This window comes from Actinomadura latina NBRC 106108 (assembly GCF_001552195.1).
In the GTDB taxonomy this organism is placed as follows: Bacteria; Actinomycetota; Actinomycetes; order Streptosporangiales; family Streptosporangiaceae; genus Spirillospora; species Spirillospora latina.
On the sequence record NZ_BCQS01000035.1, the window covers coordinates 1 to 114664 of the forward strand.

Here is a 114664-nt window from a genome sequence, read left to right on the forward strand (position 1 = left end):
AGTTGCCGGACTTGTCGCCGCCGGTCAGCAGGATGGCCGACCGCCATGGGTCGAACACGAACAAGACTCTGATCTCCGAGCGGCCTGCCGAGCCCGGTCGCAGCTCCTTGAGGTTGTGCAAGTCGGGAGCCCTCGATGCGGTCAACAAGCGGACGGCCCAGCCCGGGACCGGCCTCGGCAAGACGGTCGATGGCATCAACGACCTGGACCCTGGACCGCTCGTCCAAGGTGTTGATCCAGGCGAGCAGCTCGTTGGTGACGCGGATCTCCCACTCCTCCACACCATGAAGTGTAGCGAATCCTTTACCGCCGCGCCGGGCGCGGTTGCACCTGCCGTCTGGATCGCGTCGAGGCGAAGCTGGGGCTCCCAACCCTCCACTAGGCGGAAGAAGCTCAAGATCATGCTGACACCGGTTCGTTAGGTGTCTGTTTTGTGCCGGGGACGTAGTTCGGCGATGCTGTGGGGGTGTCAACGGAGACTCTGAACGGCGCCGCCGAGCTGCGCGCCTTCCTGCACGGCCTGCCCGGCGTCGACCAGGTGGGGGCCGAGGAGCGGGCGGCGCGGCTGGCCACCCGGTCGATCAAGACGACCGCGAAGGCCGAGGCGATCGACCTCGCGATCTCGATGGTGGACCTGACCACCTTGGAAGGCGCGGACACGCCGGGGAAGGTGCGGGCGCTGTGCGCCAAGGCCGCCCAGCCCGATCCGGCCGACGCGTCCGTGCCGAAGGTCGCGGCGGTGTGCGTCTACTCGGACATGGTGGACGTCGCCGTCAAGGCCCTCGCCGGGACGGGGATCGGGGTCGCGAGCGTGGCGACGGCGTTCCCGTCCGGGCGGGCGCCCATGGAGGCCAAGCTCGCCGACACCAGGGCGGCGGTGGCGGCGGGCGCCGCCGAGATCGACATGGTGATCGACCGAGGCGCGTTCCTGTCCGGTGACTACGCCAAGGTGTTCGACGAGATCGTCGCGGTCAAGGACGCCTGCGGGGACGCCCACCTGAAAGTGATCCTGGAGACCGGCGAGCTGGCCACCTACGACAACGTCCGGCGTGCGTCGTGGCTGGCGATGCGGGCCGGGGCCGACTTCATCAAGACGTCGACGGGGAAGGTGTCGCCGGCGGCGACGCTGCCGGTCACGCTGGTGATGCTGGAGGCCGTCCGCGACTACCGGACGGCCACCGGACGGCAGGTCGGCGTGAAGCCCGCCGGCGGCATCCGGACGACCAAGGACGCGATCAAGTACCTGGTGCTGGTGAACGAGACCGCCGGCCCGGACTGGCTGACGCCGCAGTGGTTCCGGCTCGGCGCGTCCAGTGTGCTGAACGACCTGCTGATGCAGCGCCGCAAGCTCGCCACCGGCGTGTACTCCGGGCCCGACTATTTCACCCTGGACTGAATCATGGTTTTCGAGTACGCGCCGGCGCCCGAGTCGCGGGCGGTCGTCGACATCCGCGCCTCCTACGGGCTGTTCGTCGACGGCGAGTTCACCGACGGGCACGGCGAGCCGTTCAAGTCGATCAACCCGGCGGACGAGAGCGTCATCGCCGACATCGCGTGCGCCGACGAGGGCGATGTCGACCGCGCCGTCAAGGCCGCCCGCGCCGCGTTCGACAAGGTGTGGGGGCCGATGCCCGGCCGCGAGCGCGCCAAGTACCTGTACCGGATCGCCCGGATCATCCAGGAGCGGGCGCGGGAACTGGCGGTGCTGGAGTCGATCGACAACGGCAAGCCGATCCGCGAATCGCGGGACGTGGACGTGCCGCTGGTCGCGGCCTGGTTCTTCTACTACGCGGGATGGGCCGACAAGCTCCCCTACGCCGGGTTCGGGCCCGACCCGAAGCCGGTGGGCGTGGCCGGTCAGGTGATCCCGTGGAACTTCCCGCTGCTGATGCTGGCCTGGAAGATCGCGCCCGCGCTGGCCTGCGGCAACACCGTCGTCCTCAAGCCCGCCGAGACGACGCCGCTGACCGCGCTGCTGTTCGCCGACATCTGCCGGCAGGCCGGACTGCCGCCCGGCGTCGTCAACATCATCACCGGCGCCGGCGAGACGGGCCGCGCGCTCGTCGCGCACGAGGGGATCGACAAGGTCGCCTTCACCGGGTCCACCGAGGTGGGACGGCAGATCGCCCGCACCCTCGCCGGCACGGACAGGAAGCTCACCCTGGAGCTGGGCGGGAAGGCCGCCAACATCGTCTACGAGGACGCCGCGCTCGACCAGGCCGTCGAGGGCATCGTCAACGGGATCTTCTTCAACCAGGGGCACGTGTGCTGCGCGGGCTCGCGGCTCCTCGTCCAGGAATCGGTCGCGGACGAGGTGCTGGAGCGGCTGAAGGCCCGGATGGCGACGTTGCGGGTCGGCGACCCGCTCGACAAGAACACCGACGTCGGCGCGATCAACTCCGCCGCGCAGCTCGCCAAGATCAAGGAGCTGTCGGAGGCCGGTGAGCAGGAGGGCGCCGAGCGCTGGTCGCCGCCGTGCGACCTCCCGTCCCAGGGCTTCTGGTTCGCGCCGACGATCTTCACCGGGGTGGCGCAGTCGCACCGGATCGCGCGCGAGGAGATCTTCGGCCCCGTCCTGTCGGTGCTGACGTTCCGCACCCCGGACGAAGCGGTCACCAAGGCCAACAACACCCCCTACGGGCTGTCGGCCGGCATCTGGACCGAGAAGGGCTCGCAGATCCTCTGGACGGCGCAGAAGCTGCGCGCCGGGGTCGTGTGGGCCAACACGTTCAACAAGTTCGACCCGGCCTCCCCGTTCGGCGGCTACAAGGAATCGGGGTTCGGCCGCGAGGGCGGGCGCCACGGACTGGAGGCCTACCTCAATGCCTGACCGCTCCTCACCCTCCGAGCGTCTCGCCGTCCGCAAGACCTACAAGCTGTTCATCGGCGGCGCGTTCCCCCGATCGGAATCCGGCAGGTCGTACGTGGTCACCGACGCCAAGGGCCGCTTCGTCGCCAACGCCTCCCAGGCGTCCCGCAAGGACGCCCGCGACGCTGTCGTCGCCGCGCGCAAGGCGTTCCCCGGCTGGTCGGGGCGCACCGCCTACAACCGCGGCCAGATCCTGTACCGCGTCGCGGAGATGCTGGAGGGCCGCCGCGACCAGTTCGCGGACGAACTGCGCCGGGCGGGCGCGTCCAAGAGCGCCGCCGCGGCCGAGGTGGACGCGGCCGTCGACCGCTGGGTCTGGTACGCGGGCTGGGCCGACAAGCTGAGCGCCGTCGCCGGAGCCGCCAACCCGGTGTCCGGGCCGTTCTTCAACTTCTCGACGCCCGAGCCCACGGGCGTCGTCGCGGTCGTCGCGCCCGACTCGCCGCTGCTCGGGCTGGTGTCGGTCGTGGCGCCGGCGATCGTGTCCGGCAACACCGTCGTGGTGGTCGCCTCGGAACCGGCGCCGCTGCCGTCCATCACGCTCGCCGAGGTGCTGGCCACGTCCGACCTTCCGGGCGGGGTCGTCAACCTTCTCACCGGACGCCGCGCGGAGATCGCGCCGTGGCTGGCCACGCACATGGACGTCAACGCGATCGACCTCGCCGGCGTCCCGGACGAGCAGGTCCGGGACCTGGAGGAGAAGGCCGCGGAGAACCTCAAGCGCGTCCTCCGCCCCCAGGACACCGACTGGACGGACGAGCCCGGAACCGCCCGAATGACGGCTTTCCTGGAGACGAAGACCGTCTGGCATCCCGTGGGGGTCTAAGTCGATTTGACGCACCGTGTGTAGAGCATCACAAAGTGTGGAATAGATCTCCCCGTAACTGATCATCACTGGGGGGAGATCAGTGCCTACCAAGACAGCATCGCGTACGTCGACGAGCCGAGGGACGGCCGGTCGTACGAAGAGCACGGCAGCGAAGAAGTCCACCACCAAGAAGCCGGCGGCCAAGCGCACGTCGGCGGCGAGCTCGTCGTCGAGGTCGACGGCCAGTAAGTCCACGGGCAGGTCGACCGCGGGCAGGTCGACAGGGACGAAGAGCAGCACGGCGAAGAAGCCGACGGCGTCGAGCAGAACGTCGTCGACCGCCGCGTCCCGCGTGACGAAGGCCGCGAGCCAGGCCAAGAGCGCCGCGACGCAGATGAAGTCGGTGGCGACCAAGGCGTCATCGTCGGCCAAGGCCATGACGGCGATGACCAAGGCGATGACCAGCGCCACCAAGGCCATGTCCGACGCCGCGAAGGCGATGGACGCGGCGGCCAAGGTCATCACCACGACGGCCAAGGCGAGCACGAGCAGGAGCGGCACGGCGAAGAAGAGCACGCCTTCCAAGTCGAGCGCGTCGAAGGCGACCGGCTCGAAGGCGAGCACATCGAAGAGCACCTCGAAGCCGAGCGCGTCGAAGTCGGGCACCTCGAAGTCGGGCACGTCGTCCCGCAAGTCGGCCTCGGCGGCGTCGAGCCGCTCGAAGCCGACGACGTCGGCCCGCACGAGCACCTCGAAGTCCAGCACGTCGAAGTCGAGCACCTCGAAGTCGAAGCCGTCCGGCGCGGCCAGGAAGCCGGCCGCGCCCAAGTCGCGGACGTCCGCCGCGCGCAAGACCACCTCGTCCCGGACGAGCGCGGGCACCGAGAGCGGATCCCGGACGTCCGCCACGGCCCGGAGGCCGGCCGCCCGCCGCGCCGCGACGGAGGCGGGCACGCCGTCCGTGTCCGCGCCGTCCGCGCCGTCCGCGCCGTCCGCGTCCCCGGCGGTCGAGCCGAAGCCGAGCCCGTTCCAGCACTCGACGCGGACCGAGGGCGGGTTCCTGAGCGGGCTCACCAACGCCGGCCGCGAGCGCTGAGACCCGATGGACGAGAAGGACATCCCGGCCCGCATCGACGAGTACGTCGGCGAGGAGCAGCGGCTCCGGGAGCGGTTCCAGCGCGACGAGCTCGGCGGGCGCGAGGACGAAGGCTACCTGCAGTGACGCCGGCGCCCCGGCCGCGCGGGCCGCTGAGGTTCGGCGTCTGCCTCGCCCCGGACGCGTCCGCCCCGCTGATGCGCACCGCGCAGGACGCGGACCGGTTCGGGCTTGACCTGCTCGGCGTCCGCGACCAGCCGTACCGGCGCGACACCGCCGACGCGCTGACGCTGCTGGCGGCCGTGCTGGCCGGCACGTCCCGGATCCGGGCGCTGCCCGCGGTGGCGTGCCTGCCGCTGCGCCCGCCCGCCGCGCTCGCCAAGGCGATCGCGACGATGGACCGGCTCAGCGGCGGCCGCGTCGAACTCGGCCTCGGCGCTGGCGCCGCACCGGACGGCATCGAGGCCTACGGCGGCGCGCGTCTCGGCGGCACGGCGGCGCGGCGCGCCCTTGAGGAGGCCGTGCAGATCATCCGGCTGCACTGGAGCGACCAGAACGGGCTCCGGTTCCAGGGCGAGCACTACCGGTTCGCCGCCGCGCAGGCCGGCCCGGCGCCCGCGCACCCGATCGGCATCTGGCTCGGCGTCACCGGGCCGCGCGGCCTGGACCTCGCCGGCCGCGTCGCCGACGGCTGGATCGCGCCGTCGTCAATCGTCCCGCCGAAGCGGCTCGCGGACGGCCGGCGCCGCCTCGACGACGCCGCCGCGCGGGCCGGCCGCGACCCGGCCGAGATCCGCCGCGTCTACATCCTCGAAGGCGCGCTGAACGGGGCGGACTCGCGCGGTTTCCTGCACGGCCCGCCCCGCCAGTGGATCTACGAGCTGACGGAGCTGGCCATCGGCCACGGCGTCGACTCGTTCCTCTACGCCGGCGACCCGGAGGACCTCCCGGTCTTCGCCCTGGAGGTCGTCCCGGCCGTCCGCGAGCAGATCACCCGCGAACGGGCTGTGCTGGGCCAGGGGACGGCCCCCTGGACCCCTCGCCGCGAGCCGGTCGAGCCGGTCGATCCGCACGCCGCGGTGCGGATGGGCGGTGACCGCGCGGGCTCGTGACCCCGGCGGCTGAGGTCCGAGGCCCTACATGCGCTCTGGAGTGGGGACGCCCAGGAGTGTCAGGCCCGACACCAGGGTGCGGAGCGTGGCGGCGCACAGGGCCAGGCGGGACGCCTTCGTGGCCTCGTCCGGAGCCTTCAGCACGGGGCAGTTCTCGTAGAACGTCGTGTAGGCGTCCGCGACCGAGTAGATGTAGCTCGCCAGCCGGTGCGGCTCCGCGGTGTCGCCGGCCTGCTTCAGGGCGGCGCCGAAACCGAGCAGCTCCAGGGCCAGGGCGCGCTCGGCCGGGTGGCCGAGGACGATCGGGCCGGTCGCGTCCTCGGGAGCGAGACCGCCCTTGCGGAAGATCGACCGGATCCGGGCCGACGCGTATTGGAGATACGGGCCGGTCTTGCCGTGGAACGAGATCATCCGGTCGAAGTCGAAGACGTACTCGCTGTCGCGGGCCACCGACAGGTCGGCGTACTTCACCGCGCCGATGCCCACCGCCTGGACGATCGCGGCCCGCGTCGCGTCGTCGAACGGCTCGTCGTGCTGGATCTCGTCGAAGACCGTCCCGGCGCGCTCGACGGCCTCGTCCAGGAGTTCGGCGAGTTTGACGGTGCCGCCCGCCCGGGTCCGCAGGATCTTGCCGTCGGTGCCGAGGACGTTGCCGATATGCGCGTGCTCGGCCCGCACCTCGTCGTTCAGCCAGCCGGCCATCCGGGCGACGGCGAACACCATCTGGAAGTGCAGCGACTGCGGCGCGCCGACCACGTAGATCATCCGGTCGACGTGCTCGGTGTCGACCCGGTACCGGATCGTGGCGAGGTCGGTGCTGGAGTAGTTGTAACCGCCGTCGCTCTTCCGGATGATCACCGGCAGCGGCTCGCCCTCGCGGCCCTTGAAGCCGGGCGGGAACGCGCACAGCGCCCCGTCGCTGATCACCGCGATGCCCTTGTCCTCCAGCTCCTGGACGGTCGGGGCCAGCAGGTCGTTGTAGAAGCTCTCGCCCTTGATGTCGTCGTCGGTGAGGGTGACGCCGAGCCGCCCGTAGACGGCGTTGAAGTACTGCTTGGACACGTCCACGAGGACGTTCCACAGCCGCAGCGTCTCGGCGTCGCCCGCCTGCAGCGAGACGACCCGCTTGCGGGACCGGTCGGCGAACTCCTCGTCGCCGTCGAACTTCTCCCTGGCCGCCTGGTAGAACGCGGTCAGGTCGCTGACGGACGAGTCGCCCCGCGCGGCGGCGTCCTCGCCGAGGTCGAGCAGGTGCTCGATCAGCATGCCGAACGGGGTGCCCCAGTCGCCGACATGGTTGTCGCGGACGACGTCGTGGCCGAGGAACGCGAGGATCCGCGCGATCGCGTCGCCGACGATCGTGGTCCGCAGGTGCCCGACGTGCATCTCCTTCGCCACGTTCGGCGAGGAGTACTCGACGACGACCTTCTGCGGCGCGTCCACGGCCGGGACGGCGAGCCGCTCGTCCTCCAGGGCCCGTTGCGCCTCGGCGGCGATCCACGCGTCGCTGAACGTCAGGTTGATGAAGCCCGGCCCGCTGACCTGCACGTCCGCCACGACACCGGCGGTGTCGAAGTTCTTGACGATCTCGTCGGCCACGTCTCGCGGCTTGCGGCCCAGCTTCTTGGCCAGCGGCAGCGCCACGTTGGCCTGAAGGTCGGCGAACTGCGACGGCCGGATGACCGGGTCGGCGTCCGCGTACGACGGTCCGAAGGCGGCGCTGAGCGCGGCCTGGACCCGGGCGGCGAGTACGAGTTGCGGATCGGACATGCCCCAAGGTTATCGGCGCGGCGCCCTCGGCCGAACCCGGTTTCCGCGCCGCCTACTGCGGGGCGGGCGGCTCCTTGCGGTCGGGGACGGTGTCGCCGGCCGGCCCGCTGACGGGCTGCCGGGGCGGCGGCGGGACCTCCGCGGGCTTCACCGTGCCGCCGGCGGGACGGTCCGCGGGTCGCTCCGCCGGTCTGTCCGCGTTCTCGCGCTCGCCGTGCGTCCAGCGGCCGAACCGGGACGTGCGGGTCGCCGCGACCTGCTCCCGGATCCGCTCGACGATCCGCCCGGCCGCCAGCCGGTGCGCCAGCTCGCAGGCCGAGGTGACGGCGCGGGCCCGGGACGCGCCGTGCGCGATGACGACCGTCCCGTTCAGGCCGAGCAGGACGCCGCCGCCGTAGGTGTCGGGGTCGAGCCGGTCGCGGAGGTCCTGGAGGCGGCGCCGCTGCAGGAACGCGCCCATCCGCGCGGCCGGGCCGGCCGTCATCGCCTCGCGGATCTCGGTGAACGCGGCGCCGACCGTCCCCTCCATCGTCTTCAGCGCGACGTTGCCGGTGAACCCGTCGGTGACGATGACGTCGACGCGTCCGCTCAGCAGGTCGTGGCCCTCCACGTTGCCGGCGAACTCGATGCCGTGGCTGCCGCCGGCGAGCAGCTCGTGGGCCCGCCTGGCGAGCTTGTTGCCCTTGCCCGGCTCGGCGCCGATGTTCAGCAGCCCGACGGTGGGACGGTCCGGGCCGAGCAGGATCTGCGCGTACGCGGTGCCGAGCGCCGCGAACTGGACGAGCGTCTCCGCCTTGACGTCGGCGGTGGCGCCCGCGTCCAGCAGGATCGTCGGGCGCGGGCGCGTCGGCAGCGTCACCGCGATCGCGGGCCGCAGCACGCCCTGCTGGCCCTTCAGCCGGAGCCGCGACGTCGCCACCACCCCGGCGGTGCTGCCCGCCGACACCAGCGCCGACGCCCGCCCCTGCTTGATCAGGTGGCAGGCGATCGCGATGGACGAGCGGGGCTTGCGCCAGCTCGCGAGCGCGCCCTCGCCCATGTCGAGCGCCTCGTCGGCGTGCACGATCGGGATCTTCCCGTCATAGCCGTACCGGTCCAGCTCCCGCCGGATCCGCGTGGCCTGCCCGACCAGGACGAGCCGGACGCCGTGCTCGCGGACGGCGTCCACCGCCCCGGCGACGATCTCCCCCGGGGCGTGGTCGCCGCCCATCGTGTCCACCGCGACCGGCAGCGGACGCGGCGGCGCCCGGCGGGGCGTGACGGCACGCGACGGCTCGCCAGTGCCGGTCATGGCCGCTCCAGGAGGATGAAGGAAAACGCGTGCGCCGCGAGAACCGCAGCTCACCGCATCGTATGGCGTCCCTTCACCCGCCTCGACGGCGCCCGGCCGGAGTGGCGATCATCACCCCCGTCCGCCGGCCTCCTGGGAGTGGCAGTCGGCGCCCAGGCAGGACGCGTTCGCCACGACCGGATGCCCGGCCACGAGGATCGTGTAGTAGGCCTTGGCCGTCTTCATGTCGCCGCTGCCGAGGACCTCGACCGGCTTCTTGTCCGAGGTCGCACCCGTGCAGGAGACGCGCAGCCGCTCCTTCGTCCGGCCGGGCATGTCCGCGCACTTCAGCGGCGCGGCCAGCGAGACGCCGCGCTGATGCAGCTCGGCGGCGGCGGTCACCGGCAGCGCCTTGCGCATCGCGGCCTGGGTCTTGTACTTCAGCTCCTTGCCGCCCGACAGCGCCAGGAAGGCGGCGCCTCCGGCCACCACGAGCGCGAGCAGGGCGGCGGACCCCAGAATGAGGGCCTTCTTGCGACTTATCTTCACACCGGCTACGTCACCGACGGTACGGGAACATATGCACTGAGTGGTGGGTTTTTCCGTTCCGCAGGCGGATTCGTTGCCCTTCCGGCTACGGGTTCCGGTTGTCGCAGCCGAGGCCGAGGCAGCTCTTGCGCAGGACCTCGTGTCCGCCGACGGTGATGACGTAGGTCTCGTCCGGCCGGTCGGTGTCGGCGTCGTGGGCGATGCCCTCCACAGTGACCGGTTCGCCGGTCACCGTGCGGGCCGTGCAGTCCACCCGGACGACGGAGTCGGTGTTGGCCGCCGGCGACCTGCAGGCCGGACGCTCCCGCAGCTCGATGCCGCGGATCTTCAGCTCGTCCACGGCCCCGTCGGTCACGGCGTTGCGGTACGCGCCCTCGGAGATCCGCTGCATCACCTTGCAGCCCGACATGGTCACGGCCAGCAGAGCGGCCAGGACGACGGCCGGAACCCTCCTCATGCGCGCTCCTTGGGAGTGGGCGACGTCCCGCGCTCCGCGGAAAGACCTGCCGGCTCGGCCCGGCCGACCTCGGCGACCGCGTCGGCCACCACGTCGGGACGGTCGAGCGGGACCATGTGCAGCGCGCCGGGCAGCTCGATCCGGGCCCCGCGCGGGCTCATCCGGGCGAGGCGCTCGTGGCCCGCGGCCCATTCGCGCTTCCTGCCGGGGTCGTCCACATCGCCGAGCGCGGTCACGACGACCAGCGGTACGTCGGGGAACCGGCGCCGCTCGCGCAGCCCCGCCAGGTCGGCGGCCATCTCCCGGTAGGCCAGCTCCTCCGCGATGACCGTGCCGATCACCGTTCCGCGCCCGTACACCGAGCGCACGACCTCGGCGGGGACGGCCTCGTCGCGGCGGCTCGTCCGCTTGAGGATCAGCCGCCGTCCGAGCGGCCCGGCGGCCCTCGCCAGCCGGGTGCCGCCGAGGAACGCGCCGGTGCCGGTGGCGAGCGGGGTCAGCGCGGCGGCCGTCCGCAGGCGCACGCGCGGGTCGTGCTCGTAGCTCGGGTCGACGAGCACCAGGCCCCGGACGAGACGGGGCCGCAGCCTGGCCAGCGCCTCGGCGTGGAACGCGGCCATCGAGTGCGCGAGGACGATCACCGGCCGCCGCGCCCGTGCGGCCAGCGCCTCCAGGATCGCGGTGTCGCGGCGCAGCGACGGCGGCGCGACGCCGGCCGGGCTGCGCCCGAGGCCGGGACGGTCGAACACCGTCACCCGGTGCCCGTCCCGCAGCAGCGCGACGGTCGGCGCCCAGTCGAACCAGGCGCCGCCGAGCCCGGACGACAGCAGCAGCGGCGGCCCGTCCGCCGGACCGGACTCGACCACGTGCACCTGCTCGCGCCCGGCGTTCAGGACCTCGCCGTCCTCAAGCCCCCACCCGTCAAGGGGACGGGCTTCGCTCGCGTTCACAGGCACGCCCCCTCCTTGGCCGCCGCGGCGCCCCGCGCGCCGCGCGCAGCGTCCCGCCGGTCGGCGTACAGCGCCCAGGCGATGACCAGCAGCCCCAGGCACAGGATGCTGATCTGGACGCGCTGGATGACCCCGAGCCACTGTCCCAGATACATCGCGACCAGCGTGCTCAGCGCGGACACCGACTCGGCGAGCGCCAGCAGCCAGCCCCACCGCGCGAGCGCCGGCCACCACCCGTACCGGCGGGCGGCCAGCGACAGGAACAGCAGCGCGGCGACCCCGCAGACGATCACGGCGCTGCTGGTCACCGAGTGGAACTCGTGGGAGAACGACACGTGCTCGGAGCGCTCCCGCAGCGCGCACCACGTCTCCAGGCTGGGGGCGCAGTCGAGCGGGAAGGACGCGTCGCCGATCGCGCACACGCCGAAGAGCCCGAGGAACGCCCAGCCCGCCGTGGCGAGGGGCTTGCGGGTGAGCTTGCGGAGCGTCCCGATCGCCACCAGGATCGACAGCACGCCGGTGACGAAGTCGCCCGCGCTGTAGACGAGGTGGAACGGCTGGTCGGACGCCGACAGCTCGCTGACGTAGCCGTTGAAGAAGTCGAGCTTGGGGCTGAGGGCGTTCTCCAGCACGAACGTCGAGTAGGTGATCGCCGCGATGGTCGCCAGCACGACCACGCGCATGGGGACGACGCCCGGTACGTCCCGTACGTCAGAGTCCACCGGCTCCCCCTCACGCCGCCTGATCGCGCCGCGCCCCTGTCGCGCGCCGCGGCCACGCCGCTCGGTCCTGCCCGCCCCGCCCAGTATTTCCGAAGATCCGGACACCCGGCGACGGGGGTCGCGGTTTCCGGCGAAACCGCTGGCAGGGTCCGCGGAGGGACTTCACCGCCCGCTGACGGAGAAGTTGACGTCCCGTAGTCGTTGTACAGGAGACGGGCCGTCAACGATGATGTCCAGGCGATTTGCCTGGTTCGTCCGTTGACCAGCATTTGCCCGCACCTGGTAAGGGGTATCAATTCGGCATGAACCCGTCCCAAACGGTTGAATGGGGGTGTCCCCGGAACCCCTGATCACCGTCCGTGACGGCGCGCCGGGGTGCGCCTCCCCGCTGACAGCAAGGAGTACCAACACGTGACACTGGTGAACGACGCGGCTCCCGCGGTGCGATCCACCGGTCGCAAGTTCCGCGCCTTCACGGCGAAGCACCTGGACGAGCTCACCGCTCGGGCCGGACTGTCGCCCGACCAGCGGCTCGCGACCCGGGCGGTGGCGACGGTCCTGCCGTTCCGGACGAACGCCTACGTCATCGAGGAGCTCATCGACTGGTCCGCCGCGCCCGACGACCCGATGTACCGGCTCGTCTTCCCGCAGGCGGACATGCTCCCCGCCGAGGACGTCGCCCACCTGTCGGATCTGCTGCGCCGCGACGCGCCCAAGGCGGAGATCGAGGCCGCCGCGCACCACGTGCGGATGAAGCTGAACCCGCACCCCGCCGGCCAGATGGAACTCAACATCCCGTCCTTCGGCGACGGCAAGATCCCCGGCATGCAGCACAAGTACGACGAGACCGTGCTGTACTTCCCCAAGCAGGGGCAGACCTGCCACGCGTACTGCACGTACTGCTTCCGCTGGGCCCAGTTCGTCGGCGAGGCCGACCTGAAGATGGCCGGGGACGACGTCACCCAGCTGCGCGACTACATCGTCTCCCACCCCGAGGTGACCAGCGTCCTGTTCACCGGCGGCGACGCCATGATCATGGGCGAGCCGGTGCTGCGCCGCTACGTCGAGCCGCTGCTCGACCTCGAACAGCTCGAATCCATCCGGATCGGGACGAAATCGCTCGCCTACTGGCCGCAGAAGTTCGTCACCGACCCGGACGCCGACGACATGCTCCGCCTGTTCGAGCAGGTCGTCGAGTCCGGCAAGAACCTCGCGTTCATGGCGCACTTCACGCACCCGCGCGAGCTCGAACCGCTCATGGTCACCGAGGCGTGCCGCCGCATCCGCGACACCGGCGCGATCATCCGCACCCAGGCCCCGCTGATCCGCACGATCAACGACGACGCCGGGACGTGGGAGACCATGTGGCGCGTCCAGACGCGGATGGGCCTCGTCCCCTACTACATGTTCGTCGAGCGCGACACGGGACCGCAGGACTACTTCGCCGTCCCGCTGGCCCAGGCGTACGAGATCTTCCGGGACGCCTACAAGAACGTCTCCGGCCTGTCCCGTACCGTCCGGGGCCCGTCCATGTCGGCGACTCCCGGCAAGGTCTGCGTGGACGGCGTCGTCGACCTGTTCGACGAGAAGGTCTTCGCGCTGCACTTCATCCAGTGCCGCGACGCCGACCTGGTCGGCAAGCCCTTCTACGCCCAGTACGACCCCAACGCGGTCTGGCTGGACGACCTGAAGCCCGCCTTCGCCGACCACTTCCCCTGGGAGCGATAGACACAGCCCCTGGGAGAAGCAGTTCCCGCCGCGGCGTGCCCGTCCTGGTAGGGCGGGCACGCCGCACCCGTCAGCGCAGCCGGCCCGGCTGCCGAGCCGGGTCAGACGCCGTAGCGGGGGATGATCGTGGCGCGGGCCAGGGTGTGCGCCGTGATGTTGAAGCCCACGGCGCCGGGCATCGCGTCGGAGCCGAGGCCGAGCGACTCCACGTCCAGCGCGTGGACGGTGAAGACGTAGCGGTGCGGTTCGCCGGGCGGCGGGGCGGCGCCGCCCCACTCCTTCGTGCCGAAGTCGTTGCGGGTGTGCACGCCGATCTTGCTGTCGGCGGTGCCCGCGCCGGTGGCCAGCTCGGTGACGTCCGCCGGGATGTCGAACAGCAGCCAGTGCCAGAAGCCGCTGCCGGTCGGGGCGTCCGGGTCGTAGCAGGTCACGGCGAAGCTCTTGGTCTCCGCCGGGAACCCCGACCAGCTCAGGTGCGGGGACAGGTTGGCGCCGTCGAAGCCCCAGTCGTTGAACACGTGCTTGTTGCCGAAGATCTCGCCCTCGGCGACGTCGTCACTGGTGACGGTGAACGACGGGACTTCGGGCAGGAACTCGCTCGGAAGCGGCGGCTTGCCGGGCATTGGCGACCTCCATGGCAGGGATAGGAGTCACGGATCGGACTGTCCCTTCCATCTCTACCAGTGGTGGATCACGTCTTGACGGCGCCCATCGTGAATCCGGCGACGAAACGGTCCAGGAACAGGTTGAACAGGAACGCGATCGGCACCGCCGTGATCACCGTGGACGCCTGGAGCGACTGCCAGAAGAACACGTCCCCCCGGACGAGCTGGGTCGGCACCCCCGTGCTGACCACCATCTCCGGGCTCGCCGACACGAACGCCAGCGCGTACACGAACTCGCTGGACGTGAGCGTGAAGCTGAACACGACCACCGCGACGATCCCCGGGAACACCAGCGGCAGGACGGTCCGCAGGAACGCGCCAAGGCGGCTGTAGCCGTCCACCATGGCCTGCTCCTCGACGTCCTTCGGCACGGCCTTGAGGAACCCGATCAGCAGCCACACCGACACGGGGACCGTGATCGTCGGATACACGACGATCATCGACCAGAGCGTGTCCTCCAGGTGCAGCGCCACCACGACCCGGGTCAGCGAGAGGAACAGCAGCGACGGCGGCACCAGGTACACCATGAAGATCGCGATGCCCATCGGCGTCCCCCACGGCCGGTCCAGCCGCGCGAGCGAGTACGCGGCGGGCAGCGCGAGCAGCAGCGTGATCGCGACCACCGCCGCACCCACGATCAGCGTGTTGATCACGAACGTCAGGAACGGCGTGTCGGTGAACAGGAACGTCACGTGGTCGGGCGTCGCCGGCTTGTTGAAGAAGAACGGGTTGCTCTCCGGGTTGTAGAGGTCCTGGTTCTGCTTGAACGCGCTGATCACGCTCCACAGGAACGGCAGCGCACACACAAGCGCCGCCAGGATCGCCGCCCCGTACACCCCGCACCGCGCCGCCACGTGCCGCCGCGCGTACTTGCGCCGCAGCGCCACCACATCGGTGCTCATCCGGCCTCCAACCGCCGGACGGCGCGCAGGATCGCGACCGCGCCGGCGAGCAGCAGCGGGAACAGGAACAGCGCGATCGCCGCGCCCTGCCCGACGTCGCCGCCCTCGATGCCGCGGAAGTACGCCCACGACGCGAGCACGTCCGTCGAGTGGGTCGGGCCGCCCCGCGTCAGCACGTACGGGACGGTCATGTCGGTGAACGTCATGATCGCGCCGAACAGCCCGGCGACGGCGATGACGGGGAGCGTCAGCGGGATCGTCACCTCGAACATCCGCCGCCAGAACCCGGCGCCGTCGATGCGGGCCGCCTCGTCGAGGTCGCGGGGGATCGCCACCAGCCCGGCCATCACGATCACCGCGGCCAGCGGCGTCAGCCGCCACGTCTGCACGGCGATCACCGACGCCATCGCGGTGCCCGGCTGCCCGAGCCACACGACGTTCGCGTCGATCAGCCCGAACTGGCGGAGCACCCAGTCGACCGGCGAGTAGATCGAGTCGAGGAACCACAGCCACGAGATCGTCGACAGCGCCACCGGCGTCGTCCACGGCAGCAGCACCAGGAACCGGACGAACCACTTGCCGCGGAAGTCGGCGACCAGGATGTTCGCGAGGATCTTCCCGAACAGGACGATCAGCACCATGCTCACCAGCGTGAACACCAGCGTGTTGCGCAGGGCCCGCCAGAACACCCCGTCCGCGAACACCGCGTCGAAGTTCTGGAACCCCACCCAGTCGAAGGACGGGTCGCCGGTCGTCACGTCCGAGAACGCGAACGCGATCGCCAGCAGGAACGGCACGCCGACCAGCGCGACGATGTAGACGATCGACGGCAGCAGCATCACCCAGGCGAGGAACCCGTCCCGGTCGGCGAGCCCCGCCTTCACCCGCGGCGCCTCCACCGCGACCGGTTCCGGGTCCGTCCGCGTGTGCGTCATGCCGGTCCGCCGATCGGCACGGCCGCCCGGCGGGTGCCCGCCTCGGCGTCGAAGAACCGGAGCCGGTCCGACGGCACCGCGAACTCGTGCGTCTCCCCGGCCTCCAGCGGCGTGCCCACGGTCGAGGGCAGGCGGGCGATCACGCGGGTCTCCGCGCCGATGCCGGTCACCGTCCCGTACACGTGCCGGTCGCCCGACAGGTACTCCATCCGCTCCACCCGCAGCGGCATCGTCACCCGCTCCGGCGCCACGACGTTCTCGGCCGGCAGCAGATGCTCGGGGCGGAACCCGACCAGCACGTCGTCGCGTTCGACCAGGTTCATCGGCGGCGACCCGATGAACGTCGCGACGAACGTGTCGGACGGGTCGTCGTACACCTCCTGCGGCGTCCCGACCTGCCGGACGCGGCCGTGCTCCAGCACCGCGATCCGGTCGCCGAGCCCCATCGCCTCCGCCTGGTCGTGCGTGACGTAGATGGTCGTCGTGCCGACCCGCTCCTGGAAGCGCTTCAGCTCGTCCCGCGCCGTCGCCCGCATCTTCGCGTCGAGGTTGGACAGCGGCTCGTCCAGCAGGAACACCGCCGGGTCCCGGACCAGCGCCCGCGCCAGCGCCACCCGCTGCCGCTCACCGCCCGACAGCTGGCGCGGCTTGCGGCGCAGCAGCGGCTCGATCTCCAGCAGCTCCGCCGCCCACCGCGCCTTCTTCTCGCGCTCGCCGCGCTCCATGCCCTCCGCCCGCAGCGGGAAGACGATGTTGTCCATCACCGTCTTGTGCGGGTACAGCGCGTACGACTGGAACACCATCGCGATCTGCCGGACTCGTGGCGGGAGCCCGTTCACGACGTTCCCGTCGATCAGCACCTCGCCTTCCGTGGGCTGCTCCAGGCCCGCGATCGTGCGCAGCAGCGTCGTCTTCCCGCACCCGGACGGCCCGAGCAGCACCAGGTACTCGCCCGGCTCCGCCGCGAGATCGACGCCGTCCAGCGCCCGCACGTGGTCCGCCCGCCCGCGCCGCGCCCGGACATGCCCGTCGAAGGTCTTCACCAGCCCCTTGACCTCTACGGTTTTCACGGGGGTCAGCCGCCCACGAGGCCGCGTCCGCGCCAGTTCTTGAAGATCGCGTCGACGCGGCTCTGCGCTTCGGCGACCGCCTGCTTCGGGGACGTCTGGCCGCGGGCGGCGCGGCCGAACATCGTCGGCAGCACGTTGGTGTTGAAGATCTCGCCGATCGCCGGGTTGGACGGCCCCGGATAGCCGATGTTCGCGCTCCACGACGTCGCCGTCTTCAGCAGGCTCAGCTTGTTCGCCGGCTTCGCGCCCCACGGGTCGTCGTCGAGCCAGCCGTTCAGCTGCGGCACGATCGACGGCCAGCCCGGCAGGTCGTACAACTCCGAGAAGTACGACGCCGACGCGAAGTTCGCCGTGTAGTGCAGCAGGAACTCCTTCGCCGCGTCCGCGTTCCCCGCGTGCTTCGGCACGATCCACTGCTGGATGACGTGCTGCGCCGCCATCGCCGCCTTCGGGCCGCGCAGCGCCGGCACGAAGAAGATGTCGTCGCCGATCGTCCTGTTAGTGCCCATCGCGGTGCGCCACGCCGAGATCGAGTTCAGGATGTAGGACGACTTGCCGGCGATGAGCGCCTGGTTGTTGGACGCCGGCGTCCACGAGAAGACCTCGCTGGTCTCGGCCCCCTTGAACAGCTGCGCCATGTACTCGACGGCCGCGACGGTCGCGTCGGAGTTCAGCACGACCTTCTCGTCCTGGTTCTGGACGGACCCGCCGAACGACCACAGCAGCGCCCGCGCCGCCATGTTCGAGTCGGTCTCCGGGGACAGCCCGATCCCGCACGGCACGCCTGTCTGCTTCTTGATCTCGGTGGCGCCGCGCAGCAGGTCGTCCCAGCTCGACGGGCCGTTCGGCATCCCGGCCTTCTGCCACATCGACTTGCGGTAGTCGCCGGGGTCGGGCGCCCAGCCGGGGCAGTAGGCGTAGAACTTCTTGGTGTTGGGGTTGTAGCTCGACTTGCGGCACAGCTCCAGCTGCTGCCCCCAGCGCCGGGTCGCCTCCTGCACCACGTCGGCCATGTCCAGGACGGACGGCTCGTACTGCGAGAAGGGAGCGATGTGCTGGATGAGGTCGTGGCCGCGCCCCGCCTGGATCTCCGACGCGGCCCGGCGCGGGACGTCCACGGTGTTGATGTGGTCGACCCGGACCTCCACCCCGACCTTCTTGCCCCAGTCGGAGAGGAACTTGTCGAACCATTTGTCGTGCCGGGGTACGAAGTGGCTCCACATCAGGATGCTGAGCGAGCCGCTCAGCTTCTTCGCGGGGGCGGTGAACACCTCCTTCGGGGCGTTCCCGGTGTTCTTCGCCTGCGGGCCGCTGGACTCACTGGCGCATCCCGCCAGGAGGCCGTAGCCGCCCGCCGCGAGGGCCGTTGAGGACAGGAAGCCGCGTCTGCTCAGCTGCTCGGCCATGGGGGGTCTCCCTCGCCGCTGAAGGTCTCCCCTCGAAGGTAGATCGGCGAGGCGGTCTCATCCAGAGACGATCCGGTAACTCTGCGTCACTCTGGCAACGTCGACCCCAGGAGCCCCAGCGGTATGCCTGCGTGACCCTCCGGTGACCGGTTTCGGGCGCCCTATTTTGCGGTGGCCTCGGTGTAGGCGGCGACGACCTCTTCCGGGTCGCCGTCCATGTGCATCCGGCCCTCGTCGATCCAGATGACGCGGTCGCACATGTCCTTGACCGTGTCGAGCTGGTGGGCGACGAGGAACACCGCGCCGGCCTCCTTGCGCAGCTCGTCGATCCGGGCCTTGCTCTTGCGCCTGAACTTGGCGTCGCCGGTGGCGAGGGCCTCGTCGATCAGGAGCACGTCGTGGGTCTTGGCCGCCGCGATCGCGAACCGGAGCCGCGCCCCCATGCCGGACGAGTACGTCCGCATCGGGTACTGGATGAACCCCTCCTTGAGCCCGGCGAAGTTCACGATCTCCTGGTACTTGGCCCTGGTCTCCGACGGGGACATGCCCATGGCCAGGCAGCCGAGGACGATGTTGCGCTCGCCGGTGAGGTCCTTCATCAGGGCGGCGTTCACGCCCAGCAGCGAGGGCTGCCCGTTGGTGAAGACGCCGCCGCGGTGCGGGGGCAGCAGCCCGGCGATGGCCTTCAGCAGCGTCGACTTGCCGGAGCCGTTGGTGCCGATGATGCCGATGGCCTCGCCCCGGTAGGCGACGAACGACAGGCCCTTGATCGCGTGGACCTCGGTCATCGTCGGACGGTGCCGGCGCCGGACGACGCGCGAGAACGCGCTCGCGGCGTTGCCCTTCCCGCCCGCGCCGTACACGCGGTAGACGATGTGCAGGTCGTCCACGACCACGATCGGGTCCCGGGACGGGTCGATCCGCACCGGGTTCGTGGCGGGGTTCATGCGCACCTTCGTGTCAGCCACGGCCGTATCGCTCCTCGGCACGGTAGAAGTACGTGAATCCGCCGACCAGCATCACCGCGGCCCAGAGGAAGGCGTACAGCCACAGCTGGCCGGTCGAGTGTATTCCCAGCTCGTTCTCGACGTGATCGCGGTACTCGCCGAGGAGCACGTGCCGGCTCAGCTCGACGTACACGTACGCGGGGTTGGCCTTCAGCAACTCGCCGAGGATCGGGTACTCGGCCAGCTTCGAGCCCGGCTTCATCAGCGACGGCAGGCTGAAGATGACGCCGGACATGTAGAGCCAGGTCCGCATGACGAACGGCAGGAGCTGGGTGATGTCGCGGTTGAACGCGCCCAGCCGCGCCATCACCATGCTGATGCCGACGTTGAACATGAGCTGCAGCGCCACCACGGGGACGAACAGCAGCATGTTGAAGGTGAGCGGCTCGCCGAACGCGAACACGATGGCGAACAGCACGACCAGGGCCAGCAGCAGCTGCTGGAACTCGACGATCGCGATCGCGAGCGGCAGCGTGGCCCGGGGGAAGTGCAGCGCCCGGATCAGCGAGAGGTTGTTGCCGACCGACTTCGCCCCGGAGGTGACGGACCGCTGCGTGAAGCCGAACAGGAAGACACCGGTCACCAGGAACGGAATGAAGTCCGGTACGCCGCGGCTGGTGTTCAGCAGCAGTCCGAAGATCAGGTAGTACACCGCCGCGTTGAGCAGCGGTGTCAGCAGCTGCCATACCTGCCCGAGCCGCGAGTCGGTGTACATCGAGATGTTCTTGGCGGATGCGAACGCCCAGATGAAGTTCCGGCGAGCCCACACATCCTGGATGTACTTGCGCAGCGGGGGGCGCGCAGCGCTCTGCCTAAGCCCGTGTCGTGCGGCGTAGTCGGCCAGGGTCTCGTTCACGTGAAGAGGCTCCGCGATCGTGTCGACCGACTCGCCACCCGGGGAACCGAGCCGTTCCGGGTGACTCATGTCGCGAAGCCTATTGCAGTCGATGAGTCGAGAGTGACGTTCGCCCGCATGTGACCCCCGATTTGAGATCTTTACGGAATCATGTCGGCGTCCCTGGGGATACCCCGATCATGCGGGTCAACCACGCACGGAGCAGAACCGTGCCATCACGATTCGTCATACGGCGTCGTCATGAGCCGGTCCCGGCGCCGCGGTCGCGGCTGCTGCGCCGGCTCGGGCGGGCCGACCGGTGGGCGTTCGACCGGGTGGCGGCTGCGCGGCTGCGCGGTCTGGAGTACGTCCTGCCGAGGCTGTCGCGGGTCGCCGACCACGGTGTGCTCTGGTTCACATCGGCGGGGGTGATGGGGCTCAGTGGACGGCCCCGGCTGCGGCGCGCGGCGCTGCGCGGCTCGATCGCGATCGCGGTGGCGAGCCCGGCCGTGAACTTCATCGGCAAGCAGGCGTTCCGCCGCAAGAGGCCCGTCGTGGACCTGGTGCCGCCGATCCGGATCCGCTGGAAGCTGCCGACCTCGCACGCGTTCCCGTCCGGGCACTCGGCGTCCGCGGCGGCCTTCGCGGCCGGCGTCGCGCTGGAGGCGCCGCGGCCGGTCGCGGTCCCGGTCGCGGCGACGGCCGCGGCGGTCGCCTTCTCCCGCGTCTACACCGGCGCCCACTACCCGGGCGACGTCCTCGCCGGGCTCGGGATCGGCGCGCTCGCGGGCCTCGGCACGCGCGTGGTGTGGCCCGCCCGCCCGCCGGTGGCCGCGATCGGGAGCACCGGCGAGCAGGCGAAGGTCGCCGAGGACGGGCGCGGTCTCGTCGTGGTCGTCAACCCCGGCTCGGGTCCGGGCGGCGAGGCGGCCGCCGGGATCTCGCTGCCGGGACGCCCGGAGGCGGCGCTCGGCCTCCTCGAACGCGAACTGCCGGCCGCGGAGATCGTCCGGCTGGAACCGGACGCGGACCTCGACAAGGCGTTCGGCGAGGCGGCCGAGCGGGCCGACGTGCTCGCCGTCGTCGGCGGGGACGGCACCGTGAACGCCGCGGCGCGGGCGGCGCTGAGGCACGACATTCCGCTGCTGCCCGTTCCCGGTGGGACGTTCGACCACTTCGCCCGCGCGCTCGGCGTGGAGTCGGCGGCGGAGGCGATCAACGCGTACCGGAGCGGCAGGCTCGGCCGGGTGGACGTCTCCTACGTCACGCCGGCGACCGGCGGGGCGGGCGGCGACGAGGCTCGCGGTGTTGAGGAGCACCTGTTCCTCAACACCGCGAGCTTCGGCGCCTACACCGAACTGGTCGACCGGCGCGAGAAGCTGCGGAAGCGGCTCGGGAAGTGGCCGGCGCTCGCGGTCGCCGCCGTCCGCACGCTGCGGCACTCCGAGCCGGTCGAGCTCCGGGTGGACGGCTACCCGATGCGCGTCTGGCTGGCGTTCATCGGCAACGGCGTCTTCGGTTCGCGGGGCGCCGCCCCGACCTGGCGCGGCCGGCTGGACGACGGGCGGCTCGACATCCGGATGGTCACCACCGGGCGGCGCGTCCCCCGGGTCCGCGCGGTCGCCGCGGTCCTGGCCGGCCACCTGCACATCACGCCGGGGTACCGGGCGTGGCGGGCGAGCGGGCTGGAGATCGTCGCCCCGGACGGCGAGCTGCGGCTGGCGCGCGACGGCGAGGTGTCGACGCTGCCGCCGGCGGTCCGGTTCGGCAAGCACACCGGCGCCCTCGCGGTGTTCTGCCCCGCGGCCGGCTAGCCGATCCGGCGGGACCGCGCGTCAAGACCGGCACCCGTGTTGGTCGGGTGCCGGTCTTCTTCGGGCAAAGGCGCGGGAGTCGGCCCCGGAGGCGCGGCAGGATCCCGGTGGGGATCTTCGGGGGGGTGTGAGTCGTGGGACGGACCCGGCCGGGCCGGTGCCGGCGCAGCCGCCGGCAGCGCCGCCGGCCGCAGCCGCCGAGCCGCCGGCCGCAGCTGCGGCAGTGCGTCCGGCAGTGGTGGCCGATCGTGGCGGGGACTCTCGCGACGACCGGGCTGCTGCTCGGCGCCTATCTGGAGGTCCCGCGCGAGCAGGGGGCGTCGGCGGCGCTGGCCGTTCCCGACCGTCCCGCACCGAGGCGGCCGGACGCGGCGGCGCAGGAACGGCCGATGAGCACCTACACGACGCGGTTCGAACCGGGCGAGCCGCGCGTCCGCAACATCGAGCTCGCCGCCCAGATCCTGGACGGGCACATCGTCGAGCCCGGGACGACGTTCTCCTTCAACGACGTCGTCGGGCCGCGCACCGAGAGCCGCGGCTACGTGCCCGCGCCCGCCATCATGGGGGCGCGGCTGGTGAAGGACGTGGGCGGCGGCATCTGCCAGGTGTCCACGACGCTGTTCAACGCCGTGTTCCGGGCCGGGCTCGACATCGAGCGGTCGCGGGCGCACACCATGTGGATGCCGGAGTACCCGGAAGGGCGCGAGGCAGCCGTCTCGTATCCGCAGCTCGACTTCACCTGGAAGAACGACACCGATGGCCCGGTGCGCGTCCAGGTGGCCTACACGGGGTCGTCGCTGACGGTGAACCTGTGGGGCGAGCGCAAGTACGAGGTGCGGTCGCGGACGTCCAGGCGGTACGGGTTCAAGGCGTACCGGACGGGCGTCGGCCGCGGCCGGGCGTGCGTCCCCATGGCAGGCCGGCGAGGCTTCGAGATCGACGTCTGGCGGACGCTGTACTCCGGCGGCCGCAAGGTGCGCCGTGAGAAGTTCCACACCGAGTACCGCCCCCAGCCGAAGGTGACATGCCTCTAGCGAAGCCGTCGTCCGCGAAGCAGGGCCTCAGCAGCCGTGTGAGCGGCCGTGTGGGTGGCAGGGTGTGAGGCATGGAGGGAACATTCGAGCTGGGACCGGACGACGGGCGGCTGCTGGTCCGGACGGGCCGTAGCGGGCTCGGCCGGCGGGCGGGGCACGACCTGACCATCGAGGCCACCCGGTGGTCGGCGCGGGTCGAGGCCCGCGAGCCGCTGGACGCGTCGTCGGCCGAGGTGACCGTCGAGGTGGACGCGCTGGAGGTCCGGGAGGGCACCGGCGGCGCGCTGCCGCTGTCCGCCGGGGACCGCGCGGACATCACGAAGAACCTGCGCAAGGTGCTCGACACCGCCCGGTACCCGCAGATCACCTTCGTCTCGACGGCCGTCGGCGACGACGGCATCGAGGGCGACCTGACGATCATGGGCCGGACGAAGCCGGTGCGGATCGGCGCCACCCGTGACGGGGACCGCGTGCGGGGCACCGTCACCGTGACGCAGTCACGCTGGGGCATCAAGCCGTACTCGGCGTTCTTCGGCGCGCTGCGGCTCGCCGACGATGTGGAGGTCGAGTTCGACCTCAAGCTTCCCGTCTAGCGCGGGCCGCGCGGGCGAACTGGTCGTCGAGGCTGCGCGGGAACGGGAGCATGCGGTGCCGGTCGCGCCAGGGCGCGTATTGGCGGACGGCGTTGAACCCGGCCGCGGTGATGATGCGCCCGACATTCGGGCCTGGCGTGTAGGCAGGGTAGACGTCGAGGTGGGTGACGTTTGGGGGAAGGTCGTCCGGCCTTTGGGGCGACACCAGTGTCATGGGCGGGGCGACCCCTTCGGCGGACGCCATGTCCTGCGCGTAGGCGACGAGTTCGAGCGTCTCCAGGTCGGGCCCACTGTGGACGATGAGCCAGCCGTCCACGTCGATCGGTTCCGATGGGGGATCGGTCAGGACCAGCGGTGAGACCTCGTCCGACACCTCGCGCAGATAGGCGTCATGGGCCGGGTCCAGCGGTTCCAGGACGTACGTGCGGTCGAAACGCGGCGGGTCGGCGGGGAGCAGCGGCCGGTACGCGTCCCAGCGCAGCAGGCGGGCCAGGTGCGTGACCCTCGTCCCGGACGGGAACCGGGTCAGTTCGCCCCTGAGCCCGGCGGGGAACGCGTCGACGATCACCTCGTCCGGGATGAGGCCCGCCGCGGTCTCCGCGACGTGCCAGCCGCCCGCGACGCGCGGATCAGCGGCGAACCGCGACCCGGTCACCACCGTGACCGGGCCGGCCGGCCTCGCGCCGGTCAGCGACAGCGTGTGCAGGACGGACCGGAGCCGCGTCAGATGCCCCAGCCCGTCCCCGGCGGCGTAGCAGACGATCACCGTGCCGGCCGGACGGTCACCGGGCCGCGTCGAGGACGGCCAGGTACCCGGCGGTCTCGGCGGCGGGCGTGAAGTCGCGGCGGATCCGCTCCGCGCCGGCCGCGCCGAGCTTCGCCAGCTCCTCGGCCCCGGCCCGCGCGGCCCGGTCGATCGCCGCGCGGCAGGCGTGCGCGTCCCCGGCGGGGAACGTGAACCCGACCTCGTCGTCCACGAGGTCGGCGAGCCCGCCGCCGTCCGATGCGATCAGCGGGACGCCGAGCGCCGCCGCCTCCAGCGCCACGTTCGGCATCCCGTCGTAGAACGACGGCAGCGCGACGAGGTCGCAGCTCGCGTAGACGGCCGGCAGGTCGTAGCGTTCCATGAACGGCAGGAGCGAGTACGGGACGTCGTGCTCGGCGAGCCACTCCCGCACCGACTCCTCGACCTCGCCGACCAGCAGCAGATGGAACTTGCCGGTGTGCCCGGACGCGGCGAGCGCGTCCAGGAGGAAGCCGACGCCCTTCTTGACCTTGAGCTGCCCGATGAGGCCGATCGTCCGGCGGCCCGGCTCGACGTTCGCGTCCCGCCACGCCCGGCCCGCGGCCCGCTCGGACGGCAGGATCCGCCACTGCCCCGTGTCGACGCTGTTCGCGACGAACGCGACGGCCGCGTCCGGTGCGAGCGCCGTCACCAGCGGCGCGTGCGAGCGGGCGACGACGCAGACGCGGGACGAGGCGCGCAGCGCGTCCGCCAGCACCCCGCGCCGCCGCATCGAGAACACGCCGACGTCGATGTCGTTGCCGCGCAGCAGCGTGACCAGCGGCGCGTCCAGCAGCGAGGACAGGACGGGCGCCGCGAGCATCGCGTACACGCCGCCGAACGCGACCACGTGGCCGTACCCGGTGAGGTTCTCCGCGTTGATCGTCGTCCACAGCCGGCGCAGCGCGTGCTCGGAGTCGTCGCCGAGCGGGGCGGCCAGCAGCCGGCCGCCGTGCTCCCGCCGCACACCCCACGGGCGGGCACGGCGCGTCAGGTGGGCGACGTCGACCTCGACGCCCGCGCCGCGCAGCCCGCGCACGATCCGGTCGCACGACTGCGCCATGCCGCCCTGGCTCGGCGGGTAGTGCTCGGTGAGCCACAGGACGCGCGGCATCAGCTGTCCACGAAGCCGGTGTCGTCGTCCGGCCCCCAGTCGCCCCCGAACGAGTAGTCGTCGCCGGGATTGAACGCCCCGCGGTCGTACTCGTCGAACGACGAGTACCAGTGGACGTCGTTGTAGGTCTGCGAGCTGCGCTGGTAGTAGCTGCGCCGGTACCCGCCCGCCCATGCCGGGTGGTGCGGGTCCTGCGTCCCGTACCCCTGCGCGGCCGCGCACTCGGGGCACAGCCCGCCCTGCGCGGCGTGCGCGGCGCAGACGGGGCGGCGGCACTGCGGGCAGGACGCCGCGGCGGCCCGGCCGCAGCGTCCCAGCACGAAGAAGCCGGTGGTCACGGAGCAGCGGGTCACGTGGTCCTCCTCGCGGCCGCGCTGGGCTGCGTCCAGCGGAACGGCTCCGTCGACACCTGCAGGATCAGCTCGACCATCCCCAGGTCCTCCCGGGGGCCGGGGAACTTCCCGCTCGCGCGGATCACCGTCCGCTTCCCCTCTTTGACCTGCACCCTGACCCAGCCGGGCGGAGGCGACGGCGGCCGCTGCACGACCGCGTCCTTCGGCAGCCGCCGGGTGACCCGCACGAGCTGCACCGTCTTCGCCTTGCTCTTCAGCTTGACCTTCCCGCGCGGGTTCCGCTTGCGGTAGCTGCGGTTGCGCACCCGGTCGGTCACCACGACCTCCAGGACGCTGCCGTCGCGCAGCTCCGCCCGCATCCGCAGCCACGGGTCGAACGCGAACCACTGTTTCAGCCCGGAGACCGGCGGCCGGGATGGCAGGTCCTGCTTCGGCCCGTTCTTCTCCGGGACCCGCGAGCCGCGCATGTCCGCCGCCACCGACAGCACCCCGTCCGGCGGCATGTCGGCGGCCAGCACCCGCAGCATCGGCACGAGCACCCCCGGGACCCGCTGGTGCAGCTGCCACTTGCGCCGCCTCACCTGCGCCCCGTGCCCCGCGAGGCTCGCGATCACCGGCTCCCAGTCGTCGCGCCGCAGCGAGACGGAGAAGCCCTTCTCCAGCGTGAGCGCCGTGTGCAGCGGATGGAACCGCGCGATGGCGGCCTTCTGCTTACGCCAGAACATGACATACCACCTATCGATCCAGCGTGCGGTAGACCTCGGCCAGCCGGGCGCGGGACCGCGCCCAGGTCAGGCCCTCCTCGATGTGCTCGCGGCCCCTCCGCCCCATCGCGGCGGCCTCGTCCGGGTACTCCAGCAGGACGCGGACGGCCCTCGCCAGCTCGGCGGGACGATCGGCCGGAACCAGCCGCCCGTGCTCGCCGTCCGCCATCAGCTCGCGGACCGCCGGCAGGTCCGAGGCGACGACCGGCACGCCCGCCGCCATCGACTCGATCACCTTCAGCGGCGCGCAGCCCTGGTCCAGGTTGCGGGCGCAGCCGGTCAGCGGCGCCACCGACACCTCGGCGTGCGCGAGCCAGCCGGCGACCTCGTGGTGCGGCAGCGTGAACCGCCAGACGATCCGCTCCGCGACCCCGAGCCGCTCGGCGAGCCGCCGCACCGGCTTCGCCCGCCGCTCCGGGACGGACGCGCACACCACCAGCCGCAGCCCGGGCAGGTCGGCGAGCCGGGCGAACGCGCGCATCAGCACGTCCAGGCCCTGCCATGGCTGCATGGCGCCGACATAGACGACATACCGTTCAGGCGCGTCCGGCGGCCGTTCGGTTTCACGGGGAACGTCGGCCCCGTTCGGCACCAGGTGAATCCGGTGCGCCGGCACGCCCCGCTCCCGGACGGCGTCGCCGATCACCCGCGACGGCACCACGATCGCGTCGCTGCGCTCCAGGCAGAACCGCTCCAGCTCGCGGATCTTGCCGAGCGTGCTCGGCGCCGCCCACGGCCACGTGTGGCCCATCTCGATGGACGGCAGGCCGTTGACCTCGTAAACGACCTTGTGGCGCCGTCCGTCCGCGACCGCCGGGAGCGCGCTCCACGGGTCCCTGACATGGCAGACCTCAAGCGTCTCCCGGTGCGGCGCCAGGTGATCGGCGACCCAGCCGGAGAACGCCTCGGCCCGGTCGATGAGGTTCGGGATCCGCTCGTCGAACCGCGCGATCTCCCGCGTCCCCTCGCGCTGGTAGCGGGGCAGGTCACCGCCGCCGATCACGCCGAGGAGCCCGCTGCCGTAGTGCGCGAACAGCTCGTCGGCCATCTGCGCGATGTGCACCGCCGACCCTTTGCTGGACGGGAACCGGTCGAACGCGACATAGGCCGCCCTATGCCTCATCCGATCCGCACCTCCTCCACGGTCCGCAGCGCCCGGTGCCAGGCGATCTGGTCGTCGAGCCCTTCCGCGAGGCCGATCGCGGGCGTCCAGCCCAGGAGCCGCTGGGCGCGCCCGATGTCGGCCCACGTCCGGGACGCGTCCCCGGCCACCGGCGTCTCCCGCCTGATCTCCGCCCGGACGCCGAGGGCGCCCGTCAGCATGGCGACCGCGTCCCGCACGGCCACATGCTCCTGATGACCGACGTTGATGGCGATACCGGGCGGCAACTCCTCGGCCGCCGCCGCGAGCGTCGCGGTGACGACGTCCCTCGCATGGGTGAAGCTGCGCGACCTGAGCCCGTCCCCGAACACGGGCAGCGGACGCCCGTCCAGCGCCGCCTCCACGAACCGGTGGAACGCCATGTCGGGCCGCTGCCGGGGCCCGTAGACGGAGAAGTACCTGAGCAGCACGGTGCGCAGCCTGGCCTCCGCCGCCAGCCCGGCGAGCCGCTCCACCTCGACCTTGCTGACCGCGTACGGGCTCTCGGGCCGCAGCGGATCGTCCTCCCGGTTCGGCCTGCGCCCCGCCGACCCGTACACCGACGAACTGGACGCGACCACGACCTTCGGCCTGCGCCGGGCCTGCACGCACGCCGCGAGCAGCCGCCGCGTGGCCGTCACGTTGTCCCGCTCGGCGACGGCCCGCCCGGGCCCCCACGAGTCCCGCACGCCCGGCCGCCCCGCCAGATGGACGACGACATCTGCCGCGGCGACGGCCTCCAGTCCGTCCACGGCCAGATCGATGTCAGCGGTAACGACCCCCGGACGTGCCGCTACCTCCGCCCACGTCCGCCGCGCCACATCGGGAGCGAGCGACCGCGAGGGGGCGTCAACGGCGAGAACCTCGTGCCCCGCGCCCGAAAGCGCGTCGACCACATGGCTTCCGATGAACCCCGCCGCACCAGTCACGACCACCCGCACGCGGGCACTTTATCCGCCCACGCCCGAACCCGGACAGGGCTCCTGTCCCTGCTCACCCGGGACACGCCGCCCTCACGGACGCCGATGGACGGCCAGGGTGATCCAGCGGTGTACGCGGGTCCGGAACCGGGGCAGGATGACGAAGCATGCCCACGGCATGTCCGAGCAGTAGGGGCCCATGGCCCGAAACTGGCGGGCGGCGACGGCCCCGGAACCGACCCGCGAGGCGCAGAAGGCCAGGTGCATGCGGTCGAACACCGCCCTGGCGTGCGGCGGTGCCCCGCGCTCGGCGACGGGCCGCTCCCAGAGCTCCACGGCCCGGTCGACCGCCTGGGCGGCCCGGGGACCCTTCCAGAAACGGGCCTCGGTCTCGCCCCGCACCCGGCCGTCCGCCAGGGCCATCGCGTACTCGATCACCGCGAACAACGGCAGCACGTGCAGCGGCGAGCCGGGCGGCGCGCCGGCCGACGCCCCGTCGGCGAAGGCGAACATCTCGTCGTGGGAGCCGCTCCACTTGGCGCACAGGTACTGCAGCGCATGGTAATGCCCGCCGACGTGCCCCGGGTCGCGCTGGACGAGCCCGTCCCAGCGGAACTGGAACTCCTGGCGGGGGACCTGCAGCCCGCGGGCCAGCTGGACCGCGATCGCCCACGGCGTGGGGTCTTCCGGCGCCCGTGCGATGGCGGCCTGCAGGGCGGCGTCGGCGAACCGCAGCCGCTCGAAGAAGCCGGACCAGGCGCTCTTGCGAACGTACCTGGCGTAGGCGCCGCCGCGGATATTCCAAGCCTGGACCACCAGGGCCTTCGCGTTGACCATCTGGGCGTCGGCACTGCCCGGCTCGGCCGCCGCCCATTCTGCGATCGCCCGGTGGCACTTCGTGTCGAGGGCGAGCCTGCCGACCCGGTGCTCCTTGCGGTCCCAGTCGCCGCCGGTCTCCCGAAGTAACGCGGCGGCGGGCTGCCGGTCCCCGGTCCGTAGCGCCGCCACCGCGTCCAGTACCGCGTGGTCGCCGTAGGCCACGTCGAAACTCACGCTCATCGCCGTCTCCTCGCCTCGATCCGGCGGACCAGGTTAGAGACATCAAGGAGACGGCACGCCACGAAAATGTCGCACTTCGGCCACGGTCGACGGGTCAGCCGCCGGCCATGGCGCCGACGACCATGAAGGGTTCGGCGCCCCCTGCGACCCGCTCGGGGAGGACGCTCTCCGGCGGGTCGTGGGAGAGGTCCTCCTCGCAGGCGAAGAAGCGGACGAACGCGCGGCGGCGTCCGGTGGCGCGGTCGCGGATCGTCCCGCGCAGCACCGGATACCGGGCCTCCAGGACGTCCAGCACCGAACACAGCGTGACCGGCTCGGGAACGTCCAACTCCACCTCGCCCTCCACACCGGCGAGGACGCGCAGGTGGGCGGGCAGCACGACGCGGATCATGGCAGCGTTTGGACTTCGACCGACAGGACGGCCGGCAGGTCGCGGACGATCGGCTCCCAGGTGTCCCCGGCGTCGGCGGACGCGTACACCTGCCCGCCCGTCGTACCGAAGTAGACGCCGCACGAATCAAGCGAGTCGACGGCCATCGCGTCCCGCAGCACGTTCACGTAGCAATGGCTCTGCGGCAGCCCCTTGGTCAGCGGCTCCCACTCGTTCCCGCCGACCCGGCTCCGGTAGACGCGCAGCTTCCCCTCCGGCGGGTAGTGCTCGGAGTCGCTCTTGATCGGGACGACATAAACCGTGTCCGGCTCGTGCGCGTGGACGGCGATCGGGAAGCCGAAGTCGCTCGGCAGGTCGCCGCTGATCTCGTGCCAGTTCTCGCCCGCGTCGTCGCTGCGCATGACGTCCCAGTGCTTCTGCATGAACAGCACCTCGGGGCGCGACGGGTGCATCGTGATGCGGTGCACGCAGTGCCCGACCTCGGCGTCCTGGTCGGGGATGCCCTCCGAACGCAGCCCGCGGTTGATCGCCTTCCACGTCTTGCCGGCGTCGTCCGTCCGGAACGCGCCCGCCGCCGAGATGGCCACGTACATGCGTGCCGCGTCCACGGAATCCCGCAGGATCGTGTGCAGGCACATCCCGCCGGCGCCCGGCTGCCAGGACGGCCCGGACCCGTGCTCGCGCAGCCCCGGCAACTCCTGCCACGTCGCCCCGCCGTCGACGGACCGGAACAGCGCGGCGTCCTCGATACCCGCGTGGACGGTGTCCGGGTCCGTCGGTGACGCCTCCAGATGCCAGACCCGCTTGAACTCCCAGGGCTTCGGCGTGCCGTCGTACCACTGGTGCGTCCCGGGCACGCCCTCGTAGGCGAACTCGTTGCCCACCGGCCGCCACGTCGCGCCCCCGTCGTCCGACCGCTGGATCAGCTGCCCGAACCACCCCGTGGACTGCGACGCGTACAGCCGCGACGGATCGGCGGCCGCCCCGGCGACGTGGTAGATCTCCCAGCCGCCGAAGTGAGGCCCGCTGACCTCCCAGTTCTTCCGCGCTCCGTCCGCGCTGAGGATGAACGCGCCCTTCCGCGTCCCGACCAGAACCCGCACTCCGCTCATGGCTGCTCCCTCCGAGCGCCGTCAGGCATGCTTCGACCGCCGATACTGACCCCCGCCACCGACAAAACTCATCGCCCCGTCCACGGTCCCGCGGAAGAGATGACCAGCGACCATCGAGTTCCGCGAGCGGTTGAGCCAGAGGGGGCGGCGGGTTTGAGCGGACAGCGACCGAGGTTAAGGGAGGTCGTGCGCGCCGCTCTTGATGTGGTCAGTGAGCGCTTGCCAGGCAGCGGGGGCGAGGGTGAGGCGTGGACCGTCAGGGTCCTTGGAGTCGCGGACGGCGATGGTGGGGGTGAGAGCTGCGACCTCGACGCATGCGCCGCCTTGGCCGCCGCTGCGGCTACTTTTCCGCCACCGGAGGTTGGAGTCGCGGACGGCGATGGCGGGGGTGAGGGCCGCGACCTCGACGCAGTTGCCGCCTTGGCCTGTGCTGCGGCTGCTCTTGCGCCACCGGATGTCCGGGAGGTTGTTCATGCCAGTGCCTCCTGGCCTCGCTGAGGTTAAGGGAGGTCGTGTGTGCCGCTCTTGATGCGCTTGGTGAGGTTCTGCCAAGTGATGGGGGCGAGGGTGAGGTGGGGGCCGTCGGGGTTCTTGGAGTCGCGGACGGCGATGGTGGGGGTGAGGGCCGCGACCTCGACGCATGCGCCGCCTTGGCCGCTGCTGCGACTGCTCTTGCGCCACTGGGGTGCCGACCGATCTGTGGTGCTCACTCGTAGCCTTCCTGGATCTGCTGGATCGCCTTGAGAGACTCGCCTGCTCGGAGCGACTCACCCATGACCAGGTCGAAACGTACTCTGTACTCCGCCACCGTCGTTCCGTCCTCGATGAGGTGGCTGATCTCGGGGCCTTCATGGTAGGCGACGTCCAATCCTCCAGGAAGGCTTAGAACGAAGAAGGAACCGTCCAGCCCGGCGTAGGTCACGGATGAGAAAGGCAGCATTCGGATCTCGACCCGCGGGTTTATCGTGGCCACGTCGACCAACTTGGCCAACTGGTCATGCATTACCTTCGGGCCGCCGACAGGACGCCGGAGTGCAGCCTCGTCGAGGACGAACCACATACGTGGCGCGTCGTCACGCGCGAGGATCTCCTGTCGCTCCAAGCGGGCGTAGACGCGCTCCTCCAACACGTCGGGTCGGAGGCCCGAACTCATCACGGCCTGCGCATAGGCAGGGGTTTGCAGTAGACCAGGCACTACCTGCGCTTCGAAGCATCGCATTGAGACGCACGCGGTTTCGAATTGCGCGTACCTTGAGAAGCCGGGCGGAGCGGCCAGGTGCTTGCCTTCCCGCTTGATTTCTCGCCACATGTGCCAGAACGCCCGTGCCTGAGTCTTGAAGAACACGTCCAAGTCGTCGGCCGTGGGCTCGGACGGGGGCTTCTGCGCCGTCTCCAGCTTTTCTATCCAGCTCGCCTGGCATCCGAGGGCCTGTGCGAGTTGTGGGCGTGACAGACCGGCTGCTTCGCGATGGGCACGCAGTACCGCGCCGAATGTTCGAAGCAACGGGTCACGGGTGTAGCCGTCTTGCTCCTTCGGCATTTGGGGGGTCCCTCGTCCGGGGCGGGGTGCCGTCTGAGGTGTGTTGGTCCTGTAGCTGAGCGTAGCCGACTCTGTGACGCTGGTCACGGAAATCGGAAGGCAGGACGAGACCGAAGGCATTCAGCGATGGACACGCGAGCGCAGGACGAGATGGAGTTGGAGCGGCTGCGGGCCGACTTCGCGGGGTGGCGGATCTGGCGGGCCGTCAAGCAGGACGGACGGCTGGGGGAGTGGGTGGCCAGCCTGCACGACCCTCGGGTGGGGATCGAGCCGACGCTGATGTTTCCCACGGCGCCGCTGTTGCGGGACGCGTTGCTCCGGCAGGCCGAGTGCGCCAAGGCCAGGGTCCGATGAGCCCGGCGCGGCCGGTGGACGTCCCCCCGGGCCCACCGGCCGCGTCGTTCCACGGGAAGGAAATGCCGTGAATCCGCGGGCTGAGAATCAGGTGGTCTCGGGCGCGCCACGTAATGAGCGGCGTGTTCAACTGGATGCGCTTCGGGCCGTTGTTGAGGCGCGGCCTGAGTTGGGGTGCGCGATTGTTGAACGGCGCGGGACGCTCTTGTTGAGCGTCGTCCGGTATGGCGGGACGGGGCCGTTCGCCGAGATCGGGTGCGACTACGTGCGGGCGGCGTGGTGGTTCACGTGGAGTGATGGGAAGCCGATCGCGCCGGTCCAGGACGCGGCTGGGGTCGTGCGATTGCTCGTCCGCGTATTGGATTAGCGGGGGCGGGCTGCCTTTCGCGTCCCGTCCGTGATGGGGCGTCGGTATGATCACCGGGCTTTGGAAAGGGTGGATCATGGCGACGACCCAGGGTGAGCGGCAAGAGGCGCCCGCGTGCTATCGGCATCCCAAGCGGGAGACCTATGTGCGCTGCACGCGGTGTGACCGCTACATCTGCCCGGATTGCATGCGTGACGCGGCGGTGGGGCAGCAGTGCGTCGAATGCGTGCGCGAGGGCAACAGGACGGTCCGCCAGGGCCGGACGGTCTTCGGCGGCAAGGTCTCGGTGACGCCCTGGGCGACTTACGTCCTGATCGCCGTGAATGTGCTGGTGTACCTGGGTGAGCTGGCCAAGCCCGACCTGGCCGACAAGCTCGGGTCCCTGGGCATGGGTCTCATCGGGCCGGACGGTGCGATGTACGCGGCCAACGGCGGGACGTACCCGGGGTTCGAGTCGGTCGGCGTCGCGTACGGCGAGTGGTACCGGCTGATCACCTCCGCGTTCGTGCACCTGCTGCCCACGGAGGGCGGCTTCGGGATCCTCCACATCGTCCTCAACATGTGGTGGCTGTGGCGGCTCGGCCGGCCGACCGAGGAGATGCTCGGCCGATGGCGCTTCCTGGCCCTGTACCTGCTGGCCGCGCTGGGCGGCTCGGTCCTCGGCTACCTGATCGACCCCGGTATGAACGCGGTGGGTGCCTCGGGTGGGATCTTCGGGCTCACCGCGGCCTACTGGATCTTCATGCGCCGGCTCGGCCACCCCATGCACGAGGCCAACCGGCTCGCCGTGTTCGCGATGATCTGGCTGGTCGTCTCGGCCGGGGTCACCGCGTGGCAGGGGCACCTGGGCGGTCTCCTCGCGGGCGGCGCCATCGCTCTGGCCTTCGCCTACGCGCCGAGGGAACGACGCCTTCTCGTCCAGGTGGGTGCCGCCGCGGCCATGCTCGTCCTGCTGACCGTCCTGGTGGTGATCAAGACCTCGGAACTCGGCGGCACCCTCGTGTGACTTCGCGGCCGGGTTCAGCGGGGACGGGCCACTCGGGCCTCGTCCCAGACCGGGTCGGGGGATTCGTGGACGGAGCCGTCGGCGCCGAAGATCAGGTGGCGGTCGAAGGAGCGGGCGAACCAGCGGTCGTGGGTTACGGAGATGACCGTGCCCTCGTAGGACTCCAGGCCCTCTTGGAGGGCTTCTGCACTGGCCAGGTCCAGGTTGTCGGTCGGCTCGTCCAGGAGGAGGAGGGTGGCGCCGCCCAGTTCCAGGAGAAGGATCTGGAGGCGGGCTTGTTGGCCGCCTGAGAGCGTTTCGAAGGGCTGCTCCGCGCAGACGTGCAGCTCGTATCGGGTCAGGGCGCTCATGGCGTCGTTGCGCAGGCGGGCGTGCTCGGTCATGACGATCTCGCACGGTGTGCGGCCCGCCAGATCGGGGCGGGCGTGGGTCTGCGCGAACAGGCCGGGGACCACGCGGGCGCCCAGGCGGGCGACGCCGGTGTGCGCGACCGGTTCGACGGGCGTCGCGCCTCGGGGGAGTGCTTCGGCGACGGCCGTGAGCAGGCGCAGGAAGTGGGATTTGCCGGAGCCGTTCGAGCCCAGGACTGCGACGCGCTCGCCGTACCAGACCTCCGCGTCGAAGGGCTTCATGAGGCCCGTCAGTTCAAGGTTCTCGCAGACCACCGCGCGTTTGCCGGTGCGGCCGCCGTGCAGGCGCATCTTGAGGTTCTGGTCGCGGGGCGGGATCTCGGGCGGGCCCGCCTCCTCGAACTTGCGCAGGCGCGTCTGGGCGGCGCGGTAGCGCGAGGCGAAACCGTCGTTGACCGTCGCCTTGGTTCTGAGGGTGTTGACGAGTTCCTTCAGTTTCGCGTGTTCCTCGTCCCAGCGGCGGCGCAGCTCTTCGAGGCGTTCGTTGCGGTCGCGGCGGGCGGCGGCGTAGGTGGCGAAACGGCCGCCGTGGATCCAGACGCGGGACGCCTCGACGGTGACGATCCGGTCGGCGGCCCGGTCGAGGAGTTCGCGGTCGTGGGAGACGAGCAGGATGGTCTTGGGCGTCTCGCGGAGCCTCTCCTCCAGCCAGCGTTTGCCCGGGACGTCCAAGTAGTTGTCGGGCTCGTCCAGGAGGAGGACCTCGTCGGGGCCGCGGAGCAGGGCTTCGAGCGCCAGGCGCTTCTGCTCGCCGCCCGAAAGGGTGCGGACTTCGCGCCACCGGCACCCGTCGTAGGAAATGCCGAGCGCAGCCACGCAGCAGGCGTCCCAGAGCACCTCGATCTCGTAGCCGCCCGCGTCGCCCCAGCCCGCGAGGGCCGTGGCGTAGCGGAGCTGGGTGGGCTCGTCGTCGCGCTCCATCATCGCCAGCTCGGCCGCCTCCACGGCCTCGGCGGCCGCCCGGACGCGCGGCGGCGCGAGGGACAGCAGCAGGTCGTGGACGGACGAGTCGTCGCGCATGCTGCCGATGAACTGGCGCATCACGCCGATGCCGCCGCTGTGCCCCACCGTCCCGGACTGCGGCGCCAGGTCCCCGGCGATCAGGCGGAGGAGGGTGGTCTTGCCGGCGCCGTTCGGGCCGACGAGGGCGGCCGTGACGCCGTCGCCGACGCGGAAGGAGACGTCGTCCAGCAGCGTCCTGCCGTCCGGCAGTACATGGCTGATGTGTCCGACTTCGACGTGTCCCACGGCTCCCCCTCGATGACCTTCCGAGTCTCCGGAGGGGAGGCGGGAGCGTCAAACGGTTTTCGCCAGCAGCGACTCGATGTGGGCGGCGACCTCGGCCAAGGCGATCTTGGACGTTTCGCCGGTCGCGCGGGTGCCGACCTCGGCTACGCCGTCGGCCAGGCTGCGGCGGCCGATCGTCACGCGGAACGGGATGCCGGTCAGTTCCACGTCGCGGAACTTCACGCCCGCGCGTTCGGGACGGTCGTCGATCACGACCTCGACCCCGGCGGCCGACAGCGCGGAGTAGATGTCCTCCGCTGCCTTCGCCACCTCCGCATTGTCGGACTGGGCCGGGACGACGGCGACCTGGAACGGCGCCACGGAGACGGGCCAGACTATGCCGCGCTCGTCGTGGTGGGTCTCCACGATCGCGGCCATCGCGCGCTCCACGCCGATCCCGTAGCTGCCCATGATCACCGGGACGAGCTTGCCGTCCGGATCCAGGACCTCCACGCCCAGTGCGCGGGCGTAGCGGTCGCCGAGCTTGAAGATGTGGCCCACCTCGATGGCCCGCACGATCTCCAGTGGCGACCCGCAGCGGACGCAGGGCTCCCCGGCGGCGACCTCGCGCAGATCCGCCCAGGTGCCCACGTCGATGTCGCGTTCGACCGAAACGCCGCGCAGGTGGACGTCGTCGGTGTTCGCGCCGGTGAACATGTCGCGGCGGCCGCGCAGCGCCTCGTCCGCGATGACCGGGAGCGCCACGCCGACCGCGCCCAGGCTGCCGGGCAGCGCCCCCAGAGCGTCCTGGATCTCGGACGGCTCGGCGGCGCGGATCTCGGTCGCGCCGGTCGCGTCCACGAGTTTCTGCTCGTTGAGCGGGTGGTCGCCGCGCAGCAGCACGAGCGTGAGCGTGCCGTCCAGGATGTAGACGAGCGTCTTGACCTGCCGGTCGCCGGGCGCGTCGTACGCCAAGAGGTCTTCGATCGTGCGGACGCCGGGCGTGTCGAACCGTTCCGGGGCGTCCAGACCGGGGCCGTCCGACGCGGCGGGCAGCGCGGAGGTCGCGCGTTCGATGTTCGCCGCGTATCCGCAGGCCGGGCAGTGGGCGACGAGGTCCTCACCGACGTCGGACGGGCACATGAACTCGGTCGAGCCGGAGCCGCCCATCGTCCCGCTGGACGCCTCGCAGGCCAGCGCCGGGATGCCCAGCCGGGCGAAGATCCGCGTGTAGGCGCCCTGGTAGGCGTCGAACGACGCGTCCAGGCCGGGACGGTCGATGTCGAAGCTGTAGGCGTCCTTCATGGTGAACTCGCGGGTCCGCATGAGACCGCCCTTGGGGCGCGGCTCGTCCCGGAACTTCGTCTGGAACTGGTACCACTGCTGCGGCAGCTGCTTGTAGGAGCTCAGCTCGCGGGCGACCGTCGCGAAGATCTCCTCGTGCGTCATGCCGAGGGCGAGGTCGGCGCCGCGCCGGTCGCGGAGGCGGAACATCTCCTGGCCCATGAGGTCCCAGCGGCCCGATCTCTGCCACGGTTCGGCCGGATGCAGCGCGGGCAGCAGCATCTCCTGCGCGCCGATCGCGTTCATCTCCTCGCGCACGATCTGGATGATCTTCGACCGGACGCGGACGGCCAGCGGCAGCAGCGAGTAGTGGCCGGCCGTGAGCTGCCGGATGAAGCCAGCCCGCAGCAGCAGCCGGTGGCTCGGCGCGTCCGCCTCCGCGGGGTCCTCGCGAAGCGTGGGCACGAACATCTGGGACCAGCGCATCTCGCGAGCCTAGCCAATCGGTCCTGACCGCCGCCGCCGGTCAGTACCCTTGTGTGCCGTGAGCCGAGAAGGTGTGACACCGCAGAGTGAGGATTTCTCCGCCTGGTACAACGAGGTGGTCGTCCAGGCCCAGCTCGTCGACCGTGGCCCGGTGCGCGGCACGATGGTCATCCGACCGTACGGGTACCGGATGTGGGAGCTGCTCCAGGCCGACCTGGACGGGCGCATCAAGGACGCCGGGCACGAGAACGCCTGCTTCCCGATGTTCATCCCGGAGTCCTACCTCAAGCGCGAGGCCGAGCACGTCGAGGGCTTCTCGCCGGAACTGGCGGTCGTCACCCACGCGGGCGGCAAGGACCTGGAGGAGCCGCTCGTCGTGCGGCCCACGTCCGAGACCGTCATCGGCGAGTACATGGCCAAGTGGATCGACTCCCACCGCGACCTGCCGCTGCTGCTGAACCAGTGGGCGAACGTCGTCCGGTGGGAGATGCGGCCCCGGATGTTCCTGCGCACCACCGAGTTCCTCTGGCAGGAGGGCCACACCGCGCACATCGACGAGGACGACGCGATGCGCGAGACGATGTGGGCCCTGGACGCCTACGCCGCCGTCGCCCGCGACCTCGCCGCGATGCCCGTCGTCGCGGGGGAGAAGACGCCCGGCGAGCGGTTCGCCGGCGCCGTCCGCACGTACACGATCGAGGGCATGATGCGGGACGGCCGGGCGCTGCAGGCCGGCACCTCGCACTACCTCGGCACCAACTTCGCCAAGGCGTTCGACATCCAGTACCAGGACGAGGAGCGCAAGCTCGCGCACGCGCACACCACGTCCTGGGGGATGAGCACCCGCATGATCGGCGGCGTGATCATGACGCACGGGGACGACAAGGGCCTCGTCCTGCCGCCGAACATCGCGCCCTACCAGGTCGTCATCGTGCCGATCGGGCGCAAGGAGCAGGGCGAGCAGGCCGCCGCCGAGGCCCGCCGGCTGGGCGCGGCGATCAAGGCGGCGGGCGTCCGCGTGCACGTGGACGACAACCGCCCGCAGCTGTCGCCCGGCTTCAAGTTCAACGAGTGGGAGATGCGCGGCGTCCCGATCCGCATCGAACTCGGCAAGCGCGACATCGAGGGCGGCGTCGCGACCGTGGCCCGGCGGCTCCCGACCGTGGAGGGGCAGGGCAAGGAGCAGATCCCGCTCGACAAGGTGCCCGAGCTGCTGCCCGGGATGCTCGCCGACTTCCAGGCGTTCCTGCTGGCCAGGGCCGAGAAGTTCCGCGAGGACAACACCGCGGCCGTCGACTCCTGGGACGCGTTCGCGGCGCAGGTCGCCACCGGGTGGGCCCGCGCGTTCCACTGCGGCGAAACCGAGTGCGAGGACGCGATCAAGGCCGACACCGCCGCGACCCCGCGCGTCATCCCCGCCGACGCGCCCGAGGAGACCGGCACCTGCGTGAAGTGCGGCAAGCCGTCCGCCTACGGCAAGCGCGTCATCTTCGGCAAGGCGTACTGACACCGCCTACCGACCTGACACCGCGTACCGGCGAGGCGCACCGGAGCGCCCGCGCGATCAAGACTCCTTCGTGGTCGCGCGGGCGTTCGCCGTCATCCGGGTCAGATACGGCTGGACGAACCACACCCACCCGCACAGCCCCAGGATGCCCACGGCCGTGAGGACGACCGGGAGCACGTCCTCCGACAGCGACTCGACGATCAGCATGGTGGCCGAGGTGATGGAGATCGCCAGCGCGCCGGCGCCCACGATCCCGTACCGGTTGGCGCGCCGGATCAGCAGGGGCTTCTGCCCGAGCCGGAACAGGATCCGGTGGTGGAACGCCGGCGAGATGAAGCAGATGGACGCCACCGCGGCGCCGAACAGCGCGAGGTAGAACAGCACGGTGCCGGCGCCGTCCACCTTGTCGAAACCGGCGGAGAACGGGACGGTCAGCAGAAACGCGAACAGCACCTGCACGCCGGTCGTCGCGACCCGGAAGCCCTGGAGGAGCTCCATCAGCTGCCGGTCGAGCCGCTCGTGCTCGGTCTCGTTGCGCGGCTTGTCCGCGGGATCGACGGTCATGTACCCGATTTACCCTGCCGAACGATCATCATCCCGGCATTCGCCGCCCGCTAGTCGAGGGTGGGCGGTTCCACGCGCAGCGCGAGCATCGACACGTCGTCCCGCAGATCGCCGTCGCAGTAGTCCAGCAGCGCCCGCTCCACCCCGGCGAGCATGCCCTCCGGCGTGTCGCCGGCGTGCGCGGCGAGCGCCTCCAGCAGGCGCTCCTGGCCGAACTCCTGCCGCATCATGTCGCACGCCTCGAGCACGCCGTCGGAGTGCAGGATCAGCGTGTCGCCGACGGTCAGGTCGATCGTGTCCAGGCCCGCCTCGAAGTCCTCGAAGAGGCCGAGCGGGACGCCGCCCCGGGACGCCGACCTGATCACCCCGTCGGCGCGCACCACGATCGCGGGCGGGTGGCCGGCGGTGCCCAGCGACACGATGACCTTCTCGGTCTCCAGCGTCAGCCCCGCCATCACCGCCGTGACGAACCGGTCCTCGTCCATCAGCGCCTCGTTCACGACGCCGAGGACGTCCCCCGGCGACGCCTTCCACCGCGACGCCAGGCGGACGCAGTGCCGCGCCGTCGCCGTCACCGCCGCCGCGTCCTCGCCCTTGCCGCACACGTCGCCGAGGACGAGGCCCCAGCCGCTCTCGGTGCGGAACACGTCGTAGAAGTCGCCGCCCACGTCCGAGCCGTGCGTCGACGTCAGGTACTTGGCGGCCACCCGCACGCCCGGGATCGCCGGCAGCGACTTCGGCAGCAGCCCCGCCTGCAGCGTGTCCGCGACATCCGCGCGCCGCCGGTACAGCCGCGCCGCCCGGATGACCAGCGCCAGGTACCGGCCGAGGCGCTGCACGACGCCGAGGTCCATCAGGTCGAACGGGCCGTACTCGCCGCTCGCCGCCAATGTGATCGTTCCAATGGCGCGGTCGCCGTCCTCGATCGGCACGCTCAGCACCGACGTCGCGCCGATCTTGCCGCAGACGGGCTGCCCGTCCGGGCAGACGCCGAGCACGTCGAGGTTCTCCACGTGCGGACGCAGCGCGCTCTGCCGGGTGACGAACACCGTGTGCGGCAGCGTGCCCTGCAGCGGCTCGACCTCCTCCAGCATCCGCGCCGCCTCGACGGAATGCTCGTCCTCGGGGCCCATCACCACCTGGCGGCGCAGCTCCGGGGCCGCGCCCGCCGCGTGGATGCCGCCCTGGAGCGATCCGCCCGGACCGCCGTTCGGGCCGGTCAGGTCGATGAACGCCCAGTCGGCCAGCTCGGCGGCCAGCAGCCGGGCGCAGCGCCGGACCGCGACCGTCTCGTTGAAGACCGGCTCGTCCAGCAGCAGCTCGCTCGCGGTGGCGAGGACGTCCATCCGGTGGACGATCGTCGCCACGGCCTCGTCGTCGACCGGCGCGTTCTGCGCCGCCCGCGTCTGGTTCCTCGCGGCGCCCTTGTGGGCCTTGTCGTCGACCGGCGTGGTCGTCGGGCCGGCCGCCACCACGACCATCGGCTCAGGCTCGCCGCGTATCCACACCCGCGCCAGCGTCACCACGGCGTCGACCGGGTGGTCCCGGCCGAGGAAGCGGACGTTGACGCGGCGGCGCCGCCCCGTCCGGACCACGGCGGCCAGCTGCGACCGCACCGCCGCGCGGGTCGCCATGTCGCAGAACGCCGTGAACTGCTTGCCCGACACGTAGCCCGACGAGGTGCCGAGCAGCATCGCCGCCTGCCGGTTGACGCGGCGGACGCTCGTCGTCCGGTCCAGCAGGAACAGCGGGACGGGCGCGTCCTGGAACACCGTGCGCAGCACCCGGCGCTCGTTCTCCGCCGCGGCCGATCCGCCCTGCTCACCGGTCTGCTCGCCGCCCATCGTGCGGAGCACGGTCAGCGCCAGCTCAAGCTCGACCAGCGCCGCGTCCAGAGTGGCGCGCAGGTCGGGTTCCGGGACACCGGCGGCCTGGCGCAGCTCGCCGATACGCCCTTCGAGATCCGAGATCTCCCGCAGCAGGGTCTCGGGTTCGAGCTGGTCAGGCTGATCGTGCATCTGGTCTCCCTCTCATCCGCTTCACACGGTGGAACCAGCTCGGCTCCCGCCCGGATCGGGCCGGACCACGATCCGCGGGGCCGCTTCGAGCAGCCTATTCGCATCACCCGTATGCGTCTGCAAGCGCGGCCTAAGGAGGGCCCTGCTGACCGACGATACGCTGTGCGAGCGCGGTCAGCTTCACATGACGCGTCTGTGAGATCCGGCGCATCTCGGCGAACGCCTCGTCGGCGTCACACCCCAGCGCGTGCATGAGAATGCCCTTCGCCTGATCGACGACCGCGCGGGCCTCGACCGCCTCCTGCAGCTGGACGGCGGTGCGGTGCACATCGTCGTACTGCTGGGTGTTGGAGACGGCGGCGGTGCCCTGCGCGATCAGCAGCGCCGCGAGCGCGTGATGCCCGTGCCCGAGCGCCTTCGGGCTCACCCCGTACAGCGTCAGTGTGACCAGGACCGGCGGGTTCACGTGCGGGGTCGCGATGAAGCAGCGCACGCCGCGGCGCAGCATGTCCGACATCGACTCGGGCCACCGGGTCTCGGCGAGGATGTCGTCGGACGCCAGCGCCCGCCGCTGCCGCACCACGTCGAAGACCGGGCCGTGGCCGCGGGACAGCTGCCGGTCGGTCACCTCGGCGAGATCGGGATGGCTCGCCGCGGCCGCCAGCGGCTCCGGCCGGGGCTCCTCCCCCGCCGAGACGTCCATGGACGCCGCGTCGCCCGCGTCCGGGATCGGCACCGTCCCGGCCGGCGGCCAGCCCGAGGCCGGGGCGGCGCCTGCGGGGGGCAGCGCCCAGCGCACGCTCGCGGCGCCGGCGCAGCCGGGGACGGCGCGCGCGGCCAGTTCGGTAACCCGGTGCAGGGTGCCCACATCGGAGGACTCCCCGACCATGCCCAGTCGGGCGATCTCGAGCGCTAGCTGGTCGGTCATAACCGTTTCGGCGGGCGTCACCTCTCCGAGATTATCCTGGCCGGACGGGTGCGGCCCGCCGCCGGGCGCACCGAGGCCCTGATACTTCGCGAGCGCGTGTACGTCGTGAGCGCTGGTACTTCGAGCGCGCCGGTGCTTCAGGGGCGAGGGAGGCTTCAGGCGCGGGCCTCATCGGGGGAGTCCTAGTTGTTGGGCGGCGCCTTGCTGATCTCGCCGAGCGGCCCGCCGTCCCCGTCGGCCATCGCGAGGTCGCCGATGGAAACGATGCCCACCGGGCGCTGCTCGGCGTCCACGACGGGCAGCCGCCGGACCGCCTGCTCGCACATCAGCCGCGCGACGGTGCCGGTGTCGTCGTCGGGACGGACGGTGGTCAGTTCGGCCGTACAGACGTCGCCGAGGGGCGTCAGGGACGTGTCGCGGCTCTCCGCGACCGCGCGGACGACGATGTCACGGTCGGTCACCACACCGCACAGCCGTCCGGCGTAGGTGACCAGAACGTCCCCGATCCCCTCGTCCCGCATCACACGGGCCGCCTCGTACAGCGTCGCGTCCAGCGGCAATGACAGGGGGGCCTCTGTCATCACGTCGCTGACCCTTGGTGGCATCGCGCGCACATCCTCCCGAATCGCCGGCGGCTCGCGTGGCCCGTGTGCGCGCCTTACCCACAGTTGGCGCGCCTACTCGGACGGTTCCGGGTTCGGCCGTCGTTTCCCGCGTTTTCACGTGATCAGAGCACGAAAACAGCGCCGGTCGGAGCCCGCATGGCGCAGTCGTCGCGTCACGAAAACTTCAACGGATGGTAACCGACCGGCAACAGTTCGTGCAACATGGGAACGATCCCGCAGTCACGGGGCAACTGCGGGATCGAGAAACGGAACCTACGCGGCGAGCGTGTGGGCGGCGCGACGGTGGTCGGCGAGCGCCTCGCGGAGCTGCTTGCGGCCGCGGTGCAGGCGGGACATCACCGTGCCGATGGGGGTGCCCATCATCTCGGCGATCTCCTTGTAGGCGTAGCCCTCGACGTCCGCGAGGTAGACGGCGTCCCGGAAGTCCTTCGGGAGGGCGCGCAGCGCGGCGATCACCTGGGAGTCGGGGATGCGGTCCAGCGCCTCGGACTCGGCGGACCGGAAGCCGGACGAGGACGCCTCGGTCTGCGCGAGCTGCCACTCCTCCAGTTCCTCGGAGCCGGCGCGCTGGGGCTCGCGCTGCTTCTTGCGGTAGGTGTTGATGAAGTTGTTCGTGAGGATCCGGTGCAGCCAGGCCTTGAGGTTCGTGCCCTCCTGGAACTGGTGGAAGTTCACGTAGGCCTTGGCGAGGGTCTCCTGGACGAGGTCCTCGGCGTCCGCGGTGTTGCGGGTCATCCGGACGGCGCTCAGGTAGAGCGGGTCGGCCAGGGGCAGGACGTCACGCTCGTAGCGCTGGGCGCTCTCGGCGGTGCGGCTCTTCGTGGTGCGGCTGCTCGTCGTGCGGCTGCTCGTCGTGCGGCTGCTCGTCGTGCGGCTGCTCGTCGTGCGGCTGGCGTCGCGGCCGTTGTCGCGGACACGCGTAGTGACAGCGGTCATCGTCGCTCCCCGTGGGTAGGGCCCCGGCGAAGGGGCCGGTTGCATGGCGCGTGGTCGGGGGCACGCGCGGACCGGGCGGACGAGCCGCCCCCCGTTGAGTGGTACGTGCCACCGTTCCCGGCGGGTTCGGAGGAGGGACCCGGCCCCGCATGGAGAGTGGGCCGAGGATCCTGCGCGGGTCGGCGATGCCAGGGCGACCCCGTTCTCCGGGACGTCGCGGGCTGCGCTCGATCGGGCGCCTGACCACCCGCCGGTGGTCTTCCTGCTCTGTAAGACGCAGGGAAGGGTCCAAAAGGTTGCCTTGACCCGCGTGTTGCTCATCACACCCTGCGGCGTGTCGGCCGACCCACTCTGATCACCCGCTATAAGGCCCGTCCCGCCCGCGTCATTCCCGCGTAAGCGCGGCCCCCGTCGCGAGCGCCGTCGGGCGTCTGCGACGAGGGCCGTGCTTACCGATTCTTTGTCAGTCCAGTAGATGGTCGAGGGCTCGCGTGATGACGGTTCGGGCGCCGGGGGACTGCTCCAGGCCGAAGCCGAGGAGGACGGTGTCCCTGGTCGCCACCGTGGAGACGGAGTCGATCAGGGCCTCGGAGCGGACGAACTCGGTGCCGTTGCCGGGGCTGCCGGCGGGGGCGCCCTGGATCGTCAGGGGCCGAGGCCCGTTTCGAACCCTTCGGCGTCGAGCTGGCCGGCGGACGTGGTCAGCCGGGTGTCATCGACGAACAGTCCGGTTCCGCCGGTGGCGGGGTCGCTCACGTAGGAGATGGACACCTCGATCTTCTTGCCCGCGTAGGCGGACAGGTCGAAGGCGGCGGGGACCCAGCCGTTGGAGTTGCCCGTGAAGGCGTTCCACCGACCGGACGTGCCGGTGTTGCCGCAGGGATTGCCTCCGGTCAGGTAGTGGCCGAGGAACGGATGCATGTCCAGGTAGTAGCCCTGCTCGCACTGTTCCGGGACGGTCGTGCTCGTCCGGCCGTTCTTGTCGGGCAGCGTGGTCCAGTCCTCGGCGCCGGCGGTGTGCGCCTCGACGATGATGTTGTCGGAGGCGACCTTGAGCAGCTCCTCGCGGATGTTGCCGGGGCCGCTGTAGGGGCGGAAGACGCTCTGCGCTGCGGCCTTCGTGCGCAGGCGGGCGTCCTTCTTCGTGGTGAGGCCGAGGCCCTTCGATGCCGGAACAGTGTGCGCGGCATTGCGCCCTCCCTGGCAGGGATCACGACGGGGGTTGCGTGATCGTCTGCCAGGGGACAAACCTATGCCCGGATGAGGTCACCCGGCCGGTAGATGCCCGGCCAGGACCGCGCGGACGAACCCCGCCGCGAACTCCTCCGGAGCCGCCGGGAGCCCGGCCCCGGCGGACACCGCCTCGGAGCCGGCGAGCCGCGTCAGGAAGGCGTGCTGCTGGCAGCCTCCGAGCAGGGCCGCCGCGATGAACGGGAGCGGCGCGTCCGGCCGGAGGCGTCCCGCGTCCCGCTCGGCCTCCAGATAGCCGATCAGGGCGGAATGGCCCATCACCGGACCGGCCATCGAACCCCCGGGAGGGCCTGCGGGAGGACCGCCTGGAGCCCCGGGCGGTGGGGTTTCACCGTCCTGGCCACCTCCGGTCCGCGCGCGCGCCTTGGCGGCGGCCTCGTTCTGTGCTTTGACGGGGCCGTTGTCGCGAAGCCAGGCGATGAGTTGCGGGTCGGCCAGGACAGGGCCCGTCATCGGCAGTAGTTCGCCATAGAAGCGGACCATGTCGGCGGCCAGGCGGACGAGGTTCTCCTCAACGGTGTTCTGCCCGGCGGACCCGGCGAGCGCCGCCATCGCCGTCCGCGCCGTCTCCGTGACCTCGGCCAGAGCCGCGGCGAACAGCGCCGTCTTGTTCGCGAAATGGTTGTAGAGACTGCCCTCGGAGACGCCCGCGCCGCGCGCGATCTCCTTGGTCGTCGCGGCCACGATCCCGCGCGCCTGGATCACCGTGACGGCCGCGGCCAGGATCCGGTCGCGCATGGGCTCCGTCCGTGCTGCCAAACCCGCGTCACCTCCCCTTCCGTCGTGAAAGCTAGCACTCGCACAGGCATGAGTGAGCACTCACCCGATGCTTTTCCGGGAAGTTCCGCCGCATGTTTCTCACAGGAGGTAACGTCCCCTTTACCGCGCGTTGCCGGGGACTTCCGAGCCTTTTCGCTCGGGGAGGGGGACCGCATGGTCATCGCGGATTTGCTGGGGGTGGCGAAGGTGGCCGCCATCACGCTGAACGAACGCGGCCGCATCAGCCACTGGGACGACACCGCCACCGAGTTGTTCGGCGTAGCACCGCCCCGGGCGCTGGGCCGTCCGCCCGCCGCGCTGCTGCGGCTGCCCCGCGAGCACCGCGGCGCCTTCGAGCCCGGGGGCTTCGGGCACGTCTGGTGCGGCGCCTGCACCCTCCCGCGCGTCGACGACGGCGAACCCGCCGAGGTCGGCTGGTGGGTCTACCCGATCGGCGGGACGCCCGGCGAGCGCGGTGTCAGCGTGCTCGCGCTGGCCGCCGACCTGCGCCGACTCCGCCGCGACGGGATCGGCATCACCATCGGCGACCTGCTGCTCGCCCCGCCCGACCGCCCCGCCGGCGACGCCGCCCCGGCCCGCCGCCCGGCCGCGGCCCGGCTGCTGCGGGTCGAGCCCGCGCTCACCGAGCCGTCCGGGGACGGGGCCGACACGTTCGCCGCCCCGCTCGCCGGGCGGCTCGCCGCGCTGCTGCCCGCGCTCGACCCGGCCGCGGCCGAGAAGATCACCTCGCGGGTGCTCGGGCTCGGCTGCCCGGCCGTCTCGCTCGGCCTGACGCTCCGGCTGCCGATCGTCCCGCACACCGACCGGCCCGCGGCCGTCCGGCCGCCGTCGCCCGCGCGGGCGCGCCGCCCCCGCCCCGGGCGGCGGGACATCCCGCCGGCCTGGGAGCCGCTCGCCTACCTCGGCGAGGCGGGCGAGCAGATCGGCAGCTCGCTCGACCACCTGCAGGCCGCCCGGACGCTCGCCGAGGTCCTCGTCCCCCGGCTCGCCGACTTCGCCGCCGTCGAACTGCTCGAAGGCGTCGTCGCCGACTCGGCGCCGCCCGCCGCCGACGTCGACGAGACCACGCCGATGCGCCGCGTCGCCGTCGCGCACAACGACGAACCCGGACGGTGGGACGAGGCCGTCCCCGAGGGCGAGGCGCTGTTCCTGCCGTCCGGCACGCCGTTCGTCCAGGCCATGCGGACCGGGCGTCCCGTGCACATCCGGCGGGTCGGCCCCGCCCAGGCCGCCCGGCTCGCCGCCGCGTTCGGCGACCGCGACCTGCGTCCCCTGTTCACCGGGCGCGCGCTGCTGATCGTCCCGCTGATCGCGCGCGGCCGCGTGCTCGGTACGTTCAAGCTGCTCCGCAAGCCCGACCGGCCCTGGTTCGACGAGCTCGAGCTCGCCATGGTCGACGAGCTGGCCCGCCGCGCCGCGCTGTGCATCGACAACGGGCGGCTGTACCGGCGCGAGGTCCAGGTCGCCGAGAAACTGCAGCGCAGCATGCTGCCCGACGACCCGCCGGACGTCGCCGGGGCGCGCGTCCGCTACCGCTACCGGCCCGCCGAGCAGGCCGCCCAGGTCGGCGGCGACTGGTTCGACGCCATCCCGCTGCCCGGCTGCCGGCTCGGCCTCGTCGTCGGCGACGTGATGGGGCACGGCCTCACCTCCGCGGCGATCATGGGGCAGATGCGCACCGCCGTCCGCACCCTCGCCGGCGACGACATCCGGCCCGACCGGCTGCTGCGCCGGCTCGACGGGCTCGCCCGCCGGCTCGGCGAGTCGTACCTCGCCACCTGCCTCTACGCGGTGTACGACCCGGTCGAGCGGCGGTGCACGTTCGCCAACGCGGGGCACGTCCCGCCGGTGCTCGTCTCCGCGGACGGCGAGAGCCGCGTGCTGCCCGTCCCGCCGGGCGTGCCGATCGGGGTGGGCGGCGAGCCGTTCGAGACGATGGAGGTCAAGGTCGACGACGGGTCCCAGCTCGTGCTGTGCACCGACGGGCTCCTCGAACGCCGCGACCGCGACATCGAGGAGGGCCTGGAGGAGCTGCGCGCACGGCTCGCCGGGGCGTCCGCCGACCTGGACGGCACCTGCGACGACCTGCTCGACACGCTCGCCGCGGATACGCCCGCCGACGACATCGCCATCGTGGCGGTCGGCTTCGACGGCATCCCGAAGGACGAGGTCGTCACCTGGGAGCTCGAACCGGAGCCGAACAGCGTCCCGTGGGTCCGCGGGCAGGTGGCCGCCCGGCTCGCCGGCTGGGGCCTGCACGCACTCACCGACACCGCGCAACTGCTCGTCAGCGAACTCGTCACCAACGCCCTGGTGCACGGGGCCGGTTCCCTGGGCGTCCGGTTGATCAAGGGGCGAACGCTGCTCTGCGAGGTCCACGACGACGGCGCGGACGTGCCGCACCTCCGGCACGCGGAGTCCACCGACGAGTCGGGCCGCGGGCTCCAGCTCGTCCACCACCTCGCCGAGCGCTGGGGCACGCACCGCACCGACACGGGCAAGATCGTGTGGGTCGAGCAGCGGCTGCCGCGCTGATCGTCGGCCCGTCTCGCCGCTTTGTGAGGTAAATGTCCCGTTGCCGCCAGATACTTTCCGACGTCCCCATCGGCTCTGATCGAAGGGTGCCGACTACCTCGGGGGACGAGTTTGGGTGAGAATCTGACGCTGCCCGTTCCGGAGACCCTCTTCGGAACCTACGCCGTGGCGCTCGCCGAACCTCTCGACGACCCCGCGGCCCTCGCCCACGACCACGTGACGCGGCACACCGCACCGCCGCTCCGCGACCTCGTCCTCGGCATGCTCGGCAGCCCCATGCTCACCGTCGACCAGCGTCCCGAGGCCGACTTCCCCCCGCTGCCCCGCGACCTCCTCGCCGCGTACGGCGCCGCCGCGCCCGACCTGGAGGCGATCTCGTCCGCCGCCCACGTGATCGCCGTCCGCGCCGCCTACCGCCCGGGCCGCCCGCCCGCGCACGAGTGGGCGTCCCGCACCGTCGCCGGCGCCCTCGGCGCCATCGCGGACGCCCCGGTGATCGACATCTTCACCCCGCAGATCCTCACCCTGCCGCACCTGCTCCGCTCCCTGCCCGCCCCGGACGGCGCGTTCCGGCTCACCGACTGGATGCTGCTGCCGCACACGTCCGGCCCGCACGGCTTCTTCTTCACCACCAAGGGCCTCGCCCGGTTCGGCCTCCCCGAACTGCAGACGGAGAACGTCCCGGCGAGCCTCGTCGAACCTTGGGGGCGCCTCCTGAACGGATTGGCCCACCGCCTCCTCGACCTGTGGCTGGACGAGGTCCCTGCCGACGCACTCACCCTCGACATCCCCGAGACCATCCCCGTCGCCCTCCAGGACATCGCCGCCGCCCAGGGCACCGAAGACCCGATGCGCCGGGAAGTTCCCGTCCGGCTCCGGCTGGACCGGGCCGTCCTCACCGTCGCCGACGACCCCGAAGCCCTGTGCACCGCCCTCTTCGGCGCTCCACCTTGCCGATGATCTTGAAGAGAGCGCAGGATCGACACCGTGAGATTCGGCCCGCGTGACCGCCCCGAGCCCGAGGACCGTCCACCCCCGGAGGACGCCGTCAAGCCTCCCCACCCGGGAGACGTCCACGTAGCAGGCAAGAACACGTCCGACTGGACCCCTCACCCGGCCACCCAGCCCTGGACCGCCCACACCCCACCCGAACAGCCGCCCCGGCCCTCCCAGCCGCCCACCGCCCCCGCGCCCACGAACGAGTCGCCTCCACGCCCACGCCCTGAACCAACCCCGCCCCCAGCGCGCGACCGCCCCACGTGGGCGCCGCCGGAGCAGCCGACCGTCCCGCCACCCCCGACCCAACCCTGGACCCCACACGACGCGACCCACGGCTCCCCGCCCCCGCCCGAACAGCCGTCGTGGACGCCGCCTGAATCGGCCGGCACCGCCGCGTTACGGCCGGCCCCCGGCGGAACGTCGGACGAAACGCCGCTGTGGACGCGCCACGACGCAGCCACACCCACAGACCAGTCACGCCCCACATGGACACCGCCGGAGTCAGAGGGTGCGCAGTCGGCAAGTGCGGCGCCGTCAACTCCTGCGCAGCCGTGGGCGCCGCACGATGCTGCTGCGGGCTCCCCGGCCCCGCCTGAACGGCCTCAATCTGAGCCGCAGTCGTGGGCGCGGCATGACGCATCCTCTAGCTCCGCGGCCTCGCGTTCGTCCACGTCCGGACAGCCCCAACCTGGGCCGGCGTGGTCGGAGGAGCCCGGGGGCGGTTCGGGTGCCTCACCGCATGCGCAGTCGCAAGGCCCCGAGTCGGCCGAGCGATGGTCCGAGGGGGCCTCTTCGTCGCCTGGGGCGTCCTCCTCGGAGTCCTGGACGCCCTACGAGCCCGCAGAGCAGGAGGTCGTGTCTGGGCCGGAATCGGTGTCTTGGGCGCCGCATGATGCGGGTGCCGTGTCCGGAGAGGGCGAGACCGCTGAGCGGCGGTCGGCGTGGGAGCCGGGCCGCCACGAAGGGCCGGCGGCTTCCTCAGAAGAGCAGGCGAGTGTTCCGCCACTGTCCGCCGGGCGCGAGGCCGCGGTCGGGCAGGACGAGCCGTTCTTGCCGCGGAAGGGGTTGGCGGCGAAGCCTCCCGGCGTGACCGTGCCGGACGTCGCGGTGGCGCGACCTCGGCCCATGGCGGATCCTGGGCGGCGCCGGGCCATGGCGGACGCGTTCGTGGGCGAGTTCGTCGGCGGCGCGACGTGGCGGGCGATGCTCGCGGTGCTGGAGAGCGCGTTCCCCGGAATGGGGATCGCCTCGGCGCTGTCGCGGCGGAGCGATGTGGCGATGGACGCGCTCGACCGGAAGGCGGCGGCGAAGCTCGGCGTGCCCGTGTGGCTGGACGATGCCGGGATGGTGTTCGACCTCAGCGCGCACCTGGGCGTCCGCACCCTGCGGGCGCGGGGGCGGACGGTTCCGCCGCGCGCGTCCAGGCCCTACGCGGGGGCCTTCGTCATCGACACCCTGGATCCGCTGCGGTACCACCGGGCGGTGGGCGGGCCGCGGGCACCGCGGGACCTGCCGGGGGAGGGCGGGCTGCGGGTGCCGTCCGGGGCGGAGGACGACGACAGCGGGGTCGTGATCGTCGCGAACCTCACGGAGGCGGGCGTGCGGGTCCTGGACTCGGCGGCGCTGTGGCGGTACGCGGGCCGGGTCGTCACCGGGACGCTGCGCGAACCCGAGCGGGCCCGGGTGCGGCGAGCGCTGTGGGCGCTGCGAAGGGTCGTGATCGTCGATCCGGAGCTCCGGCTCGGCCTGTGCCTGCAGATCGACGCGTCGCGGGTCCCCCGGTGCCTGCTGGCGTTCGGGGTGGCCGAGGACGGTACGGCCCGGTTCGTCCGGCCGTGATCAGTCGTCGGAGCGCAGCCAGGACAGGTCGCGCTGCCGGTCGGCGGGCAGGTCGCGGATGTGGTCCACGAGCTGCCACGGTTCCGGCGGTGTGCTCTCGTCGTCCGGGAGCACACCGCACAGGAGCGCGCTCTGCGTGCTGACCGCGACGAACGGGCCGAACTGGGCGATGCCGCCGCCGCGCAGCGACGCCAGTTCGGTGAGCAGCGCGTTGACGGCTGACCCGTCCTGCGGGTCGTAGAGGCCGCGGACGTAGGAGAACAGGTCCTCGGCGAGGACGTCGGGGCGCCGCCCGGACATGTGGTAGACGGTGCCCCAGTAGGTGCCGGTCGCCTGCGCGGAACGCTGGTCGCGGATGCGCACGCGCAGCCCGCACTCGGTGGCGCACTTCTCGTAGGCCTCGGCGAGCAGCGCCTCGTCCTCGCCTTCCTCGCTGAGCAGGACGCCGGTGACGACGCCCTCCTCGCGGTCCAGCCGGTCGAGCATCTCGCGGTGCAGTTCCAGGACGTCCTGCTCCACCGCGTCCAGGGAGCGGGCCAGGGCGCGCTGGGCGTCGCGGTCGAGGTCGACGCCGGCCAGCTCCTCGGAGATGTCGCCGAACTGCTTCTCCAGCCGCTCCACCCGCCCGGTGACGGAGTCCAGCCTTTCGAGGACCTCGGAAGACGGCTGCTCGGGCTGGGGCGGGATGGGGATGCCGGCCGGTTCGGTGGCGTTGTCCACCACCGTCTTGAGCTCGTGGTGATCGTCGGCGAGGTCGTCCAGCCGCCTCTGCAGCCGGCGCAGGTCCGCCTGGGCGCGGGGGAGCCGTTTGTCGGAGGCCAGGTAGAGCTCCCGTCCGGCGATCGCGAGGCAGAGCAGAACCAGGATCACGGTGGTCATCGGGTTCCTCTCGTAGATGCCCCCTGCTTCAGCGGGGGGAGAGAACGAAAGCGCGGGAGGGCCCCAGCGGTGCTCTGACCTGCCGGGCCGCAGCACTGATCACGGCCCCTCGGGTTTGGTGGTGTAGGCGTAGCCGTCGAGAGGTCTTGACGGCCCCTGCGGGGGTGGTGACGGTGTGGCTGCCGCTGGAACGGACCGCGACACGCCCGGTGTGGGTTCCGGCCCACCGGCCGGTCGGGACCGTGGCATGGACCAGGTCGCCGGTGGCGAACCCGAAGAACCGCTTCGCGCGCGGCAGGCGGAGACGGGGGAAGCCGTACCGGTCGGTGCGGGTGCGAGCGTAGGTACCGCGCTCGGTGGCTGCGGCGATGAGGACGGTGTGCGGAATGCGGTCGATGGTGTTCATGTGGCCGAGGAACTCCTCCACGGGCCGGTTGCATTTGGCCTGGTTGCAGGGGATGCACGCGGTGCACAGGTTGCTGACCCGGTTGGAGCCGCCCCTGGAGCGGGGGCGGATGTGATCGATGTTGAGTGGCACGCCAGTGGCGCCGCAGTACGCGCAGGCGCGTATCCACTTGGCAAGGAGGTATTCGCGCACCTCGGTGCCGTGCAACCGCAGAGACGGTGCGAGCCAGCCGCTGGGTTTGGTGCGGTTGCAGCAGCGGGGGGGCGCGGTAGCGCAGGTTCCGCGACCTGCGGCCCCTGCGGTAGGCGGCGCGCATGGACATCTTGTCTCGGATGCTGCCGCCCCGGTGGGCCAGGTCGATGCCGTACAGGCCCCGGCGGTTCCCGCCGATGTCGGTGAAGACGGTGATGCCGGTGTGCTTGGAGCCGGGGTCGATGCCCAGTTCGACACCGTCCACCTGTGACTCGGCGATGGTGCGGTCCTTGAGCCGGATCACGAACGGGGTGTGCCGGGCGACCACGGCCCGGCCTTTCTTGAGCAGCATGCGCGCCCGGGCGGGCGTGGTCGGCTGCAACGGTGCACCGTGCTTGTCCACGACGAACACGGCGGGGTGGCCCTCACAGACCTTCTCCCCGGCCGCAGGGCCGGGGGTGACGCGCTCGGCGCCAGGTGAAGTGCCGAGCATCTCCCCTCGCACATGTACCGCGCCGGGTGCCTGACGGCGTTCGAGTCCCGTTTCGTCCCCGACCCGGGGGGTGTCTGCTGACCCGAATTCGAGAGCGGGCTGCTGAGGAAGCACAACCCGGTCGGTCTTCGGCCCTACGCGGTACGTAGCCAACTTCGTTCACCTCCAATGTGGTGTCGGCTGGTGCTGGTAACGGTGGCCCCCAGCCAGCGGATGAAAGCCCCCTCCGTCAGAAGGGGGATCCCATTACGTGACTCCTCGGGAAGCGGGCTGCGCTCTCGACGATAACCAGCCGTGGCCGAATTGGACGAGGACGCGGCGCATCTCGTCCGAATGGTCCCGCATTTCCCGTCGTCGGGGCGGGCGCTGGGCGGTCAGCCGAAGAGCCCGCCCAGCAGGCCGCCGAGTACCTCGGCCGCGCCACCGGCGATGTCCCCGGCCACGTCGCCCGCGATGCCCCCGGCAATGCCGCCCGCCGCGTCCGCGACCATGCCGCCCGCGACGTTCCCGGCGTAGCCGGCGACGGCGTTGCCGAACGCGTCCACCGGGGCGCCCGCGACGTAACCCGCCACGTTCGCGGCCTGGCCCACCGCGTCGCCCATGGCGCCGATCGCCATGCCGCCCGCGACACCGGCCGCCGCGGCGCCGCCGATCAGACCGGCGCCGCCGATCAGACCGGCCGCGGCGACGCCGTGGTGGCCGCGATGCCCGTGGTAGCCGGGCGAGCCGTGATGGACGTGCACCGGCGGGTAGCCCGCGGGCCCGGGCGGAGCGGGCGGCGGCCCGGCATGACCCGGCACCGGCGGATAGGGGCCACCGGGCGCTGGAGGAGGCGGGGCGCCGTAGGGGACCTGGCCGGGGGCGGGCGGCGGGGTGTTGTACCCGGGTGCGGACGTGCCAGGGGGCCCCGGCGGTGCCGGCGGCGGCACGCTGCCATGCGGAACGTGTCCCGGCGCGGGCGGCGGAGTGTTGTGCCCGATGGGCGCGAAGGCTCCACCGGGCCCTGGAGGTGGTGGAGCGCCCTGCGGGAAATGCCCGGGTGATGGACTGCCATGGCCTGGGATGGGTGTTGAACCGGGCGGCGGAGGCGGCGGGGTGCCGTGCAGGCCCGGCGCGGGCGGTGGTGCGGCGCCGTGCGGAGCCTGGCCGGGCATGGGTGGTCCGCCCGCGGACGGAGGCGGCAGAGCGCCGTTCGGCAGATATGCGGGTGGCGTGGCGCCGTGCCCGAGGCCGGGCATGGGCGCGTGCCCGGGCGGGGTGCCCGGGGGCGGCGGGGGGAAGGTGCCGGGGCCGCCCGGGTAGCCGAGGCCCGGGTCCGCCGAGTAGGCGGGGCTCGGCGCCTCGCCGGGGCCGGGAGCCGGGGGCGGGAACTGGACATTGCCCGGCTGCCCGTAGGACGCCGGGGAATCGCCCGGCGACGGCGGCGGGGGAGGGAACGGCGCGGCGCCGCCGGGCGGCGGGAGCGGCGCCCGGCCCTGCCCGGCGGACGAGCGGGGCAGCGCGGCGGCGGCCTCCAGCCATTCGCCGATCTTGGTGTTCCAGTCGGTCTCGGCGGCCTCGGCGTGCGGGACCTGGAACACGCCGAACGACTCGTCCCGCGGGGTGTCGCGGTCCTCGGCGCGCAGGACGAAGGCCATGGCGCGGGGGCTGGCGACGAAGCTCAGCCCGATCTTCTCGATCCGCCCCTGGTACGCCGCCGGCGGGTTGAGGTGGATCTCCTGGTGGAACGGCAGCTGCTGGGCGATGCCGCGCAGCTTCGACTCCTCGAACGTCACGTTCGCGACCTGGAAGCCGAGCTGGGCGATCGAGGCGAGCACCCACTGCTGCGACTCCAGCGGCTCGACCGAGATCGGGTCGATGTCGCCGGGATCGGGCTGCCCGGCGGCGTCGACCTCGGTGCACATCCCGATCGTGAAGCCGGGCAGCTCGTGGCCGAGGACCGTCGTGAACGGCAGCTCGTACGGCAGCGGGATGGAGAACGAGAGGTCGCGCTGCTGCGCGGCGTCCAGCCGGAAACCGCGGGTCAGGGCACCCCGGTAGACCTCCGGGCCGGCGGTCTCGCCGCCGTGGCCGTTCTGCATGCGCGGCATCAGCGCCAGCGTCACGTGCCTGATCTCGACCGGCCCGGAGCCGCCGCGCAGATGCACCTTGCCCGCCACGACGCCACCGGGCTTGCAGTTCGGCTCCGCCAGGATCGTGTCGACGGACGGCCCGCCGCCCGCCATCTGCCCGTAGGACACCGGCTGTTCCCCTCTCCCGACCGCGAGGACGTCCTCCCCGCGCTCCTCAGCCCGCGCGCCTTGGGCCACGCAAGTTAGACCTACTTCACCATGACATCGGTTCACACCCGAAGCGGAAACCTCGACCTATTTCCTCCGCCTCCCGACAAGCCGCCTTCCATCCAGTGGCCTGAGGTGAGGGTGGGGTGGGGTGGGTCAGTCTTCCTTGGGGGTGACGGTGACGGTCGCGTAGCCGAGGTTTTCCAGGGGTTCGCGGATTTGGGCGGCGTCGCCGACGGCTATGACGGTCAGGGCTTCCGGGTCGACGTGCTTGCGGTAGGCGCGGGCCACGCCGTCGGGAGTGGAGGCGCGGACGGCGGCCAGGTAGGCGCTCGGGTAACCGGTGCCCAGGCCGTTCGCGGAGGCGTCGGCCAGTTCGGCGGCGACGGCGCGGGCCGTCTCGTATTCGGCGGGCGCGCGGTCGGCGAGGGCGCGGACGGACAGGCCGTGCTCCTCCGGGTCGATGCCGCGGGAGACGACGCCGCGCAGTTCGGTCAGCGCGTCGGCGACCGCGTCGGCGGTGACCTCGGTGTGGACGGAGCCCTGGGCGATGAAGACGCCGCAGTGCCGCATGCGCAGCAGGCCCGCCCGCATGCCGTAGGTGTAGCCCTTCTCCTCGCGCAGCACCGCGTTCAGGCGGGACGTGAGACCGCCGCCGAGCACGTGCGCCGCGACCGTCAGGGACGGCCAGTCATGGTGCGAGCGGTCGGGGACGCCGTGCCCGAAGCTGAGGTAGGTCTGGACGGAACCGGGCCGGTCGACGACGACGATGCGGGCCGCCGACTCGGGCAGGACGCGGTCGGGGGTGGAGAGCGGCTCGCCGGTGGCCGCCCAGGACTCCAGGGCCGCCGAGAGGGCCGTGTCGGCGTCCGTGCCGGAGAGATCGCCGGCGACCACGGCGGTGGCCTCGGCGGGGACGACGGAGCCGTAGAAGGCGCGGACGTCGGAGCCCTCCAGCGCGCCGACCGAGGAGCGGCTCCCTCCCGTCGGGCGGGACGCGCGGGCCTCGGCCGGGAACATCACCGCGCGCAGCTCGCGCATGGCGCGCGAGCCCGGGTCGGCGTCCTCCTGGGCGATCTCCTCCAGGCGCTCGCGGACGAGGCGCCGGACGTCCGCGTCGTCCAGGGCGGGGCGGCGGACGACCCCGGAGAACAGTTCGAGGGCGGCCCCGAGGCGGGAGGTGGGGACGTCCAGGGCGACGCGGAGGGCGGTCAGGTCGGCGTGGGCGTAGAAGCTGGCGCCCAGGCGTTCGAACGCGGCGGTGAGCGCGGTGCCGCCGCCCGGCTCGGTGCCCTCCATCAGGGCGTGCGCGGCGAGGGTCGCGACGCCGTCGAGGCCGGCGGGCTCGCGGCCCGCCCCGGCGTTCAGCACGAGCCGGACGGCGGCGAGCCGGCGGCCGGGCAGGTCGCAGCGGATCGTCGCCGGGCCGGCCGGGACGCGGCCCTCGGTGCCGGCCGGGAACGCCCAGGCCGGGACGGGCCCGGGGACGGGACGGGGCTGCAGTGCCAGGCCGCTGCTCACGAGGTGCCTCCGTAGGTCAGGGCGGTGCGGGCGCCCGGGGCGAGCCAGCGCCCCGCCATCTGCTTGATCGCGTCCCCGGTGACGGCGGCGGCGCGCCCGGGGGCGGTGAAGACCCGGGCCGGGTCGTCGAACTGGGTGGCGTTCTGCGACAGCGCGTTGGCCAGGCCGGTCACCGTCTCGGTCTGCTCCAGGAAGCCGCGCTCGGCCTGCGCGGTGGCGCGCGCGGTCTCGTCGGCGTCGGGCCCGTGCGCGGCGAACCGTTCGAGCTCCTCGTCCAGCACGGCGGCGATCTTGTCGGGTTCCGGCCCGATGGCGTCGACGATCGCCAGGGACTGGCCCGAGGCGAGCCGCGTCACGCCGGCCCAGACCTCGGTGGCGATCTGGTCGCGCCGCACCATCCGGTCGTAGAGGCGGGAGCCGGAGCCGCCGCCGAGGATCTCGACCGCCATCTCGGCGGCCTCGACGTCGTCGCCGCCGTCGGTGGGCAGCGTGAACATCGCGAAGTAGGCGGGGGACGGGACGTCCTCGGTCAGCGCCTCCTCGCGGACGCCGGTCAGCGGCCCCAGCTCGCCGGGACGCGCGGCGGGCTTCTCCGGCCCGGCGGGCAGGCCGCCGAAGTAGCGCTCGACCGCCTCGATGGTCGCGGCCGGGTCGACGTCGCCGACGACCGACAGGACGGCGTTGCCGGGCGCGTACCAGGTGGCGAAGAAGTCGGTGCAGTCTTCGAGGGTGGTGGCGTCCAGGTCCTCCATGGAGCCGATCGGGGTGTGCGCGTACGGGTGACCCTCGGGGAACGTCAGCGCGCACAGCCGCTCGAAGGCCGTCCCGTAGGGCTGGTTGTCGTAGCGCTGGCGGCGCTCGTTCTTCACGACGTCGCGCTGGTTGTCGAGGTTGGCCTGGGTGAGCGCGGCGGGCAGCGTGCCCATCCGGTCGGCCTCCAGCCACAGGGCGAGCTCCAGGTGGCTGACCGGGACCGTCTCGTAGTAGTTCGTGCGCTCGAACGACGTGCTGGCGTTGAACGCGGCGCCGGCGCTCTCCAGCAGCGCGGCGTGCTCGCCTTCCGCGACGTTCTCGGAGCCCTGGAACATCAGGTGCTCGAAGAGGTGGGCGAGGCCGGTCCGGCCGGACCGCTCGTGCCGTGAGCCCACCCCGTACCAGATGTTCACGGCGGCCAGTGGTACGACGTGGTCCTCGCAGACCACGACGCGCAGGCCATTGCCGAGCGTGTGCTCATGCAGCGGCTGTTCTGCCACGGAGCGCTCCCGTCCGTTCGATGGGTCGGCTGGCGGACAGCACCGCGCGCGTCGACGGGACGTGCCCGGGCGGCGGGCTTGATCTCGGTCTCACCGTACCGGGTACGTCCGGCCGGGGGCGCGTCCACGCCAACCTGTGGATAACCCGGCGGACAAAGAGGTACACGCGCGGGCAAAAAGGAACGGAAACCCGGGGTTGAAAGCCGGGGCGCCGCGTCAGGGCGCGGCGGCCTCGTGCGCCGCGATCGCGTCCTCCAGCGACCGGTGCAGGACGAAGATCTTGGTGAGCTGGGTGACGTGGAAGACCCGCCGCACCCGGTCGTTCACGCCCATGAAGGACATCGAGCCGTCGCGCGCGCGGAGCCGGTGGTAGATCCCGACCAGGACGCCGAGGCCCGTGGAGTCCAGGAACGTCACCTCGCCGAGGTCGATCACGAGTTGCGTGCCGCCGTTGTCGATGATGTCGAGGAGCGCCTCCCGCAGCCGGGGGCTGGTGAAGACGTCGATCTCACCGCTGATCTTGACGACCGTGAGGCCCTGCTCGACGCGATGGTCGACGGCGAAGTCCACCGGTGCTCCTCTCGTCATCGTCGGGCCCGATCCACGGTGCCCGCCGGGGGAAATGAATAGTTACCCCTGTCGCGCGCCGTTACGCCCTTTGGTCAAGCGCACCCCGTTCAAGGGGAACGGAACAGTGCCCACACCACCTTGCCGTGGTGCAGTGCCCGCCACCCCCACCGGACGCTGAACGACTCCACGAGGTGGAGGCCGCGTCCCGTCTCGGCGATGTAGTCGGGTTCCTTGCGACGCGGCGCGGTCCGGCTGGCGTCCATGATTCCGCAGAGCAGCCACGGGGCCTCGTGCCCCAGCCGCAGCCTGATCGCGGACGGCGCGGAGCCCAGCGGGTCGGCCGGGTCGCCGTACACGCCCTCGCGGTGCACGTCGACGCCCGGCCGCCCGCCGGAGTTCACCCTTCCGCTGTGCCGCAGCGCGTTCGTGACGAGTTCGGAGACGACGAGGCCGACGTCGTCGGCGAGTTCGGCGAGATTCCATTCGGTGAGCCGGGAGACGGCGAAGTGCCGGGCCGCGGTGACCGATTCCGGATCGGGCGCGACGGTGAACGACACCGTGGATCCGCGCAGCTCCGTCAGCGCCGTGACGGCCGTGTCCAGCCGCGGCGGCAGGTCGACCGACTCCGGGACGGGCGTGGAGCGCCCAGCGTGGTCCCGTGGGTCTGCCGGCCCCGCGACAGGGCCGAGCTCCCACCGCGTGTCGTCGTGCGCGTGGCGTGACGTCATTCCACCGGACCCCGCAGAGTGTTCTCGTTGTGCAGCCGTGGCTCGGAAGTCTCGTGCGTTATCCTGCGCATCGTAGCGTGCGAATGCAAGGCCCAATGCACGTGCATCCGCGTTGCGAGGGTGTGGGGGCAACGCGGATCGCACCCGTGTGAACGGAGGTAACCGCAGGACACTCATGCCAGTGGCACACTAGGTTCGCTGTCCGCCGAATAGCCGGAGGTTGGGCGTGACTCCAGAGACGCCGGGAAGCGGGTCGACGGTCCGTCGGATCCTGCTCGGGTCCCAGCTGCGCCGTCTGCGCGAGCAGAAGGGCGTGACCCGTCAGGACGCCGGCTACGTCATCCGTGCGTCGGAGTCGAAGATCAGCCGTCTGGAGCTCGGACGGGTCAGCTTCAAAGAACGCGACGTGGACGACCTGCTCACGTTGTACGGCGTCAGCGACAAGACGGAACGCGAGGCGCTGCTGCAGCTGGCGCGGGAGGCCAACACTCCCGGTTGGTGGCACCGGTACAACGACGTGCTGCCCGGCTGGTTCCAGACCTATGTGGGCCTGGAGGAGTCGGCGGCGCTGATCCGCACGTACGAACTGCAGTTCGTCCCGGGACTGCTGCAGTCGGAGGGGTACGCGCGAGCGGTGATCCGCCTCGGCAACGCCGGAGCCGCCGAACACGAGATCGACCAGCGCGTGGAACTGCGCATGCAGCGCCAGGAACGCCTCACGGGCCCGGAGGCGCCGCGGCTGTGGGCCGTGGTGGACGAGGGGGCGCTCAAGCGTCCCATCGGCGGTCCGGAGGTGATGCGGGGCCAGTTCGAGCACCTCATCGAGATGTCCAAGCTGCCCAACGTCACCATCCAGATCATGCCGTTCAGGTTCGGCGGCCACGCCGCCGAAGGTGGGGCCTTCACCATCCTGCGCTTTCCCGAGCAGGACCTGCCGGACGTGGTTTACGTCGAGAACCTCACCGGCGCTATGTACCTGGACAAGCGCGACGACGTCGACACCTATCTGCAGGCGATGGAACGCCTGTGCGTCGACAGCGCGACCCCGGAGCGCACCGTCGAGCTTCTTGGTGATCTTCTCAGAGAGACATGATGCTCCAATCCGATTACGACAACGGGACACCGGCCGCCAAGCTCCAAGGGGCGCGATGGCTGAAGTCCCGGCGAAGCAACTCCCAGGGGAACTGTGTGGAAATCGCCGAACTGCCCGGTGGGCAGGTGGCGATGCGGAACTCCCGTCATCCCGACGGTCCCGCTCTCATCTACACCCGCCCCGAGATAGAGGCGCTGATCCTTGGAGCCAAGGACGGCGACTTCGACCATCTCATCGCCTCCCGTAACTGAACCAGCAAGAAAGCCGCCAGAACAGTCGAAAAGCGGCGGGTCGGCTCCCGAAGCACCGAGCGTCGACCCGACCGCCCACAAGATCAGAGGCCACCCGGGCGCGAGGGTGGCCTTCTCCATTTCCCGCCGGGTTCCCGGGCGGGGGTCAGCCGCAGTTGCCGTCAGCCGCAGTTGCCGTAGGGCGCGCTGCGGCCGTTGCCGCCGAACCGGACGCACGTCCCGGGGGCCTTCACGTAGACCGGCCCCGCGTACCAGGCGAACGAGCCGCTGTCGGCGATGGAGCCGCCGCCCTGCTTCTGGATCCACGTCGAGACCGGTGACGCCTTGCCGACGTTCTTGGTCTTGATGGTGACGGCGCAGTTGTAGGTGGAACTGCTGTAGAGCAGGTACGCGACGCCGCCGGAAACGTTCAGCGACCGCTGCACGTAGTAGCCGCCCCCATGGCCGCCGCTGTTGCACACCTGCTGCGGCGTGTACTTGTTGGCAGGCTCCTGGACGGGTGTGGAGCCTCCGCCTCCACCGCCGCTTGTCCCCTGCGTGGGTTTCGACTCGCCCGGCTGTTGCGGTGACCCCGGCTTCTGGGACGCGCCAGGGGACGCGGGCGCCCCGCTCTTGCTGCTCTGCGGCCGCCCGGGCCTGCTCTTGGCCGGGTTCTTCGCGGCGCTGCCCGCGCCGTCAGCCGTCCCGGCGTTGCCCTGGGCGCCCTGGTTCTGGTCGGAGGCCGAGACCTGCTGGTCCCCGCCCTTGCCGTCGCCGCCCCTCGTCGCCGCCCAGGCCGCGCCGCCCGCGATGACGACCGCGACCGCGGCCGCCGCCGCGATGGGCACGAGGAGGCGCCCGCGCTTCCTGCCGCCCGGCCCCGGCCCCTGGCCCTGGCCCTGGCCCAGGACCTGCGGTGGGCCGGGCGGGACTGGTGGGAGAGGCGGGACGGGCGGAGGCGGCGTCGTCCCGCCGAAGGGCGGCGGTTGCGGAGCCGTCCTGGACCGGATGTCGGACGGCAGGGTGCCGCTGGCCGCGCCGACCAGGCGCTCCTGGGCCTCGCGCGCCGCCGGGCGCTGCGCCGGCTCCTTGGACAGGCACGCCAGGACCAGCCCGCGCATCGGTTCGGGCAGGTCGCCGAGGTCGGGCTCACCGGTCAGGATCCGGTGCATGACCATGGCCATCTCGTCGTTGCCGAACGCGGGACGTCCCGTCGCGGCGAACACCATCGTCGTGCCCCAGGCGAACATGTCGGACGCGGCGCCGACCTCGCCGCCGGTGAAGTGCTCGGGCGACATGTAGGCGGGCGTGCCGACGTTCTGCGTCTCGCCCGCCGCGCCCAGCGCGCGCGCCACGCCGAAGTCGATGACGCGTGGCCCGTCCGGGCCCATGACCACGTTGTGGGGCTTGAAGTCGCGGTGGACGATCCCCGCCTGGTGGATCGCGGTGAGCGCCGTCAGCGTGCTGATCGCGAGCCGTTCCAGTGCGCCGCCCGTACGCGGGCCTTCCGTCCGCACGACGTGGTGCAGGGACATGCCTGGCACGTACTCACTGACGATGTAGGGCTGGTCGCCCGCGACGTCCGCGTCGAGCACCTGCGCGGTGCAGAACCGGGCGACGCGCTTGGCGACCTCCAGTTCGCGGACGAAGCGCGCGCGGGCGGAGTCGTCGCCGGTGAGCCCGCCGTGCAGCAGCTTGATCGCGACGTGGTCGGCGATGGGCACGGTGCCCGTCCCGCCGGCCCTCCGGCCCAGGAAGACCGCGCCCTGCCCGCCCTCTCCTAGGCGGCCCAGGATTTCGTATCCGCCCAGCTCGGTCGGGTCCCCCGACCGCAGTGGAAGGGCGTCGGGCATCGTCCTGTCCGTCACACCACTCGCTCCCCGTCGCCTCCGGCCCGTCGCCCGGCCGTTCGGCAAGCCTACGGGTACGGAAAAGGTAGGTCCTCCGCACATTAGTTGATCTCCGGGCCCGCGGGCGCCGCGTCCGCTGGCGGCCGGCACCGAAAAGGACTAGGGTCCGGTTGACTTGATCGGGAGGCGTTCATGGACCGCGGAGCCGCGGGCGGGCGGCGCGTCGACCTCGAACTGATGCGGACGCCGCCGCCCAAAGAACGCGCCGACGCCGCGCGCAACCGCGTGAAGGTGCTGGACGCGGCCGCGGAACTCTTCGCCCGGCACGGGGTCGAGTCGGTCTCGATGGACGCCGTCGCCGCCGCGGCCGGCGTCGGCAAGGGGACCCTCTTCCGCCGGTTCGGCGACAAGGCGGGCCTGGCCGCGGCCCTTCTGAACCAGCGTGAACGCGATCTGCAGGACCAGATCCTCTCCGGCCCCTCCCCGCTAGGCCCAGGCAAGAGGGACGCGACGGCTTCGCCGTCCGACCGTATGCATGCCTTCGCCGACGCCTACCTCGATTACGTGCTGGACCATCTCGCCCTAGTGCGCATGTCGGAGACCGCCTCACCAGGAGCGCGGTACCGCATAGGCGCCTACGGGTTCTGGCATCGGCACCTGATGATCCTTCTCGACCAGATGGGCGAGGCCGTCCCGGACGGCGAGGCCGCGGCGCACGCGCTGCTGGCCGTTCTCGGCGCCGAGCACCTCACCGCGATGGTCGAGAGGGTGGGGAGGGAACGCGCGCGCGCCGCCGTCCACGCGCTCTTCAACGCGGCCGCCGGCTAGACACCCCCGGAGACGCCGAAGCCCCCGTGCGCCGTGCACGGGGGCCTGGCAGAGCGTGGGTCAGGCCGGGTCGGGCGTCCGCCGCTCTGGGCGGGAGTCCTCCCGGCCGTCCACCTTGCCCGGTGGACCCTCCAGGGCGTGGTTGCGTTCCAGCTGGGCCGCCACCGCGAGGGCGCGCAGCGACGTCGTCTTCACATGTTTTCTTCCATTGGCGGGACGGGTGCGGGGGATGCTGCTCGGCACGGTTCGCCTCCAGGGTTCGTGGACGGGTGCTACCCGGATCACCGGTGTTCGCACGGTAGTTGCAACCGCAAGATCCATCTCGCTATTCCGAGTGATCGGCGCTTTTTTTCACGTCCGCTTCCGGCCGTGCCGCCGGGGCCCGCCCGAACCCTCAGGTAACCCCATGTCGCAGGAACAATCGTGTGTTTTTCCCTCTAAGTGCTATCTGTCACTTTGTTCACATGTTGCGCACGCTCTGCGAAGCTGCCTCGAACGCTCAACTGGGTAGGTACCGCAACGCGCCCGAGCCGTCTCCTGGGAGAGATCCGTTGATCAGAAAGCTGCTCGTCGCCAACCGGGGCGAGATCGCCGTGCGCGCCTTCCGCGCGGCCTACGAACTCGGCATCGCCAGCGTCGCCGTCTACGCGCACGAGGACCGGCTGTCCCTGCACCGGCAGAAGGCGGACGAGGCGTACGAGATCGGCGAGCACGGCCACCCCGTCCGCGCCTACCTGGACGTGGCCGGCATCGTGGAGACCGCGCGGCGGGTCGGCGCCGACGCCGTGTACCCCGGGTACGGGTTCCTGTCGGAGAGCCCCGAGCTGGCGGCGGCGTGCGAGCGCAACGGGATCACGTTCGTCGGCCCGCCCTCCAGCGTGCTGAGCCTGGCCGGCAACAAGATCGAGGCGGTCGCGGCGGCGCGGCGCGCGGGCCTGCCCGTGCTGCGCTCGCGGACCCCGGCCCCCGGGGCGGAGCTGGCGGCGGCGGACGAGGTCGGGTTCCCGCTGTTCGTGAAGGCCGCGGCGGGCGGCGGCGGGCGCGGGCTGCGCCGCGTCGACCACCGCGAGGACCTGGAGGCCGCCGTCGACACGGCGCGCCGCGAGGCCGAGAGCGCGTTCGGCGACCCGACGGTCTTCCTGGAGCAGGCGGTGGACCGTCCCCGCCACATCGAGGTGCAGGTCCTCGCGGACGGCGCCGGGGACGTCGTCCACCTGCGCGAGCGCGATTGCTCGGTGCAGCGCCGCCACCAGAAGGTCGTCGAGATCGCGCCCGCCCCCCGGCTGGACGAGGCCGTCGCGGCACGGCTCTGCGAGGACGCGGTGAAGTTCGCCCGCGAGATCGGCTACGAGAACGCGGGCACCGTCGAGTTCCTCGTGGACGAGCGCGGCGAGCACGTGTTCATCGAGATGAACCCGCGCATCCAGGTGGAGCACACCGTGACCGAGGAGGTCACCGGCGTCGACCTGGTGCAGAGCCAGCTGCGCATCGCGGGCGGCGAGACCCTCGCCGGCCTCGGCATCGCGCAGGAGAACGTGACCGTCGGCGGCTTCGCCGTGCAGTGCCGCATCACGACCGAGGACCCGGCGAACGGCTTCCGCCCCGACACCGGGAAGATCTCCGCGTACCGGTCGCCGGGCGGCGCCGGGGTGCGGCTCGACACCGGCACCGCGTACGGCGGCGCGATCGTGTCCCCGCACTTCGACTCGCTGCTGGTCAAGCTGACCTGCCGGGGCCGGACGTTCGAGGAGGCGGTGCGGCGGGCGCGCCGGGCCGTCGCCGAGTTCCGCATCCGCGGGGTCGCGTCCAACATCCCGTTCCTGCAGGCGCTGCTGGACGAGCCGGACTTCCGCGCGGGCGGCGTCACGACGTCCTACATCGCCGACCACCCCGGGCTGCTGACGGCCCGGTCGAGCGGCGACCGGGCGACGCGGCTCGTCCGCTACCTGGCGGACGTCACGGTCAACAAGCCGCACGGTGACGCCCCGACCGGCCTGGACCCGGCGACGAAGCTGCCTCCGCTCGACCTGGACGGCCCGTTCCCCGAGGGTTCACGCGACCGGCTCCTCGCGGTCGGCGCGCGCGCGTTCGCCGAGCAGCTTCGGAACCAGGGCGCCCTGGCCGTCACCGACACGACGTTCCGGGACGCACACCAGTCCCTCCTTGCGACGCGAGTACGCACCTATGACCTGCTCGCCGCCGCGCCCTACCTCGCCCGGATGACGCCGCAGCTTCTCTCCGTCGAGGCGTGGGGCGGGGCAACGTACGACGTCGCGCTCCGCTTCCTGGGCGAGTCGCCCTGGGACAGGCTGGCCGCGATCCGTGAGGCCGCCCCGAACCTGTGCATCCAGATGCTTCTCCGTGGGCGCAACACCGTCGGATACACGCCGTACCCCGATTCCGTCGCGCGCGCCTTCGTGAAGGAGGCGGCCAGTACGGGCGTCGACATCTTCCGGGTGTTCGACGCACTGAACGACGTGGAACGCATGCGTCCGGCCATCGACGCCGCGCTCCAGACGCACGCCCTAGTCGAAGGGACGCTCTGCTACACGGGCGACCTCTCGTCCCCGGACGAGAAGCTCTACACGCTCGACTACTACCTGCGACTCGCAGAGCAACTCGTCGAGGCGGGCGTCCACATCCTGTGCGTCAAGGACATGGCCGGCCTGCTCCGCGCCCCTGCCGCGCGCACACTCGTCAGGGCCCTGCGCGAGCGCTTCGACCTGCCCGTCCACCTCCACACCCACGACACGGCCGGCGGCCAGATCGGCACCTACATCGCCGCCATCGAAGCCGGTGTCGACGCAGTGGACGGGGCCGCCGCACCCCTCTCGGGCACCACGAGCCAGCCGCCTCTCCAGGCGATCGTGGCCGCGACCGACTTCACCGACCACGCGACCGGCCTCGACCTGGGCGCGCTCACCGCGATGGAGCCGTACTGGGAGGCCGTCCGCAAGCTGTACGCGCCGTTCGAGATGGGGCTCCCGTCGCCGACCGGGCGCGTCTACCGGCACGAGATCCCGGGCGGGCAGCTGTCCAACCTGCGGCAGCAGGCGGTCGCGCTCGGCCTCGGCGACCGCTTCGAGGAGATCGAGCGCCTCTACGCGGCGGCCGATGCGATCCTCGGGCGGCTCGTGAAGGTCACCCCGTCCAGCAAGGTCGTCGGCGACCTGGCGCTGCACCTCGTCGCGGCCGGCGCCGACCCCGGCGACTTCGCCGAGAACCCCGACCGCTACGACATCCCCGACAGCGTCATCGGGTTCCTCAACGGCGAACTGGGCGACCCGCCCGGTGGCTGGCCCGAGCCCTTCCGCACCAAGGCCCTCGCGGGACGCCAGTACACGCCCGCCAGGGCCGAACTGGACGGCGCCGAAGAGAAGGCCCTGGCCGGCCCTGACGTCCGCGACACGCTGGACCGCCTCCTCTTCCCCGGCCCCGCGAAGGACTACCGCGAGGCCCGCGCGGCCTACGGCGACCTCTCCGTCCTGCCCACCGGCCCGTTCCTGTACGGGCTGCGCGCCGGGCACGAGGTCGCGTTCGACCTCGAACCGGGCGTCCGCGTGCTCGCGGGCCTGGAAGCGGTCGGCGACGTCGACGAGGCGGGCGTCCGGCAGGTCATCTGCTCGGTGAACGGCCAGCTGCGCACGCTGTCCGTCCGCGACAAGTCCGTCGTGTCGGACGCGCCGCCGGTCGAGCGCGCCGACCCGTCCGAACCCGGCCACGTCGCCGCCCCGTTCGACGGCTCGGTGACCCTCCGCGTCGCCAAGGGCGCCGAGGTCGCCGCCGGCGATGTCGTGGCCACGATCGAGGCGATGAAGATGGAGGCCGCCATCACCGCCCCGGTGGCCGGCACGGTGGCCCGCCTGGCCGTCCCGGAGGCCACCCCCGTCCAGGCCGGGGATCTGCTCCTGGTCATCCAGGAGGGCTGAGTGCCTCCAGCGGCGGGGCCGCGCGAGCAGCCGGGCATCGAGCGTCAGGACGTGGGGCGGACCGCGTAGTGGGCCAAGGACGGAGCCAGTAGGTCGAAGGCCGTCCGTGCCGACCTGGTCAGGGCGGCGGCTATCTCTTCGTTCGGTTCGTCGTCCATGGTGCGGCGCAGGGTCTCCTGGAACAGGACGCGGTGGACGGCGCCCAGCTGGGCGGCGACCAGGCGGGGGAGCGGGTCGTCCGGGTGGGCGGCGGTCTCCCTGGCGAGGACGGCGGCCAGGGCGTCCTCGCGCTCCTCGTGCAACTCGCGGAGCCGGGAGACCAGCGCCGGGCTCGCGGTGATCATGCGGGCGAAGTCGGGGCCGGTGAAGCCGACGACCGGATCGTGCCGGCCGGCGGCGTCCAGGAAGGCGCGGCGCAGCGCGGTCAGCGCCGACTCGCCGGGCGCCCGCGCGGCGACCGTGCGGGCCGGGAGGCCGGTGAACTCCTCGTGCAGGTCGAGTGCGAGGTCCTCCTTGCGCGGGAAGTAGTTGGTCACGGTCATCTTCGCGACCTGCGCCGCCGCCGCGACGTCGGCGATGGTCACCCGGTCGAAGCCGTGCCGCAGGAAGAGGCGCGCCGCCTGGTCCGAGATGGTCTGCCTCGTCTGCCGCTTCTTCATCTCCCGCAGGCCCATGCCACCACCCTCGCACAGGTCGACCTAAGTTTGTACTCAGCCTATAAATAGGATGGTTCTAAGTTTATGTCGCGAGGCGGGCGGGTACCGAGACCGGGTGAGCCGTTCCCTCCCGGCAGGACGAGCAAAGGACACCGCCCTGAACGCCAGCCGCACGCCGAGCGCGTCCTCTCGCGCCACCGTGAACCTCGTCGACCCGATGAAGGACTACCTGTCCCGCATCGGGCGCACCGCGCTGCTCACCGCCGAGCAGGAGGTCGACCTGGCCAAGCGCATCGAGGCCGGCCTGTTCGCCCGTGAACGCCTCGAAACCCTCGGCGACGACCTCAGCCTCCAGGACAAGGAAGACCTGGCGTGGATCGCCGCCGACGGCGCGCGTGCGAAGCAGCACATGGTCGAGGCCAACCTGCGCCTCGTCGTCTCGCTCGCCAAGCGCTACATGGGCCACGGCCTGGCGCTGAACGACCTCGTCCAGGAGGGCAATCTCGGGCTGATCCGCGCCGTGGAGAAGTTCGAGTACCGCCGGGGCCTGAAGTTCTCCACCTACGCCGTCTGGTGGATCAAGCAGGCGATCAGCCGCGCGCTCGCCGACCAGAGCCGCACCATCCGCATCCCCGTGCACGTCGTCGAGGTGCTCAACCGGATGACGCGCGTCCGGCGGCGGATGATGCAGGACCTCGGCCGCGAGCCCACCTCCCGTGAACTGGCCGTCGAGCTGGACGTCACGGCGGAGAAGGTCGAGTGGCTGCGCCGGCAGGCCCGCGAGCCGCTGTCGCTGCACACCCCGCTCGGCGAGGACGGCGACGGCGAGCTCGGCGACGTCATCGAGGACCCGGACGGCGGGGACCTCGCGGACGTCGTCGCGTCCTCGATGCTGCGCGGCAAGCTCGACGCCGTCCTGGAGACGCTCACCGAACGCGAGGCCGGGGTGATCTCGATGCGGTTCGGGCTGGCCGGCGGCGAGCCGAAGACCCTCGAAGAGGTCGGCAAGGTCTACGGGGTGACGCGCGAGCGCATCCGGCAGATCGAGTCCAAGGGCATGCACAAGCTGCGCCATCCGTCCCGGCGCGAGACCCTCGCCGACCTGCTCAGCTGACGTCTCCTCAGCCCGCGGTCCGGTTCCGTGGTGAACCGGGCCGTTGGATTCTCGCGTAATGGGATGACAGAGCGGCACACCAGTGACTGTCGGTGGGTCTCGTCGGTGTCAGGCCAGGTCGGAAGGGTCGGTGTTGGCGCCGCAGAGCACGACCACCACGCGTTCGCCCGGGGACGGGCGGTAGGCGCCGGTGCGGAGGGCGGCGAGCGCGGCGGCGGCACCGTGCTCGACGGCCAGCCGGTACTCGGCCCAGAGATGCCGGCGGGCCTCGATGATCGCCTCGTCGGGGACGAGGACGGGCCGCACGCCGGTGCGGGACGCGACCGAGAACGCGATGTCGCCGAGCCGCGTCGCGCCGAGCGAGTCGGCGGCGACCCCGGAGACGTCCACGTCCACGGGACGTCCGGCGTGGAGGGCGCGTTCCATGGTCGGGATGGTCTCGGGCTCGACGCCGACGACGCGCGCCCGCCCTTCGAGGGCCGCGGCGACGCCCGCCATCAGCCCGCCGCCGCCGACCGCGATCAGGACGGTGTCGGCCTCCCCGCCGGTCTGCTCCAGGATCTCCAGACCGAGCGTTCCCTGCCCGGCGCAGACCTCCGGCAGGTCGTAGGCGTGGCAGAGCAGCGCCCCCGTGTCGGCGGCGCGCTTGGTGGCGGCGTCCTGCGCCTCGGCGTACCGCGTCCCGACCTGGACGACGGTGGCGCCGAGCGCGTGCAGCCGGGCGACCTTCACCGGGGGCGCCGTCTCCGGGACGAACACCTCGGCGGGCACGCCCGTCTCCGCCGCCGCGTACGCGAACGCGAGGCCCGCGTTGCCGCCGGAGGCCGCGACGACGCCGACGGCCGGGAGCCGCCCCTCGTCCCGCGCGGCGAGGATGTGGTTGAACGCGCCCCGCGCCTTGAACGACCCGGTGTGCTGGGTGAGTTCGAGCTTCAGCCGCATCCGCCCGGCCGGTCCCGGTCCGGCCTCCAGCATCGGCGTGCGCCGGACCCGCCCCGCCACCCGCCGCGCCGCGACCTCAACGTCCGAATGATCGATCACGGGCACTCCCTCCGCGAATTCCCTTGAGTAGCGAAACATACTTTGGGTCATGACCAATCCCGGGCCGCCATCGGCGTCACGGGTCAGGGTCACGGGCCGGCGAGGGCGGCGGCTCGGGCCAGGAGGACCTTGCGCTCCGGGGCGTTGCGGGTCAGCTCGGCGGCGCGCTCGAACTGGGTCCGGGCCTCGTCCAGCCGGCCGAGGCGCTCCAGGAGGTCGCCGCGGACGCTCGGCAGCAGGTGGTAGCCGCGCAGGGACGGCTCGTCCACCAGCGCGTCGGCGAGTTCGAGGCCCTGCTCCGGGCCGTGCGCCATGCCGACCGCGACCGCGCGGTTCAGTTCGACGACGGGCGACGGGGCGATGCTCGCGAGGATCTCGTAGAGGGACGAGATCTGCGCCCAGTCGGTGTCCTCGGCGGCGAGGGCCTGCGCGTGGGTGGCGGCGATGGCCGCCTGCAGGACGTACGGTCCGGGCGGCTCGCCGATGCCTTTCGCGCGCAGCAGGGAGGCGAATCCCCGGTGGATGAGGAGCCGGTCCCAGCGGCCCCGGTCCTGCTCCAAGAGCGGGATGGGTTCGCCGGACGGGCCGGTGCGCGCGCGTGTCCGGGACGCCTGGATCTCCATCAGCGCGGCGAGCCCGTGCACCTCGGGTTCGCCGGGCGCGAGTTGGGCGAGGATGCGGCCGAGGCGCAGCGCCTCCTGGCACAGGTCCGTCCGCACCCAGTCGTCGCCGGCGGTCGCGGCGTACCCCTCGTTGAAGATGAGGTAGACGACCTCCAGGACGGACGACAGCCGCGCCGCCCGGTCCGGTCCCGCGGGGACCTCGAACGGCACACCGGCGTCGGACAGGGCCCGTTTCGCCCGGACGATCCGCTGCGCGACGGTGGGCTCGGAGACGAGGAACGCCCGCGCGATCTCCTCGGTGGTGAGCCCGCCGAGCATGCGCAGCGTCAGCGCGACCCGCGCCTGCACGGCCAGCACCGGGTGGCAGGCCGTGAAGATCAGCCGCAGGACGTCGTCCTCGATGTGCTCGTCGTCCGGGACGTCGAGTTCCGGCGGCGCCTGCCCTTCCAGGTCGCGGCCGATCTCCTCCAGTTTGTGCTCAAGGCGTTGCCGGCGGCGGATGCGGTCGATGGCGCGGCGCTTGCCGACGGCCATGAGCCAGGCGCCCGGGTTGTCCGGGACGCCTGACTCCGGCCACTGTTCGAGCGCGGCGACCAGCGCGTCCTGCGCGATTTCCTCGGCGAGCCCGATGTCGTGCACCATGCGGGCCAGCCCGGCGATGATGCGCGCGGCCTCCAGCCGCCACACCGCGTCGATGCTCGCGTGGACATCGGACCTGGCCGGAGTCGTCACGCTGCCGATGAGAGCACCCGCACCGGCCGCCGCGCAAGCTCAGCGCAAGCGCAGCGCGGACTCAGCGGGGGGTCACTGCCCGGGGAGGTCGTCCGGGCCGAACACCTGCTTGATGACGCCCTCGCCGTCTCCGACGATCGAGTAGAACCGCTTGGACATCTCGACCGCCTCCTCGCGGGTGCGCACCTCGATGAGCGCGAAGCCGACGACGCCCTCCTTGGCCTCGGTGAACGGGCCGTCCGTCACGGTGACCTTGCCGCCGGACGAGGTGATGCGGGTGCCGTAGGGCTCCAGCCCGCCGGTCGCGAGGAGCACCCCCGCCTTGGCGGTCTCCTCGATGAACTTGCCCATCTCCTGCTGCAGCCTCTCGTCCGGCGGGGCGTCGTCGGGGCCGGTGTCCGTCGTCATCATCAGGAACCGCATGGGTGCCTCCTCAATCTTGTGTCCGGGTCATCCCCGGCCTTTGCTCACGCGTCGAAGAAGGGGAGACCGGATCGACATCCCGCCCCGGCCTTTTTCAGATTTCTTCTCGGAACCGCGATCCTGCCAGGTCAGCGCCCGGAAGGCTGGAAACGGCGCCGCCCGTTGCCGCAGATCGCGACAAACTGGGAGGTTCAGGGCAGGTGGGCAAGAGTCCCGACGTCGAGTAACTTCTCCCCGTAGGTAGGTTTCCTACACGTTCAGGAGGATTTCCGTGGGAGAGTCAGCACCGGACGCCGGTGCACGACCCGGACCCGACGTCGACGACACGGTGCCGCAGTCCGCGCGCATCTGGAACTACTGGCTCGGCGGCAAGGACAACTATCCGGTCGACCGCGCCGCGGGCGACCAGTTCGTCTCCGTCTACCCGCGGATCGTGGACGTCGCCCGGCACTCGCGGGCCTTCCTCTCGCGCGCCGTCCGGCACCTCGCGGGCACCGCGGGAATCCGGCAGTTCCTCGACATCGGCACCGGCCTGCCGACCGTCGACAACACCCACGAGGTCGCGCAGCGCGCCGCGCCGGACGCCCGCATCGTGTACGTCGACAACGACCCGCTCGTCCTCTCGCACGCCCGCGCCCTGCTCACCAGCAGGCCGGAGGGCGCCACCAGCTACGTCGACGCCGACCTGCGCGACCCGGACGGCATCCTCGCCGAGGCCGCCCGGACGCTCGACCTCGGCCGTCCCGTCGGGCTGATGCTGCTGAACATCCTCGGGCACGTCGCCGACTACGACGAGGCGCGCTCGATCGTCCGGCACCTGATGGGCGCGCTCCCGGCCGGCAGCCACCTCGTGGTCGCGGACGGCACCGACGTCATCACCGGCGAGGCCTTCCGGACCGCGATCGACCTGTGGAACCAGGCCAGCGACACCCCCTACCACCTGCGCACTCCCGAGCTGATCGGCGGCTACTTCGCGGGGCTGGAGATCCTTGAGCCGGGCGTCGTGCCGGTGTCGCGGTGGCGCGCCGAGCCCGGCCCGTTCGGGGAGCCGGACGAGGTGGACGAGTTCTGCGCCGTCGGGGTGAAGCCGTGACCCTCCGCGGACGCCAGGACGAGCCCGCCCGGGCCGCGCCGGACCGGGCCGCGCCGGACCTGCGGGACGCCGGGCCGACCGTGCTGCGGATGGTGGTGGGCGCCCAGCTGCGCCGGTTCCGGGAGGCCGCCGGGATCTCCACCGAGGCCGCCGGCTACGAGATCCGCGGCTCCCACTCCAAGATCAGCCGGATGGAGCTGGGCCGCGTCGGCTTCAAGGAACGCGACATCGCCGACCTCCTCACGTTCTACGGCGTGACCGGCGCCGACGTCCGGGCGACGCTGCTGGACCTCGCCGAGCATGCCAACACCCCCGGCTGGTGGCAGGCGTACGGCGATGTGGTGCCCGGCTGGTTCGAGCCCTACCTCGGCCTGGAGCAGGGCGCCGACCTCATCCGCGTGTACGAGGTCCAGGACGTCCCGGAGCTGCTCCAGACCCCCGAGTACGCCGAAGCCCTCATCGCCGCCCGCCGGCCCGAGGCGCCCAGGGAGGAGATCGAGCGGCGGGTCGAGCTGCGCATGGCGCGCCGCCGCGTGTTCGAGCGCCCGGAGCCGCTGAAGCTGTGGGCCGTCCTGGACGAGGCGGTGCTGCGCCGCACCGTCGGCGGCCCCGCGACGATGCGCGCGCAGATCGAGCATCTGGTCGAGGCGGCGGCGCGGCCGAACATCACCGTGCAGGTCATCCCGTTCACCTCCGGCGGGCACGCCGCCGAGAGCGGCCCGGTGACGCTGCTGCGGTTCGCCGAGCGCGAGCTGCCCGACGTCGTCTACCTGGAGCAGCTCACCGGCGCCCTCTACCCGGACCGGACGGCCGACATCGCCCGCTACCGCGACGTCCTCAACCGCCTCGGCGTCCAGGCCGAACCGCCGTCCCGCACGGCGGAATTCCTCCGGGGCCTCCTCGGCCGCTGACCTACGCCGCTGACCTACGCGGCGGCCCTACGCGGTGGCCGGGACGTAGGTCGCGACGATCACGCCGGTACGGAACGTCTTCGTGCCGGCGAGTTCGAGCGATGCGGCGAAGCCCTTCCGGGTGAGCAGGTCGTCCGGCCTGCCGGTGCCGACGAAGACCGGGTGGATCCACAGGCGCAGCTCGTCCAGCAGGCCGTGCCGCACCAGCGTGCGCGAAACCGGGCCGAAGCCGTACTGCAGGATGTCCTGTCCGTCCCGCTCCTTCAGCCCGGTGATCGCGGCGACGGCCTCCGCCCGCGGGATCGCCGTCGTGTCGCCCCAGCCCGGCTTCTTCAGGGAGTCGGACACGACGTAGTGCGGCAGGGCGTTCATCCGGACGCCGAAGTCGCCGGTCGCCCTCTCCATCGCCGGCCACGCCCGCGAGAACCCGTCGAACGTCCCGCGCCCCATGAGCAGGGCGCCGCAGGAGAACAGCAGCTCCCGCGCATACGCGGCCGCCTCGTCCTTGAAGTACCGCTCCGTCCAGTTCTGCGGTTTCTCGATGACGCCGTCCAACGACACGTACGTCGAGTTGATGATCTTGCGCATGATCCCCCCGGTGGCTCGGTCCGCCCTGCTCTTCTCGCGTCCCGCGCCCCCGCGCGCCACCCCGTTTGCGAGATCATTACGCTCCCTTGCGCACGACCTCTCCGACCCGCCCGCGCGCGCCGGGACCGGCGGGTGATTTGTCATATATTGCGGAAACGTTGCAGAAAGTTACGGAACGGTAGCGGGCCCTTGTGGTGGACGTCACCGATAATTGATCATGAACGGTTGTGGGGCGACGGGGGCTTGTACTCAGGCGGATGGCCGGCGATCGGACGCTGGTGCTGGCCGCCTGCGCGACCGCGCTGTTCGCCACCACCGTCCTCGCGGCACTGGTCGGCTACACCGGGTCGGTGACCCGCGAAGGGCTGCGGCGCACCCTGGCCGACGCGACGTTCGCCTCGGCCGGGACGACGATCGGCGCGCACGTCCCCGCGAACGGCCTCACCCGGGTGCAGGGCCAGGTCGGCGAGGCCCTCGAGCGCATCTACCGGGACGTGCCGCTGGCGACCTCGATGAGCGTGCGCAGCGACTCCTACACCCTTCCCGGGCAGGAGAAGAGCGACCATCCCGAGCTGACCGCGTTCGAGGCCCGCACCGGCATCGAGAAGCACGCGCGGCTCGCCGAGGGACGCTGGCCCGCCGCGACGTCCGGTGACGTGGAGGCGGTGCTGCCCGCCGCCGCGGCCAAGGCCATCGACGCCGGCGTGGGCGACGTCCTCACGATGCACGGACGCGTCGACAAGAAGTCGGTGGTGAAGGTACGGGTCGTCGGGCTGTTCGACGTCCCCGACCCTGAGCACTACTTCTGGCAGGACGACCGGCTCATCACGACCGGCGTCGAACGGCTCGACTACACGACCTACGGGCCGTTCGTGGTGCCGCCCGAGGTGTTCGCCGCCACGTTCACCGGAACCGGAACCGACGCCCGCTTCACCGTCATGCCCGACCTGCGGGACGTCGGGTCCGGCGACCTCGGCCCGCTCGGCGACCGCGTGACGCACGCGGACGGCACCTTCGAGGACATCGGCGGCGGTGCGCAGTTCACCGTCGTGACGAAGCTCGCCGAGCTGACCCGGCAGCTGAACGGCGCCGTGCTCGTGGCACGGTCCACGATGCTGATCCCGGTGATCCAGCTCGTCCTGCTGGCCGGGTGCGCGTGGCTGCTCGTCGCCCGGCTGCTCGCCGACCACCGGCGCGGCGAGGTCGCGCTGCTGCGCACCCGCGGCATGGGGATGCGGCAGCTCGCGCGGCTCGGCCTCGCCGAGGGCCTGCTGATCGTGCTGCCCGCCGCGGTGCTCGGCCCGCTGCTCGCCCGCCCGCTGCTGCGGCTCGCCGGGCACGCCCCGGCGGTGCGCGCGTCGGGGCTGCGGCTGGACGCCGGGCCCGTCACCCCGCTGTGGATCGTCTCGGTGCTGACGGCGCTGGCGTGCGCGGTCGCGCTGACGGTCCCGACGCTGCGCGGCGCGAACCGCACGTTCGTCGAGGCGCAGGCCGGGATCGGCCGGCAGGGCCGCGGCGGCCTGCGCGGATCCGGCGTCGACCTGGCGCTGCTGATCGTCGCCGGCCTCGCGATCTGGCAGCTCACCCGGTACGGGGCCGACGGCGCGGGCGGCGCAGGGGACGGCACGTCCGGCATCGACCCCTTCATCGTGTCCGGCCCCGCGCTGGCGCTGCTCGCCGGCGGGGTGCTGCTGCTCCGGGTCGTGCCGGGGGCGTCGCGCGTCGCCGAGCGGGTCGCGACGCGGGGACGCGGGCTCGTCCCCGTCCTCGGCACCCGGCAGGTCGGGCGGCGCCAGCTCCGCTACGCCGGTCCCGTCCTGCTGCTGGTCATGGCGATGGCCGTCGGTGTGCTGTCGGTGACGACGATGGCGACCTGGCGGCAGTCGCAGACCGACCAGGCGGACTTCCAGAGCGGCGCCGACCTGCGGCTCACCCCCGCCACCGGCGGGGGCGGCCCGGCGGAGCTCGGCCAGGGCGGGCGGTTCGCGGCGCTGCCCGGCGTCACGGCGGCGACGGCGGTGCTGCGCACGGACGGCGATCTCGGCAACGAGCCCGCGACGCTGCTCGCCGCCGACACCGGGACGCTCGGGCGGGTGCTGCGCGTCCAGCCCGGCCTGCGGCGCGACCTGCGGCTGGACGAGCTGGCCGGGGCCCGTCCCGCCGCCCCGGCGCTGACCGTCCCGGGCGAGCCGAAGCGGCTGCTGTTCGACCTGAAGCTCACCCGCACCGGCCCCACGCCCGGCGGCGACGAGCCGGCGGCCGACGCGGAGTACAGGGTCGCGGTGACCGTCGTGGACGCGCACGGGCTGGCCAGGCGGGTCGAGCTGCCCGGCTTCCGCGCCGACGGCGCCGAGCACACGGTCGCGCTGGACACCGCCGTCCTGGCCGGGCCGGGCGGCGTGCCGTCCTACCCGCTGTCGGTCGAGGGCGTCCACTACGCCTACGACGACAACCCCTACACGGGGCCGCTCGACCTGGAGGTCCTGGACGTGCGCGGCGACGGCACCGGGGACGCCCCGCCGCCCGCCGGCCTCCGCTGGGACGTGTTCGCCTACTCACCGAACCCGGCCGAGCCTCTCGAACCGCACCTGAAGGACGCCAAGGAAACGAAGGGCGCGCTCGCGGAGATCTCGATGCCCGCGACCGCCGACCCGAACCCGAGCCGCGGCGTCTACAGCAGCGCGACCGGCGGCACCGTCCACGCGATCCTCGGCACGTCCGCACCGCCGAAGCACGGGCTCCAGAACACCGACCTGCAGCCGATCGTGCCGGGCGTCATCACCGACGAGATGGCGGAACGCGCCAAGGTCGGCGTCGGCGGCACCGTCACCCTCAGCACCGTGGACGGGGACCAGCCGGTCAAGGTCCTGGGAATCGCTCCCGCGCTGCCGACCGTGCCGCCAGGCCGGCCCGGCGTCCTCGTCGACCTGCCGACGCTCACGCAGAGCCGCCTCGCCGCCGGCGGCGCCGCCGGCGAGAGCATCGAGCCGGGCGAATGGTGGGCGTCGGTGCGCGGCGGGCGCACCGCCCCGGCCGCCGCGGCGCTCGGCGAGCACCCGGCCTGGGGCGAGATCGCCGCCGACCGCGTCAAGGTGCGCGCCGAACTCCGCGACGCCCCGCTCGGCGCGGCGCTCCAGGGCGCGCTCGTCCTCGGCTTCGGCGCCGCGCTCGCCTTCGCCGTCATCGCGTTCGTCGTGAACGCGGCGGTCACGGCGGGCGAGCGGGCCCGGGAGTTCGCGGTGCTGCGGGCCCTCGGCGTCCATCCGCGGCAGGTCGCCGGGATGCTCGCGATCGAACAGGCGTACCTGGTCGCGCTCGGCCTGCTCGGCGGGACGTTCCTCGGCCTCGTCGTGGCGCGGCTCGTCGTCCCGCACGTCGTGCTCAGCGTGCAGGCCGCGGCCCCGTACCCGCCCGCCGAACTCGTCGTCCGGTGGCCGGTGGTGCTGGCCATGCTCGCCGGCGTCGCGGCGGTGCTCGGCCTCGTCCTGCCGCCGGTGATGCGGGTGCTGCGCCGCCGGAACCTCGGTGCCGGGCTGCGCGCGGGGGAGGACCGATGAGACGCTCCGCCCTGCCGGTGGGAGGCTCCGCCGTGCGGCTGGCACGGGCGCAGTGGGCGCCGCTCGTCGCGCTGGCCGTCCTGTCGCTGCTGTCGGCGCTGCTCGCGGTCGCCGTCCCGTCCCGCACCGCCGCCGGGTACGACCGCGCCGCTGCCGCCGCCGTCGGCTCCTCCGCCGACCTCACGGTGGAGGGCAAGGCGGCGGGGAGCACCGCGTGGTCGGCCGTCCCGAGCCGGGCCGCGCTGGAGGCCGGCAGCGTCACCTGGCAGCAGGCGCTGCCGCGCTCGCTGGCGAAGGTCGCCGGCGAACCCGAGGCGTCCGCCCTGACGGAGCAGCTGCCCGTTCCCGGGCGGTTCTCCGCCCCCCGGCGGCTGTACCTGGGCTGGGACCTCGGCGCGTGGAGCCGCATCCGGGTCGTCGCCGGCGACCCGGCGGTCAACCCGGCGTCGGAGACGAGCGGCGACATCCGCGTCATGGTCTCCGCGAAGTACGCCGGGCAGCTCGGCTACAAGGCCGGCGACCGGATGGACCTCGGTGACCTCACCGTCCGGATCTCCGGACTGTACGAGCCGGTGAACGCCGCCGACCCGTTCTGGGCGCCGCGCCCCAGCCTGCTGCACCCGGTGAAGGTGGCGCTCGGCGGCGACGGCGGGCAGGCCGACGCGGGCACCGCGCTCATGGACGCCGGCGGATACTCGCGGGTCGTCCGCGAGAGCGACACGCAGTTCACCTTCAGCTGGCGCTTCCCGGTCCGCGGCGCGGACATCGGCGCGGGCGACGCGGCCGCCCTGGCCGGCGACCTCGACGCGTTCCGCTCCGCCGTCCGGGGACGCACCGGGATCTTCCCGTGCGACGTCGTCTCCGCGCTCGACGACCGGCTGAACGAGTTCGCCGGACGGCTGCACACCGCCCGCTCCGTGCTCGGCCTGGCGCGCGGCGGGCTCGCCGCCGTCGCCGCCGGGGTGCTGCTCCTCGCCGCCGGGCTGCTCGGCGAGCGGCTCCGCCCGGCGCTCGGCACGATGCGGGCGCGCGGCGCGTCGCTGCGGCAGCTCGCCGTCCCCGCCTGCGGGCTGACCGCGCTCGCCGTCGTCCCCGCCGCCCTCCTCGGGTACCTGGCGGGACGGCTGCTGGACGCCGGGCCGCCGCAGCGCTCCTCCGCCTACGCGATCGGCGCGCTGGCCGCGGCCGCGCTCCTGGTGCCCGCCGCCGTGGTGTGGCGGGAACGGGGCGGCGGCCTCGGCTCGGCCACCGAACGCCGCGACGACCTCGTCGCCGCCCGGCCCTCGGTGCGGCGGCTCGTCCTGGACCTCCTGCTGGTCGCGCTGGCCGTGATCGGCGTCGTGCTGCTGCGCGAGCGCGGCGCGTCGGCCGGCACGGACCCGCTGGTCGCCGCCGTCCCCGTGCTGCTCGGCGCGGCGCTCGGCGCCCTCGTCCTGCGCGGCTACCCGTACCTGCTGCGCGCCGCCGGGCCGCTGCTGCGGCGGCGCAGCGGCGCGGTCGCGTTCCTCGGCGTCGCCCGCGCGTCCCGGCAGAACCTCGTGGGAGCGCTGCCGCTCGTCGTGCTGCTGCTGGCGGCCACCGTCGCCGGGTTCGCCGCCACCGCGGACACGGCGCTGCGGGACGGCCAGGTGCGCGCGTCCTGGTCGAAGATCGGCGCCGACGCGCGCATCGAGGCGGGGCCGGTGGACGACGCGGCGTTCGCCCGCGTCCGCGCGCTGCCCGGCGTGACCGGCGCCGTGCGGGCCCGGGTCATCACCGGAGTGTCGACCGCCACCGACCAGGCCCCGATGACCGTGGTCGGCGTGGACCTGGAGGCCTACCGGGAACTGGCGCCCGCCGTGCCGGGCATCCCGTCCGGGTCCGGCGTCCTGCTGTCACCGCTCGCCGCCCGCACGAGGGGCATGGAGCCGCAGACTCTGAGCCGTCCGGGGATGTCCCCGATCCAGGTCGATCCTTCGGGGCAGATTGAGCATTTCCCCGGACAGGACCCGGGCACGGCGTTCGCCGTCGTCCCGTACACGATGGTCGCCGGTGAGAAGGGCTTCCCCTCGCAGGTCTTCGTCACCGGCGACGTGGACGCCGAGGCCCTGCGCGCCGCCGCCGGAAGCGACGTCCAGCTGCGCCGGGACGTCCTGCGGGACCTGACGCGCGGCCCCATGGTGACCGTCGTCCACCAGACGTTCCGGGACGGGGCGCTCATCGGCGGCGTGTTCGGCCTGCTCGCGGTGCTGCTCGTGCTGGTCGTCGGCGCCCGCGCCCGTGGCCGCACCGTCGCCCACCTGCGCGCCCTCGGCCTCAGCCGGCGGCAGAGCAGGGGCCTCGCCCTGGTCGAGATCGCCCCCGTCCTCCTCTGCGCGGTCGGCGCCGGCTGGGTCCTCGGCCTCCTGCTGCCCGAGATCACCGGCCCGGTCGTCGACCTGCGCCCCTACACGGGAGGCTTCGCCGTCACCGCCCACACTCCCGGCCCGGCCGCGCTCCTCGGCCTCATCGGCGCCCTCCTGCTCGCCGCGGCCGCGGCCGTCGCCGTCGACCGCCTCTTCGACACCCGCCCCGGAACCGCCCTGAGAACGGGGGACTGATGCCCGACGCACCCGACCTCGCCGAACTGGAGCGCCGCGCCGCCGAACGCGGACCCGTCTACGGCGAGGGCGCCCACATCGTCTGCGACAACCTCGTCCGCATCTACAAGACGGACGGCGTCGAGGTCGTCGCCCTCCAGGGCCTCGACCTGCTCGTCGACCCGGGCGAACTCGTCGCCATCGTGGGCGCCTCCGGCTCCGGGAAGTCGACGCTCCTCAACATCCTGTCCGGCCTCGACGTCCCCACCGCCGGCGTCGCCCGCGTCGCCGGGTCCGACCTGCTCACCATGACGTCCAAGGAGCGGCTCCGCTTCCGCCGCGAACAGGTCGGGTTCATCTGGCAGCAGACGTCCCGCAACCTCCTCCCGTACCTGACCGCCGCGCAGAACGTCGAGCTGCCCATGCGGTTCGCCGGCCGGTCCCGCCGCGAACGCGCCACCCGCGCCGCCGGACTCCTCGGCATGCTGGACGTCGGCGACTGCGCGGACCGGCGCCCGGACGAGCTGTCCGGCGGCCAGCAGCAGCGCATCGCGATCGCGGTGGCCGTCGCCAACGAGCCCCACGTCGTCCTGGCCGACGAACCCACCGGCGAACTCGACACCGCCACCGCCGCCGGGGTCTTCGCCGCGCTCCGCCGCGTCAACGAGGAACTCGGCACGACCACCGTCGTCGTCACCCACGACGCGCAGGTGTCCGAACGCGTCGACCGCACCGTCGGCATCCGCGACGGCCGCACCAGCGTCGAGGTCCGCCGCGGCGGCGGCACCGCCGAGGAGTACGCCCTCCTCGACCGCGCCGGCCGCGTCCAGCTGCCCGCCGCCTTCACCGCGGCCCTCGACCTGCGCGACCGCGTCCGCCTCGCCCTGGAAAGCGACCACGTCGGCGTCTGGCCCGACCGGGAGGAACCCCGTGACTGACCCGATGGTGGCCGTCCAGGACCTGACCCGCACCTACCGCACCGGCAAGATCGAGGTCCCGGCCCTGCGCGGCGCTTCCTTCACCGTCCTTCCGGGCGAGCTCGTCGCGATCAAGGGCCGCTCGGGCTCCGGCAAGACGACCCTCCTCAACCTGATCGGCGGCCTCGACACCCCCGACGGCGGCACCGTCCACGTGGCCGGCCGCGAGGTGGGCACGCTCCCGGAGAACGACCTCCTGGCCCTGCGCCGCGACCACATCGGCTACGTCTTCCAATCCCACGGCCTGATCCCGGTGCTGTCGGCCGCCGAGAACATCGAGGTCCCCCTGCGCCTGGTCCGCACGAACCCGGCCGAGCGCGACGAACGGGTACGCGTCCTGCTCTCCCTGGTGGGCCTGGCAGAACACGCGGCCCAACGTCCCTACGAACTCTCCGGCGGCCAGCGCCAGCGCGTGGCGATAGCCAGAGCCCTGGCCAACCGCCCGAGGCTCCTCCTGGCCGACGAACCCACCGGCCAGCTCGACTCCGAGACGGCCGCCGCGATCATGCCTCTCCTGCGCGCGGTGGTGGCCAGCGAAGGCGTGACGGTCCTGGTGGCCACCCACGACCAGGCGCTCCTTTCGGAGGCCGACCGGGTCCTGCGCCTGGAAGACGGCGCCATAACCGAATCCGCCGTCCCCGCCTAACGCCGATGCACGGCGGACCCCTTGACCAAGGAGGCTGGGGGGGAATCGTGATCAGTGCGCCGATGAGGTAGCGCGCGCAGGTCGTCCGGGGCGGTCTCCGTGTCCTGGGAGTCTCCGTTCATGGCGACCTCGGTCACCCGGCCGCGCCAGATGGTGCCGGTGACTCGGTCACCCTCGTCCATGTCGCCCAAGACGGGGCCGGTGTCGGTGTAGGCCGTCTCCCATTCGGTGCCGTGCGCGTCCGTCAGGATCGCGCGGTCCAGCTCGCCCCTCTTGTACGTCAGGTGGAGTTCGGACACCGTGAACTGCTGCGTCATTATCCAATTTAAGCGATCTTGGTCAGGGGCGGCTGACGCGGCGGCACTGGCAGGTTCCGGTCGGTTGGCGGGTGGGCGGGGCGGGAAGTGATCGTGCATGGCGACTGTGGTTCTGGTGGGGACGCTCGATACCAAAGGGCCGGAGTACGTGTGGCTTCGGGATCGGGTGCGGGAACTCGGGTGCGAGGTCGTGCTCGTTGACGCGGGGGTCGGTCCGGCGGAGGTCGAGGCCGACGTCTCGGCGGAGGACGTCGCGCGGGCCGGGGGCGTGTCGCTGACCGCGTTGCGGGACGCGGGGGACCGGGGAGCCGCCGTCACCGCGATGGGGGAGGGCGCGGCGGCCGTCCTCGCGGGGTTGGAGCGGGTCGATGCCGTGCTCGCCGTCGGGGGCAGCGGCGGGTCGTCCATCGCGGCTCGGGCCGTCCGGGATCTGCCCATCGGGCTGCCGAAACTGATCGTGTCCACGATGGCGTCGGGCGACGTGACGCCGTACGTGGGCGCCAAGGACGTGACGCTGATGTACAGCGTCGTCGACATCGCGGGAGTCAACCGGGTGTCCCGGCTGATCCTCGGGAACGCGGCGGCAGCGGCGGCCGGGATGGCCGAGGCGTACGCCGGGGCGCGGCCGGCGGCGGCCGCGGACGAGCGGCCGCTGGTCGGGGCGTCCATGTTCGGGGTCACCACGCCGGCGGTGGACGCGGCGCGGGAGCGGCTGGACGAGCTGGGCTACGAGGTGCTGGTCTTCCACGCGACCGGGGCCGGAGGCCGGGCGCTGGAGGGGCTCGTGGAGAGCGGGCTGCTGGCCGGGGTGCTCGATCTGACCACGACCGAGCTGGCGGACGACCTGGTGGGAGGCGTTCTGTCGGCCGGTCCCGAGCGGCTCACGGCGGCGGGGCGGCTCGGGGTCCCGCAGGTCGTGGCGCCCGGGGCGCTGGACATGGTCAACTTCGGGCCGCGTGAGACCGTCCCGGAGCGGTTCGAGGGGCGCAACCTCTACGTCCACAACCCGACCGTCACGCTGATGCGGACGACGCGGGAGGAGATGGCCGAACTGGGGCGGCGGATCGCCGGGAAGCTGCGGGCCGCGACCGGGCCGGCCGTGCTGTTCCTGCCGCTCGGGGGCGTGTCGGCCCTGGATGCGCCGGGGATGCCCTTCCACGATCCGGAGGCGGACGAGGCGTGCTTCGCGGCCCTGGAGGGCGCCGCGGAGACGGAGAGGCTCGACATGAACATCAATGACCCGGCGTTCGGCCGCGCGATGGCCGACCGGCTGCACCAGATGATCGCGGGGGGAGCGCAGTGAACCGTGACACCGTCCTGTTCCGGCTGCGGAACGCCGTGGCGGAGGGCAAGCCGATCATCGGCGCCGGGGCGGGTACGGGGCTGTCCGCCAAGTGCGCCGAGGCCGGCGGCGTCGACCTGATCATCATCTACAACTCCGGCCGGTACCGGATGGCGGGACGCGGTTCGCTGGCCGGGCTGCTGCCCTACGGGGACGCCAACCAGATCGTGGTCGAGATGGCGTCCGAGGTGCTGCCGGTCGTCAAGGAGACGCCCGTCCTGGCCGGGGTGTGCGGCACCGACCCCTTCCGGGTGATGCCCGTGTTCCTGGATCAGCTGCAGGCCATGGGATTCGCGGGGGTGCAGAACTTCCCGACCGTCGGCCTCTACGACGGGGTCTTCCGGCAGAACATCGAAGCGACCGGCATGGGGTACGACCTGGAGGTCGAGATGGTGCGGCAGGCGCATCAGCGCGGCCTCGTCACCGCCCCCTACGTGTTCGACGAGGAGCAGGCGCGGGCGATGGCGGAGGCCGGCGCGGACGTCCTCGTCCCGCATGTCGGGCTCACGACGAAGGGCAGCATCGGCGCGGGCACGGCCCTGACGCTGGACGAGGCGGTCGAGCGCGTCCAGGCCATGCGGGACGCCGCGTTCGCCGCGCGGCCCGACGTCCTCGTCCTGTGCCACGGCGGCCCCATCGCCGAGCCGGACGACGCCGCCTATGTGCTGGCGCGGACGGAAGGCGTCGTCGGCTTCTTCGGCGCCTCGTCGGTCGAGCGGCTGCCGACCGAGCGGGCCATCACGGAGCAGGTGGCGGCCTTCAAGAACCTGGAGCTCTGAATGCTGGTCAATCCCGGTGACGTGACGACGATGGCCTTCGACTGGGGATCGATCAAATGGTTCGTCACCCCGTCGAGCGTCGAGGGCGCGAGCAGCACGCTGGGCGAGGTGATCGTCAACCCGGGCAAGGGGCACGCGCGCCACAACCACCCGGACGCCGAGGAGGTCATCTACGTCATCTCCGGTGAGGCGACGCAGATGGTGGACGACGGGGAGCCGTTCCTGATCAGGGAGGGCGATGCCGTCCACATTCCGAAGGGCGTCTGGCACTCGACGTACAACACGACGTGGCGTCCGCTGCGGCTCATCGTGACGTACACGCCGGGCGGTGAGGAAAAGGCGTTGGAAGGCGCGCCCGACTTCTGCCTCCACGAAGCCGGTGCCGTGCCGGAGTGGCGCCAGGCCTAGGCGCGCGACCAGGCGTCCAGGCCCTCATCGGTGAGGAGGACGTCGAACGCGGCGTCGGCGGCACCTGTCAGCGGGCCGCGAGGGCCGAGGGTCGACGGCCGGACGGGCGGCGGGTCGGCTCGGCGGTAGCGCATCAGGCCCGTCGTGTAACCCTCCGAGAGAGCGCCGGGCGAGGCCGCGGCCAGATCGGTGGCCAGGCCCGACAGGGTGACGACGTCCGGGTCCAGGGCGTTGACCAGGGCGCCCATGCCCCGGCCGAGCGCGCGGGCGGCGCCCGCGACGGCCTCCCGGGCGTCGCGGGAGGGCGACGCGATGATCTCCTCGGCGGCCGTGCGGGGGTCGCGGGGCGGCGGACGGCGCAGGGCCCGCGCCATGGCGCGGCCGTCGACCTCCAGGTCCCAGCAGCCGCGGGCGCCGCAGGGGCAGGCGAGGGCGGGGTCGCCGAACGGCATGTGGCCGAACTCGCCGCCCGCGCCCGTCGCGCCGTCCACCGGACGCCCGTCCACGACCAGGATGCCGCCGACGCCGACCTCCACGGTCAGGTGCAGGACGACCCGCGACCCGGCCCCGGCGCCGCGCCGCGCCTCCGCCAGGCCGGCGAGGGAGGCGTCGTTGCCGACCACCAGCGGGATTTCGGCGGGCTTGAGCGGTTCCAGGGAGACATCGCGCCACCCCATGCCGGACGCCTGGACGACCGTCGTGCCGCTGACCGTCCCCGCGACGCAGGCCGACACCGCGCGCAGCCGCCGCCCGTAGCGGACGTGCAGCGCCGCGACGTGCCCGGCCAGCATGCCGATCACGTCGGGCGAGCCGGTGTGGCGGCCGTCGGATCCGGTGAGGACGCCGCCGCCCAGTTCGATGGCCGCCACCCGCCATGCCTCGTGGCTGATGTCCACCACACAGACGAGCGGCCCGTCCGGGTGGGCCGTGAGCGCGGGGGACGGACGGCCGCGGCCGCCGGTGCGGGGCGGCAGGTCCTCGTCGATGAGCCGGGAGGTCTTGAGTCGGCTCGTGATCTCGGTGGCGGACCCGCTGCTCAGCCCCAGCGCGCGGGAGGCGTCCGCACGCGTCGCGGACGGGTGCGCGTGGACGTACCGCAGCACGGCGAGGGCCCCCTGGCTGCGCAGCGCCCGTGCCGAGTGCGCGGTCTTCGGCTCCATGGTGACATCCTGGCCTTCGCGTATTATCCTCGTTGCACGAGCATAATACGGGAGGCATGCGATGGATCCTGCCGACACGGACCCGAGGCCGGCCGTCGGGCGCGGCGCGGGGACGTTCGGGCTCTACGCGGCGTTCGGGTGCCTCGGCTACCTGCTGACCGCGCTCGGCGCGATCCTGCCCGAACTGCGCGAGGAGCGCGGGCTCCCGCGCAGCGAGGTCGCGCTCTACCCGTCGGCCTTCGCGCTCGGCCTCGTGGTCGTCGGGTTCACCGGGCACTGGGCGGCGGGAAGGCTCGGCCGCCTCGCCCTTCCCGCCGCCCTCACCGCGCTGGTGGGCGGCGCCTGCGTCATGGCGGCCGGTGGGGGCCGCCTGGGCGCGGGAGCCGGGGCGCTCATCCTCGGGCTCGGCGGCGCGGGGCTCGTGCAGCTCGTCCCGACGGGGCTGCGCGCCCTGCACGGCGGCGATGGAACGATCCAGATCGGAGTGGCGAACGCGGTCTCCAGCGCGGCGTCCGTGCTGTCCCCGATCCTCATCGGCGCCGCCCTGGCCCACGGCCTCGGCTGGCGCGCGGCGTTCGCGATCCCGCCCCTCGCGGTGGCCGCCGTCCTCCTCCTCATCACCCGCCCGCCCACGACCGGACGAGCCGGCAGCGGTGTCGCACGGGACGGGCCGGGGGCCGGCGGCGGGGCGCGCGGAACGGCTCCGCCGGCGTTCCGGAGCAGGTGGTTCGATCTCGTGCTCGCCGTGGGCGTCGAGTTCTGCATGGTGTTCTGGGCCGCGGACTTCCTCGGCGACGTGAAGGAGTTCGGCGCGGGGGCCGCGGCCACGCTGTCGGCGGCGTTCGTGCTGGGCATGGCGGTCGGGCGGGCCGCGTCCGGCCCGGTCGTCCGGGCGCTCGGACGGCCCGACCGGCTGCTCGCCGCGGCCGCGCTCGTCGGCATGGCCGGGTTCGCGATCCTGTGGACGGCGCCGGCCCCGCTCGCCGTCGTCGGGCTGCTGGTCACCGGGCTCGGCGTGGCGCTGCTCTACCCGGTGATCCTCGGCCGGGCGCTCGCGGCGTGGCCGGCGCAGCCCGTCCGGGCCGCGGCCCGCTGCGCGCTCGCGTCCGGGGTCGCGATCGGCGTCGCGCCGCTCGCCCTCGGGACGCTCGCCGACCTCACCACGCTGCGCGCCGCGGTCTTCGTCGCCCCGGCCCTGCTGCTGGTCCTGCTCGTCCGGTGCGGACGCCGGCTCAGGCCCGCGGTCAGTCGATGATCTTGCCCCGGACGTAGACCCACGCGCCGTCATGCCGGACGAAACGGCTGACCTCGTGCAATTCGCCAGGCTCCGAGCCCGCCAGATAGCGGGCGCGGAACTCGACCACGCCCTTCTCGTCGGCCGGCCCGCCGTTCTCCTCCCGGACGATCTCCAGCCCCGTCCAGCGCGTGCCGTCCTCGAAACCGACCCGCTCCGGACGCGTCGCCGGATGCCACGTCCTCAGCAGATACGCCTCGTCCTGGACGGCGAACGCGCTGAACCGCGACCGCATCAGCTCCCCGGCCGTCCCGGCCGCCGCCTCACCCCGGTGCAACCGGCCGCAGCAATCCCGGTACCGAGGGCCTGCACCGCACGGACATTTCTTCGCCACATGAGGATTCTGCCTTGCGGGACGGTAGGCGCGCGGCGACCATGAACGCCATGTCCGCCCGCCCGCGGTCCCGGCCGCGAGCCGTGATTTTTTCGGACGTGTCGGATCGGCCCGTCCACCGTTCGTCTAGGGGGTGACAGCAGCCGATCGCCCCGTCCCGGGGCGCCGAAAGGAACATGTCATGGACTTGACGATGAACACGATCGACATCCTGGTGTCCGACATGGACGCCGCCGTCGCCTTCTACCGCCGCCTCGGCGTCGAGTTCAAGGTGGACGCCGCCTACCCCGACCACGCGGACTGCGACCTGCCCGGCGGCCTGCACCTGATGCTCGACACCGAGGGCTTCCGCGGTCCCACGGTCGACGGCTGGACGAAGCCGTCCGGCGGCCCCCGCAATTTCCTCGCCTTCCAGGCGCCGACGCCGGCGGATGTGGACGCCAAGTACGCCGAGTTGACCGAAGCCGGGTACACCGGAGCCAAGGAGCCGTGGGACGCGTTCTGGGGGATGCGGTACGCGACCGTCCTCGACCCGGACGGCAACGGCATCGACCTGTACGCGCCGCTGCCCGCCAGCTAGGGGGACACCGTGAAGTACGTGCTCTTGTTCGCCGAGACCGAGAAGTTCGCCAAGGAACTGGCCGCCATGAACGACGACGAGCGCCAGGCCGCCTACGAGCAGGTCATGGAGTGGTTCGGCCGACACGCCGCGCAGATCACCCATTACGGGCATCTGCAGCCCGCGCACACGGCCACCACCATGCGCCTGGACGGGCCGGAGCCGCTGCTCACCGACGGCCCGTTCGTCGAGGGCAAGGAGGTCGTCAGCGGCTACGCCGAGGTCGAGGTCGCCGACCTGGACGAGGCCCTCGCCGTCGCCCGCGACTGGCCCGCGTGCCCGATCGTCGAGATCCGCCCGCTCACCTGATGGACCCCGCCCTGGACCCGGCCCTGATGGAGCCCGCCTGATGGGCCCCGCCTGATGGACCCCGCCTGATGGACAGGGTGCACGCCGAGCTGACCCGCGTGCTGCGCGAGCACGCGGGCCGGCTGACGGCCTGCCTGATCCGGACCCTCGGCGACTTCTCCGCCGCCGAGGACGTCATGCAGGACGCCGTCGAGACCGCCCTGAAGCGCTGGCCCGTCGACGGCATCCCGGACCATCCGGACGCCTGGCTGCTCACCACCGCCCGCCGCCGCGGCATCGACCTGCTGCGCCGCCAGGCCGGCTACCGCGAGAAGCTGGCCCGGCTGCAGTGGCCGGTGCCGAGCGAGCCCGACGACCGGCTCAAGCTCGTCTTCACCTGCTGCCACCCCGCGCTGCCCGTGCCCGCCCAGGTCGCGCTGACCCTGCGCACCGTGTGCGGGCTGACGACCGGGCAGATCGCCGCCGCCTTCCTCGTCCCGGAGACGACCGTCGCGCAGCGCATCACCCGCGCCAAACGCAAGATCACCGACGCGGGCATCCCGTACCGGATCCCGCCGGACACCGAACTCCACGAGCGCCTGAACCAGGTCCTCGCCGTGGTGTACCTGCTGTTCAACGAGGGGTACCTGACGAGCGGCGGCGACCGCCCGCACGCCCGCGACCTGGCCGACGACGCGCAGTGGCTCGCGGAGAACCTCGCCTGGCTGATGCCGCGCCGGCCCGAGGTCCTCGGCCTGCTCGCGCTCATCCGGCTGCACCAGGCGCGCACCGCCGCCCGCTTCGACGCCGCCGGCCGCCTCGTCCTCCTCCGCGACCAGGACCGCGCCCGATGGGACCACGACGCCGTCCGGGAGGCCGTCCGGCTCATCGAGCGCGCCGCCGCGATGCACCGTCCCGGCCCGTACCAGTTGCAGGCCGCGATCGTCGCCTGCCACGCGGAGGCCCCCACCTGGGAGGACACCGACTGGACGCAGATCCTCGTCCTCTACGACATGCTGCTGCACATGACGCGGACACCGGTCGTCCGCCTCCACCGGGCCATCGCGCTCCGCTACGTCCGGGGCCCTCAAGCCGCGCTGGACGAACTGGACTCCCTCGCGCGAGCCCTGGACGGCCATCACATCTACCACGCCACCCGCGCCGAACTCCTCCGCGACCTCGGCCGGCACCGCGAAGCCCGCACCGCGGACCTCCGCGCTCTCGCCCTCACCGGCAACCCCGCCCAGCAGGCCCTCATCACCGACCGCCTCACCTGGACCTGACTCCTGGGGGACGGCCGGGGCCTCCCGGGCCTGGGGGCGGGTCACCGATCGCGTCGGGGTACCGTTTCGCGAGGAACGGGGCGACCTGGTCGTGCTGGAAGGGCGAGCCATCAACATCCACTCTTCGATGCTGCCGAGCGCAGTCCGCCCGCCCGTGCAGACCCTGATCATCGATAACTACGACTCGTTCACGCACAATCTCGTCCAGTATGTGGCGGAGGCGGGGGCCGAGCCCGTCGTCCTCCGCAATGACGAGGCGGAATGGAGCCCGGGGCTGCTGGATCCGTTCGACAACGTCATCATCTCGCCCGGCCCCGGCTCGCCGGAGCGGGCCGAGGACTTCGGGATCTGCGCGGACGTGATCAGGCACGCCCGGATTCCGCTCCTCGGGGTGTGCCTCGGGCACCAGGGCATCTGCCACCTGTTCGGAGGACGGGTCCGGCCTGCCCCGGAGGTCCGGCATGGGCTGCCCTCGTGGGTCGAGCACACGGGCGTCGATCTGTTCCGGGGCGTGCCGTCGCCGTTCTCGGCGGTGCGGTACCACTCGCTGGTCGTGGACGAGTTGCCGCCAGTGCTGGAGCCCGTGGCGTGGACGTCCGACGGCGTGCTGATGGGCGTGCGGCACAAGGTGCGGCCGATATGGGGCGTCCAGTTCCACCCGGAGTCGGTGTGCACGGATCACGGCCGGCGGATCATCGCGAACTTCCTGGCCCGGAGCGGGCCGGTCGACGCGAAGCCGCGGCGCGGCGGGGCCGTGCCGGCGGAGCGGCCGAAGGCGTTCAAGGTGATCGCGCGGCGGCTCGGCACGCCGGTCGTGGCCGAGGACGTCTTCGGTGCGCTGTTCGCCTCGTCCGGCCGGGCGTTCTGGCTGGACAGCAGCCGAACCGGCGAGCACGGCGGGCGGTTCTCGTTCATGGGGGACGCGAGCGGCCCGCTGGCGCGAGTCGCCACCTTCGACGTGGAAACGGGTGATCTGACCGTCGAGTCGGCGAGCGGGCGGGCGCACGTCGAGCGCGCGTCCTTCTTCGACTGGATCGACGCCGATGTGCGTGCGCACGCGGCGGAGGTCCCGGATCTGCCGTTCGGGTTCGCGCTCGGCTGGGTGGGATATCTCGGCTACGAGCTCAAGGCCGAGACCGGCGGCTCCCCGGCGCACCGCTCCCCGCACCCCGACGCGGCCATGGTCTTCGCCGACCGGGCCGTGGCGTTCGATCACGCGGACGGGGCCGTCCACCTGCTGGCGCTGTGCCCGGCCGGTGACGAGCGTGCGGCGCTGTCCTGGCTCGACGGCACCGAAGCGCGGCTGGCCGGGTTGCCCGCCCCCGAGGCGCCCGCCCCGCTCGCCGGGCCGTCCGGGCTGACGCTGCGGCACGGGCGCGGCCGCTACCTCGACAAGATCGCGGAATGCCGGCGGGAGATCATCGCCGGGGAGACCTACGAGGTGTGCCTGACCAACATGCTCACCGCTTCGGTGCGCGCCGACCCGTGGGACCTCTACCGCCGCCTGCGGCAGAGCGATCCGGTGCCGTTCGGGGCCCTGCTGCGATTCGGTGAGCTGTCGGTGCTCAGCTCCTCTCCCGAGCGCTTCCTGCGGGTGTCGGCGGGCGGAGAGGCCGAGTCCAAACCGATCAAGGGCACCCGGCCGCGCTCGCCCGACCCGGCCGAGGACCGGCGGCTGTGCGCCGAACTGGCGCGCAGCGTCAAGGACCGCGCCGAGAACCTCATGATCGTCGATCTCGTCCGGCACGACCTCGGCGGCGTCGCCGAGGCCGGGTCGGTCACCGTCGACCCGATCTTCGACGTGGAGAGCTACACGACCGTCCACCAGCTGGTGAGCACGGTGCGGGCCAGGCTCCGCCCGGACGTCTCGGCGGTCCGGTGCGTGCGGGCGGCGTTCCCGGGCGGCTCCATGACAGGAGCGCCGAAGATCCGCACGATGCGGATCATCGACCGCCTGGAGGAGGGGCCGCGCGGCGTGTACTCCGGCGCCATCGGCTACTTCTCGCTGTCCGGGGCGGCCGACTTCAGCATCGTGATCCGCACGGCCGTCGCCTCGGGCGGGCGGATCGAGTTCGGCATCGGCGGCGCCATCACCGCGCTGTCGGACCCGGCCGCCGAGTTCGCGGAGACCGCGGTCAAGGCCGCCCCGCTGCTCCGCCTGCTCGATGCCTCCTTCCCCGGCCTTCCCGGCGCTCCGGTCTCCGAGGCGGCCCTCGTGGGCGAGGCCTGAAAGGACCGTTGTGCCGTGTGCACACCGTGGGGGTACGGGCCGGGGGCGGGACGGGAGCGCGATACCGCCCCGCCCCCCTCTCGTCACTCGCCGTCGCAGGCGGGAGTGACGGGCTCGGCCGAACCGTTGCCGATGAACCCGAACGTTGTGCTGGCGCCGGGCGCCAGCGTCCCGTTCCAGGACTCGTTCGCCGCGCTGACCGCCGCACCGGACTGCGTCACCTTGGCACCCCAGGATTGGGAGACGGTCTGGCCGCCGCCGAACGTCCAGAAGACCTTCCATGCGCTGGTCGCGGACGTCCCGGTGTTCTTGACGGTGACCTCGCCCTGGAAGCCGCCTCCCCACGACCCGGTCGTCTTGTAGGTGGCCGTACAGCCGCCGTCGGACGGCGGCGGAGTGGTCGGCGGCTCGGTGGTGGGCGGCTCGGTGGTGGGCGGGTCGCTGGTGACCGGCGGACTCGTCGGCGTCGTGTCGGAGGTATCGCCGTAGACGATGCCCCGCCCGTTCGTGCCCAGGTAGACACGCCCGTAGACGCGGGGATCACCGGTCAGCGCCTCGCCGGCGTTGCCGTACTGGTGCCGGTCATCGTTGATGCGCGTCCAGGTACCGCCCGCATCGTTCGATCGGAACAGGCCGGTCACGCCGTTGACCGTCCCGACCAGGTAGACCGCCGGGTAGCTCGCGCCGGGAGCGGCCTTTCCGAACCCGACGTTCACGGCCTTGGAAATGGTCGCGGCCTTGGTGAAGCTCGCGCCCGAGTCGGTCGAATGGAACAGCCCGGTGTCGCCCGCGAGCCAGATGTCGCCCTCCTTGCCCGGCAATGCCTTGAAGTGGACGCCGCTGGACGGCAGCCCGGACGCCGCCGTAGCAGCGAACGACTGACCGCCGTTCGCGCTGACGTAGAACTTGCCTCCGGAGAACGCGTAGAACTTGCTCGCGTTCACCCGATCGGCCTCGACGATCGCGTTCGCGGGTACGCCGGACGACTGGCTCCAGCTGTTACCGAACCCGACCGAATACACGACCTGCTGGCCGCCGTCACCGGGTGCCCACACGAAACGGCTCCCGTCCGCCGCCGCCGCGACGGTGCCGCCATTGTTGACGCCGCCGGGCTCGGTGCCCTGGAACCAGTTGGCCCCGGCGTCGGTCGAGAACGCCACATGGCTGTCGCCGGGGCGATCCGAATCGGTGAAGTTGCCCGCCCGCACCATCACGCTCGGCCTGCCCTCGGCATAGTCGAGGCTGGTGGTACTGGTGAACACGGGCTGCGTGAACATCGTCGAAGGAACCGACCCGAGATCGGTGTGCCGGAATCCGCCGATGTCCCCGAGCCCGCTGACCAGCGGCGCCCCGGACGGCGGGCTGATCAGGTCGAGGACGGCGGTCTCCTCCAGTCCCTTCACCATCGGCTTGATAGTGATCTTGCTTCCCGCGTCCCACCGGGTGAGGTTCTCGGTGCCGTAGATCGTGGCGCCCGTCCCGTACATGAGCCGGTCCGAGTCGAACGGGTCGATCTCGACCGACTCGTTCATCCACCCGAGCTTCGGCGTGACCTCGGGCGGCGAGGGGTTGGTCCCGAACGTCAGCCAGGGCACTTCGGAGACGTCCTGGTCGTAGCGGAAGCTGCGGCCCGGGTAGCTCGTCCAGTCCCAGATCCGCGTCCAGGTCGCACCGCCGTCGGTGCTCCGCCACATGATCATGTCCGGCCACCAGGACACCTGCGTGGCCACCATCAGCGTCCCCGGGTGCTGCCGGTCGACGGTCAGCCCGCTGTACCCGAAGTAGTCGTCGGAACTACTGGACGGAATAGGGCTGATCTGCGTCCAGGCGCCCGACTGCGTGTCGAACTTCCACACGTCGCCCTTGGCTCCGCTGTAGGGGCCGGCCGTGTCGCTCGTAGCGATGTAGAGCGCGTGGCCGGCCGCGTCCAGCACGCCCTTGTGGGCGATGTACCCGGTCGGCTGCCCCGGCACCGGCTCCCAGGTCGCACCCGCGTCCGTACTCCGGTAGACGGTGTTCTCCTTGTCCGCCACCCCCGCATAAATCGTCTTGGTGGGCGAACCCGCCGTCCCGCTGCTCTCATCGAACGTCACCCAGACGACCCCGGGCCGATGACTGCCATACCCGGTGGAGTCGCCGGGGTCATCCGAATAGTCGCCGGGATTGGTGAAGGCGTTCACTTTCGCCCACGTCACACCCCGGTCGGTGCTCCGCCAAAGCCCATGCCCCTCGGGCGTCCCCATGTAGAGCACCCGGTTGTCATTGGGATCGACCGCGAGCCGTTCCCCCATGCCTCGCCCCGGCATGTTCCCGCCGAGCTTGAACGGCAGTTCCGTCGCCTGCCAGGTCTTGCCCCGGTCGGCCGACCGCAGCACGGCCCCATTGTTGGGATCCCAGTCATTGGTGTACATCCCGACCGCCGCATAGACCCGGTCCGCGTCCACGGGATCAGCGGCGATGCTGATGACGCCGTTGTACCCCCACTTGTCCCAGCCGACCCAGTCCAGCAGGGGAGTCCACTGCTTGCCGGACTGATCCCACCGATAGGCCCCGCCGATGTCGGTACGCGCGTAGACGAGGTTCTTCTCCTTCCGGCTGAAGACGATGCCGGGCACGAACCCGCCCCCGTCGATCCGCACGTTCTTCCACGTGTACGTCTCGGCCGCCGCCGCTGGACGGACCGCGATGGCCACCACCGCCGCCATCGAGGCGACCAGCGCCAGAGCCGCCACCACGGCCGCCGCGGCACCGCCGAACGATCTTCGTATGGGCATGAAGCCTCCTCCTGATCCCGGTGACTGGAGGCTGATCGAAGCGCTTCGATTCGTCAACGCCGTTCACCCCCGTCCACGCCTCGGCCCGCTCACCAGCGCGAACGGACGGCCGCGCGTGAAAACCCGCGAAAATGCGGGTCAGGCGTGTTCGAGGGAGGCGCGGGCCCGCCGCGCGGCCTGGCGGGTGTCACCCGGCTGGAGGACAAGGCGCCAGGGCGCCTGGTTCGGGTCGATCCGGCGTACACGTCGCAGACCTATAACGCGTGCGGGTACCGCGCACCGGGCAACCGCGAGAGCCAAGCGGTGTTCCGATGCGTCGCCTGCGGGCACCGGGCCAACGCCGACGTCAACGCCGCCCGCAACATCAAAGACACCGCCGTGGGACGCACGGTGGCCGCGCGGGGAGGCACGCCGTCGGGCGGGCCGGTGAACCGCGAACCTCAACCCGCTCTCCTCTCCGTATAGGGACGAGTTGGAATCCCCCGCCTTCAGGCAGGGGAGGACGTCAAGGCGACGGCACTCACGAGCACGCCCGCGCGCGACCCGGGGGCGGGGGCTCCTGGGGCTTGGCCGCCGAAGGCGGGTGCGCGAGGAGCGCGGGGCTACGGCTTCCGGCCGACGGCGCAGTAGCCGGACACCTCGGCGGGCTCGCCCCAAGGCGTGGCCTCGGGGCGCCAGCGGGACATCGACACCAGGCCGGGCTCCAGCAGGTCCAGACCGTCGAAGAAGCGGAGGATCTGGTCCCTGGTGCGGGGCGTGAGCGTCTCGGCGGCCTTCTCGTTCCAGGCGTCCTGGGCTTCGGCGTTCGCCTCGGTCGCGGTCTGGTCGCCGAGGTCGAACGTGGCGTGGGTGAGGGCCAGGTAGCTGCCCGCGGGGACGGCGTCCAGCAGGCGCATCACGACCCGGTGCACCTGGTCGAAATCCGGGACGAAATGCAGGATCCCCAGCAGCATGATCGCGATGGGCCGGCCGAAGTCCAGAGTCCCGGCCGCGGCGGCCAGGATCTTGTCGGGTTCGCGCAGGTCGGCGTCGATGTAATCGCACGCGCCCTCCGGGCTGCTCGCCAGCAGCGCCTGAGCGTGCGCCAGCACCAGCGGATCGCTGTCGACGTAGACGATGCGGGATTCGGGCGCCACCCGCTGCGCGACCTCGTGCGTGTTGTCCATGGTCGGCAGCCCGGTACCGATGTCGAGGAACTGCCGGACGCCCGCCTCGCCCGCCAGATGGCGGACCGCGCGGCCGAGGAAGGCCCGGTCGGTCCGGGCGATGCTGATGATCTCGGGGAAGAGCCGCTGGTACTGGTCGCCCATCTCACGGTCGACGGGGTAGTTGTCCTTGCCGCCGAGGAAGTAGTTCCACACGCGGGCCGAGTGCGGCACGGTCGAATCGATGTACGGGGAGGGCTTCTCGGCCACGGCGACCATCTCCTGATCCAGAATGGTGATCTAGAAGCCACCATGGTCGCTCAGTTCGGTGATCACCGCCATGGCCCTGAGGCGCCATGGCCCTGAGGCGGGCCGGTGCGGCCCACCGTCCGGCGCGTCGGCCGGACGGTGGGCGCTGGGAGCCGTCAGCCGGCGAAGGTGAACCAGTTGAGGTTGACGAAGTCGGCCGGCTGGCCGCTGCTGAAGGTGATGTAGACGGTGTGCTTCCCGGTCACGCCGGACATGTTGGCGGGTACCGTCCGCCAGGTCTGCCAGCCGCCGGTGTTGCCGACGGCGAACTCGCCGAGCACCTGGCCTGTCGGGCTGTCCAGCCGCGCCTGGACCAGGCCGCTGACACCGGCGGGCGCGCCGGAGGCCACTCGGGCCTTGAACTGGGTCGCCGGGGTGCCGCCGAAGTCGACGTTGTCGTAGCGCAGCCAGTTGCCGTTGTCGATGTAGCCGACGTCCTGGCCGCCTCCGCTGTCGGACGTGGTCTCAAGCTGGGTGCCCGACTGGGCCTGGTAGCTCTCGGCCTGGATGGTCGAGCGGGCGTCGACCGTGCCGCCCGTCGGGGGCGGGGTCGTGGACCCTCCGCCGCCGCTCTGCCAGACCGCGACGTAGTCGACGAGCATGGGACGTCCCGAGACGGTCTCCGCGGTCGGCGTGCCGATGCCGGCGACCCCGTTGGGGAACGCGCCGCCCATGGCCAGGTTGAGCAGCAGGAAGTAGCCGGCGTGCCCGGTCATGTTCGACCACGTGGTGGCGTCGAGCTGGTTCTGGCCGATGCTGTGGAACTGCTGGCCGTCCACGTACCAGCGCAGCTGGTTGGGGCTGACGCTGCGGTCCCACTCGAAGCGGTAGGTGTGCATCGCCGACTGGCAGGACGATCCCGGGCAGGCGCGGCTGGCGCCGAGCCCGCTGGTCTCGTTGCACGCCCCGCCGGGGTTGACGCCGCAGTGCAGGACGCCCCAGACGGAGTTGATCCCGTTGACGTTCTCCATGATGTCGAACTCGCCGACGGCCGGCCAGTTCTGGTAGTTGCCGCGGTACGGGGAGCCCAGGGCCCAGAACGCGGGCCAGTAGCCGAGGGCCTGGTTACCGGTGACGTTGGGCATCTGGATGCGTCCCTCGATGCGCAGGACGCGGCCGTCGGCGGGCTTGAAGTCGGTGCGCCGGGTCTCGACGCGGGCCGACGTCCACTCGCCCGAACCGGACTTGATCGGGGTGATCCGCAGGTTGCCGCCGCCGTCCAGGCTGACGTTGGCGGGGTCGGCGGTGTACCGCTGGATCTCGCCGGTTCCCCAGTTGCCGGGACCGCCGGGATAGCTGTGGCCGGTGTCGATGATCCAGTTCGAGGACGAGGGGAGCGCGCCGGACGAGCCGTTGAAGTCGTCGCTCCAGACCAGGCTCCAGCCGTCCGGGGGCGGCGGGACGGACGCGCCGGCCGTCGGCGACATCACGGCGGTCGCGATCGCCGCCGGGAGCGCGGCGGCGAGGACGGCGAGGACGGACCTTCGCCAGAGGCGGGGACGTCTCGATGGGGTCATGGCGGGGGACCTCCAGAGCGGGGGGTGGGAGCAGGCGCGGGGTGCCTGCCTCTGGTGGGGCCAATGTCGCGTGCCGGGAACGGTCCGTCAAGACCTAAGAGAGCGCTCTCTGAATGGCCTCGAAGTATCGCGGCACCTTTCACCAGGAACTATGCCCGTTCTAACACCTCTCATGTTCTTCGGGGAAATCGCTCTCTTGACACGTACGGCTGCTGAAGCCATCCTCTGCGAGAGCGCTCTCTCGACCCCCGATCGCGGGTTGATCCCCGCAACCACTCCCCGAGGACAGCCATGCTCAGAACCCATCGCCGTCTCGCGTCCGGCCTCGTCTCGGCCGCCGTCCTGGCGCTCGGCCTCTCCGCCTGCGGCGGAGACGGAGACGCCGGCTCGGACGGGACGGTCACGCTGACCGTCGACACCTTCAGCACCTTCGGGTACGAAGAGCTGTTCAAGCAGTACGAGGCCGCCCACCCCGGCATCAAGATCAAGCACCGGAACGTGGTGCAGCTCGACGAGTACCTGCCCCGCCTGGAGCAGTGGATCGCCGCGGGCAGCGGCGCCGGCGACGTCGTCGCCATCGAGGAGGGCATCCTCACCAAGTTCATGGCCCACCCCGACAAGTTCGTGAACCTGCTCGACCACGGCGCGGGCTCGCTCAAGGGCAACTTCCTGGACTGGAAGTGGAAGCAGGCGCTCAGCCCCGACGGCAAGTACCTGGTCGGCCTGGGCACCGACATCGGCGGCCTGGCCATGTGCTACCGCACCGACCTGTTCAAGAAGGCGGGCCTGCCGACCGACCGCGACAAGGTCGGCAAACTCTGGCCGACCTGGGACGACTACATCGCCACCGGCAAGAAGTACGCGGAGAAGGCGAAGGGCTCCAAGTTCGTCGACGGCTCGGTGAACCTCTACAACACGATCCTCGCCCAGAGCGCGAGCCAGGGCGCCGGCTACACGTTCTTCGACACGTCCGGCAAGCTCGTCGCCGGCAGCAACCCCGCGGTCAAGAACGCCTGGGACACGACCCTGAGGATCCAGCAGGCCGGGCTGTCGGCCGGGCTGAAGTCGTTCGAGCCGAGCTGGGGCTCCGGCTTCAAGCAGGCCAAGTTCGCGACCATCGCGTGCCCGTCCTGGATGCTCGGCGTCATCAAGGAGAACGCCGGCGCGGACGCGTCCGGCAAGTGGGACGTCGCGGCGATCCCGGGCGGCTCGGGCAGCCGCGGCGGCTCGTTCCTGGCGGTGCCGAAGCAGAGCCGGCACGGCGCGCAGGCGGCCGAGCTGGCCAAGTACCTGACCAGCGTGAAGAGCCAGATCGCCGCGTTCAAGGCGCGCAACAACCTGCCCTCGTCCCCGCAGGCGCTGGACGACCCCGCGGTGACGTCGTTCAAGAACGAGTACTTCAGCGGCGCCCCGGTCGGGCAGATCTACGCCGCCGGCGCGAAGGCGGTCAAGCCGCTCTACCTCGGCGCCGACAACAACCCGGTCGGGCAGCGCTTCGAGGACGCGCTGCTCGCCCTGGAGCAAGGCAGGCTCGCGCCCGACGCGGCGTGGAAGAAGGCCCTCGACGACGCCGAGCGCGAAGCTCGATGACGATCTCCATCGGCTCCCGCACGGGACCCCGGGCGGCCCGGCCGCCCGGGGCCCCGGCCCCGCGCCGCCGGGCGCGCACCGCGCTCACCCGCTGGGACATGAAGTTCTCGCCGTACCTGTTCATCTCCCCGTACTTCCTGCTGTTCTTCCTCTTCGGGCTCTTCCCGATGGGTTACACCGTCTGGGTCGCCCTGCACGACTGGGAGCTGCTCGGCGCCCACGAGTTCGTCGGCCTGGAGAACTTCCGGCTCGTCCTGACCGACCCGCAGTTCTGGAACTCCGTCCGCAACACGGTCGGCATGTTCGTCATCGCCACCGTCCCGCAGCTGCTGGCCGCGCTGGTGCTGGCGAACGCGCTCAACCAGCGGATGCGCGGGCGGACGCTCGTCCGGATGGGCGTGCTCGTCCCGATGATCACCTCGATCGCCGCGGTGGCCATCGTGTTCGGCCAGCTGTTCAGCCGGGACTTCGGCCTCGTCAACTGGGTGCTCGGCTGGTTCGGCGTCGACCACCTCGACTGGGCCGCGCGGCGCTGGACATCCTGGCTCGCCGTCTCGGTGATGGTCGACTGGCGGTGGACCGGCTACAACGCGCTGATCTACCTCGCCGCGATGCAGTCGATCCCGCGCGACCTCTACGAGGCGGCGTCGATCGACGGGGCCTCCCGGATCCGCCAGTTCTGGACGATCACGCTGCCGCTGCTGCGGCCGACCATCATCTTCACCGCGATCGTCTCCACGATCGGCGGGTTCCAGCTGTTCACCGAGCCGCTGCTGTTCGGCAACGGCGACATGGCCGGCGGATCGCTGCGGCAGTTCCAGACGGTCACCATGTACATGTTCGAGAACGCGTTCCGGCGGTTCGACTACGGCTACGCGTCCGCCGTCTCCTGGATGCTCTTCATGCTCATCCTCCTCGGATCCCTCCTCAACTTCGTGTGGCTGCGGCGCATGGGAGGCGGCACCAGATGATGATCCTCAAGGCGCCGGGGAAGCCCCGGCGGAGGCGCGGCGGCGCCGTCGCGGCGCTGTGGGACGCCGGGCCCCTCACCCGCGTCACGCTCCTCGCGACGATCGCGCTGTCGCTGTTCCCCCTCTACTGGATGGTCGTCGTCGCGACCCGCACGAACGACGTCGTCGGCTCGACGCCGCCGCCGCTCACCCCGGGCGGCGAACTGGGCCGCAACCTCGCCCGGCTGTTCGGCAACGAGCAGGCGCGCTTCACCCTCGGCCTGGTCAACTCGGCCATCGCCGCCACGGCCGTCACCGTCTCCACGCTGCTGTTCGCCTCGCTGGCCGGATTCGCCTTCGCGAAGCTGCGCTTCCGGGGGCGGGGCGCGCTGCTGCTGGTCATGCTGGCGACGATGATGGTGCCGGTCCAGATGGGCATCATCCCGCTCTACATGCTGATGGCCGAGATCGGCTGGACGGGGAAACTCCAGGCCGTCATCGTGCCGTTCCTGGTCACCGGATTCGGCGTGTTCATGATGCGGCAGTACACGATGCAGGCCGTCCCGGACGAGCTCATCGAGAGCGCCCGCATCGACGGCTGCTCGACGTTCCGCATCTACTGGAGCGTCGTGCTGCCCGTCCTGCGGCCCGCCATGGCCGTCCTCGGGCTGTTCACGTTCATGCAGACCTGGAACGAGTTCATCTGGCCGCTGGCCGTGCTCAACCCCGACAACCCGACCGTCCAGTACTCCCTCAACCTGCTCAACGGCGCCTACTACACCGACTACTCGCTGATGTTCACCGGCACCGCGGTGGCGACGCTCCCCCTGCTTGCCGTCTTCGTGCTGTTCGGACGCCAGATCATCAGCGGAATCATGGACGGCGCTCTCAAGGCATGACGAGCCACTCGCGCCCGACGAGCCACCCTTCACCAGCGGAGAGACCAGCCAGAACGATGACCGCCACGACGCTCCAGACCGACGACCGGCCCCTCACCTTCCCGCCAGGCTTCATCTGGGGAGCCGCCACCGCCGCCTACCAGATCGAGGGCGCGGCGCGAGACGACGGCCGCGGCCCCTCGATCTGGGACGCCTTCTGCCGCGTCCCCGGCAAGGTCGCCGGCGGGCACACCGGCGACGTGGCCTGCGACCACTACCACCGCTTCCGCGACGACATCCGGCTGATGGCCGATCTCGGGCTGGACGTCTACCGCTTCTCGGTGGCCTGGCCGCGGGTGCAGCCCGACGGCTCCGGCCCGGTCGACCCGCGCGGCATCGGGTTCTACGACCGGCTGGTGGACGCGCTCCTCGACGCGGGGATCACGCCGTACGCCACCCTCTACCACTGGGACCTGCCGCAGGCGCTGGAGGACCGCGGCGGCTGGACGTCCCGCGACACCGCCCTGCGCTTCGCGGACTACGCCGGCCTCGTCCACACCCGCCTCGCCGACCGCGTCGGCACCTGGACGACGATCAACGAGCCGTGGGTGGCCGCTTACCTCGGCTACGGGGCGGGCGTGCACGCCCCCGGCCGGACCAGCGCCGCCGACGCCGTCCGCGCCGCGCACCACCTGCTCCTCGCGCACGGCCTGGCCACCCGCCGGCTGCGCGCCGGCGGGGCCGCCCAGATCTCGCTGACCCTCAACCTCGCGCCGGTCGTCGCCACCCGCACCTCCGAGGAGGACGCCGCCGCGGCCGGACTCGTGGACGCGATGCTCAACCGGCAGTTCCTCGACCCGGTGCTGCGCGGGGAGTACGCCGGGCCGGTCCTCGCCGTCGCGTCCCGCAACGGGGGGCTCGACCACGTCCACGGCGACGACCTGGCCGTGATCGCCGAGCCGATCGACTCGCTCGGCATCAACTACTACAACCCGACCTACGTGGCGGCGGCCCCCGGCACCCCGCCGAACCCCGCCTACCCCGGCTCCGAAGGGATCGCGTTCCCGCCGGCCGGGCCGCCGCACACCGCGATGGGCTGGCCCATCGTCCCGGCGGGCCTGGGCGACCTCCTCACCCGCCTCAGCCGCGACTACCCGGGGACGCCGCTCGTCGTCACCGAGAACGGCGCCGCGTTCGACGACGTCCCCGACGCGGACGGACGGGTGCGCGACGACGCCCGCATCCGCTACCTCGACGCGCACCTGCGCGCCGCGCACGCCGCGCTCACCGCCGGTGCGGACCTGCGGGGCTATCTCGTATGGTCGTTCCTGGACAATTTCGAGTGGGCCGAGGGCTACGGCAAGAGGTTCGGCATCGTCTACGTCGACTACGCGGACCAGCGCCGCCTGCCCAAGGACAGCGCACAGTGGTTCAGCGACGTCATCGCCCGCAACGGGCTCGGGGGAGAATCGGCGTGAAACGTCCCACGCTGGAGGCCGTGGCGGCCAGGGCCGGGGTTTCCCGGGCCACGGTGTCGCGCGTGGTCAACGGCTCGTCGACGGTGAATCCGGAGATCCGCACGGCCGTCCAGCGCGCCGTCGAGGAACTCGGCTACGTCCCGAACTCGGCGGCCCGCAGCCTGGTGACCCAGCGCACCGGATCGATCGGCCTGGTCGTCTCCGAGCCGCCCGCCCGGGTCTTCTCCGACGACCCCTTCTTCTCCCAGGTCATCCGCACCGTCAGCCAGGAGCTGGAGGCCGCCGACAAGCAGGTCGTGCTCATGATGCCGTCCTCACCGGCGGGCCAGACGAGGGTGGAGCGGTACGTCGCGGGCGGCCACGTGGACGGCGTCATCCTGCTGTCCCAGCACGGCTCGGACCCCCTCCCCGCGGCCCTCCTGCGCACAGGCGTCCCGGTGGTGTCGCACGGCCGCCCCGTCTCCACGGCGCGCCCGCCCTACTGCGACGCCGACAACGTCGCGGGCGCGCGTGCCGCCGTGGAGCACCTGCTCGCCAGGGGCCGGCGGCGCATCGCCACCATCAGCGGCCCGCTCGACATGTCCGCCGCGCTGGACCGGCTGGCCGGCTACCGCGAGACGCTCTCCGGCACCGGCCGCCGCTCCCTGGCCGCCATGGGCGACTTCACCCGCGAATCGGGCGCGGCCGCCATGCAGCAACTCCTGGAGGACGACCCGGACCTCGACGCGGTGTTCGCCGCGAGCGACCTCATGGCGATCGGCGCCGTGTACACCCTGCGGAAGACCGGGCGCCGCGTCCCCGACGACGTCGCCGTCGTCGGCTTCGACGACATCGAGGCCGCCCGCTTCACCGACCCGCCGCTGACCACCGTCCGCCAGCCGATAGACGACGTGGCCCAGACCATCGTCCGCATGCTCCTGACCGGCGTGGACGAGCAGGCCGCCCCGAAGATCTTCCCCACCACCCTGATCATCCGCGACTCCACCTGACCCGCCGGACGGCCGGACACGGGAGCGCTGAGAGAGCACGAAGGCCGGGCGACAAAGATCGGCCCCCGGCCCCCACATGGGCGCCTCCGGCAGGATTCGAACCTGCGACACCCGCTTTAGGAGAGCGGTGCTCTATCCCCTGAGCTACGGAGGCTTGTCGTCGCTCCGCGCTAGAGCGTAGCGGACGGCACGTACAGGGTAGGGGAAAGGGAGCGGTGAGCGCTTCTTCTTATGGGGTGACTGGGGCCTCTAGGCCGGGTGGGGCCCGGGTGGGTACGCTTCGGTGCCGTGACGGGTCGGCATCGCGGGCAGCCGAAGGGCAATGCTGCCGAGGACGAGGTGTTGGACGAGCGCGCGTCCCGGGGCAGACGGGTCGCGGTGATCGTCGGTGCCTTCGCGGTTCCGGTGCTGGTGGCGTCCGTGATCGCGGTCGGGATGCGGGACGAGCCCGTCCGGGACCGGCCGGAGACGGCGGGGACGCCGGTGCAGAACATCGCGCCGGCCGCGCCGGAGAGCGAGCCGACGTACGGGAAGTACGTGCCGCCCGAGCAGGAGCCTCAGGCCGCGACGAAGGCGCCGAAGCGGGCGCCTACGCCGGTGAAGCCGCGGAAGACCGCGACCCCCACGCCGGCTCCGTCCCCGACAGGGCGGGCGCGGCGGCCGTGCCCGGCGGGATGGGACGACGTGTGGTGGATGCGCCGGTGGTGCGAGCGCCATGGTTACGGTGCCCGTTGAACCGGTTACGCACAGGTCATCGTAGAACCTGTAGTAGCGTTCTGCCGCTGTTTCGCATCTGGGCATCTGGAGGAAGACGACCGTGCCGAACCCCCGGTCGGCGGCGCTGACCGCGGTATTCCTGGTGATGGCGACGCTGTCATCGCACCCCGCGCACGCGGCCACGGGCGGCCGGGCCGACACGCTGGAGTCGCTGCGCCGCGAGGCGGCGAAGGCCCGTGACCAGTTGCAGAAGGCCACCGATCAGATGAAGGGCCGGCAGAAGGACCTCGCCGCCTCGCAGGTCAAGCTGCGCGGCACGCTGAAGGACCTCGCCGTGGCCGAGGCCGAGCTGAACCGGATCCGGGAACCGCTGGCCAGGCTGGCGAACTCGTCCTATCAGCAGAGCGGCGCGGCCGGATCGATGGCCATCTTCGGGGGCGGCGACCCGGGCCAGGCGCTGCGGTCGACGGCGGACGTGACACTGCTCGCCCAGACGCAGCAGGCGCTGGTGGACCGTGCCGACGACCTGCAGAACCGGCGGCAGCGGCTCGCGTCCACCGCGCAGGACCTGCAGTCGCGCAACGCGGTCGAGCAGACCCGCCTCCAGCAGGAGGTGGACGGGCTGAAGAACAAGTCGGCGCAGCTGACGAAGCAGCTCAACGCGATGCTCGACAAGCTGGCGGTGTCGCGGCAGAAGCGGCTGGAGCTCGGCTGCGACAAGAGCCTCGCGGCGGACGCGAAGAAGTTCCCCAACGGGCTCATCCCGTCGAAGTACCTGTGCCCGCTGCCGCAGAAGGGCGGGCACATGCTGCGGGCGGACGCGGCGCTCTCCTTCTACAAGCTGAACGCCGCGTACAAGCGCGGGTTCGGACGGGACATGTGCGTGACGGACGCGTACCGGAGCCTGTCCGAGCAGCACGCGGTCTACGCGCGGCGCCCCGGTTTCGCGGCCGTCCCCGGGACGAGCAACCACGGCAAGGGCCAGGCGCTCGACCTGTGCGGCGGTGTGCAGAGCTCGGGTTCGGTCCAGTTCAACTGGATGGAGGCCCACGCCGGGAAGTACGGCTGGATTCACCCGTCGTGGGCCTACAGCAACCCGTTCGAGCCCTGGCACTGGGAGTTCGGCACCGAGAACGAGTGACCTCCCGGCGCGCGGGGCCGAGGTCCTAGGAGGGGATCGTCCTAGGAGGGGATCTCGGTGGCCGGAACGAGCTGCGCGGTGCAGTAGCGGCACCGGCGGGCCTTCACCGGGATCTCGCTGAGGCACTGCGGGCACTCGCGCTCGCCGGCCTCCTTGCCGCGGTCCATCCGCTCGATCAGCTTCGCGGTCGGCAGGACGACCAGGAAGTAGACGATCACCGCCGTGATCGCGAACGCGACCGCCGACGTGACGAAGATCCCGTAGGGGAACGTCGTGCCGTCGATGGTGACGGCCAGCCGGGTGTAGTCCGGCTTCCCGCCGAGAAGCGCGATCAGCGGGGTGATGAACGAGTTCGCGAAGTCCTTCACGAGGCTCGCGAACGCGGCTCCGACGACGAACGCGACCGCGAGGTCGACCAGGTTCCCGCGGAAGAGGAACTTCTTGAATCCGCTCATATGTGGACTCCAGGGGATATCGGGGGAGCGCCCTCTCGGCTGGAGGAGGCGCTGGAATGGCTACGGATGGTAATGAACCGCCCATGGTTCGCCAAGTCGGCCCCTCAGCCGACCACCTCGTCCAGGCCCCGCCGCGTTCACCGGCGAACCGGTGCGACCATCGCCCTGCTACCGGTACTGGCCGGTGATCGTCAGGGACAGGGGCGGGGTGGCGGCCGCCAGGGCCAGGGCTTGGGCTCTGTCGGTCGCGAGGACGATCAGGGCTCCGTCCTGGCCGCCGTCCTCGTCCGCCGGTGAGACCGCCACGACTGAGACCCCCGAAACCACGATCCGGGCCTCACCCCACTCCGGCCCGCCCCAAGCGGCGGGCTGGCCGGTCGGGGGGACGAGTGAGGCGTTCCGCTGGTGGCCGCCTGCGTCTGCCAGGGGACTAGCAGTGGCTGTTGCTGCTGAAACCACGCCACGGAAGGCCGCCCTCCGTGGTCCGCTCGCAGCGTTGGTCACGGCGGATTGGGGTGTGGTGGGTGGCAGGTCGGGGGTGGAGGGTGAGGGGCGGGACAGGACGTCTATGTGGTCGCCGGGGTGGAGCAGGCGGACGGCGGCGGCGTCGGCTATGCGGACCGGGGTGGCCACCGTGCCGGGGGCGTAGCCCTTGAGGAGGGCTTCGCCTAGTACGCGGGCGTCGGTCAGGGGCTCGTTCTTGCGCATCGGGGTCGCCAGGACACGGCCCTCGGGGGAGGAGCGGAGGGCGCCGGACGGGACGGCCGCGGGTGGGAGGTCAACGTGGTGCAGGTCGGCGGAGGTCAGGGTCTTGCCCGCTGGGAGGTCGCGGGCGGCGGCCGGGACGCGGACGGACGGGGGCGGGGCGGGCCGCAGGGCCGGCAGGGCCAGCCCGGCGGCGGCCGCGGCGAACAGGGCCGCCAGGGGCCGCCGCAGCCGGGTTAAGCGGGGGGTCACGGCAGTTCCAGGGGGAGCTTCATGCCGTCGAGGACGTCGGGGCAGGGGCAGGTGCGCTCGGTGGGGAGCGCCTTGACCACGTCGGCGACGAGGGTGCGGAGGCGGCCGATGTTCTCGCCGAAGACGCGGAACACCTCCTGCATGGTGACGCCCTCGCCCTCTTCGATGCCCGCGTCGAGGTCGGTGACGAGGCAGAGGGAGGTGTAGCAGAGCGCCAGTTCGCGGGCGAGGACGGCCTCCGGGTGCCCGGTCATGCCGATGAGCGTCCAGCCCTGGGACGCGAACCAGTGGGATTCGGCGCGCGTGGAGAAGCGCGGGCCCTCGATGATGACCAGGGTGCCGCGGTCGACCGGGGGCCAGCCGGCGGCGTGCGCGGACTCGATGGCGGTGCGGCGGCCGGTGGGGCAGTACGGGTCGGCGAACGACACGTGGATCGCGGCGCCCTCGTCGTAGTAGGTCTGGTCGCGTCCGGACGTCCGATCGGCGAGCTGGTCGGGCACCGCGAGCGTGCCGGGCCCGTAGTCGGGGGTCAGGGAGCCGACGGCGCAGGGCGCGAGGACCTGCCGGACGCCGAGGGCGCGCAGCGCCCACATGTTGGCCCGGTAGGGGATCCGGTGCGGGGGGAAGCGGTGGTCGCGGCCGTGCCGCGGGACGAACGCGACGCGGCGGCCGGCCAGCGCGCCGACCGCTATGGGGTCGCTCGGCGGGCCATAGGGCGTGTCGACCTGGACTTCCTCGATGTCGTCGAGGAACGAGTAGAACCCGGAGCCGCCGATGACCCCGATGTCGGCTGTGGGCTGGGAAGCGGAAGTTGGCATGGCGCAGACATTAGCCACCGAGCGCCCAGGGGCGGCAGACCGTCCGCGAATTGTGGATAACTCGAAGAAGGGGCCCGGCCGCGGCCGAGCCCCTTCCCTTACCCGCCCCGGCCGGAGCCGGGCGTTCGCTCAGCCGACCGGGTCCAGGACCTTGGGCTCGGCGGCCGGCTCCTTCTTCGCCAGGCGCCCCGGCGCCCAGATCCGCCGCCCGATGTCGTGCGACAGCGCCGGGAGCAGCAGGGACCGGACGACGAGCGTGTCCAGCAGGACGCCGAACGCGACCACGAAGCCCATCTCGACCATGCCGACCAGCGGCAGCGTGACCATGGACGCGAACGTGGCCGCCAGCACCAGCCCGGCCGAGGTGATCACGCCGCCGGTCACGGTGAGGCCGCGCCGGATGCCGCGGCGGGTGCCGAGCGTCTGCGACTCCTCCCGGACGCGGTGCATCAGGAAGATGTTGTAGTCGACCCCCAGCGCGACCAGGAAGATGAACGCCAGCAGTGGGAAGCCGGCGTCGGTGCCCTCGAACCCGAAGCCGTTCTGGAAGATCACTGCGCAGGCGCCGAGGGAGGCCAGGAACGACAGCACGACGGTGCCGATCATCAGCAGCGGCGCGACGGCGGCGCGCAGCAGCGCGGTGAGGATCAGGAACACCACGGCCAGCACGATCGGGATGATGACCTTGTTGTCGCGGGCGGAGGCGCGCTTGATGTCCAGCGACGTCGCGGTCATGCCGCCGACCTTCCCGTCCGCGGACGGGACGTCGTGGACGGCGGTCCGCAGCCGGTCGATGGTCGTGCGGGCGGCTTCGCTGTCGGCCGGGTCCTTCAGCACCGCCTCGTACTTGACCAGCCCGTTCACGGTCATGGGTGCGCCGACTTCGGCGATGCCGGGCGTCCCCCGCACGGTCTGGGCGATCTGGTCGGACGCGGTGGCCCGGCCGATGATGACGGCGGGCGAGCCCGATCCGGCCGCGAAGTGCCGGGCGACGACCGCGGAGCCCTTCACGGAGTCGGGTTTGCCGGTGAACTGTCCCGCGTCCGACAGGCCGTCCGTCTTGAGCGACCCCAGCCCCAGTGTGAGGACGATCAAGCCCAGCATGGTGACGGCCCAGAGCGCGCGCGGGCGCCTGCCCACCAGACCGGCCACACGGCTCCACACGCTGTGCTCGGCCTCGTACGCCTCCGGCTTGAGGTACTTCTCGTCGAACCGGGGGACGAGCGGCCAGAACAGCCAGCGGCCGAAGATGACCAGGAGGGCCGGCAGCAGGGTGGTCATGGCGGCGAGAGCGGTGATGACCCCGGCGGCGGCCACCGGACCCAGGCCGGAGGTGGAGTTCATGTCGGCGAGCAGCAGGCACAGCAGCCCGACCGCGACGGTGGCGGCGGACGCGACGATGGCGGGCGCCGCGCGGCGCAGCGCGAACGCCATGGCCTCGTGCCGGTCCTCGTGGCGGTGGAGTTCCTCCCGGTAGCGGGCTACGAGCAGCAAGGCGTAGTCGGTCGCGACCCCGAAAACGAGAACGGTCAGGATTCCCGCGCTCTGCCCGTTGACGGTGAGGTCCGCGTACTTGGCGAGCAGATACACCGTCGACTGGGCCAGCCCCAGGGCGAAGACGGCGCTCAGTACGGGGACGAACCACAGGATGGGGCTGCGGTAGATGAAGAGCAGCAGAACGATGACGACGAGGCCCGCTGCCATGAGCAGGAAGCCGTCCAGGCTCTCGAAGACCTCGAACATGTCGGCGCCGCTGCCGGCGGGGCCGGTGACGTGCGCGGTCAGTCCGGGAGGTCCGCGCTTGGCGAGGTCACGCGCGCTGTCGACGGCCCCGGTGAGGTCCTCGTCCGTGAGAGGCACGAGCGTCTGGAGTGCCTTGCCGTCCTTGGACGCGAACGGCCCCTGCACCTTCTGCGCTCCGGGCAGGTCCTGCAGCGCGGTGACGTCCGAGGCGGCCTTGGCACGGTCCGCCTGGGTGAGCCCGCCGGAACGCTCGTAGACGATGACGGCGGGCATCGTCTCGTCCTTGCGGAACTGGTCCTCCAGTTCGACGATCTGCGTGGACTCGGCGCCGGCGGGCAGCCAGGCAGCCGCGTCGTTCTCCTCGACGTCGCCGAGTTTGCCGGCGAGCGGGCCGAGGGCCACGAGCAGGGCGACCCAGACGGCCAGGACGGCCCATTTGCTGCGCCGTCCGGCGATCAGTCCCGCCAGCCGGTGGACCGGCGGCCTCGGTGGGGCCGGGGTTGGTGCGCTCATGATCCTCTCCTGAAGGCCGATATCGAGATATGTCGCGTTCGCCGCATAGTCTCTCGGTTGTCGAGAGGATGTCAAGTACTATCTCGAATTTCCGCGGCGGTGCGAGCGGGAGAGGCCGGGGCCTGCTCCCCGCCCTCTCATCGTCGCCAGCGGGATGGGCCCGCGCGTCCGGCGTGAGAAGTGACCGCGGCTACTTCGTTCGGGGCAGGAGAGGATCGGGATCTACGTCTTGAGATGTAGTCCGCGTCCGGGCATGCCGAAGGCCGGAGGATCCGCTGGCGGGATCCCCCGGCTGGCGAAGGGAAGTCCTAGGAGGTCAGGCGACCTTTTCCGACGAGGACGACTTGCCGGACGACTTGCCGGACGACGAGGAGTCGCCGGACGAGGACGACGAGTCGCCGGACGAAGACGACGAAGACGACGGGGCCGAGCTGCCGGAGTCGCCGGACGAGCCGTTCGACGAGCCGTTGGACGAGACGCCCGCGGTCGAGGACGACTTGCCGGAGCCGCGGCTGTCGGTGCGGTAGAAGCCCGACCCCTTGAAGATGATCCCCGCCGCGGAGAAGACCTTGCGGAGCCTGCCGCTGCACGCCGGGCAGTCGGTCAGCGCGTCGTCGCTGAACTTCTGCACGATCTCCAGAGGCTCGCCGCACTCGGTGCAAACGTACTGATACGTCGGCACGGTTCCTCCTAGCTGACTCAGCCCGGCGGAGTCCGGACTGGCACTCACTCTGAACGACTGCTAATGGTACCCACGTGTGGAACACGATTCGCCCCCGGCCTGTTCCCTGACCGGTCAGGGAACCGTCCGGGAAGGTCAGGCGCCGGTCTCGCCGAACCAGCCGGCGAGCCTGCCCTTGCGGCTGACCGCGCGCAGCCGGCGTTCGGTGGTCTCCCGCACGGCTTCGGTGGTCACGACCAGGAGGGTGTCGCCCGACTGGAGGGGCGTGGTGGGCTCGGGGACGAAGCTCGACCCGTCCCGCACGACGAGGGTGACGGACGCGCCGGGCGGCAGCCGCAGCTCGAAGATCTCCACGCCGCTCAGCATCGAGTCGGCCGGGATCCGGACCTCCAGCAGGTCGGCGTGCAGCTCCTCCAGCGGTGCCGCCTCCACGTCCAGCTCGCGGGCCTGTTCGTCGCCTTCCAGCCGGCACCAGCGCGCGACCAGCGGCAGCGTGGGGCCCTGGAGCAGGGTGAACAGAACCACGATGTTGAAGACGATCGCGAACAGCCGGTCGGCGCTCGGGACGTCCGCGACCATCGGGATGGTCGCGAGGACGATCGGGACCGCACCCCGCAGCCCGGCCCAGGACGTGAAGATCTTCTCGCCCCACGTCAGCCTGAACCCGATCGTGGACAGCCCCACCGATACCGGACGCGCGATGAGCAGCAGCACGAACCCGATGATGAGCGCGGGCACGATCTGCCCGGGGAGGTCGCCGGGGTCGGCCAGCAGCCCGAGCATCACGAACAGCCCGATCTGCGCCAGCCAGCCGACGCCTTCGGCGAAACCGCGGGTGGCGGGCCGGTGCGGGAGCCGGGAGTTCCCGAGGACGACGGCGCTGACGTAGACGGCGAGGAACCCGCTGGAGTGCAGCAGCGAGGCCGCGCCGTAGGAGCCGGTGGCCAGCGACAGCACCGCGATGGGGTAGAGGCCGGAGGCGGGCAGGGCGATGCGGCGCAGCGCTTGTGCGCCGAGCCAGCCGATCGCGACGCCGATGACGGCGCCCGCGGCCAGCTCGTACACCATCACGCCGAGCAGTTCGGCCAGGTTGGGCGCGGTGCTGTGGGCGCTGAGCGTGACCACGATGATGACGACGGGGGCGTCGTTGAAGCCCGACTCGCCCTCCAGGAGGCCCATCAGCCGCGAGGGCAGGGGCAGCCGCCGGAGCACCGAGAACACGGCCGCCGCGTCGGTCGGCGCGAGCACGGCGCCGAGCAGGAACGCGGGCCGCCAGTCCATGCCGACGAGCCACATGGCGGCGACCGCCACCACGCCGATGCTGATCAGCGTGCCGAGGGTGGACACGCTGATCGCGACGGGCACGGACGGCCGCATGCGCCGCCAGTCGGTGGTGATGCCGCCCTCGTAGAGGATCAGGACGAGGGCGGCGAGGCCGAGCGTCTCGGCCAGCTCGGCGTTGTCGAAGCGGATGTGGAGGGGGCCGGACTCGCCGATGAACAGGCCGAGGCCCATGTACGCCAGCAGGGTCGGGAGTCCCGCCTTGTGGGACAGCCTGACCGCGATGATGGCGCAGAGTACGAGCGTGGCCCCGAGGAGTAGCCAGATGTCGAGATGCACATCCCACCCTTCGGGGTCGTCAAAGTTGAACGTTTAGAGATCCTACAGATTCACCGGCCGATCGCGCATTTCCAGTTGAGGAACGACATGTCGGAAACTCCACCTACCGACGTATGACCTGCGGTTTTACCCCGTTGACGATATTTCGCACGTCCCGTCCCTGGACCGCCGCGGTGGCGTCGTCGCGCACCGCCGCGATCAGGTTCTGCTGTGACCGGACCGACGATCGGCCCCCGGTCTTCGTCAGCCCAGCCGCACCAGGCCGCCGGACGGCGTGACGGCGGCGCGGACGCGCTGGTCGTGCGGCTCGGCCGGCAGCGTCTCCACCAACTCGCCGTCGTACAGCAGCGCGACCGTCAGGATCGCCGGGCCGACGCGCGCCAGCGCCCGGTCGTAGGAGCCGCCGCCGCGGCCGAGGCGCACGCCCGTCCGGTCGACGGCGACCGCCGGGGTCAGGACGACGTCCGCGCCGGCGACGGCGCCCGGCCCGCGCGGCGGCTCGGACGGCTCCAGGCAGCCGCGCGGCCCCGGGACGAGCGAGTCGGGGCCCTCGTAGGACGCCCAGTCGAGATCGCCGTCCGGGAGGATGCGGGGGAGCAGCACGTACGTGCCGCGCTTCCACAGCGCGAACAGCAGGCTGCGGGTGTCGGGCTCGTCGCCGATCGAGACGTATGCCGCGATCGTCCCCGCCATCTCCACCTCCGGGGCGGTCAGCAGCGCGTCGCGGATCGGCCGCGCCGCCCCCGAACGGGCCTCCGGCGGCATCGCCGCACGCCGTCCGAGCATTTCCGCCCGGAGATCGGTCTTCGAAACGATGTCGTGCACGCTGTCGTCCTCACGGATGGCTAGGGTCGGTACATGGCCGACATTGCACCTGTGCTCAAGGCGGTCGTCCCGGCGGCCGGCCTCGGTACCCGATTCTTGCCCGCCACCAAGGCGACTCCCAAGGAAATGCTGCCCATCGTCGACAAACCGGCGATCCAGTACGTCGTCGAGGAGGCGGTCGACGCCGGCCTCAGCGACGTCCTGATGATCACCGGGCGCAGCAAGCGGTCCATCGAGGACCACTTCGACCGAGCCTACGAGCTCGAGGAGGCGCTGCGCGCGAAGGGGGACGAGGAGCGGCTGGAGGCGGTGCACGAGTCCAGCGACCTCGCGATCATGCACTACGTCCGGCAGGGGGAGCCGAAGGGGCTCGGGCACGCCGTGCACTGCGCCCGCCAGCACGTCGGCCGGGAGCCGTTCGCGGTGCTGCTCGGCGACGACATGATCGACGC

General features: G+C 72.0%; 105 protein-coding genes, 1 tRNA gene and 2 pseudogenes (1 of these 108 cut by a window edge). 44 read left to right on the top strand and 64 right to left on the bottom strand.

All coding sequences use genetic code 11. The features are described 5' to 3' along the window. Positions 1-403, bottom strand: a 403-nt coding sequence (locus tag AL2_RS40280; RefSeq protein WP_439951376.1) for a type II toxin-antitoxin system RelE/ParE family toxin, incomplete at its 3' end; no start/stop codon positions are given. 63 nt (positions 404-466) lie between these two features. Between AL2_RS40280 and deoC the strand changes: the two genes are divergently transcribed. From deoC to AL2_RS31275, 6 genes are all read left to right on the top strand, one after another. Beyond that, the gene (deoC, locus tag AL2_RS31255; RefSeq protein WP_083947081.1) at positions 467-1396 is read left to right on the top strand and encodes a deoxyribose-phosphate aldolase; all 930 of its coding nucleotides are present in this window, start codon (positions 467-469) and stop codon (positions 1394-1396) included. 3 nt (positions 1397-1399) lie between these two features. Then, positions 1400-2830, top strand: a complete 1431-nt coding sequence (locus AL2_RS31260) for an aldehyde dehydrogenase family protein (protein WP_067640038.1) — start codon at positions 1400-1402, stop codon at positions 2828-2830. Further along, the gene (locus AL2_RS31265; protein ID WP_067640040.1) at positions 2823-3695 is read left to right on the top strand and encodes an aldehyde dehydrogenase family protein; all 873 of its coding nucleotides are present in this window, start codon (positions 2823-2825) and stop codon (positions 3693-3695) included. Before AL2_RS31260 ends, AL2_RS31265 begins: the two co-directional genes overlap by 8 nt. A 334-nt stretch (positions 3696-4029) precedes the next feature. Beyond that, positions 4030-4773 (top strand): hypothetical protein, encoded by a 744-nt coding sequence (locus AL2_RS31270; RefSeq protein WP_067640041.1) that lies wholly within the window; start codon positions 4030-4032, stop codon positions 4771-4773. Positions 4774-4779: 6 nt separating this feature from the next. After that, a complete protein-coding gene (locus AL2_RS37785; protein ID WP_157438487.1) occupies positions 4780-4899 on the top strand; it encodes a DUF2630 family protein in 120 nt (39 codons plus the stop codon). Then, a complete protein-coding gene (locus tag AL2_RS31275) occupies positions 4896-5885 on the top strand; it encodes an LLM class flavin-dependent oxidoreductase (protein ID WP_067640043.1) in 990 nt (329 codons plus the stop codon). Before AL2_RS37785 ends, AL2_RS31275 begins: the two co-directional genes overlap by 4 nt. A gap of 24 nt (positions 5886-5909) precedes the next feature. On the opposite strand, the gene argS is transcribed toward AL2_RS31275, so the two are convergent. From argS to AL2_RS31305, 6 genes and pseudogenes are all read right to left on the bottom strand, one after another. Continuing rightward, positions 5910-7655, bottom strand: coding sequence for an arginine--tRNA ligase (gene argS, locus AL2_RS31280; RefSeq protein ID WP_067640045.1), 1746 nt, complete (start codon positions 7653-7655; stop codon positions 5910-5912). A 214-nt stretch (positions 7656-7869) separates the two neighbouring features. Then, positions 7870-8946, bottom strand: a pseudogene (gene plsX, locus AL2_RS31285) (phosphate acyltransferase PlsX); the annotation flags it as partial. 111 nt (positions 8947-9057) lie between these two features. Further along, positions 9058-9474 (bottom strand): hypothetical protein, encoded by a 417-nt coding sequence (locus tag AL2_RS31290; protein ID WP_067640047.1) that lies wholly within the window; start codon positions 9472-9474, stop codon positions 9058-9060. An 85-nt stretch (positions 9475-9559) separates the two neighbouring features. Next, the gene (locus AL2_RS31295; RefSeq protein WP_067640049.1) at positions 9560-9931 is read right to left on the bottom strand and encodes a hypothetical protein; all 372 of its coding nucleotides are present in this window, start codon (positions 9929-9931) and stop codon (positions 9560-9562) included. Beyond that, the gene (locus AL2_RS31300; protein ID WP_245667063.1) at positions 9928-10887 is read right to left on the bottom strand and encodes an alpha/beta fold hydrolase; all 960 of its coding nucleotides are present in this window, start codon (positions 10885-10887) and stop codon (positions 9928-9930) included. Before AL2_RS31300 ends, AL2_RS31295 begins: the two co-directional genes overlap by 4 nt. Next, complete coding sequence (locus tag AL2_RS31305; protein WP_245667064.1) at positions 10878-11603, bottom strand: DUF998 domain-containing protein; 726 nt, start codon at positions 11601-11603, stop codon at positions 10878-10880. Before AL2_RS31305 ends, AL2_RS31300 begins: the two co-directional genes overlap by 10 nt. Before the next feature lie 411 nt (positions 11604-12014). Between AL2_RS31305 and AL2_RS31310 the strand changes: the two genes are divergently transcribed. Beyond that, positions 12015-13331, top strand: a complete 1317-nt coding sequence (locus AL2_RS31310; protein WP_174550898.1) for a KamA family radical SAM protein — start codon at positions 12015-12017, stop codon at positions 13329-13331. 101 nt (positions 13332-13432) lie between these two features. Here the strand turns inward: AL2_RS31310 and AL2_RS31315 are convergent, their stop codons facing one another. The 7 genes from AL2_RS31315 to AL2_RS31345 all read right to left on the bottom strand — a co-directional run bounded on the left by AL2_RS31315 (position 13433) and on the right by AL2_RS31345 (position 20172). After that, a complete protein-coding gene (locus AL2_RS31315) occupies positions 13433-13954 on the bottom strand; it encodes a YbhB/YbcL family Raf kinase inhibitor-like protein (protein WP_067640055.1) in 522 nt (173 codons plus the stop codon). Between the two features lie 68 nt (positions 13955-14022). Then, a complete protein-coding gene (locus AL2_RS31320; RefSeq protein WP_067640056.1) occupies positions 14023-14898 on the bottom strand; it encodes a carbohydrate ABC transporter permease in 876 nt (291 codons plus the stop codon). Next, positions 14895-15833, bottom strand: coding sequence for a carbohydrate ABC transporter permease (locus AL2_RS31325; RefSeq protein ID WP_083947083.1), 939 nt, complete (start codon positions 15831-15833; stop codon positions 14895-14897). The genes AL2_RS31320 and AL2_RS31325 overlap by 4 nt, the downstream gene beginning before the upstream one ends. Beyond that, entirely contained in the window at positions 15830-16903 is a 1074-nt protein-coding gene (locus AL2_RS31330) for an ABC transporter ATP-binding protein (protein WP_083947084.1), read from the bottom strand. The genes AL2_RS31325 and AL2_RS31330 overlap by 4 nt, the downstream gene beginning before the upstream one ends. A gap of 5 nt (positions 16904-16908) precedes the next feature. Next, positions 16909-18309 carry an ABC transporter substrate-binding protein gene (locus AL2_RS31335; protein WP_067640060.1) on the bottom strand — a complete coding sequence of 467 codons (1401 nt, stop codon included), beginning with the start codon at positions 18307-18309 and terminating at the stop codon, positions 16909-16911. 161 nt (positions 18310-18470) lie between these two features. After that, positions 18471-19256 (bottom strand): ABC transporter ATP-binding protein, encoded by a 786-nt coding sequence (locus tag AL2_RS31340; protein ID WP_067640062.1) that lies wholly within the window; start codon positions 19254-19256, stop codon positions 18471-18473. A gap of 13 nt (positions 19257-19269) precedes the next feature. After that, positions 19270-20172, bottom strand: a complete 903-nt coding sequence (locus tag AL2_RS31345; protein ID WP_245667065.1) for an ABC transporter permease — start codon at positions 20170-20172, stop codon at positions 19270-19272. A 209-nt stretch (positions 20173-20381) separates the two neighbouring features. On the opposite strand from AL2_RS31345, the gene AL2_RS31350 reads away from it, so the two are divergent. From AL2_RS31350 to AL2_RS31360, 3 genes are all read left to right on the top strand, one after another. Further along, complete coding sequence (locus tag AL2_RS31350) at positions 20382-21965, top strand: bifunctional phosphatase PAP2/diacylglycerol kinase family protein (protein WP_245667066.1); 1584 nt, start codon at positions 20382-20384, stop codon at positions 21963-21965. A 134-nt stretch (positions 21966-22099) separates the two neighbouring features. Beyond that, positions 22100-22999 carry a VanW family protein gene (locus AL2_RS31355; RefSeq protein WP_067640064.1) on the top strand — a complete coding sequence of 300 codons (900 nt, stop codon included), beginning with the start codon at positions 22100-22102 and terminating at the stop codon, positions 22997-22999. 71 nt (positions 23000-23070) lie between these two features. Further along, entirely contained in the window at positions 23071-23592 is a 522-nt protein-coding gene (locus AL2_RS31360; RefSeq protein ID WP_067640066.1) for a YceI family protein, read from the top strand. On the opposite strand, the gene AL2_RS31365 is transcribed toward AL2_RS31360, so the two are convergent. The 12 genes from AL2_RS31365 to AL2_RS31420 all read right to left on the bottom strand — a co-directional run bounded on the left by AL2_RS31365 (position 23576) and on the right by AL2_RS31420 (position 32770). Continuing rightward, positions 23576-24358 (bottom strand): hypothetical protein, encoded by a 783-nt coding sequence (locus AL2_RS31365; RefSeq protein WP_067640068.1) that lies wholly within the window; start codon positions 24356-24358, stop codon positions 23576-23578. The two genes, AL2_RS31360 and AL2_RS31365, sit on opposite strands and share 17 nt — an antisense overlap. 16 nt (positions 24359-24374) lie before the next feature. Beyond that, positions 24375-25490, bottom strand: a complete 1116-nt coding sequence (locus AL2_RS31370) for a glycosyltransferase family 4 protein (protein WP_067640070.1) — start codon at positions 25488-25490, stop codon at positions 24375-24377. Further along, positions 25490-25843 (bottom strand): hypothetical protein, encoded by a 354-nt coding sequence (locus tag AL2_RS31375; protein WP_067640072.1) that lies wholly within the window; start codon positions 25841-25843, stop codon positions 25490-25492. The genes AL2_RS31370 and AL2_RS31375 overlap by 1 nt, the downstream gene beginning before the upstream one ends. Then, a complete protein-coding gene (locus tag AL2_RS31380) occupies positions 25840-26568 on the bottom strand; it encodes a hypothetical protein (RefSeq protein ID WP_067640074.1) in 729 nt (242 codons plus the stop codon). Before AL2_RS31380 ends, AL2_RS31375 begins: the two co-directional genes overlap by 4 nt. A gap of 10 nt (positions 26569-26578) precedes the next feature. Further along, positions 26579-27730, bottom strand: coding sequence for a glycosyltransferase family 4 protein (locus AL2_RS31385; RefSeq protein ID WP_067640076.1), 1152 nt, complete (start codon positions 27728-27730; stop codon positions 26579-26581). Beyond that, positions 27727-28689, bottom strand: a complete 963-nt coding sequence (locus AL2_RS31390) for an NAD-dependent epimerase/dehydratase family protein (protein WP_067640078.1) — start codon at positions 28687-28689, stop codon at positions 27727-27729. Before AL2_RS31390 ends, AL2_RS31385 begins: the two co-directional genes overlap by 4 nt. Positions 28690-28761: 72 nt before the next feature. Beyond that, on the bottom strand, positions 28762-29727 hold the full coding sequence (locus AL2_RS31395) for a DUF4034 domain-containing protein (RefSeq protein WP_067640080.1): 966 nt from the start codon (positions 29725-29727) through the stop codon (positions 28762-28764). Between the two features lie 94 nt (positions 29728-29821). Continuing rightward, positions 29822-30118, bottom strand: coding sequence for a MoaD/ThiS family protein (locus tag AL2_RS31400; RefSeq protein WP_067640082.1), 297 nt, complete (start codon positions 30116-30118; stop codon positions 29822-29824). After that, the gene (locus AL2_RS31405; RefSeq protein ID WP_067640084.1) at positions 30115-31230 is read right to left on the bottom strand and encodes a WD40/YVTN/BNR-like repeat-containing protein; all 1116 of its coding nucleotides are present in this window, start codon (positions 31228-31230) and stop codon (positions 30115-30117) included. The genes AL2_RS31400 and AL2_RS31405 overlap by 4 nt, the downstream gene beginning before the upstream one ends. 174 nt (positions 31231-31404) lie before the next feature. Further along, a complete protein-coding gene (locus AL2_RS31410; protein WP_067640086.1) occupies positions 31405-31704 on the bottom strand; it encodes a DUF397 domain-containing protein in 300 nt (99 codons plus the stop codon). A 26-nt stretch (positions 31705-31730) separates the two neighbouring features. Continuing rightward, positions 31731-31940 carry a DUF397 domain-containing protein gene (locus AL2_RS31415; RefSeq protein WP_067640088.1) on the bottom strand — a complete coding sequence of 70 codons (210 nt, stop codon included), beginning with the start codon at positions 31938-31940 and terminating at the stop codon, positions 31731-31733. Then, complete coding sequence (locus tag AL2_RS31420) at positions 31937-32770, bottom strand: helix-turn-helix domain-containing protein (RefSeq protein ID WP_067640090.1); 834 nt, start codon at positions 32768-32770, stop codon at positions 31937-31939. Before AL2_RS31420 ends, AL2_RS31415 begins: the two co-directional genes overlap by 4 nt. A 126-nt stretch (positions 32771-32896) precedes the next feature. Between AL2_RS31420 and AL2_RS31425 the strand changes: the two genes are divergently transcribed. Beyond that, a complete protein-coding gene (locus tag AL2_RS31425; RefSeq protein ID WP_067640092.1) occupies positions 32897-33124 on the top strand; it encodes a hypothetical protein in 228 nt (75 codons plus the stop codon). Between the two features lie 443 nt (positions 33125-33567). Then, positions 33568-34497, top strand: a complete 930-nt coding sequence (locus AL2_RS31435; RefSeq protein ID WP_067640225.1) for a rhomboid family intramembrane serine protease — start codon at positions 33568-33570, stop codon at positions 34495-34497. 14 nt (positions 34498-34511) lie between these two features. Here the strand turns inward: AL2_RS31435 and AL2_RS31440 are convergent, their stop codons facing one another. Beyond that, positions 34512-36155 carry an ABC-F family ATP-binding cassette domain-containing protein gene (locus AL2_RS31440; RefSeq protein ID WP_067640096.1) on the bottom strand — a complete coding sequence of 548 codons (1644 nt, stop codon included), beginning with the start codon at positions 36153-36155 and terminating at the stop codon, positions 34512-34514. 48 nt (positions 36156-36203) lie between these two features. Beyond that, on the bottom strand, positions 36204-37904 hold the full coding sequence (locus tag AL2_RS31445) for a proline--tRNA ligase (protein ID WP_067640098.1): 1701 nt from the start codon (positions 37902-37904) through the stop codon (positions 36204-36206). Between the two features lie 58 nt (positions 37905-37962). Here AL2_RS31445 and proS point away from each other — a divergent pair, with 58 nt between their 5' ends. Continuing rightward, positions 37963-39411 (top strand): proline--tRNA ligase, encoded by a 1449-nt coding sequence (gene proS / locus AL2_RS31450; RefSeq protein ID WP_245667067.1) that lies wholly within the window; start codon positions 37963-37965, stop codon positions 39409-39411. A 57-nt stretch (positions 39412-39468) separates the two neighbouring features. Here proS and AL2_RS31455 read toward each other — a convergent pair whose 3' ends face one another. From AL2_RS31455 to AL2_RS31485, 7 genes are all read right to left on the bottom strand, one after another. Then, complete coding sequence (locus AL2_RS31455) at positions 39469-39975, bottom strand: DUF6328 family protein (RefSeq protein WP_067640101.1); 507 nt, start codon at positions 39973-39975, stop codon at positions 39469-39471. A 50-nt stretch (positions 39976-40025) separates the two neighbouring features. Beyond that, the gene (locus AL2_RS31460; RefSeq protein WP_067640103.1) at positions 40026-41993 is read right to left on the bottom strand and encodes a SpoIIE family protein phosphatase; all 1968 of its coding nucleotides are present in this window, start codon (positions 41991-41993) and stop codon (positions 40026-40028) included. A gap of 130 nt (positions 41994-42123) precedes the next feature. Continuing rightward, positions 42124-42921: an ANTAR domain-containing response regulator gene (locus AL2_RS31465; protein WP_067640105.1), complete on the bottom strand. Its 798-nt coding sequence runs from the start codon at positions 42919-42921 to the stop codon at positions 42124-42126. A 182-nt stretch (positions 42922-43103) separates the two neighbouring features. Beyond that, positions 43104-43502 carry a CBS domain-containing protein gene (locus tag AL2_RS31470; protein WP_245667068.1) on the bottom strand — a complete coding sequence of 133 codons (399 nt, stop codon included), beginning with the start codon at positions 43500-43502 and terminating at the stop codon, positions 43104-43106. Between the two features lie 297 nt (positions 43503-43799). Next, a complete protein-coding gene (locus AL2_RS31475) occupies positions 43800-44483 on the bottom strand; it encodes a sigma-70 family RNA polymerase sigma factor (protein ID WP_083947090.1) in 684 nt (227 codons plus the stop codon). A gap of 645 nt (positions 44484-45128) precedes the next feature. Then, a complete protein-coding gene (locus tag AL2_RS31480) occupies positions 45129-45731 on the bottom strand; it encodes an immune inhibitor A domain-containing protein (protein WP_067640109.1) in 603 nt (200 codons plus the stop codon). Positions 45732-45749: 18 nt separating this feature from the next. Beyond that, on the bottom strand, positions 45750-46493 hold the full coding sequence (locus AL2_RS31485; RefSeq protein ID WP_157438489.1) for a TetR/AcrR family transcriptional regulator: 744 nt from the start codon (positions 46491-46493) through the stop codon (positions 45750-45752). A gap of 174 nt (positions 46494-46667) precedes the next feature. On the opposite strand from AL2_RS31485, the gene AL2_RS31490 reads away from it, so the two are divergent. The 3 genes from AL2_RS31490 (at position 46668) to AL2_RS31500 (ending at position 51887) form a co-directional block, all read left to right on the top strand. Then, positions 46668-49049, top strand: coding sequence for a SpoIIE family protein phosphatase (locus AL2_RS31490; RefSeq protein ID WP_067640113.1), 2382 nt, complete (start codon positions 46668-46670; stop codon positions 49047-49049). A gap of 111 nt (positions 49050-49160) precedes the next feature. Then, positions 49161-50009 (top strand): hypothetical protein, encoded by an 849-nt coding sequence (locus tag AL2_RS31495; RefSeq protein ID WP_245667069.1) that lies wholly within the window; start codon positions 49161-49163, stop codon positions 50007-50009. Positions 50010-51134: 1125 nt separating this feature from the next. Beyond that, positions 51135-51887 carry a hypothetical protein gene (locus AL2_RS31500; RefSeq protein WP_157438490.1) on the top strand — a complete coding sequence of 251 codons (753 nt, stop codon included), beginning with the start codon at positions 51135-51137 and terminating at the stop codon, positions 51885-51887. Here AL2_RS31500 and AL2_RS31505 read toward each other — a convergent pair whose 3' ends face one another. The 8 genes and pseudogenes from AL2_RS31505 to AL2_RS31535 form a co-directional block, all read right to left on the bottom strand. Beyond that, entirely contained in the window at positions 51888-52766 is an 879-nt protein-coding gene (locus tag AL2_RS31505; protein WP_067640117.1) for a hypothetical protein, read from the bottom strand. 28 nt (positions 52767-52794) lie between these two features. After that, entirely contained in the window at positions 52795-53379 is a 585-nt protein-coding gene (locus AL2_RS39525; protein ID WP_245667070.1) for an HNH endonuclease, read from the bottom strand. A gap of 76 nt (positions 53380-53455) precedes the next feature. Beyond that, positions 53456-53857, bottom strand: a pseudogene (locus tag AL2_RS40180) (RRXRR domain-containing protein); the annotation flags it as partial. 374 nt (positions 53858-54231) lie between these two features. Next, on the bottom strand, positions 54232-56097 hold the full coding sequence (locus AL2_RS31515) for a sporulation protein (protein ID WP_067640119.1): 1866 nt from the start codon (positions 56095-56097) through the stop codon (positions 54232-54234). A gap of 195 nt (positions 56098-56292) precedes the next feature. Further along, on the bottom strand, positions 56293-57657 hold the full coding sequence (locus AL2_RS31520; RefSeq protein ID WP_067640121.1) for a M16 family metallopeptidase: 1365 nt from the start codon (positions 57655-57657) through the stop codon (positions 56293-56295). Further along, positions 57654-58910: a M16 family metallopeptidase gene (locus tag AL2_RS31525; RefSeq protein WP_067640123.1), complete on the bottom strand. Its 1257-nt coding sequence runs from the start codon at positions 58908-58910 to the stop codon at positions 57654-57656. Before AL2_RS31525 ends, AL2_RS31520 begins: the two co-directional genes overlap by 4 nt. A 216-nt stretch (positions 58911-59126) precedes the next feature. Further along, complete coding sequence (locus AL2_RS31530; protein ID WP_067640125.1) at positions 59127-59480, bottom strand: STAS domain-containing protein; 354 nt, start codon at positions 59478-59480, stop codon at positions 59127-59129. 107 nt (positions 59481-59587) lie between these two features. Continuing rightward, positions 59588-60208 carry an ATP-binding protein gene (locus AL2_RS31535; protein WP_157438492.1) on the bottom strand — a complete coding sequence of 207 codons (621 nt, stop codon included), beginning with the start codon at positions 60206-60208 and terminating at the stop codon, positions 59588-59590. A 226-nt stretch (positions 60209-60434) separates the two neighbouring features. Between AL2_RS31535 and AL2_RS31540 the strand changes: the two genes are divergently transcribed. Together AL2_RS31540 and AL2_RS31545 are read left to right on the top strand one after the other, a co-directional pair. After that, entirely contained in the window at positions 60435-61301 is an 867-nt protein-coding gene (locus tag AL2_RS31540) for a Sco1979 family transcriptional regulator (RefSeq protein WP_174550899.1), read from the top strand. Next, a complete protein-coding gene (locus AL2_RS31545) occupies positions 61298-61552 on the top strand; it encodes a DUF397 domain-containing protein (protein WP_376741327.1) in 255 nt (84 codons plus the stop codon). The genes AL2_RS31540 and AL2_RS31545 overlap by 4 nt, the downstream gene beginning before the upstream one ends. A gap of 161 nt (positions 61553-61713) precedes the next feature. On the opposite strand, the gene AL2_RS39895 is transcribed toward AL2_RS31545, so the two are convergent. Further along, a complete protein-coding gene (locus AL2_RS39895) occupies positions 61714-63399 on the bottom strand; it encodes a serine/threonine protein kinase (RefSeq protein WP_168444707.1) in 1686 nt (561 codons plus the stop codon). A 174-nt stretch (positions 63400-63573) separates the two neighbouring features. Here AL2_RS39895 and AL2_RS31555 point away from each other — a divergent pair, with 174 nt between their 5' ends. After that, complete coding sequence (locus AL2_RS31555; protein ID WP_067640129.1) at positions 63574-64209, top strand: TetR/AcrR family transcriptional regulator; 636 nt, start codon at positions 63574-63576, stop codon at positions 64207-64209. Between the two features lie 60 nt (positions 64210-64269). Here AL2_RS31555 and AL2_RS37790 read toward each other — a convergent pair whose 3' ends face one another. Further along, entirely contained in the window at positions 64270-64452 is a 183-nt protein-coding gene (locus tag AL2_RS37790) for a hypothetical protein (RefSeq protein WP_157438493.1), read from the bottom strand. A 308-nt stretch (positions 64453-64760) separates the two neighbouring features. Here AL2_RS37790 and AL2_RS31560 point away from each other — a divergent pair, with 308 nt between their 5' ends. Beyond that, on the top strand, positions 64761-68138 hold the full coding sequence (locus tag AL2_RS31560; protein WP_067640131.1) for a pyruvate carboxylase: 3378 nt from the start codon (positions 64761-64763) through the stop codon (positions 68136-68138). A 44-nt stretch (positions 68139-68182) separates the two neighbouring features. Here AL2_RS31560 and AL2_RS31565 read toward each other — a convergent pair whose 3' ends face one another. Then, positions 68183-68812: a TetR/AcrR family transcriptional regulator gene (locus tag AL2_RS31565; protein ID WP_067640133.1), complete on the bottom strand. Its 630-nt coding sequence runs from the start codon at positions 68810-68812 to the stop codon at positions 68183-68185. A 97-nt stretch (positions 68813-68909) separates the two neighbouring features. Between AL2_RS31565 and AL2_RS31570 the strand changes: the two genes are divergently transcribed. Further along, a complete protein-coding gene (locus AL2_RS31570) occupies positions 68910-69908 on the top strand; it encodes an RNA polymerase sigma factor (protein ID WP_376741329.1) in 999 nt (332 codons plus the stop codon). Positions 69909-70016: 108 nt separating this feature from the next. Here AL2_RS31570 and AL2_RS31575 read toward each other — a convergent pair whose 3' ends face one another. The 3 genes from AL2_RS31575 to AL2_RS31585 all read right to left on the bottom strand — a co-directional run bounded on the left by AL2_RS31575 (position 70017) and on the right by AL2_RS31585 (position 72727). Next, positions 70017-70949 carry a threonine/serine dehydratase gene (locus AL2_RS31575; protein WP_067640137.1) on the bottom strand — a complete coding sequence of 311 codons (933 nt, stop codon included), beginning with the start codon at positions 70947-70949 and terminating at the stop codon, positions 70017-70019. 89 nt (positions 70950-71038) lie between these two features. Then, a complete protein-coding gene (locus tag AL2_RS31580) occupies positions 71039-72268 on the bottom strand; it encodes an RNA polymerase sigma factor (RefSeq protein ID WP_439951378.1) in 1230 nt (409 codons plus the stop codon). A 108-nt stretch (positions 72269-72376) separates the two neighbouring features. Next, positions 72377-72727 carry a YciI family protein gene (locus tag AL2_RS31585; RefSeq protein WP_067640141.1) on the bottom strand — a complete coding sequence of 117 codons (351 nt, stop codon included), beginning with the start codon at positions 72725-72727 and terminating at the stop codon, positions 72377-72379. A gap of 265 nt (positions 72728-72992) precedes the next feature. Here AL2_RS31585 and AL2_RS31590 point away from each other — a divergent pair, with 265 nt between their 5' ends. Continuing rightward, positions 72993-73820: an SAM-dependent methyltransferase gene (locus AL2_RS31590; RefSeq protein ID WP_218003733.1), complete on the top strand. Its 828-nt coding sequence runs from the start codon at positions 72993-72995 to the stop codon at positions 73818-73820. Then, the gene (locus tag AL2_RS31595) at positions 73817-74731 is read left to right on the top strand and encodes a Sco1979 family transcriptional regulator (protein WP_245667072.1); all 915 of its coding nucleotides are present in this window, start codon (positions 73817-73819) and stop codon (positions 74729-74731) included. The genes AL2_RS31590 and AL2_RS31595 overlap by 4 nt, the downstream gene beginning before the upstream one ends. Before the next feature lie 27 nt (positions 74732-74758). Here the strand turns inward: AL2_RS31595 and AL2_RS31600 are convergent, their stop codons facing one another. Continuing rightward, the gene (locus AL2_RS31600) at positions 74759-75319 is read right to left on the bottom strand and encodes a dihydrofolate reductase family protein (RefSeq protein WP_067640145.1); all 561 of its coding nucleotides are present in this window, start codon (positions 75317-75319) and stop codon (positions 74759-74761) included. A gap of 257 nt (positions 75320-75576) precedes the next feature. Here AL2_RS31600 and AL2_RS31605 point away from each other — a divergent pair, with 257 nt between their 5' ends. From AL2_RS31605 to AL2_RS31620, 4 genes are read left to right on the top strand one after another with little or no spacing between them, the layout of a single operon-like run. After that, a complete protein-coding gene (locus tag AL2_RS31605) occupies positions 75577-78876 on the top strand; it encodes an ABC transporter permease (RefSeq protein WP_067640147.1) in 3300 nt (1099 codons plus the stop codon). Beyond that, positions 78873-81455: a CRISPR-associated protein Cas5 gene (gene cas5, locus AL2_RS31610; RefSeq protein ID WP_067640149.1), complete on the top strand. Its 2583-nt coding sequence runs from the start codon at positions 78873-78875 to the stop codon at positions 81453-81455. The genes AL2_RS31605 and cas5 overlap by 4 nt, the downstream gene beginning before the upstream one ends. Continuing rightward, on the top strand, positions 81455-82372 hold the full coding sequence (locus AL2_RS31615) for an ABC transporter ATP-binding protein (protein ID WP_067640151.1): 918 nt from the start codon (positions 81455-81457) through the stop codon (positions 82370-82372). Before cas5 ends, AL2_RS31615 begins: the two co-directional genes overlap by 1 nt. Continuing rightward, on the top strand, positions 82365-83057 hold the full coding sequence (locus tag AL2_RS31620; protein ID WP_067640153.1) for an ABC transporter ATP-binding protein: 693 nt from the start codon (positions 82365-82367) through the stop codon (positions 83055-83057). The genes AL2_RS31615 and AL2_RS31620 overlap by 8 nt, the downstream gene beginning before the upstream one ends. On the opposite strand, the gene AL2_RS31625 is transcribed toward AL2_RS31620, so the two are convergent. Continuing rightward, positions 83054-83374, bottom strand: a complete 321-nt coding sequence (locus AL2_RS31625) for a hypothetical protein (protein ID WP_067640155.1) — start codon at positions 83372-83374, stop codon at positions 83054-83056. The genes AL2_RS31620 and AL2_RS31625 overlap by 4 nt on opposite strands. A gap of 97 nt (positions 83375-83471) precedes the next feature. Between AL2_RS31625 and AL2_RS31630 the strand changes: the two genes are divergently transcribed. The 3 genes from AL2_RS31630 to AL2_RS31640 are packed head-to-tail and all read left to right on the top strand — an operon-like array spanning position 83472 to position 85903. After that, positions 83472-84677, top strand: coding sequence for a Tm-1-like ATP-binding domain-containing protein (locus AL2_RS31630; protein WP_067640157.1), 1206 nt, complete (start codon positions 83472-83474; stop codon positions 84675-84677). After that, positions 84674-85495 (top strand): phosphoenolpyruvate hydrolase family protein, encoded by an 822-nt coding sequence (locus AL2_RS31635; protein WP_067640159.1) that lies wholly within the window; start codon positions 84674-84676, stop codon positions 85493-85495. Before AL2_RS31630 ends, AL2_RS31635 begins: the two co-directional genes overlap by 4 nt. Next, positions 85496-85903 (top strand): cupin domain-containing protein, encoded by a 408-nt coding sequence (locus tag AL2_RS31640; protein ID WP_067640161.1) that lies wholly within the window; start codon positions 85496-85498, stop codon positions 85901-85903. Here AL2_RS31640 and AL2_RS31645 read toward each other — a convergent pair. Continuing rightward, complete coding sequence (locus AL2_RS31645) at positions 85900-87063, bottom strand: ROK family protein (RefSeq protein ID WP_067640163.1); 1164 nt, start codon at positions 87061-87063, stop codon at positions 85900-85902. The genes AL2_RS31640 and AL2_RS31645 overlap by 4 nt on opposite strands. 61 nt (positions 87064-87124) lie before the next feature. Between AL2_RS31645 and AL2_RS31650 the strand changes: the two genes are divergently transcribed. Beyond that, positions 87125-88318, top strand: coding sequence for an MFS transporter (locus AL2_RS31650; RefSeq protein ID WP_067640165.1), 1194 nt, complete (start codon positions 87125-87127; stop codon positions 88316-88318). Here AL2_RS31650 and AL2_RS31655 read toward each other — a convergent pair. Further along, positions 88308-88634 (bottom strand): YchJ family protein, encoded by a 327-nt coding sequence (locus AL2_RS31655; protein WP_245667073.1) that lies wholly within the window; start codon positions 88632-88634, stop codon positions 88308-88310. The genes AL2_RS31650 and AL2_RS31655 overlap by 11 nt on opposite strands. 238 nt (positions 88635-88872) lie before the next feature. Between AL2_RS31655 and AL2_RS31660 the strand changes: the two genes are divergently transcribed. From AL2_RS31660 to pabB, 4 genes are all read left to right on the top strand, one after another. After that, positions 88873-89271, top strand: a complete 399-nt coding sequence (locus AL2_RS31660; protein WP_067640169.1) for a VOC family protein — start codon at positions 88873-88875, stop codon at positions 89269-89271. Between the two features lie 9 nt (positions 89272-89280). Beyond that, complete coding sequence (locus tag AL2_RS31665; protein WP_067640171.1) at positions 89281-89619, top strand: YciI family protein; 339 nt, start codon at positions 89281-89283, stop codon at positions 89617-89619. 68 nt (positions 89620-89687) lie between these two features. Further along, on the top strand, positions 89688-90881 hold the full coding sequence (locus AL2_RS31670; protein ID WP_067640173.1) for an RNA polymerase sigma factor: 1194 nt from the start codon (positions 89688-89690) through the stop codon (positions 90879-90881). A 127-nt stretch (positions 90882-91008) separates the two neighbouring features. Next, positions 91009-93111 carry an aminodeoxychorismate synthase component I gene (gene pabB / locus AL2_RS31675; protein ID WP_210748323.1) on the top strand — a complete coding sequence of 701 codons (2103 nt, stop codon included), beginning with the start codon at positions 91009-91011 and terminating at the stop codon, positions 93109-93111. An 83-nt stretch (positions 93112-93194) separates the two neighbouring features. Here pabB and AL2_RS31680 read toward each other — a convergent pair whose 3' ends face one another. Continuing rightward, on the bottom strand, positions 93195-95885 hold the full coding sequence (locus AL2_RS31680) for a cellulose binding domain-containing protein (RefSeq protein WP_067640174.1): 2691 nt from the start codon (positions 95883-95885) through the stop codon (positions 93195-93197). Positions 95886-96029: 144 nt separating this feature from the next. On the opposite strand from AL2_RS31680, the gene AL2_RS39550 reads away from it, so the two are divergent. Then, complete coding sequence (locus tag AL2_RS39550) at positions 96030-96350, top strand: zinc ribbon domain-containing protein (protein ID WP_067640176.1); 321 nt, start codon at positions 96030-96032, stop codon at positions 96348-96350. Between the two features lie 137 nt (positions 96351-96487). Here AL2_RS39550 and AL2_RS31690 read toward each other — a convergent pair whose 3' ends face one another. Beyond that, positions 96488-97309, bottom strand: a complete 822-nt coding sequence (locus AL2_RS31690; protein WP_174550900.1) for an SAM-dependent methyltransferase — start codon at positions 97307-97309, stop codon at positions 96488-96490. Between the two features lie 146 nt (positions 97310-97455). Then, positions 97456-98856 carry a glycoside hydrolase family 16 protein gene (locus AL2_RS31695; protein ID WP_067640178.1) on the bottom strand — a complete coding sequence of 467 codons (1401 nt, stop codon included), beginning with the start codon at positions 98854-98856 and terminating at the stop codon, positions 97456-97458. Between the two features lie 291 nt (positions 98857-99147). On the opposite strand from AL2_RS31695, the gene AL2_RS31700 reads away from it, so the two are divergent. From AL2_RS31700 to AL2_RS31720, 5 genes are read left to right on the top strand one after another with little or no spacing between them, the layout of a single operon-like run. Continuing rightward, positions 99148-100446: an ABC transporter substrate-binding protein gene (locus tag AL2_RS31700; RefSeq protein ID WP_067640180.1), complete on the top strand. Its 1299-nt coding sequence runs from the start codon at positions 99148-99150 to the stop codon at positions 100444-100446. Then, positions 100443-101417, top strand: coding sequence for a carbohydrate ABC transporter permease (locus AL2_RS31705; RefSeq protein WP_067640182.1), 975 nt, complete (start codon positions 100443-100445; stop codon positions 101415-101417). Before AL2_RS31700 ends, AL2_RS31705 begins: the two co-directional genes overlap by 4 nt. Continuing rightward, complete coding sequence (locus AL2_RS31710; RefSeq protein ID WP_067640184.1) at positions 101414-102295, top strand: carbohydrate ABC transporter permease; 882 nt, start codon at positions 101414-101416, stop codon at positions 102293-102295. The genes AL2_RS31705 and AL2_RS31710 overlap by 4 nt, the downstream gene beginning before the upstream one ends. Positions 102296-102351: 56 nt before the next feature. Next, positions 102352-103752 carry a GH1 family beta-glucosidase gene (locus AL2_RS31715; protein WP_067640186.1) on the top strand — a complete coding sequence of 467 codons (1401 nt, stop codon included), beginning with the start codon at positions 102352-102354 and terminating at the stop codon, positions 103750-103752. Further along, the gene (locus tag AL2_RS31720; RefSeq protein WP_067640188.1) at positions 103749-104741 is read left to right on the top strand and encodes a LacI family DNA-binding transcriptional regulator; all 993 of its coding nucleotides are present in this window, start codon (positions 103749-103751) and stop codon (positions 104739-104741) included. Before AL2_RS31715 ends, AL2_RS31720 begins: the two co-directional genes overlap by 4 nt. 81 nt (positions 104742-104822) lie before the next feature. On the opposite strand, the gene AL2_RS31725 is transcribed toward AL2_RS31720, so the two are convergent. Next, positions 104823-104895, bottom strand: a tRNA-Arg gene (locus AL2_RS31725). A 134-nt stretch (positions 104896-105029) separates the two neighbouring features. Between AL2_RS31725 and AL2_RS31730 the strand changes: the two genes are divergently transcribed. Together AL2_RS31730 and AL2_RS31735 are read left to right on the top strand one after the other, a co-directional pair. Continuing rightward, entirely contained in the window at positions 105030-105476 is a 447-nt protein-coding gene (locus tag AL2_RS31730) for a hypothetical protein (protein ID WP_157438494.1), read from the top strand. Between the two features lie 82 nt (positions 105477-105558). After that, complete coding sequence (locus AL2_RS31735) at positions 105559-106599, top strand: D-alanyl-D-alanine carboxypeptidase family protein (RefSeq protein WP_083947095.1); 1041 nt, start codon at positions 105559-105561, stop codon at positions 106597-106599. A 41-nt stretch (positions 106600-106640) separates the two neighbouring features. Here the strand turns inward: AL2_RS31735 and mscL are convergent, their stop codons facing one another. The 7 genes from mscL to AL2_RS31770 all read right to left on the bottom strand — a co-directional run bounded on the left by mscL (position 106641) and on the right by AL2_RS31770 (position 114212). Then, on the bottom strand, positions 106641-107054 hold the full coding sequence (gene mscL / locus AL2_RS31740) for a large conductance mechanosensitive channel protein MscL (protein ID WP_067640192.1): 414 nt from the start codon (positions 107052-107054) through the stop codon (positions 106641-106643). A gap of 168 nt (positions 107055-107222) precedes the next feature. Then, the gene (locus AL2_RS31745) at positions 107223-108011 is read right to left on the bottom strand and encodes an SAF domain-containing protein (protein ID WP_067640194.1); all 789 of its coding nucleotides are present in this window, start codon (positions 108009-108011) and stop codon (positions 107223-107225) included. After that, entirely contained in the window at positions 108008-108829 is an 822-nt protein-coding gene (locus AL2_RS31750; RefSeq protein ID WP_067640196.1) for an S-methyl-5'-thioadenosine phosphorylase, read from the bottom strand. The genes AL2_RS31745 and AL2_RS31750 overlap by 4 nt, the downstream gene beginning before the upstream one ends. Positions 108830-108958: 129 nt before the next feature. Next, the gene (locus AL2_RS31755) at positions 108959-111085 is read right to left on the bottom strand and encodes an MMPL family transporter (protein ID WP_067640198.1); all 2127 of its coding nucleotides are present in this window, start codon (positions 111083-111085) and stop codon (positions 108959-108961) included. Between the two features lie 316 nt (positions 111086-111401). After that, entirely contained in the window at positions 111402-111767 is a 366-nt protein-coding gene (locus AL2_RS31760) for an FmdB family zinc ribbon protein (RefSeq protein ID WP_067640200.1), read from the bottom strand. A gap of 135 nt (positions 111768-111902) precedes the next feature. Continuing rightward, entirely contained in the window at positions 111903-113387 is a 1485-nt protein-coding gene (locus AL2_RS31765) for a potassium/proton antiporter (RefSeq protein WP_067640202.1), read from the bottom strand. Positions 113388-113630: 243 nt separating this feature from the next. Further along, the gene (locus AL2_RS31770) at positions 113631-114212 is read right to left on the bottom strand and encodes a 5-formyltetrahydrofolate cyclo-ligase (protein WP_083947096.1); all 582 of its coding nucleotides are present in this window, start codon (positions 114210-114212) and stop codon (positions 113631-113633) included. 33 nt (positions 114213-114245) lie between these two features. Between AL2_RS31770 and galU the strand changes: the two genes are divergently transcribed. After that, a protein-coding gene (gene galU, locus AL2_RS31775) for a UTP--glucose-1-phosphate uridylyltransferase GalU (protein WP_067640204.1) crosses the window boundary here: on the top strand, positions 114246-114664 show its beginning. Its footprint extends 508 nt past the window's final position; the window shows 419 of its 927 coding nt (coding positions 1-419); the start codon lies at positions 114246-114248; its stop codon lies beyond the right edge, outside the window.

Coding starts and splice junctions, on each gene's coding strand:
- AL2_RS31435 (WP_067640225.1), top strand. CDS start 33,568: ATGGCGACGACCCAGGGTGAGCGGCAAGAGGCGCCCGCGTGCTATCGG.
- AL2_RS31455 (WP_067640101.1), bottom strand. CDS start 39,975: ATGACCGTCGATCCCGCGGACAAGCCGCGCAACGAGACCGAGCACGAG.
- AL2_RS31395 (WP_067640080.1), bottom strand. CDS start 29,727: ATGAGCGTGAGTTTCGACGTGGCCTACGGCGACCACGCGGTACTGGAC.
- cas5 (WP_067640149.1), top strand. CDS start 78,873: ATGAGACGCTCCGCCCTGCCGGTGGGAGGCTCCGCCGTGCGGCTGGCA.
- AL2_RS31585 (WP_067640141.1), bottom strand. CDS start 72,727: ATGCGGTTCCTGATGATGACGACGGACACCGGCCCCGACGACGCCCCG.
- AL2_RS31750 (WP_067640196.1), bottom strand. CDS start 108,829: ATGCCAACTTCCGCTTCCCAGCCCACAGCCGACATCGGGGTCATCGGC.
- AL2_RS31335 (WP_067640060.1), bottom strand. CDS start 18,309: ATGGCCGAGCAGCTGAGCAGACGCGGCTTCCTGTCCTCAACGGCCCTC.
- AL2_RS31470 (WP_245667068.1), bottom strand. CDS start 43,502: ATGACAGAGGCCCCCCTGTCATTGCCGCTGGACGCGACGCTGTACGAG.
- AL2_RS31645 (WP_067640163.1), bottom strand. CDS start 87,063: ATGGAGCCGAAGACCGCGCACTCGGCACGGGCGCTGCGCAGCCAGGGG.
- AL2_RS31410 (WP_067640086.1), bottom strand. CDS start 31,704: ATGAACAACCTCCCGGACATCCGGTGGCGCAAGAGCAGCCGCAGCACA.
- AL2_RS31360 (WP_067640066.1), top strand. CDS start 23,071: ATGGAGGGAACATTCGAGCTGGGACCGGACGACGGGCGGCTGCTGGTC.
- AL2_RS31490 (WP_067640113.1), top strand. CDS start 46,668: ATGGTCATCGCGGATTTGCTGGGGGTGGCGAAGGTGGCCGCCATCACG.
- AL2_RS31680 (WP_067640174.1), bottom strand. CDS start 95,885: ATGCCCATACGAAGATCGTTCGGCGGTGCCGCGGCGGCCGTGGTGGCG.
- AL2_RS31565 (WP_067640133.1), bottom strand. CDS start 68,812: ATGGGCCTGCGGGAGATGAAGAAGCGGCAGACGAGGCAGACCATCTCG.
- AL2_RS31605 (WP_067640147.1), top strand. CDS start 75,577: ATGGCCGGCGATCGGACGCTGGTGCTGGCCGCCTGCGCGACCGCGCTG.
- AL2_RS31545 (WP_376741327.1), top strand. CDS start 61,298: ATGATGCTCCAATCCGATTACGACAACGGGACACCGGCCGCCAAGCTC.
- AL2_RS31405 (WP_067640084.1), bottom strand. CDS start 31,230: ATGAGCGGAGTGCGGGTTCTGGTCGGGACGCGGAAGGGCGCGTTCATC.
- AL2_RS37785 (WP_157438487.1), top strand. CDS start 4,780: ATGGACGAGAAGGACATCCCGGCCCGCATCGACGAGTACGTCGGCGAG.
- argS (WP_067640045.1), bottom strand. CDS start 7,655: ATGTCCGATCCGCAACTCGTACTCGCCGCCCGGGTCCAGGCCGCGCTC.
- AL2_RS31460 (WP_067640103.1), bottom strand. CDS start 41,993: ATGCACGATCAGCCTGACCAGCTCGAACCCGAGACCCTGCTGCGGGAG.
- AL2_RS31380 (WP_067640074.1), bottom strand. CDS start 26,568: ATGTTCTGGCGTAAGCAGAAGGCCGCCATCGCGCGGTTCCATCCGCTG.
- AL2_RS31315 (WP_067640055.1), bottom strand. CDS start 13,954: ATGCCCGGCAAGCCGCCGCTTCCGAGCGAGTTCCTGCCCGAAGTCCCG.
- AL2_RS31445 (WP_067640098.1), bottom strand. CDS start 37,904: ATGCGCTGGTCCCAGATGTTCGTGCCCACGCTTCGCGAGGACCCCGCG.
- AL2_RS31600 (WP_067640145.1), bottom strand. CDS start 75,319: ATGCGCAAGATCATCAACTCGACGTACGTGTCGTTGGACGGCGTCATC.
- AL2_RS31615 (WP_067640151.1), top strand. CDS start 81,455: ATGCCCGACGCACCCGACCTCGCCGAACTGGAGCGCCGCGCCGCCGAA.
- AL2_RS31715 (WP_067640186.1), top strand. CDS start 102,352: ATGACCGCCACGACGCTCCAGACCGACGACCGGCCCCTCACCTTCCCG.
- mscL (WP_067640192.1), bottom strand. CDS start 107,054: ATGAGCGGATTCAAGAAGTTCCTCTTCCGCGGGAACCTGGTCGACCTC.
- AL2_RS31320 (WP_067640056.1), bottom strand. CDS start 14,898: ATGAGCACCGATGTGGTGGCGCTGCGGCGCAAGTACGCGCGGCGGCAC.
- AL2_RS31370 (WP_067640070.1), bottom strand. CDS start 25,490: ATGCCGCGCGTCCTGTGGCTCACCGAGCACTACCCGCCGAGCCAGGGC.
- AL2_RS31690 (WP_174550900.1), bottom strand. CDS start 97,309: ATGGTCGCCGTGGCCGAGAAGCCCTCCCCGTACATCGATTCGACCGTG.
- AL2_RS31625 (WP_067640155.1), bottom strand. CDS start 83,374: ATGACGCAGCAGTTCACGGTGTCCGAACTCCACCTGACGTACAAGAGG.
- AL2_RS31340 (WP_067640062.1), bottom strand. CDS start 19,256: ATGAACCCCGCCACGAACCCGGTGCGGATCGACCCGTCCCGGGACCCG.
- AL2_RS31295 (WP_067640049.1), bottom strand. CDS start 9,931: ATGAGGAGGGTTCCGGCCGTCGTCCTGGCCGCTCTGCTGGCCGTGACC.
- AL2_RS31705 (WP_067640182.1), top strand. CDS start 100,443: ATGACGATCTCCATCGGCTCCCGCACGGGACCCCGGGCGGCCCGGCCG.
- AL2_RS31710 (WP_067640184.1), top strand. CDS start 101,414: ATGATGATCCTCAAGGCGCCGGGGAAGCCCCGGCGGAGGCGCGGCGGC.
- AL2_RS31630 (WP_067640157.1), top strand. CDS start 83,472: ATGGCGACTGTGGTTCTGGTGGGGACGCTCGATACCAAAGGGCCGGAG.
- AL2_RS31650 (WP_067640165.1), top strand. CDS start 87,125: ATGGATCCTGCCGACACGGACCCGAGGCCGGCCGTCGGGCGCGGCGCG.
- AL2_RS31700 (WP_067640180.1), top strand. CDS start 99,148: ATGCTCAGAACCCATCGCCGTCTCGCGTCCGGCCTCGTCTCGGCCGCC.
- AL2_RS31325 (WP_083947083.1), bottom strand. CDS start 15,833: ATGACGCACACGCGGACGGACCCGGAACCGGTCGCGGTGGAGGCGCCG.
- AL2_RS31695 (WP_067640178.1), bottom strand. CDS start 98,856: ATGACCCCATCGAGACGTCCCCGCCTCTGGCGAAGGTCCGTCCTCGCC.
- AL2_RS31660 (WP_067640169.1), top strand. CDS start 88,873: ATGGACTTGACGATGAACACGATCGACATCCTGGTGTCCGACATGGAC.
- AL2_RS31425 (WP_067640092.1), top strand. CDS start 32,897: ATGGACACGCGAGCGCAGGACGAGATGGAGTTGGAGCGGCTGCGGGCC.
- AL2_RS31385 (WP_067640076.1), bottom strand. CDS start 27,730: ATGAGGCATAGGGCGGCCTATGTCGCGTTCGACCGGTTCCCGTCCAGC.
- AL2_RS31400 (WP_067640082.1), bottom strand. CDS start 30,118: ATGATCCGCGTCGTGCTGCCCGCCCACCTGCGCGTCCTCGCCGGTGTG.
- AL2_RS31475 (WP_083947090.1), bottom strand. CDS start 44,483: ATGACCGCTGTCACTACGCGTGTCCGCGACAACGGCCGCGACGCCAGC.
- AL2_RS31465 (WP_067640105.1), bottom strand. CDS start 42,921: ATGACCGACCAGCTAGCGCTCGAGATCGCCCGACTGGGCATGGTCGGG.
- AL2_RS31260 (WP_067640038.1), top strand. CDS start 1,400: ATGGTTTTCGAGTACGCGCCGGCGCCCGAGTCGCGGGCGGTCGTCGAC.
- pabB (WP_210748323.1), top strand. CDS start 91,009: ATGCTGCCGAGCGCAGTCCGCCCGCCCGTGCAGACCCTGATCATCGAT.
- AL2_RS31640 (WP_067640161.1), top strand. CDS start 85,496: ATGCTGGTCAATCCCGGTGACGTGACGACGATGGCCTTCGACTGGGGA.
- AL2_RS31420 (WP_067640090.1), bottom strand. CDS start 32,770: ATGCCGAAGGAGCAAGACGGCTACACCCGTGACCCGTTGCTTCGAACA.
- AL2_RS31670 (WP_067640173.1), top strand. CDS start 89,688: ATGGACAGGGTGCACGCCGAGCTGACCCGCGTGCTGCGCGAGCACGCG.
- AL2_RS31535 (WP_157438492.1), bottom strand. CDS start 60,208: ATGACGTCACGCCACGCGCACGACGACACGCGGTGGGAGCTCGGCCCT.
- AL2_RS31505 (WP_067640117.1), bottom strand. CDS start 52,766: ATGACCACCGTGATCCTGGTTCTGCTCTGCCTCGCGATCGCCGGACGG.
- AL2_RS31555 (WP_067640129.1), top strand. CDS start 63,574: ATGGACCGCGGAGCCGCGGGCGGGCGGCGCGTCGACCTCGAACTGATG.
- AL2_RS31755 (WP_067640198.1), bottom strand. CDS start 111,085: ATGAGCGCACCAACCCCGGCCCCACCGAGGCCGCCGGTCCACCGGCTG.
- AL2_RS31265 (WP_067640040.1), top strand. CDS start 2,823: ATGCCTGACCGCTCCTCACCCTCCGAGCGTCTCGCCGTCCGCAAGACC.